The sequence below is a fragment of the Acidovorax sp. AC410 genome, from assembly GCF_979253235.1.
The window spans coordinates 1,165,472-1,276,170 of sequence record NZ_CEEDCG010000001.1 but is presented as its reverse complement, the minus strand read 5'-3'; the positions used below and the strand labels follow the sequence as shown (position 1 = coordinate 1,276,170).

108 protein-coding genes, 1 pseudogene and 1 riboswitch (2 of these 110 running past the window's edge) are annotated in these 110,699 nt (G+C 68.2%); of the genes and pseudogenes, 45 read left to right on the top strand and 64 right to left on the bottom strand.

Annotation, left to right across the window (positions count from 1 at the left end; translation table 11 throughout):
• From AC0IZS_RS05900 to AC0IZS_RS05890, 3 genes are all read left to right on the top strand, one after another.
• Positions 1-97, top strand: partial view of a copper chaperone PCu(A)C gene (locus tag AC0IZS_RS05900; RefSeq protein WP_471634789.1) — the 3' end only. It extends 395 nt beyond the left edge of the window; 97 of the gene's 492 nt are visible here — the last part of the coding sequence; its start codon lies off the left edge, out of view; its stop codon occupies positions 95-97.
• A gap of 89 nt (positions 98-186) precedes the next feature.
• On the top strand, positions 187-1,017 hold the full coding sequence (locus AC0IZS_RS05895) for a PhaM family polyhydroxyalkanoate granule multifunctional regulatory protein (protein ID WP_471634788.1): 831 nt from the start codon (positions 187-189) through the stop codon (positions 1,015-1,017).
• A gap of 62 nt (positions 1,018-1,079) precedes the next feature.
• The gene (locus tag AC0IZS_RS05890; protein ID WP_471634787.1) at positions 1,080-2,384 is read left to right on the top strand and encodes an FIST signal transduction protein; all 1,305 of its coding nucleotides are present in this window, start codon (positions 1,080-1,082) and stop codon (positions 2,382-2,384) included.
• A 24-nt stretch (positions 2,385-2,408) separates the two neighbouring features.
• Here AC0IZS_RS05890 and AC0IZS_RS05885 read toward each other — a convergent pair whose 3' ends face one another.
• Positions 2,409-3,563, bottom strand: coding sequence for a rhodanese-like domain-containing protein (locus AC0IZS_RS05885; protein WP_471634786.1), 1,155 nt, complete (start codon positions 3,561-3,563; stop codon positions 2,409-2,411).
• Between the two features lie 231 nt (positions 3,564-3,794).
• Between AC0IZS_RS05885 and sorT the strand changes: the two genes are divergently transcribed.
• On the top strand, positions 3,795-5,009 hold the full coding sequence (sorT, locus tag AC0IZS_RS05880) for a SorT family sulfite dehydrogenase catalytic subunit (protein WP_471634785.1): 1,215 nt from the start codon (positions 3,795-3,797) through the stop codon (positions 5,007-5,009).
• 28 nt (positions 5,010-5,037) lie between these two features.
• On the top strand, positions 5,038-5,343 hold the full coding sequence (gene sorU / locus AC0IZS_RS05875; protein WP_471639470.1) for a SorU family sulfite dehydrogenase c-type cytochrome subunit: 306 nt from the start codon (positions 5,038-5,040) through the stop codon (positions 5,341-5,343).
• A 12-nt stretch (positions 5,344-5,355) separates the two neighbouring features.
• Here the strand turns inward: sorU and AC0IZS_RS05870 are convergent, their stop codons facing one another.
• From AC0IZS_RS05870 to AC0IZS_RS05820, 11 genes are all read right to left on the bottom strand, one after another.
• Positions 5,356-6,669 carry a D-amino acid dehydrogenase gene (locus AC0IZS_RS05870; RefSeq protein WP_471634784.1) on the bottom strand — a complete coding sequence of 438 codons (1,314 nt, stop codon included), beginning with the start codon at positions 6,667-6,669 and terminating at the stop codon, positions 5,356-5,358.
• Between the two features lie 96 nt (positions 6,670-6,765).
• Positions 6,766-6,874: riboswitch (glycine riboswitch) on the bottom strand.
• 172 nt (positions 6,875-7,046) lie between these two features.
• Complete coding sequence (locus AC0IZS_RS05865; protein WP_471634783.1) at positions 7,047-7,490, bottom strand: YXWGXW repeat-containing protein; 444 nt, start codon at positions 7,488-7,490, stop codon at positions 7,047-7,049.
• Between the two features lie 135 nt (positions 7,491-7,625).
• Positions 7,626-8,066: a YXWGXW repeat-containing protein gene (locus AC0IZS_RS05860; protein WP_471634782.1), complete on the bottom strand. Its 441-nt coding sequence runs from the start codon at positions 8,064-8,066 to the stop codon at positions 7,626-7,628.
• A 147-nt stretch (positions 8,067-8,213) separates the two neighbouring features.
• Positions 8,214-8,594, bottom strand: coding sequence for a DUF6463 family protein (locus AC0IZS_RS05855; protein WP_471634781.1), 381 nt, complete (start codon positions 8,592-8,594; stop codon positions 8,214-8,216).
• 35 nt (positions 8,595-8,629) lie between these two features.
• A complete protein-coding gene (locus AC0IZS_RS05850) occupies positions 8,630-9,961 on the bottom strand; it encodes an ABC1 kinase family protein (RefSeq protein WP_471634780.1) in 1,332 nt (443 codons plus the stop codon).
• The gene (locus tag AC0IZS_RS05845) at positions 9,958-10,503 is read right to left on the bottom strand and encodes a DUF2867 domain-containing protein (RefSeq protein ID WP_471634779.1); all 546 of its coding nucleotides are present in this window, start codon (positions 10,501-10,503) and stop codon (positions 9,958-9,960) included. The genes AC0IZS_RS05850 and AC0IZS_RS05845 overlap by 4 nt, the downstream gene beginning before the upstream one ends.
• The gene (locus AC0IZS_RS05840; RefSeq protein WP_471634778.1) at positions 10,500-11,345 is read right to left on the bottom strand and encodes a TetR/AcrR family transcriptional regulator; all 846 of its coding nucleotides are present in this window, start codon (positions 11,343-11,345) and stop codon (positions 10,500-10,502) included. Before AC0IZS_RS05840 ends, AC0IZS_RS05845 begins: the two co-directional genes overlap by 4 nt.
• 105 nt (positions 11,346-11,450) lie before the next feature.
• Positions 11,451-11,645 carry a helix-turn-helix transcriptional regulator gene (locus AC0IZS_RS05835; protein WP_471634777.1) on the bottom strand — a complete coding sequence of 65 codons (195 nt, stop codon included), beginning with the start codon at positions 11,643-11,645 and terminating at the stop codon, positions 11,451-11,453.
• Between the two features lie 17 nt (positions 11,646-11,662).
• A complete protein-coding gene (locus AC0IZS_RS05830) occupies positions 11,663-12,706 on the bottom strand; it encodes an NAD-dependent epimerase/dehydratase family protein (RefSeq protein WP_471634776.1) in 1,044 nt (347 codons plus the stop codon).
• Between the two features lie 2 nt (positions 12,707-12,708).
• Positions 12,709-13,101 carry a hypothetical protein gene (locus tag AC0IZS_RS05825; protein ID WP_471634775.1) on the bottom strand — a complete coding sequence of 131 codons (393 nt, stop codon included), beginning with the start codon at positions 13,099-13,101 and terminating at the stop codon, positions 12,709-12,711.
• Between the two features lie 90 nt (positions 13,102-13,191).
• Positions 13,192-13,923, bottom strand: a complete 732-nt coding sequence (locus AC0IZS_RS05820; RefSeq protein WP_007849667.1) for a helix-turn-helix domain-containing protein — start codon at positions 13,921-13,923, stop codon at positions 13,192-13,194.
• Positions 13,924-14,041: 118 nt separating this feature from the next.
• On the opposite strand from AC0IZS_RS05820, the gene AC0IZS_RS05815 reads away from it, so the two are divergent.
• The 3 genes from AC0IZS_RS05815 to AC0IZS_RS05805 all read left to right on the top strand — a co-directional run bounded on the left by AC0IZS_RS05815 (position 14,042) and on the right by AC0IZS_RS05805 (position 17,391).
• On the top strand, positions 14,042-14,917 hold the full coding sequence (locus AC0IZS_RS05815) for a hypothetical protein (protein WP_471634774.1): 876 nt from the start codon (positions 14,042-14,044) through the stop codon (positions 14,915-14,917).
• A gap of 46 nt (positions 14,918-14,963) precedes the next feature.
• Positions 14,964-16,934: an MFS transporter gene (locus AC0IZS_RS05810; protein ID WP_471634773.1), complete on the top strand. Its 1,971-nt coding sequence runs from the start codon at positions 14,964-14,966 to the stop codon at positions 16,932-16,934.
• 64 nt (positions 16,935-16,998) lie between these two features.
• Complete coding sequence (locus tag AC0IZS_RS05805; RefSeq protein ID WP_471634772.1) at positions 16,999-17,391, top strand: DUF1801 domain-containing protein; 393 nt, start codon at positions 16,999-17,001, stop codon at positions 17,389-17,391.
• 69 nt (positions 17,392-17,460) lie between these two features.
• On the opposite strand, the gene AC0IZS_RS05800 is transcribed toward AC0IZS_RS05805, so the two are convergent.
• Entirely contained in the window at positions 17,461-18,477 is a 1,017-nt protein-coding gene (locus AC0IZS_RS05800; RefSeq protein WP_471634771.1) for a 1-aminocyclopropane-1-carboxylate deaminase, read from the bottom strand.
• Between the two features lie 180 nt (positions 18,478-18,657).
• Between AC0IZS_RS05800 and AC0IZS_RS05795 the strand changes: the two genes are divergently transcribed.
• Positions 18,658-19,176, top strand: a complete 519-nt coding sequence (locus AC0IZS_RS05795) for an Lrp/AsnC family transcriptional regulator (RefSeq protein WP_471634770.1) — start codon at positions 18,658-18,660, stop codon at positions 19,174-19,176.
• A gap of 13 nt (positions 19,177-19,189) precedes the next feature.
• On the opposite strand, the gene AC0IZS_RS05790 is transcribed toward AC0IZS_RS05795, so the two are convergent.
• Positions 19,190-20,365 (bottom strand): saccharopine dehydrogenase family protein, encoded by a 1,176-nt coding sequence (locus tag AC0IZS_RS05790; protein WP_471634769.1) that lies wholly within the window; start codon positions 20,363-20,365, stop codon positions 19,190-19,192.
• 276 nt (positions 20,366-20,641) lie between these two features.
• Here AC0IZS_RS05790 and AC0IZS_RS05785 point away from each other — a divergent pair, with 276 nt between their 5' ends.
• The 4 genes from AC0IZS_RS05785 to AC0IZS_RS05770 all read left to right on the top strand — a co-directional run bounded on the left by AC0IZS_RS05785 (position 20,642) and on the right by AC0IZS_RS05770 (position 23,725).
• Positions 20,642-21,124, top strand: coding sequence for a YiaA/YiaB family inner membrane protein (locus AC0IZS_RS05785; RefSeq protein WP_471634768.1), 483 nt, complete (start codon positions 20,642-20,644; stop codon positions 21,122-21,124).
• 78 nt (positions 21,125-21,202) lie between these two features.
• A complete protein-coding gene (locus AC0IZS_RS05780; protein ID WP_471634767.1) occupies positions 21,203-21,670 on the top strand; it encodes a hypothetical protein in 468 nt (155 codons plus the stop codon).
• Between the two features lie 14 nt (positions 21,671-21,684).
• Positions 21,685-22,515 carry a DUF2145 domain-containing protein gene (locus tag AC0IZS_RS05775; RefSeq protein WP_471634766.1) on the top strand — a complete coding sequence of 277 codons (831 nt, stop codon included), beginning with the start codon at positions 21,685-21,687 and terminating at the stop codon, positions 22,513-22,515.
• A gap of 76 nt (positions 22,516-22,591) precedes the next feature.
• Positions 22,592-23,725, top strand: coding sequence for a serine endopeptidase (locus AC0IZS_RS05770; protein WP_471634765.1), 1,134 nt, complete (start codon positions 22,592-22,594; stop codon positions 23,723-23,725).
• Here the strand turns inward: AC0IZS_RS05770 and AC0IZS_RS05765 are convergent.
• The 5 genes from AC0IZS_RS05765 to tgt all read right to left on the bottom strand — a co-directional run bounded on the left by AC0IZS_RS05765 (position 23,653) and on the right by tgt (position 28,308).
• Positions 23,653-25,191: a GGDEF domain-containing protein gene (locus tag AC0IZS_RS05765; protein ID WP_471634764.1), complete on the bottom strand. Its 1,539-nt coding sequence runs from the start codon at positions 25,189-25,191 to the stop codon at positions 23,653-23,655. The genes AC0IZS_RS05770 and AC0IZS_RS05765 overlap by 73 nt on opposite strands.
• A gap of 136 nt (positions 25,192-25,327) precedes the next feature.
• A complete protein-coding gene (locus AC0IZS_RS05760) occupies positions 25,328-25,705 on the bottom strand; it encodes a GGDEF domain-containing protein (protein ID WP_471639469.1) in 378 nt (125 codons plus the stop codon).
• Complete coding sequence (locus AC0IZS_RS05755) at positions 25,698-26,480, bottom strand: hypothetical protein (protein WP_471634763.1); 783 nt, start codon at positions 26,478-26,480, stop codon at positions 25,698-25,700. The genes AC0IZS_RS05760 and AC0IZS_RS05755 overlap by 8 nt, the downstream gene beginning before the upstream one ends.
• A 111-nt stretch (positions 26,481-26,591) precedes the next feature.
• A complete protein-coding gene (locus tag AC0IZS_RS05750; RefSeq protein WP_471634762.1) occupies positions 26,592-27,110 on the bottom strand; it encodes a hypothetical protein in 519 nt (172 codons plus the stop codon).
• Positions 27,111-27,135: 25 nt separating this feature from the next.
• The gene (gene tgt / locus AC0IZS_RS05745; RefSeq protein WP_007849702.1) at positions 27,136-28,308 is read right to left on the bottom strand and encodes a tRNA guanosine(34) transglycosylase Tgt; all 1,173 of its coding nucleotides are present in this window, start codon (positions 28,306-28,308) and stop codon (positions 27,136-27,138) included.
• 99 nt (positions 28,309-28,407) lie between these two features.
• Between tgt and AC0IZS_RS05740 the strand changes: the two genes are divergently transcribed.
• Positions 28,408-28,902: a universal stress protein gene (locus AC0IZS_RS05740; RefSeq protein WP_471634761.1), complete on the top strand. Its 495-nt coding sequence runs from the start codon at positions 28,408-28,410 to the stop codon at positions 28,900-28,902.
• Positions 28,903-28,983: 81 nt separating this feature from the next.
• On the opposite strand, the gene AC0IZS_RS05735 is transcribed toward AC0IZS_RS05740, so the two are convergent.
• From AC0IZS_RS05735 to AC0IZS_RS05725, 3 genes are all read right to left on the bottom strand, one after another.
• Entirely contained in the window at positions 28,984-29,376 is a 393-nt protein-coding gene (locus AC0IZS_RS05735) for a hypothetical protein (protein ID WP_007849707.1), read from the bottom strand.
• A 377-nt stretch (positions 29,377-29,753) separates the two neighbouring features.
• Positions 29,754-30,926, bottom strand: a complete 1,173-nt coding sequence (locus AC0IZS_RS05730; protein ID WP_471634760.1) for a phospholipase A — start codon at positions 30,924-30,926, stop codon at positions 29,754-29,756.
• Between the two features lie 217 nt (positions 30,927-31,143).
• Positions 31,144-33,216: an ATP-dependent helicase gene (locus tag AC0IZS_RS05725; protein ID WP_471634759.1), complete on the bottom strand. Its 2,073-nt coding sequence runs from the start codon at positions 33,214-33,216 to the stop codon at positions 31,144-31,146.
• Positions 33,217-33,474: 258 nt separating this feature from the next.
• On the opposite strand from AC0IZS_RS05725, the gene AC0IZS_RS05720 reads away from it, so the two are divergent.
• The 6 genes from AC0IZS_RS05720 (at position 33,475) to AC0IZS_RS05695 (ending at position 38,138) form a co-directional block, all read left to right on the top strand.
• Positions 33,475-34,257, top strand: coding sequence for a hypothetical protein (locus tag AC0IZS_RS05720; RefSeq protein ID WP_471634758.1), 783 nt, complete (start codon positions 33,475-33,477; stop codon positions 34,255-34,257).
• Positions 34,254-34,823 carry a GTP-binding protein gene (locus tag AC0IZS_RS05715; protein ID WP_471634757.1) on the top strand — a complete coding sequence of 190 codons (570 nt, stop codon included), beginning with the start codon at positions 34,254-34,256 and terminating at the stop codon, positions 34,821-34,823. The genes AC0IZS_RS05720 and AC0IZS_RS05715 overlap by 4 nt, the downstream gene beginning before the upstream one ends.
• Positions 34,820-35,218, top strand: a complete 399-nt coding sequence (locus tag AC0IZS_RS05710; RefSeq protein ID WP_471634756.1) for a roadblock/LC7 domain-containing protein — start codon at positions 34,820-34,822, stop codon at positions 35,216-35,218. The genes AC0IZS_RS05715 and AC0IZS_RS05710 overlap by 4 nt, the downstream gene beginning before the upstream one ends.
• Before the next feature lie 103 nt (positions 35,219-35,321).
• Positions 35,322-35,681: a hypothetical protein gene (locus tag AC0IZS_RS05705; RefSeq protein ID WP_471634755.1), complete on the top strand. Its 360-nt coding sequence runs from the start codon at positions 35,322-35,324 to the stop codon at positions 35,679-35,681.
• A 105-nt stretch (positions 35,682-35,786) separates the two neighbouring features.
• Positions 35,787-37,049 (top strand): ABC transporter substrate-binding protein, encoded by a 1,263-nt coding sequence (locus AC0IZS_RS05700; RefSeq protein ID WP_471634754.1) that lies wholly within the window; start codon positions 35,787-35,789, stop codon positions 37,047-37,049.
• A 135-nt stretch (positions 37,050-37,184) separates the two neighbouring features.
• Positions 37,185-38,138 (top strand): AEC family transporter, encoded by a 954-nt coding sequence (locus tag AC0IZS_RS05695; RefSeq protein WP_471634753.1) that lies wholly within the window; start codon positions 37,185-37,187, stop codon positions 38,136-38,138.
• Positions 38,139-38,199: 61 nt separating this feature from the next.
• Here the strand turns inward: AC0IZS_RS05695 and gspD are convergent, their stop codons facing one another.
• The 15 genes from gspD to AC0IZS_RS05620 form a co-directional block, all read right to left on the bottom strand.
• Positions 38,200-40,677 (bottom strand): type II secretion system secretin GspD, encoded by a 2,478-nt coding sequence (gene gspD, locus AC0IZS_RS05690; protein WP_471634752.1) that lies wholly within the window; start codon positions 40,675-40,677, stop codon positions 38,200-38,202.
• Between the two features lie 31 nt (positions 40,678-40,708).
• The gene (locus tag AC0IZS_RS05685) at positions 40,709-41,323 is read right to left on the bottom strand and encodes a hypothetical protein (protein ID WP_471634751.1); all 615 of its coding nucleotides are present in this window, start codon (positions 41,321-41,323) and stop codon (positions 40,709-40,711) included.
• Entirely contained in the window at positions 41,320-42,666 is a 1,347-nt protein-coding gene (locus AC0IZS_RS05680; RefSeq protein ID WP_471634750.1) for a hypothetical protein, read from the bottom strand. Before AC0IZS_RS05680 ends, AC0IZS_RS05685 begins: the two co-directional genes overlap by 4 nt.
• A gap of 76 nt (positions 42,667-42,742) precedes the next feature.
• Positions 42,743-43,789: a hypothetical protein gene (locus AC0IZS_RS05675; RefSeq protein WP_471634749.1), complete on the bottom strand. Its 1,047-nt coding sequence runs from the start codon at positions 43,787-43,789 to the stop codon at positions 42,743-42,745.
• Positions 43,786-44,430 carry a PulJ/GspJ family protein gene (locus AC0IZS_RS05670; protein WP_471634748.1) on the bottom strand — a complete coding sequence of 215 codons (645 nt, stop codon included), beginning with the start codon at positions 44,428-44,430 and terminating at the stop codon, positions 43,786-43,788. The genes AC0IZS_RS05675 and AC0IZS_RS05670 overlap by 4 nt, the downstream gene beginning before the upstream one ends.
• Positions 44,427-44,930, bottom strand: a complete 504-nt coding sequence (locus AC0IZS_RS05665; RefSeq protein ID WP_471634747.1) for a type IV pilus modification PilV family protein — start codon at positions 44,928-44,930, stop codon at positions 44,427-44,429. Before AC0IZS_RS05665 ends, AC0IZS_RS05670 begins: the two co-directional genes overlap by 4 nt.
• A gap of 4 nt (positions 44,931-44,934) precedes the next feature.
• Positions 44,935-45,414, bottom strand: a complete 480-nt coding sequence (locus AC0IZS_RS05660) for a prepilin-type N-terminal cleavage/methylation domain-containing protein (protein WP_471634746.1) — start codon at positions 45,412-45,414, stop codon at positions 44,935-44,937.
• A gap of 116 nt (positions 45,415-45,530) precedes the next feature.
• The gene (gene gspG / locus AC0IZS_RS05655) at positions 45,531-45,989 is read right to left on the bottom strand and encodes a type II secretion system major pseudopilin GspG (protein WP_471634745.1); all 459 of its coding nucleotides are present in this window, start codon (positions 45,987-45,989) and stop codon (positions 45,531-45,533) included.
• A 38-nt stretch (positions 45,990-46,027) separates the two neighbouring features.
• Complete coding sequence (locus tag AC0IZS_RS05650; protein WP_471634744.1) at positions 46,028-47,230, bottom strand: type II secretion system F family protein; 1,203 nt, start codon at positions 47,228-47,230, stop codon at positions 46,028-46,030.
• Complete coding sequence (locus tag AC0IZS_RS05645) at positions 47,227-48,825, bottom strand: GspE/PulE family protein (RefSeq protein WP_471634743.1); 1,599 nt, start codon at positions 48,823-48,825, stop codon at positions 47,227-47,229. The genes AC0IZS_RS05650 and AC0IZS_RS05645 overlap by 4 nt, the downstream gene beginning before the upstream one ends.
• A 231-nt stretch (positions 48,826-49,056) precedes the next feature.
• Positions 49,057-51,144 carry a replication restart helicase PriA gene (gene priA, locus AC0IZS_RS05640; protein ID WP_471634742.1) on the bottom strand — a complete coding sequence of 696 codons (2,088 nt, stop codon included), beginning with the start codon at positions 51,142-51,144 and terminating at the stop codon, positions 49,057-49,059.
• Between the two features lie 1,425 nt (positions 51,145-52,569).
• Positions 52,570-53,685 (bottom strand): uroporphyrinogen decarboxylase, encoded by a 1,116-nt coding sequence (gene hemE / locus AC0IZS_RS05635; RefSeq protein ID WP_471634741.1) that lies wholly within the window; start codon positions 53,683-53,685, stop codon positions 52,570-52,572.
• Positions 53,686-53,750: 65 nt separating this feature from the next.
• Positions 53,751-54,503, bottom strand: coding sequence for a class I SAM-dependent methyltransferase (locus tag AC0IZS_RS05630; RefSeq protein WP_471634740.1), 753 nt, complete (start codon positions 54,501-54,503; stop codon positions 53,751-53,753).
• Positions 54,504-54,574: 71 nt separating this feature from the next.
• Positions 54,575-56,155, bottom strand: coding sequence for an MFS transporter (locus tag AC0IZS_RS05625; RefSeq protein ID WP_471634739.1), 1,581 nt, complete (start codon positions 56,153-56,155; stop codon positions 54,575-54,577).
• A gap of 166 nt (positions 56,156-56,321) precedes the next feature.
• On the bottom strand, positions 56,322-56,849 hold the full coding sequence (locus tag AC0IZS_RS05620; RefSeq protein ID WP_471634738.1) for a MarR family winged helix-turn-helix transcriptional regulator: 528 nt from the start codon (positions 56,847-56,849) through the stop codon (positions 56,322-56,324).
• A 96-nt stretch (positions 56,850-56,945) separates the two neighbouring features.
• Between AC0IZS_RS05620 and AC0IZS_RS05615 the strand changes: the two genes are divergently transcribed.
• Positions 56,946-57,899, top strand: coding sequence for a tripartite tricarboxylate transporter substrate-binding protein (locus AC0IZS_RS05615; RefSeq protein ID WP_471634737.1), 954 nt, complete (start codon positions 56,946-56,948; stop codon positions 57,897-57,899).
• A 5-nt stretch (positions 57,900-57,904) separates the two neighbouring features.
• Entirely contained in the window at positions 57,905-59,236 is a 1,332-nt protein-coding gene (locus tag AC0IZS_RS05610; RefSeq protein WP_471634736.1) for a sulfatase family protein, read from the top strand.
• Positions 59,237-59,242: 6 nt separating this feature from the next.
• On the opposite strand, the gene paaN is transcribed toward AC0IZS_RS05610, so the two are convergent.
• Positions 59,243-60,916: a phenylacetic acid degradation protein PaaN gene (gene paaN / locus AC0IZS_RS05605; RefSeq protein WP_471634735.1), complete on the bottom strand. Its 1,674-nt coding sequence runs from the start codon at positions 60,914-60,916 to the stop codon at positions 59,243-59,245.
• A 145-nt stretch (positions 60,917-61,061) separates the two neighbouring features.
• Between paaN and AC0IZS_RS05600 the strand changes: the two genes are divergently transcribed.
• The 14 genes and pseudogenes from AC0IZS_RS05600 to AC0IZS_RS05535 all read left to right on the top strand — a co-directional run bounded on the left by AC0IZS_RS05600 (position 61,062) and on the right by AC0IZS_RS05535 (position 74,688).
• Positions 61,062-61,865: an enoyl-CoA hydratase-related protein gene (locus AC0IZS_RS05600; protein ID WP_471634734.1), complete on the top strand. Its 804-nt coding sequence runs from the start codon at positions 61,062-61,064 to the stop codon at positions 61,863-61,865.
• Between the two features lie 7 nt (positions 61,866-61,872).
• Positions 61,873-62,337 (top strand): hydroxyphenylacetyl-CoA thioesterase PaaI, encoded by a 465-nt coding sequence (paaI, locus tag AC0IZS_RS05595; RefSeq protein WP_471634733.1) that lies wholly within the window; start codon positions 61,873-61,875, stop codon positions 62,335-62,337.
• A gap of 34 nt (positions 62,338-62,371) precedes the next feature.
• On the top strand, positions 62,372-63,679 hold the full coding sequence (gene paaK / locus AC0IZS_RS05590) for a phenylacetate--CoA ligase PaaK (RefSeq protein WP_471634732.1): 1,308 nt from the start codon (positions 62,372-62,374) through the stop codon (positions 63,677-63,679).
• 28 nt (positions 63,680-63,707) lie between these two features.
• Positions 63,708-64,715 (top strand): 1,2-phenylacetyl-CoA epoxidase subunit PaaA, encoded by a 1,008-nt coding sequence (gene paaA / locus AC0IZS_RS05585; protein WP_471634731.1) that lies wholly within the window; start codon positions 63,708-63,710, stop codon positions 64,713-64,715.
• Between the two features lie 23 nt (positions 64,716-64,738).
• Positions 64,739-65,068, top strand: a complete 330-nt coding sequence (paaB, locus tag AC0IZS_RS05580; protein WP_471634730.1) for a 1,2-phenylacetyl-CoA epoxidase subunit PaaB — start codon at positions 64,739-64,741, stop codon at positions 65,066-65,068.
• Positions 65,069-65,079: 11 nt separating this feature from the next.
• Positions 65,080-65,856 (top strand): 1,2-phenylacetyl-CoA epoxidase subunit PaaC, encoded by a 777-nt coding sequence (paaC, locus tag AC0IZS_RS05575; protein ID WP_471634729.1) that lies wholly within the window; start codon positions 65,080-65,082, stop codon positions 65,854-65,856.
• Positions 65,856-66,398, top strand: coding sequence for a 1,2-phenylacetyl-CoA epoxidase subunit PaaD (gene paaD, locus AC0IZS_RS05570; RefSeq protein WP_471634728.1), 543 nt, complete (start codon positions 65,856-65,858; stop codon positions 66,396-66,398). Before paaC ends, paaD begins: the two co-directional genes overlap by 1 nt.
• A 34-nt stretch (positions 66,399-66,432) precedes the next feature.
• Entirely contained in the window at positions 66,433-67,518 is a 1,086-nt protein-coding gene (gene paaE, locus AC0IZS_RS05565; RefSeq protein WP_471634727.1) for a 1,2-phenylacetyl-CoA epoxidase subunit PaaE, read from the top strand.
• Between the two features lie 134 nt (positions 67,519-67,652).
• A complete protein-coding gene (locus AC0IZS_RS05560; RefSeq protein ID WP_471634726.1) occupies positions 67,653-68,282 on the top strand; it encodes a TetR/AcrR family transcriptional regulator in 630 nt (209 codons plus the stop codon).
• Between the two features lie 128 nt (positions 68,283-68,410).
• Entirely contained in the window at positions 68,411-69,565 is a 1,155-nt protein-coding gene (locus AC0IZS_RS05555) for an ABC transporter substrate-binding protein (RefSeq protein WP_471634725.1), read from the top strand.
• A gap of 111 nt (positions 69,566-69,676) precedes the next feature.
• Positions 69,677-70,705 (top strand): branched-chain amino acid ABC transporter permease, encoded by a 1,029-nt coding sequence (locus AC0IZS_RS05550; protein WP_471634724.1) that lies wholly within the window; start codon positions 69,677-69,679, stop codon positions 70,703-70,705.
• A gap of 20 nt (positions 70,706-70,725) precedes the next feature.
• A pseudogene (locus tag AC0IZS_RS05545) lies at positions 70,726-72,616 on the top strand (branched-chain amino acid ABC transporter ATP-binding protein/permease).
• Positions 72,613-73,362 carry an ABC transporter ATP-binding protein gene (locus AC0IZS_RS05540; RefSeq protein WP_471634723.1) on the top strand — a complete coding sequence of 250 codons (750 nt, stop codon included), beginning with the start codon at positions 72,613-72,615 and terminating at the stop codon, positions 73,360-73,362. Before AC0IZS_RS05545 ends, AC0IZS_RS05540 begins: the two are co-directional and overlap by 4 nt.
• 150 nt (positions 73,363-73,512) lie before the next feature.
• Positions 73,513-74,688 (top strand): ABC transporter substrate-binding protein, encoded by a 1,176-nt coding sequence (locus AC0IZS_RS05535; protein WP_471634722.1) that lies wholly within the window; start codon positions 73,513-73,515, stop codon positions 74,686-74,688.
• Here the strand turns inward: AC0IZS_RS05535 and AC0IZS_RS05530 are convergent.
• A complete protein-coding gene (locus AC0IZS_RS05530) occupies positions 74,678-75,586 on the bottom strand; it encodes a LysR substrate-binding domain-containing protein (RefSeq protein WP_471634721.1) in 909 nt (302 codons plus the stop codon). The two genes, AC0IZS_RS05535 and AC0IZS_RS05530, sit on opposite strands and share 11 nt — an antisense overlap.
• A 251-nt stretch (positions 75,587-75,837) precedes the next feature.
• On the opposite strand from AC0IZS_RS05530, the gene AC0IZS_RS05525 reads away from it, so the two are divergent.
• Genes AC0IZS_RS05525 through AC0IZS_RS05515 form a run of 3 tightly spaced genes read left to right on the top strand, consistent with a single transcriptional unit; the run spans position 75,838 to position 77,560 of the window.
• The gene (locus tag AC0IZS_RS05525; RefSeq protein ID WP_471634720.1) at positions 75,838-76,812 is read left to right on the top strand and encodes a TerC family protein; all 975 of its coding nucleotides are present in this window, start codon (positions 75,838-75,840) and stop codon (positions 76,810-76,812) included.
• A 12-nt stretch (positions 76,813-76,824) separates the two neighbouring features.
• Complete coding sequence (locus AC0IZS_RS05520; RefSeq protein WP_471634719.1) at positions 76,825-76,983, top strand: hypothetical protein; 159 nt, start codon at positions 76,825-76,827, stop codon at positions 76,981-76,983.
• A 10-nt stretch (positions 76,984-76,993) separates the two neighbouring features.
• Complete coding sequence (locus AC0IZS_RS05515; protein ID WP_471634718.1) at positions 76,994-77,560, top strand: DUF2062 domain-containing protein; 567 nt, start codon at positions 76,994-76,996, stop codon at positions 77,558-77,560.
• 9 nt (positions 77,561-77,569) lie between these two features.
• Here AC0IZS_RS05515 and AC0IZS_RS05510 read toward each other — a convergent pair whose 3' ends face one another.
• The 4 genes from AC0IZS_RS05510 to AC0IZS_RS05495 all read right to left on the bottom strand — a co-directional run bounded on the left by AC0IZS_RS05510 (position 77,570) and on the right by AC0IZS_RS05495 (position 81,597).
• Positions 77,570-78,541, bottom strand: coding sequence for a Bug family tripartite tricarboxylate transporter substrate binding protein (locus tag AC0IZS_RS05510; RefSeq protein ID WP_471634717.1), 972 nt, complete (start codon positions 78,539-78,541; stop codon positions 77,570-77,572).
• A 121-nt stretch (positions 78,542-78,662) separates the two neighbouring features.
• Positions 78,663-78,914, bottom strand: coding sequence for a DUF2783 domain-containing protein (locus AC0IZS_RS05505; protein ID WP_471634716.1), 252 nt, complete (start codon positions 78,912-78,914; stop codon positions 78,663-78,665).
• Positions 78,915-78,930: 16 nt separating this feature from the next.
• Positions 78,931-80,619 carry an FAD-dependent oxidoreductase gene (locus tag AC0IZS_RS05500; protein WP_471634715.1) on the bottom strand — a complete coding sequence of 563 codons (1,689 nt, stop codon included), beginning with the start codon at positions 80,617-80,619 and terminating at the stop codon, positions 78,931-78,933.
• A 21-nt stretch (positions 80,620-80,640) separates the two neighbouring features.
• Positions 80,641-81,597, bottom strand: a complete 957-nt coding sequence (locus AC0IZS_RS05495) for an MBL fold metallo-hydrolase (protein WP_471634714.1) — start codon at positions 81,595-81,597, stop codon at positions 80,641-80,643.
• Positions 81,598-81,740: 143 nt separating this feature from the next.
• Between AC0IZS_RS05495 and AC0IZS_RS05490 the strand changes: the two genes are divergently transcribed.
• Positions 81,741-82,553, top strand: coding sequence for an IclR family transcriptional regulator (locus tag AC0IZS_RS05490; protein ID WP_471634713.1), 813 nt, complete (start codon positions 81,741-81,743; stop codon positions 82,551-82,553).
• Here the strand turns inward: AC0IZS_RS05490 and AC0IZS_RS05485 are convergent.
• From AC0IZS_RS05485 to AC0IZS_RS05460, 6 genes are all read right to left on the bottom strand, one after another.
• Complete coding sequence (locus AC0IZS_RS05485; RefSeq protein WP_471634712.1) at positions 82,550-83,848, bottom strand: O-acetylhomoserine aminocarboxypropyltransferase/cysteine synthase family protein; 1,299 nt, start codon at positions 83,846-83,848, stop codon at positions 82,550-82,552. The two genes, AC0IZS_RS05490 and AC0IZS_RS05485, sit on opposite strands and share 4 nt — an antisense overlap.
• A gap of 28 nt (positions 83,849-83,876) precedes the next feature.
• Positions 83,877-84,353: a CoA-binding protein gene (locus AC0IZS_RS05480; protein ID WP_471634711.1), complete on the bottom strand. Its 477-nt coding sequence runs from the start codon at positions 84,351-84,353 to the stop codon at positions 83,877-83,879.
• Between the two features lie 25 nt (positions 84,354-84,378).
• Positions 84,379-84,993, bottom strand: coding sequence for a thioredoxin family protein (locus tag AC0IZS_RS05475; RefSeq protein WP_471634710.1), 615 nt, complete (start codon positions 84,991-84,993; stop codon positions 84,379-84,381).
• Positions 84,994-85,086: 93 nt separating this feature from the next.
• Positions 85,087-87,288 carry a protein-disulfide reductase DsbD family protein gene (locus AC0IZS_RS05470; RefSeq protein WP_471634709.1) on the bottom strand — a complete coding sequence of 734 codons (2,202 nt, stop codon included), beginning with the start codon at positions 87,286-87,288 and terminating at the stop codon, positions 85,087-85,089.
• A 58-nt stretch (positions 87,289-87,346) separates the two neighbouring features.
• Positions 87,347-91,093 (bottom strand): DUF748 domain-containing protein, encoded by a 3,747-nt coding sequence (locus AC0IZS_RS05465; RefSeq protein WP_471634708.1) that lies wholly within the window; start codon positions 91,091-91,093, stop codon positions 87,347-87,349.
• Positions 91,094-91,216: 123 nt separating this feature from the next.
• Complete coding sequence (locus AC0IZS_RS05460; RefSeq protein WP_471634707.1) at positions 91,217-91,969, bottom strand: alanyl-tRNA editing protein; 753 nt, start codon at positions 91,967-91,969, stop codon at positions 91,217-91,219.
• 53 nt (positions 91,970-92,022) lie between these two features.
• Here AC0IZS_RS05460 and AC0IZS_RS05455 point away from each other — a divergent pair, with 53 nt between their 5' ends.
• From AC0IZS_RS05455 to AC0IZS_RS05445, 3 genes are read left to right on the top strand one after another with little or no spacing between them, the layout of a single operon-like run.
• Positions 92,023-92,535, top strand: a complete 513-nt coding sequence (locus tag AC0IZS_RS05455; RefSeq protein ID WP_471634706.1) for a DUF1569 domain-containing protein — start codon at positions 92,023-92,025, stop codon at positions 92,533-92,535.
• 18 nt (positions 92,536-92,553) lie between these two features.
• A complete protein-coding gene (locus AC0IZS_RS05450) occupies positions 92,554-93,420 on the top strand; it encodes a creatininase family protein (protein ID WP_471634705.1) in 867 nt (288 codons plus the stop codon).
• A gap of 41 nt (positions 93,421-93,461) precedes the next feature.
• A complete protein-coding gene (locus tag AC0IZS_RS05445) occupies positions 93,462-93,926 on the top strand; it encodes a GNAT family N-acetyltransferase (RefSeq protein WP_471634704.1) in 465 nt (154 codons plus the stop codon).
• 24 nt (positions 93,927-93,950) lie between these two features.
• Here AC0IZS_RS05445 and AC0IZS_RS05440 read toward each other — a convergent pair whose 3' ends face one another.
• The 11 genes from AC0IZS_RS05440 to AC0IZS_RS05390 form a co-directional block, all read right to left on the bottom strand.
• Positions 93,951-94,622: a histidine phosphatase family protein gene (locus AC0IZS_RS05440; protein ID WP_471634703.1), complete on the bottom strand. Its 672-nt coding sequence runs from the start codon at positions 94,620-94,622 to the stop codon at positions 93,951-93,953.
• A gap of 96 nt (positions 94,623-94,718) precedes the next feature.
• Positions 94,719-95,705 (bottom strand): threonine dehydratase, encoded by a 987-nt coding sequence (locus tag AC0IZS_RS05435; protein ID WP_471634702.1) that lies wholly within the window; start codon positions 95,703-95,705, stop codon positions 94,719-94,721.
• A complete protein-coding gene (locus tag AC0IZS_RS05430) occupies positions 95,702-96,340 on the bottom strand; it encodes a LysE family translocator (RefSeq protein WP_471634701.1) in 639 nt (212 codons plus the stop codon). The genes AC0IZS_RS05435 and AC0IZS_RS05430 overlap by 4 nt, the downstream gene beginning before the upstream one ends.
• 6 nt (positions 96,341-96,346) lie before the next feature.
• Positions 96,347-97,072 (bottom strand): VOC family protein, encoded by a 726-nt coding sequence (locus AC0IZS_RS05425; RefSeq protein WP_471634700.1) that lies wholly within the window; start codon positions 97,070-97,072, stop codon positions 96,347-96,349.
• Entirely contained in the window at positions 97,069-97,947 is an 879-nt protein-coding gene (locus AC0IZS_RS05420; RefSeq protein WP_471634699.1) for a PhzF family phenazine biosynthesis protein, read from the bottom strand. Before AC0IZS_RS05420 ends, AC0IZS_RS05425 begins: the two co-directional genes overlap by 4 nt.
• A gap of 134 nt (positions 97,948-98,081) precedes the next feature.
• A complete protein-coding gene (locus AC0IZS_RS05415; protein ID WP_471634698.1) occupies positions 98,082-98,942 on the bottom strand; it encodes a PhzF family phenazine biosynthesis protein in 861 nt (286 codons plus the stop codon).
• 28 nt (positions 98,943-98,970) lie between these two features.
• Entirely contained in the window at positions 98,971-99,597 is a 627-nt protein-coding gene (locus AC0IZS_RS05410; protein WP_471634697.1) for a glutathione S-transferase, read from the bottom strand.
• A gap of 5 nt (positions 99,598-99,602) precedes the next feature.
• Entirely contained in the window at positions 99,603-100,814 is a 1,212-nt protein-coding gene (locus AC0IZS_RS05405) for an aminotransferase-like domain-containing protein (RefSeq protein ID WP_471634696.1), read from the bottom strand.
• Between the two features lie 79 nt (positions 100,815-100,893).
• Entirely contained in the window at positions 100,894-101,223 is a 330-nt protein-coding gene (locus AC0IZS_RS05400) for a DHCW motif cupin fold protein (protein ID WP_471634695.1), read from the bottom strand.
• Between the two features lie 5 nt (positions 101,224-101,228).
• On the bottom strand, positions 101,229-102,185 hold the full coding sequence (locus tag AC0IZS_RS05395) for a DMT family transporter (RefSeq protein ID WP_471639468.1): 957 nt from the start codon (positions 102,183-102,185) through the stop codon (positions 101,229-101,231).
• 2 nt (positions 102,186-102,187) lie between these two features.
• Positions 102,188-102,802, bottom strand: coding sequence for a LysE family translocator (locus AC0IZS_RS05390; protein ID WP_471634694.1), 615 nt, complete (start codon positions 102,800-102,802; stop codon positions 102,188-102,190).
• A 147-nt stretch (positions 102,803-102,949) separates the two neighbouring features.
• Between AC0IZS_RS05390 and AC0IZS_RS05385 the strand changes: the two genes are divergently transcribed.
• Together AC0IZS_RS05385 and cls are read left to right on the top strand one after the other, a co-directional pair.
• Positions 102,950-104,416 (top strand): aminotransferase-like domain-containing protein, encoded by a 1,467-nt coding sequence (locus AC0IZS_RS05385; protein ID WP_471634693.1) that lies wholly within the window; start codon positions 102,950-102,952, stop codon positions 104,414-104,416.
• Between the two features lie 110 nt (positions 104,417-104,526).
• A complete protein-coding gene (gene cls / locus AC0IZS_RS05380; RefSeq protein WP_471639467.1) occupies positions 104,527-105,978 on the top strand; it encodes a cardiolipin synthase in 1,452 nt (483 codons plus the stop codon).
• Between the two features lie 22 nt (positions 105,979-106,000).
• Here cls and AC0IZS_RS05375 read toward each other — a convergent pair whose 3' ends face one another.
• From AC0IZS_RS05375 to flgJ, 4 genes are all read right to left on the bottom strand, one after another.
• Positions 106,001-107,233: an HDOD domain-containing protein gene (locus AC0IZS_RS05375; protein ID WP_471634692.1), complete on the bottom strand. Its 1,233-nt coding sequence runs from the start codon at positions 107,231-107,233 to the stop codon at positions 106,001-106,003.
• A gap of 70 nt (positions 107,234-107,303) precedes the next feature.
• Positions 107,304-108,563: a flagellar hook-associated protein FlgL gene (flgL, locus tag AC0IZS_RS05370; protein ID WP_471634691.1), complete on the bottom strand. Its 1,260-nt coding sequence runs from the start codon at positions 108,561-108,563 to the stop codon at positions 107,304-107,306.
• Between the two features lie 28 nt (positions 108,564-108,591).
• Positions 108,592-110,520 carry a flagellar hook-associated protein FlgK gene (gene flgK / locus AC0IZS_RS05365; RefSeq protein WP_471634690.1) on the bottom strand — a complete coding sequence of 643 codons (1,929 nt, stop codon included), beginning with the start codon at positions 110,518-110,520 and terminating at the stop codon, positions 108,592-108,594.
• Between the two features lie 16 nt (positions 110,521-110,536).
• Positions 110,537-110,699, bottom strand: partial view of a flagellar assembly peptidoglycan hydrolase FlgJ gene (flgJ, locus tag AC0IZS_RS05360; RefSeq protein ID WP_471634689.1) — the end only. It continues 767 nt past the right edge of the window; the window shows 163 of its 930 coding nt (coding positions 768-930); its start codon lies off the right edge, out of view; it ends in the stop codon at positions 110,537-110,539.

Here is a 110,699-nt window from a genome sequence, read left to right as displayed (position 1 = left end):
CGTGGAAAGCAAGCTGGACCTGACCGTGCCCGTGGCGACCAGCGCGCCGGGCGCGCCAGCGGGGGCGCCAGCCCACGCGCATGGGCACAAACACTGAGGAACAAGCCCCCTGCATGCCATCGCCAGCGGCCATCCATTGGGGTAAGCTGTCAGGAGAGATCACCCACCCATTCTTGCGGAGCGGCCATGAGCGACACATCCAATTTCGGTTTCGGCAAATTCGTCCCCGGCTTCGATTTCCTGCAGAGCCTGGCCAAGGGGGCGACCAACAGCATTCCGCAATTGCCCAACCTGTCCAATTGGGTGGCGCCGACCATCAGCGTCGAAGAGCTGGAAAAGCGCATCGAGGAGCTCAAGGCGGTGCAGTTCTGGCTGGAGCAGAACTCGCGTGCGCTCTCCGCCACCATCCAGGCGCTGGAGGTGCAGAAGATGACGCTGGCCACCTTGAAGGGCATGAATTTCAGCATGGGTGACGTGGCCAATGCCTTCAAGCTCAAGACGGCAGACACCGTGATGAGCGGCGTGCAAAAGGCGGCCGACACCGTGAGTGGCGCGGCAGAGGCCGTGGCCGGCGCTGCCGCCCGCGTCACGGGCCGGGCGAAGGACGAAGAGGAAGCGGACGACGCCGAACCCGAGGCAGAGGCACCCGCCAAAGCCAAGAAAGGAAAGGCCGCCGCAGCGGCGCCCGAAGCCTCCGTGGTGGACCCCCTGCAGTGGTGGGGCGCGCTCACCGGCCAGTTCCAGCAGATCGCTGCCAACGCCATGAAAGACGCGGCCAAGCAGACCGCCCTCGACACCACCAAGAACATGGCCACCGGCCTGGCCAAGGAGGCCATCAAGACGGCCACCGGCATGGCCAGCCAGTTCGCTGCCAAGGGCATGAAGAGCATGGCTGGCGAGCGCAAGCCCGCCGCCAAAAAGGCTGCAGCGGCCAAGCCTGCAGCCAAGGCCAAACCGGCGGCGAAGAAGACGACGACGGCTGCGGCCAAGCGCGCGCCGCGCAAGCGCGCCGGCTGACCCCGGCCCGTGCGTCCCGCGCGGGTGGGCGCCGCGCAACCGCCTGCGAGAAGACACACACCATGACACTCTTTCCCTCCGGCCATGCGACCCACCCCCAGTGGCGCATGGCTGCGGCTCTGGCGCTGGCGCAGCTGCGCGCGCAGATGGCGCTGCCCCAGTATGCGAGCACCCCCACGCTGGGCCTGCTCTACATCACCGACCACTATGCGGGCGATGCCCAGGCCTTGCTCGACCATCTGGCCAGCGAACTGCCCGAGGTGACCGACTGGAGTGGCACCGTGGGCGTGGGCGTGGCCGCCAACAACGCCGAGTACTTCGACGAGCCGGCGCTGTCCGTGATGCTGCTCGACATTTCCCCCGACCAGTACCGCGTGTTCTCGGGCGTAGCCCCGCTGCCGCGCCACCCGACCCGGGGTTTCGTCGCCCATACGGCGCTGGTGCATGCCGACGGCCACACGCCCGAACTGGCCGAGCTGCTGGCCGAGATGGCGGCTCGCACCGAGACCGGCTACCTGTTCGGCGGCCTGAGCGCCAGCCGCGGCGCGGGCGTGCAGTTCGCGGTGGCGGGCGACGGCAATATTGCCGGGCAGGGCGGTGCCAGCGGTGTCTTTGATGGCGGCATGTCGGGGGTGGCCTTCGGCTCCGGGGTGGCCCTGGTCTCGCGCGTCACCCAGGGCTGCCAGCCCGTGGGGCCGCTGCGCCGTGTGACTGCTGCGCATGAGAATGTGGTGCTGCAGCTCGATGGCGAGCCGGCGCTCGACGTGCTGCTCGACACGCTGGAGGTATCGCTCGACGGTGATCCGCAGCCCGCGCTGCGCAAGGTGCGCGCCACGCTGGCCGGGCTGGTGGATGCCGGAGAGCAGCCCCGGGGCCCGCAGCGCACCGGCCACTTCGGCACCGACACCCGCGTGCGCCACATCGTCGGCCTGGACGGCGCGCGCCGGGGGGTGGCCCTGGGCGACCGGGTGGAGCCCGGCATGCACCTGGCCTTCTGCCAGCGCAACGTGGCGGCGGCACGCGCCGACCTGATGCGCATCTGCGCCGAGATCCGCGAGGAGCTGGAGCCCGAGGAACTGGAGCCTGCGCCCCTGGAGTCGCAGGACCAGACGGGCCGCGCCATGGCCCCGGCGCCCGGAGCTGCGGCGCATGGCCCGGCCGCGGCGCAGGGCGGTCGGCGCATTCGCGGCGCCATCTACGTGAGCTGCTCAGGCCGCGGTGGCCCGCACTTCGGTGGACCCAGCGCAGAGCTGCAGATCGTGCGCCATGCGCTGGGCGACGTGCCGCTGACGGGCTTTTTCGCGGGCGGCGAGATCGCGCACCACCATCTGTATGGCTATACGGGCGTGCTCACGGTCTTCACCTGAAGGCAGGGCGCCAGGGCGCCCAGGTCAACTGCTTTCGGTCGGAAGCCCGTCGGCATCCCACTCGGGCAGGCCGCCGCGCAACCAGTACACCGTCTTGTAGCCCTTGCTGGCCGCGACCTTGGCCGCCTTGTAGGACTTCCAGCATTCAGCCCCGTTGCAGGCAAAGATCACGGGCTTGCTGCGGTCCACTTTCTCCAGGGCCTGGAAGTCATCCTGTGCGGCGTTGAAAGCCACGTCCTTGAGGCTTTTCTCCACGTAGGCCGCGAACACGGCGCCGCGGATGCGCTTGGCCTTGAATTCCTTCTCGGTGCGCGTGTCGACCACCACCGCTCCTTGCGCCTGCAGCTTCTGCGCCTCCCGCGCCGTGATGCGGTTCACGCCAGGCAGGCTGTTGGGGGTGAACAGGCCGAGTTCCGCCACGCGGCGGTACTCCTGTGCTTCGGGGCGCAGGGCCACCGGGCTCAGCCCCACGGTACTGGAGCCCGAGGCGAACCACTGCGCCAGGCGTGCCTTGACGTCGGCGGGCAGATCCTTCTTCACGGTGATCGAGAAGCCGCCCGGCACCGGCTGCGAGGTCGCCAGCACCCGCGCATCGCCCTTGTGGGTGGCGGACCATTCGGCCCAGTCATCCGCCCGCACCACGGTGGCATCGGTGCTGCCCAGCACCAGCGCGCTCAAGCCCGCCTGCGGGTGCTTTTCGTGCAGCACCGACTTGAGGTCCTGGAACGACAGGCCGGCTTCATTGAGCATGCCGCGTGCCATGTAGGTGTAGATCGAGTCCTGCTGGGGCAGGTACAGGCGCTGGCCTTTCATCGCCGCCACATTGGCCACCTGGGGGGAGCCCACGAGCAGGTACAGGTCCGATTTCTGGGTGGCGCCCACCAGCTCGTACCCGCGCTGCAGCGCCGAGGCTGCCACCTGGGCCGGGCCGATGAACACGTCGTAGCCCGCGCTGCGCGTGGCGCGCATGACATCGGCCAGGTCTTCGCTGGTGGCCACGGTGGCGGGTTGGCCCGCGGCCTTGGACAGGCCCGACTCGAACGCGCTGCGCAGGATGCTGTGCGCGGCCTTCTTGGCCGTGGGCTCCACGGCCACGATGGCCGTGAGCTGGGCCTGGGCCAGGGGACTGAGCAACAGCAGCAACAGGGACAGCAAGGCAGGGCGTGTTGTGCGGTACATGGTGTCTCCTCCGGAGTCTGTCAGCCGATGTCAAATATGCACCAGGGCGCTACCGAACACACGTCCTTCGCGGTGTTGTTGCCATTTCTTACACCTGCTCTCACAAACCCCCAGGGCAAATCGGGGCTGCCATACCAGAATGGGATATGCCCCGCATCCTGGCGGCCGTCTGTGACCGGTGCCGACTGCGGAAACACTGCCTTTGCTTTGTCAACTCTGGAGGACCGTTCCATGAAGAATCCCGTGACCTTGCCGCGCCGCCACCTGCTCACCGGCAGCGCTGCCGCACTGAGCGCCCTGGGGCTGGCCGCATGGACAAGGGGGGTGCATGCCCAGGCCGTGCCGGCCGCAGCGGCCAAGCCGCTGCCCGCCTATGCGGGGTGGAAGAACCCTGGCAGCCTGATCGTGCACAGCAGCAGCACGCTGGAGACGCGCCGCTCGGCGTTCGGCACGGGGGTGGTCACGCCATCGAGCCAGCTGTACATCCGCAACAACCTGCCCGCGCCCGATGCCGCCATCGTGGCCGACCGCGATGCCTGGAGCGTCTCCATCGAGGGCGTAAAGGCACCGCGCACGCTGACCCTGGCCGAGCTGCGGACCCTGGGCATCGAGACCGTGACCACGGTGCTGCAGTGCTCGGGCAACGGGCGCGGCTTTTTCCCCAGCAAGCCCAGCGGTACGCCGTGGACGGTGGGTGCGGCAGGCTGCGTGGTCTGGAGCGGCGTGCCGCTGCGCAACGTGGTGGCCGCCCTGGGTGGGCTGGCGGGCAGTGCTGCCTACCTCACCGGCACGGGTGGCGAGAAATTGCCCGAGGGCGTGGACCCCCTCACGGTGGTGGTCGAGCGCTCGGTGCCCATCCAGGCGCTGGACGATGCCATCCTGGCCTGGGAGATGAACGGCGAGCCGATGCCGCTGGCCCATGGTGGGCCGCTGCGCCTGATCGTGCCGGGCTACCAGGGGGTGAACAACATCAAGTACGTCAAGCGCGTGGCCTTTGGTGCCGAGCAGTCCCAGGCGCGCATCATGTCCCACGGCTACCGCATGTCCCCGCCCGGCACCAAGGCCAGCCCCGAGCAGCCCTCGGTGTGGGAGATGACGACCAAGTCCTGGATCAACGGTCCCCTGCCCGAGCAAGGCACGCTCAAGGCCGGCATGGTGCAGGTGCATGGCGTGGCATTTGGCGGCACACGCGGCGTCAAGGGCGTGGACGTCTCGGTGGATGGCGGCAAGACCTGGCAGGCGGCCCGGCTCATCGGGCCTGACCTGGGCCGCTTTGCGTGGCGCCAATTCGTGCTGCCCGTGCGCCTGGCCGCAGGCTCGCACGAACTGCTCAGCCGCGCCACCGACACGGCTGGCAACGTGCAGCCCGAGCAGCGCGAGGAAAACCTGGGTGGCTACAACAACACGAGCTGGCGCGACCACGGTGTGACCGTGGCAGTCGCTTGAGGTGGTGAGCAGTTTGCGCACCACGGCCATGGCCGCGCTGCTGGCGTTGGTCTCCGGCGCCGTTGGGGCCGCCGACGCCAGCGAACTGGCACGGGGCAAGGAGCTGTTCGGCAAGATCCAGCCCTCCTGTGCCGTGTGCCACACGCTGCAGGCGGCCGGGGCCGAGGGGCAGGTGGGCCCCATCCTGGACGAGCTCAAGCCCAACGCCGAGCGCGTGCTGCGCGCGCTGCGCGCGGGCATCGGCGTCATGCCGTCCTATGCCGACAAGCTCAGCGACAAGGACATGCGGGCGCTGGCGAGCTTCGTCGCGCAGGCCTCGGGCGCCGCGCCCTGACCGGGCGCTTGCTCAGGCCTTCGACGCCGCAGGCAACAGGCTGGGCACGCTGCTCTGCGGCATGCCCGTGAACGCGAAATCCAGTTCCGGCGCCAGGCCGCTCACGATGCGCGCCACCGACTTGCCCGAGCCGCAGGCATGCGTCCAGCCCAGCGTGCCGTGGCCGGTGTTGAGGAACAGGTTGCCGAGTTTCGTCTTGCCGATCAGCGGCACGTTGCTCGGCGTGGCGGGGCGCAGGCCGGTCCAGAACTGGGCCCGGCTGGCATCGCCCGCGCCGGGAAACAACTGCTCCACACGGCGCACGATGGCGTCGCAGCGCACCTGGTTGAGGTCGCGGTTGTAGCCGTTGAGTTCGGCCGTGCCGGCAATGCGCAGGCGGTCACCGCGCTCGCTGGTGTAGCGCGAGAAGACCAGCTTGTACTCATCGTCCGTCAGGCTCACCTGGTGCGCCATCGATGCGTCCTTGACCGGCATGGTCACCGAGTAGCCCTTGGCCGGGTAGATGGGCAGGCGGATGCCCAGGGGCTGTGCCAGCAGCGGGCTGAACGAGCCCATGGCCAGTACGAAGGCGTCGCCGTGTACGCGCTCGAAGCGGCCCTCGGCGGTGGTCAGCTCCACATGGTCGATGCGCCCGCCGGCCTCGCGCAGCGCCGTGATGTGGTGCCCCAGGCGGAACTGCACGCCCGCTGCCTCGCACAGGCGTGCCAGCTCGCGCGTGAAGGTATTGGCATCACCCGACTCGTCCTCCGCGGTGTAGGTGGCGCCAGCCAGCTGCGGGCGGATGTGCGCCAGGGCCGGCTCGATGCGCACGGCCTCGTCGGCGCTGATGACCTGGCGCTCGCAGCCGAGCTGGCGCATCTGCTCGGCCGGGGCCAGGGCGCCGTCGAACTCCTTCTGGTCGGTATAGAAGTGCAGGATGCCCTGCGTGCGCTGGTCGTAGGCGATGCCGGTGGCAGCGCGCAGCTGCTGCAGCGTGTCGCGGCTGTAGGTGCCGAGGCGCACGATCTGCTCGATGTTGTGGCGCGTGCGCGCCGGCGTGCAGTTGCGCAGGAACGACAGGCCCCAGAGCCACTGGCGCATGTCGGCACGGATGCGGAACAACAGGGGCGCATCTTCCTTGCCCAGCCACTGCAGCACCTTGAGCGGCGCGCTGGGGTTGGCCCAGGGCTCGGCATGGCTCACCGAGATCTGGCCACCGTTGGCAAAGCTGGTTTCCGCACCGGGCGCACCCTGGCGGTCGATGACGGTCACCTCGTGGCCGAGTTGCTGCAGGAAATAGGCCGAAGTCACGCCGAGCAGGCCGGCGCCAAGAACGATCACACGCATTTTGAAAGCCTCTGGAAGGGCAATCGCCGGGCCTGTCGGTGTCGCTGTGGGCTATGGAATATCGATAGCGTGCAGCGGGCACGTCTTTGCCCGGCTGCCGCTCCCCCTGTCCTTGGTACCTGAGAGATTCACCGCCGCCCCTCATGGGCTGCGGCTTGCTCCTTCGGTGCGCTACATGGCGTAGCGGCTCTCCAGACGGCCTTGATGAATGGTGCAGTACGGAACCTGAGCGTGCATGGGAGTTTGCGCCTTCGGTGAAGCGGGCACTGCCGCTTGCTCTCCTGCGGTGTCCATTCTAGGCGCCGCAAAGACGAACGCCGCAGCTAATGTGCGGCGTTCATTGCTGATACAAGGCCGGGCGATGGCCCGGTCAGGCATCAGTTGCGGCGGGGGTTGTCCGGGTTGCTGTCGCGGCGGTTCGATACACCATCGCCATCCCGATCACGGTCGTTGCGGTTGCTCACGCCATCACCGTCACGGTCCCAGCCGCCACGGCGCATTTCCCAGCGGCCGTCGCGCTCCTGCCAGGTGGGCTGGCGGTAGGCGTAGCCGGGGCGTGCCTTCACCCAGTGGCCAGCGACCCACACATGGCGGCCGCCACGCCAGTCCCAATGGCCTTCTTCCCAGACCTGGCCGCGGCGGGGGCGTGGCACGGCCTCGCGGCGAGGTGGTGGAGGAGCGGGGATCACCTGGTACCCCTGGGGGCCCGACTGGATCACCACGGTACCTTGGTGCACCGGCTGGGCCGTGGCCACAGACGAGAGGCTTGCCAGAGCCAGGGTGGTTGCAATAAGGGCTGCGTAAGTGGTTTTGTAAGCCATGGATGACTCCTTCTTCAATGTTGTTGTGTCGCCTTTGTATGGTGGGCAGGCAGCGGCGCCACGTCTGTAGGTGCTGCGCCTTGGTCCCTGTAGGCGAGCGGGGCCGGCCCGCGCAGGGCGGCCGGCCTGCCGCCATCAGTTGCGGTACGGGTTGTCCGGACGGCGGTCGTGGCGGTTGGGCACACCGTCGCCATCGCGGTCCCAGCCGCCGGGGCGCATGTGGTGGCGGCCATCGCGCTCTTCCCAGCGCGGCTCGCGGTAGCTGTAGCCGGGGCGGGCCTTGACCCAGTAGCCCTGGATCCAGACATGGCGACCGCCGCGCCATTCCCAATGGCCGGGCACCCAGGCCATGCCACGGCGCGCGTGCGGTGGCGCTTCGTAGCGGGGTGGGGGGGGTGCGTGGTACTGCACCGGGGTGACCTGCAGCGGCGCCAGGGCGGGGCGCTGCACGGGGTGTTGGTAGTAAGGGTCGCCGGTCTGGATGACGACGGTGGCGCTGGGGGATGCCAGCGCCGGGGCAATGGCACCCAGCGACAGCAAGGCCAGGGAAGCGACGGCGAGGGCGATGCGGGCCATGAAGGTCTCCTTGGAAATGATTCCTTGCGGAACCGGAGCCTTGATCCTGGGCGTTTTGCGTCAAGCCGGTGTAGTGCTCGTGCGAAGAGTTGTAAGCGGATGTTGCTGCGGCGCGGCTTGCGCACCCAAAGCGTGATTTATGTCACATCAGCGGACCAGCAAGGCCAGCGCCGGCGGCAGCACCAGCCAGAAGCCCGACACCGGCATCAGCACCACGCCGGCCAGCACCAGGGCCAGCAGGCACCAGCCCATGGGCCGCAGCGCCTCGGCCGGCTGGCTGCGCTCGAGCGCCGTCACCTCCCATGCCAGCAGGGCCAGCACCGCGCCGAACAGCAGGAACCAGACGGCGGTGCCCAGGTGCATGTCGTCTGCCACGGCGTTGAACACGCCACGCTGCCACAGGATCTGCCACTGGGGGGTGAACATCACGGCCGCCGCCAGCGTGTGCAGCAGGGCCACGGCCAGCAGCCAGCGGCCCTTCCAGGGGCGGGCAGCAAGGGTGGAAAGGGACCAGAGAAGGCTGTGCACGGAATGCTCCTTTTAAGACGGGGAACGGAGGGTGGTCAGCCGACCCAGCGGCCGGCCTGCGTGCGTACCTGCGCCCGGATTTCGGTCAGCAGGTGCATGAGCCCGAGCCAGGCGCGCTCGAAAGCCGGCAGTTCTGGCGGTACACCGGCCAGATGCCTGGCCAGCACTTTTTGCTGCGCCGCTACGGGGGCGGGCGGCCGGCTCTTGCCTGCGAAGTCGAAGACCGGCGCTGTGAAGGGCTCGGTCTGCCAGGCCTGCATGATCGACAGGGCGGGCATCAGCTCGTCGGTGAAGGTGGTGACATCCATCGTCGCATCGACCAGCCCCAGCGCCACGTAGGCTTGCAGCACGCCTGGGGCGTGGGCCGGTGATGCAGGCTGCAGCAGCGCGCGCCAGGCCTGCAGCACGCCGGTGCGAAAGGCCGGCGACAGCTCGCGCGTGCAGCCGAAATCGAGCACGCCGAGTTGCCCGTCCGGCAGGAACAAAAAGTTGCCCGGGTGCAGGTCCGCGTGCATGTGCCCAAGGCCAAAGGTGCAGTGCATGAACCAGTCCCAGAGCAACTGGCCGGCCTGGTTGCGCGCGGCCTGCGTGGGTTCGCTGCGCAGCCATTCAGCCAGGTGCAGGCCCGGCAGGTACTGCTGGGTGAGCACCTGCGCGCGGGTGTGCGAGGCAATGGGCTGCGGCACCACGATGCCCGGCAGCGCCGCATGTTCGGCAAACCACTGCAGCTGCCGGGCCTCGTGCAGGTAGTCCACCTCGTGCAGCAGCGCGCGCTCGATCTCCTGCATCACGCGCTCCACCACCACATCGCCGGGCAGCGGCAGGTCGCTGTGCGCCAGGGCACGCAGGGTGGTGCGCAACAGGCGCATGTCCGAGGCGATGGTGGAGGCAATGCCCGGGTACTGCACCTTGACCGCCACGGCGCCATGCCCTGCCAGCTCGGCGCGGTGTACCTGGCCCAGGCTGGCGGCGGCAAAGGCCTGGGGCTCGAAGCGGGTGAACAGGGCCTCGGGCTCCTGCCCGAATGCCTGGCGGAACACCCGGCCCACCAGCGCGCGGTTGAGCGGCGTGGCCTGGTGGCAGGCGCGTGCCAGCTCGCGCCGCACCCCCTCGGGGAGAAAGCTGGTGTCCATGCTCAGGATCTGCGAGACCTTGAGCGCCGTGCCGCGCAACTGCCCCATGGCCTGGAACAGGATGCGGCCCATGGCCGCCTCGTGGCGGGCTTGGGCATCGGCCTGTGCCACTTCGCCGGCGTGGGCGGGCCGCATGCGCTGGCCCAGTTGTGCCAGGCCCAGGCGCGCGGCCGTGATGCCGGTGATGGTGCCGCGCGCCAGCGTGCCGGTGCGGGGTGGCTTGGCTCCTGTCATGCGTGGGGCCGCGCCGCTGTGCCTGCCGATGCCAGGCCTTGTGCCCGGGCCAGCAGGGTCCGCACGATGCGCCGGTGGAACGGCGCGATCACGGCCATGTAGGTGTGGCCCAGCGCGTTGTGGATGTGCACCACGGAGGAAAGAGCCAGCACGGCCTGCCCGTCCTGCATGCGCTTGTGCAGCGACACCTGCACGTTCAGGTGGCGGTCGTCCACGCCCATCACCACCTCGCGCTCGCCCAGGTGGCGGATCTCGAAGAAACCCACCAGATCGCCCACGCGGTAGCCCGCCGCAGTCCGGCGGGTGCCGTCATGCAGTTGCCCCACAGCCTTGAGGCCCACCATGTGCACCAGGCGGTTGCGCAGGGCCATGAGCGCGCGTGTCCAGCCGGGCGTTTGTTTCACCATGTCGAGCCAGGTCTGCAGCGCGCTGCTGTCGGGTGTGGGGTCGGCCGCTTCGAAACAGTCGGCGAACTGCGCGCCGGGCAGCCGCGATGCGATCACGCTGCCTTGGGGAAGTGCGGTGGCGCGGACGGTGCTCATGGTGCGGCCTTGCGGGTGCGGGGTTTGCGGGCGGGTTTGGACGCTTCGGTCGCAGGGGCTTGGGCCGAAGGGCGCGCACGCGGCGTGCGCGGCGGCGTATCCACCGGCGGCACCATCGTGTCCCCCAGCGCGTTCTTGGCCATGCGCAGCACGCCCACCAGACCGCTGCCGTGCTGCATGAAGCGCGCCATCTGGCTGCGCAGCATGAAGCCCCCCAGCTGCAGCACACGGTTGACCAGGCCCGCGCGCAGCGCCAGCACCGCCACGCCCAGTGACAGGTCCACCAGTTGCGTGGTGTCGGCGAATTCGTCCGATTCGTCGGCCAGCCAGTAGGCCACCACGCCGGCCAGGTAGTCGCCGTACAGGCCGCTGGCCACGCCCTTGAAGTCGCAGGGCTCGATCTCGCCGCTGGCCTCGGCCGCTTCGATGAAGCCGGCCACCGCCTCGCGCAGCGCCTGGCGTGCCGCCAGCGGCTCGGCCAGCATGGACAGCGGCGAGCGCCTGGCCAGCGTGCGCAGTTCGGCCACGAACTCGCGGTCGGGCAGCAGGCGCTCCAGCACCGCATCGCTCAGGCGCTGCAGCTTCTCCTGCAGGCCGTAGTCCGCCAGGCCCGGTGTGGCCAGCGTATCGGCCAGCGCGCTGCGCACCGCTTCGTCCAGATAGCCCAGCACGATGCGGTCCTTGGTCGGGAAGTACTTGTAGATCGTGGCATCGCCAATGCCGGCTGCGCGCGCGATGTCCTTCATCGTCGTGCCATCGAAGCCCTGGCGCGTCATCAGATCGACCGCGCTGGCCACGATCTGGCGGCGCGTAGCGTCCTGCTGTTGGCGAGTGGTTTTCAATTGACTATCCTTAAATCAGTGAAATCAATGATTTAAAGAATAGTGATTTTTCATTATGGCGTCAAGCCAAGGCTTTTCGGCAGGTCGGGCCTGCGGGCTGGGCACTCAATCGTCCGGCAGGAAGATCTGCTCGATCGGCTGCTGGAGCAGCCGGGCGATCTTGAAGGCCAGGGGCAGGCTGGGGTCGTACTTGCCGGCCTCGATGGAGTGCACGGTCTGGCGGCTGACGCCGAGCGCCTGCGCCAGCTCCTGCTGGGTCATGCCCTGGTCTTGCCGCAGGGTCTTGAGGTGGTTGCGCATGGTGGGAGGAGTGGGAATCAGCTGCCGGAGGCGGGCTCTGCGGCCAATTGCCGGGCGTGCTCGCCCAGGGTGGCGTGCGCGGGCCGGTACTGCACACCGAGGTCGGACACGCTGCGCGCGGTCTCGAAGTTCAGCGGGTGGCCGACGTTGTGCCGGACGTATTCGCGGCTCATGCCGGCCATCGGCGCAATGGCCCACATCAGCCATTTGGGCACTTCCTTGCTGGGCAGGTTCGCGCCCGGCGCGGCCCCGCTCGCGCGCAGCAGCTCGGCAATCTCCAGCAGCCGCAGGCTTTCACCCACGACGATGTAGCGGCCTGCGGCATGGTCGCCCAGCGCCGCGCCGACATGGGCCTGGGCCACGTCGCGCACATCCACGATGCCCAGCCAGAGCCGGGGCACCCCCTGGCGGAACGAGCCGTCCAGGAACTGGCGCAGCATCTGCACGCTGGTGGCATCGTCCCGGTCCGACAGCGAGGGGCCGAAGATCGCCCCCGGGTGCACGGTGACCAGGGTCCAGCGTGCCTGGCGGGCTTGCATCTCCCAGGCCAGGGCTTCCGCACGGGTCTTGGACAGCGCATAGGGGTTGCCCTGCACGGTCGAACTGCGGTTGACATCGTCGGCCCGCAGTGCGTGGCCGGGCCGGTCCCGCAGTTCGGCGCTGTGGCCGTACATCGACACGATGGAACTGGTGACCACGACACGCCGCACCGTGGGCGTGCGGTTGACCGCTTCGAGCACATGGCGCGTGCCGTTGGTGGCCGGATCGATCAGCTCGCGCTGTGCGTCCGCAACCGGTCCCAGGCGGTAGGGCGACGCGGTATGGACGACGGTGTCGCACCCCGCCATGGCGGCTTCGAAGCCCGCCGGGCTGAGCAGGTCTGCCTCGAAGAGTGCCAGGCGGCCCGGGTGCTCCAGGGCCATGCGCTGCAAGTGCCGGGTCTTGCGGGTGTCCTGCAGGCTGCGCACGGTGGCATGCACGGTGTGGCCCTGGGCGAGGAACTGCTGCACCACCCACGAGGCAAGGTAGCCGGCGGCGCCGGTCACGAGGATGCGCGCCATGCTCAGCTCAAGCGGTGGTGGGTGATGCACAGGCCGGCGCCCCAGGCGGTGACCAGGGTGGCCGCCAACGCCAGGGGATGCAGCGGCGGGCTGATCCCCAGCGTCTGCAGCGCCGACGCGGCCAGCAGCGCCAGCAGGCCGAAACCCAGCGCCCACTGGCAAGCGCGGCCGTGCATCTGGCGCTGCAGTTCGTCCAGCCGGCGGTAGCGGCACAGGGCTGCCCGGCCGAGCAACCCCGTGACCGCAGCCAGCAGCAAGGCAGCCCATTGGCCGGCAGGCCGCGAGAGCGAGGGGAGTTCCAGGCTCGCAAGCCCGAGAAGGATCAGGACGAGAACCCCGGCCAGCACCCTGGTCAGGTAGGCGAGTTGTTCCAGCAAGGGAGGCTGCTCATGCATGGTGGAAATCCTTGGATGTAAAGGTTGCTTTACTTATTGTGGCGAGCTTTGGGGCGATGTCAAGTTTCTTTTACTTTTTTGGCGGGGCGCTTAGCGGCGCATGCCCGTGAAGGCCTCGAACTCCCAGCTGCGCAGCGCCAGCAGCAGGGTGTAGCCCTCGAGTTCGCGCGGTGGCAGCTTCTGGTCCGCGAGGTGTTGCTGGGCGAAGTCCTGGGCCACGCGCTGCATGCGCTCCATGAAGGCCGGGGCCAGGCTGCGGCTGATGGTGCCGTGCACCAGCAGCACGCCTTCGCCCGCGCCGTCAAAGCCGCCGGCAAAGTAGTCGAGCAGCGCATGCTCGCGAAAGTAGTTCATCACCGGGCCATGGGGGCGCCAGCGGAAGGTCTTGGCCAGCTTGAGCCGGTAGCGGTTGAGCGGCCGCAGCTCGATGATGCCGATGCGGTCGAGCTGGGCCAGGTACTTGATGCCCTCGGCCTCCGACAGGCGGTAGGTGCCAGTGACCTGCTCCAGCGTCCACTGGCTGAGCACGCAGATGGCCATCAGCAGCAGCCGCTTGTCGGCCACCACGGCTTTTTCCTGCTCCTGCGTCAGCTCCTTGAGCAGGGGCTGGCTCTCGGCCACGCGCCGTGCCAGGTCGGCGAAGTCCAGCGCCAGCGCGCGGCAGATGGCGTCGATGCGCGACAGCGGCATGTCCCCCTTGGCCAGCATGCGCTTGACGCTGGACTCCGCCATGCCCAGCTGCTGCGCCAGGTCGGCGTAGGTCATCTGCGCGGTCTTGAGTTCCTTCTTGAGGGCGGTAACGAGGTCGGCGGTGGTGCTCATGGGTATCGATTATCGGTACCTTCGGTGTTTTTGGTAGCCCTTTGCACAGATTTTGGTACTGAATGGCCCCGGAACATTCCCACACTGCGCCCTACCGACCACTTCTGGAACCCGCACCATGCCGCTGCCCACCCCTTCGCCTACCACGGGCCTGTCCCGCCCGGAGGTCGCCCTGCTGCTCGGCGCCTGTGCGCTGCTGGCGCTGGCCGTGTTCGGCCCCGTGCTGCAGGACAGCGCCCACCAGCACGGCTTTGCCGACCAGCGCACGCTGCTGGGCATCCCCTGCGCGCTTGACGTGCTGAGCAATCTTCCGTTCGCCATCGCCGGGGCGCTGGGCCTCGCGTGGCTGGCCCGGGTGCCGGTGGCTGCAGTGGAGGGCGTTTCACGCGCCCTGGCCGGCCTGTTCTTTGCCGGGCTGGTCTGCACCTCGGTGGGCTCGGCCGTCTACCACTGGGAGCCCAGCGACTTCGGCCTGCTCTGGGACCGACTGGGCATGGTGCTGCCGTTCGCGGGCCTGCTGGGCCTGGCGGCGGCGGGCCGCATCAGCCAGCGTGCCGGCATCGCCACGGCGGGCGCCGTGCTGCTGGGCGGCACATCGGCCGTGCTGTGGTGGGCGCTGACCGGCAACGTGCTGCCCTGGGCCGTGGTGCAACTGGGCGGCATGCTGGTGGTGCTGACGCTGGCCGCACTGCCGCGGCGCGATGGAACCCTGGCCGTGCAGCTGGGCGCCGTGATCGCCTTCTATGGCGCCGCCAAGCTGTTCGAGGCCGCCGACCATGCCATCCTGGAGGCCACGGGCCAATGGGTATCCGGCCACAGCCTCAAGCACCTGGCGGCCGCCGCCGCGGCCCTGCCGGTGCTGTCGGCATTGGCCGCGTTGCTCCCACGCACCGAGGGCCATGGCGCTGTCGCCGCAACCGGGCAGAATGGCGGCCAGCACCGGCCGGGCAGCGGGCCGGCCACGGCGCGCAGCGCACGCCGCCAGGGCGCCTGAGATGCCGTTCGACCACACCAAGACGCAAGCAAGCGAGGAGAGACGCATGACCACCGAGACCCCTTCTGCGGGCGCGAGCCCCCTGCACGGCAGCCCTGGCGTCCAGCGCAGCCACGGCGGCCATGAAGACCCCAACCAGTTCGCCCTGCTGCGCCAGCGCCGCTTCGCGCCCTTCTTCTGGACGCAGTTTTCGGGCGCGGCCAACGACAACCTGTTCAAGTTCGCCTTCACGGTGATGGTGACCTACCAGCTCAGCGTGGGCTGGCTGCCGCCGGCCATGGCCGGGCTGGTGATTGGTGCGCTGTTCATCCTGCCGTTCCTGCTGTTCTCGGCCACCTCGGGCCAGCTCACGGACAAGTACGACAAGACGCGCATGATCCGCTTCGTGAAGAACCTGGAAATCGCCATCATGCTGGTGGCGGCCGTGGGCTTCGTGGCCGGCAACGTGCCCATCCTGCTGCTGTGTACCTTCCTCATGGGCATGCACTCCACGCTGTTCGGCCCCGTGAAGTTTGCCTACCTGCCCCAGGTGCTGACCGAGCGCGAGCTCACCGGCGGCAACGGCATGGTGGAGATGGGCACCTTCGTCGCCATCCTGCTGGGCAACGTGGCCGGCGGCCTGCTGGTGGCCCTGCCGGGCATCGGCCACACCACGGTGGCCATCGCCTGCGTGGCGCTGGCCCTGGTCGGGCGCCTGGTGGCCCAGGCCATTCCCTCGGCTCCGGCGACCGACCCGGGCCTGGTCATCAACTGGAACCCCATCACCGAGACCTGGCGCAACCTCAAGCTTGCGCACGGCAACATCGTCGTCTTCCGCTCGCTGCTGGGCATCAGCTGGATGTGGTTCTTCGGCGCGGTGTTCCTGTCGCAGTTCCCGAGCCTGGCCAAGGAGGTGCTGCACGGCAACGAGCAGGTGGCCTCGCTGCTGCTGGTGGTGTTCTCGGTGGGCATCGGCATCGGTTCGCTGCTGTGCGAGGTGCTCTCGCGCCGCCACGTCGAGATCGGCCTGGTGCCCCTGGGCGCCATCGGCATGAGCGTGTTCTCCATCGACCTGTACTTCGCCGCGCGCAGCCTGCCGCCGTCGGAGATCATGGGCCTTGGCGCCTTCCTCGCGCAGAGCCAGCACTGGCGCGTGATGCTCGACCTGGCGCTGCTGAGCCTGTTCGCCGGCCTGTACAGCGTGCCCATGTACGCACTGATCCAGATGCGCAGCCAGCCCACGCACCGCGCGCGCATCATCGCTGCCAACAACATCCTGAACGCGCTGTTCATGATCGCCAGCTCGCTGATCGCCGGCGCGCTGCTGGGCGCAGGCTTCACCGTGCCGCAGATCTTTTTGTTCACCGGCCTGGCGAATGCGGTGGTGGCGTTCTACATCTTCATGCTGGTGCCCGAATACCTGCTGCGCTTCGTGGCCTGGGTGTCCTCGCGCTTCGTCTACCGCTTCAAGGTGCAGGGCGACGAGAACCTGCCCAGCACGGGCGCGGCCATCCTGGCCTGCAACCACGTGAGCTTCATCGATGCGGTGCTGCTCATGGCCGCCAGCCCGCGGCCCATCTACTTCGTGATGGACCACCGCATCTTCCGCGTGCCGGTGCTCGGCTGGTTGTTCCGTCTGGCCAAGGCCATCCCGATCGCGCCCTACAAGGAAGACCCCGCCATCTACGAAGCCGCCTTCGAGCGTGCGGCCCAGGTGCTGCGCGAAGGCGACCTGCTGGCCATCTTCCCCGAGGGCGGCATCACCAAGGACGGGCAGCTGCAGGAGTTCAAGGGCGGCATCATGAAGATCATCGACCGGGCGCGCGAAGAGGGCATCAACGCCCCCGTGATCCCCATGGCGCTGACCAACCTCTGGGGCTCGTACTTCAGCCGCATCGAGCAGGGCGGGGCCATGGTGCGCCCGTTCCGCCGCGGGTTCTACAGCCGCGTGGGCCTGAACGTGGGGCATGCCGTGGCGTCGTCCGACGTGCAGCCCGCGCTGCTGCGCACGCGCGTGGCCGATCTGCTGGGCACCTGAGCGTGCGCAATGCCGATGCACCGCGGGCCTGGCTGCGCACCGGACACCGCCACGGGAGCCTGCCATGAAAATGGTGCTGACCTCTGCCACCACGCCCGAGGGCTACATCGGCGGCCTCGATGGCTGGCAGCGCAGCTACTGCGAAGCCCTGCGTTCCACCACGCTGGCTGCATCCCCGCAGTTGCGGGAGCGGCTCAAGTGGGGGCACCTCGTCTGCCTGTTCAATGGCCCGGTGCTCCTCATCCGCGCCGAGCCCCGGCGCGTGCTGCTGGGTTTCTGGCGCGGCCAGCGCCTTCTTCGCATCGAACCGCGCCTGAAGCCCGGTGGCCAGTACGAGATGGCCACCCTCACTCTGCTGCAGGACACGCCGCTTGAGCAGCATGTGGTCGTCCGCCTGGTGCAGGAAGCGGTGGCGCTCAATGCCGCACTGGGCGACCCGACCGCGATCCGGCGCTGAGGTGTACGGGCTCAGATCAACGACAGCCCGGCCAGCCGGGCCAGGCGCTCGCCCTCGGTCTCGGTGCGCTCAGCCGTTGCGAAAAAGAAAGCTGTAGGCGTTCAACGCCGGCACCCCTCCCAGGTGCGCGTACAGGACACGGGAGCCTTCGGGGAATTCGCCCTTGCGCACCATGTCGATCATGCCGTGCATGGACTTGCCTTCGTACACCGGGTCGGTGAGCATGCCTTCCTGGCGCGCGCACAGGCGGATGGCCTCGAGCGTGCCCTCGCTGGGCAGGCCGTACTCGGGGCCGCCGTAGCGCGTGTCCAGCACCACGTCCTCGGCCGTGATGTCCTGGCCCAGTTCCACCAGCTGGGCGGTGTTCTGCGCGATGCGCAGGATCTGCGCATGCGTCTGCGCGGGCTTGGCCGAGGCATCGATGCCGATCACCTTGCGCGCCCGACCGTCGGCTGCAAAACCCACCACCATGCCGGCCTGCGTGCTGCCCGTGACCGAGCACACGACGATGTAGTCGAATGCAAAGCCCAGCTCCTTCTCCTGCTGGCGCACTTCTTCGGCAAAGCCCACGAAGCCCAGGCCACCGTAGGGGTGCTCGGAACAGCCCGCAGGGATGGGGAAGGGCTTGCCGCCGGCCTTCTTCACGTCGTCCATGGCCTGCTCCCAACTGGGGCGGATGCCGATGTCGAAGCCCGCCGCGTCCAGGCGCACGTCGGCGCCCATGATGCGCGACATCTCGATGTTGCCCACGCGGTCGTACACCGCGTCGGAGTAGTTGACCCAGTTTTCCTGCACCAGCACGCACTTCATGCCCAGGTGCGCGGCCACGGCGGCCACTTGGCGCGTCTGGTTGGACTGGATGCCGCCGATGGACACCAGCGTGTCGTAGCCGCCGGCAATGGCCTCGGGGATGAGGTATTCGAGCTTGCGCGTCTTGTTGCCGCCGAAGGCCAGGCCGCTGTTGCAGTCCTCGCGCTTGGCATACAGATGGACCTTGCCGCCCAGGTGGGCCGACAGCCGCGGCAGCGGCGTGATGGGCGAGGGGCCAAAGGTCAGCGGGTGGCGGGCGAATTTCTGCAGGTTCATGGCGTTTTCCTGTGCGAGGGAGGGGTGGCAGGGCGCAGAACGGGCCCTTGAAAAGCGCTTTCTGCGGTGCCTCCATCGTAAGAAAAGGCGTGTATAACGTGGTTGTGAAATATCTCTTCGAATCAGAGATTTGATGCCCTTGAATCGACTATATATTTCGATAATTTTGCAAATCCGGCAATGAGCACAACAAAAGTTCTTCGCAAGAATGCGCAGGCCGACGATGGCGCCGCTTCTGTGCTGGACCGCACGGACAAGGCCATCCTGCGGCTTTTGCAGCGCGATGCCTCCCTGTCCAATGTGGCCCTGGCCGAGAAGGTGCATCTGAGCCCGCCGGCCTGCCTGCGCCGCGTTGAGCGGCTCAAGCGCCTGGGGCTGATCGACGGGGTGGTGGCGCTGCTCAACCCCAAGGCCGTGGGGGCGGGCATGCTGGTGATGATCGGCGTGGTGCTCGACCGTTCCACGCCCGAGTCCTTCGCGGCCTTCGAGAAGGCCGCTGTGAAGATCTCGGGCTGCATGGAATGCCACGTGGTGACGGGCGAGTTCGACTACTTCATGCTGGTGCGCACACGCGACAGCGACAGCTTCAACCGCCTGCATGCCGAGCAGCTGATCTACCTGCCCGGCGTGCGGCAGGTGCGCTCCTTCATGGTGCTGCGCAACGTGCTGTCCACCACGGAGCTGCCGCTGGCCCTGTAGGGGGCGAGTGGATTTACGAGGCTTCTACTTCGAAGCTCAGACCGGCATTCGCCCGCAGGCGCGCCACCAGCGGTTCGCCCATGGCGGGCGCGGTGGTCCAGATGCCGCCGGGGGTGCCCGTAGCTTCCTGCAGCAAGCAGACGGCCGCTTCGGCGATCATCTTCGAGGTGGAGCCATAGCCGGGGTCGCGGTCGCCCTTGACGCCCACACGCAGGGTGTTGCCCTGGCCGTCCTCACCGAGGAACAGCACGTCGTAGAAGCCCGCCTCCCGCTCTTCGCGCGAAGGGCCTTCGCCCGGCTGGGGGCCCTTGTCCGAGCCCATGGACTTGTCGCCCGCCACCGCATTGGCGATGGCCTCGCCCTTTTCCCCGGGCCCGGTGACCAGCATCTCGTCGTAGACGAAATCCGTGCCCCAGGCATGCTGCAGCAGGAAGTTGGAGCGGTGTACGTTGCGCGTGTTGATGGCCGCCATCACGAAGGGGGCGACCCACATGCCCAGGGCTTCGTCCAACATGGGCTTGTGGCCCGTGGGCTGGCGCGGGCCTTCGAAGCCGGGCGTGAGCGAGAACGGGTTCTTGAGCAGGTCCAGCACCTTGGGGTCGGCGGCCGATGCGGCCATGGTGGCCTTCAGGCTCGCCGCCGTGCCGCCCGAGAAGGTGCCCTTCATCTTGCGCACCCGGCCGCGCACGCGGCTGGCAGGGTGGCCGAAGCGCGCCTTCATCTCGCGCTGCAGCACGAACACGCCCAGGTCGAACGGGATCGAGTCGAAGCCGCACGAGAACACGATGCGCGCGCCGCTGGCCTGGGCCGTGGCCTCGTGCGCATCGATCATGTGGCGCATCCAGGCGGGCTCGCCGCACAGGTCCACATAGTCCACGCCCGCCGCCGCGCAAGCGGCCACGAGCTCGTTGCCGTAGAGCTGGTACGGCCCCACCGTGGTCAGCACCAGGCGGGTCTGTGCCATCAGGGCCTGCAGGCTCTCCATGCTGGCGCTGTCGGTCACCACCAGGGGCGTGTCGGCCGGGGCGCCCAGCTCGTCGCGCACGGCGGCCAGCTTCTCGGCGCTGCGCCCGCCCATGGCCCAGCGCAGGCCGCTGCCGGCCGGGTAGCGCTGCAGCAGGTACTCCACCACGAGCCGGCCGGTGAAGCCGGTGGCGCCGTGGACGACGATGTCAAAGGGTTTGGTCATGGCGGGTCTCCAGGAAATTCGCGAGGGCGGGCAGGCCCCGCAGTGGCCGGGATTGTCGAAGACGGGCGCGGCATTGGCTGTCGCCCAGGCGCTTCGGTTGGTGGCTTGCGCACAACTTTGGAGGCGGATAAGGGTGTCATAGTGTGACCAAGTACCGCAAAACGATACCGAAGAGCTGGCGCAATGCCACTGTGGTGGTTCAATGCGGACACCCGGCTGGCGCTTTGCGACCATTCGTTCCGTGTTCAACAACGGCCCCAGGGCCACACCACCCATATGTCAGCATCTTCCTTCGTCGTTCAGCGTGATACCAAGGCCTGGCAGCTCCAGGTCTGGATTTCGTTCGGCATTGCCGTGTTCCTGTGCGCAGTCGGCCTGGCCTGGCTGCCCGGGGAGCAGCTGGAGCGCGCGTTCATGGTGATGGGCTATGTGTTCTGCCTCTCGGCCGCCTTCGTGCTGGCCAAGTTCGTGCGGGACAACGAAAGTGCGGGCCGCCGCGGTGCTGGCGACACCCCCATGTGGAAGCTGGTGGTGTGGGGCGGCTTTGCGGTCGCCATGGGCCTGACGGGCTGGGGCCTGTTCAGCATGGACGTGAACCAGACCTACAAGGCCTTCCTCGGTGTGAGCTGGCTGTACCTGATCACCACCGCATTCACGCTGGCCAAGATGCTGCGCGACCGCCATGAAGCGGACCTGGCCGAAGCCCGTCTCCAGGGCCGCCGCGAAGCTGCCCAGGCCGCGTCCGGCAGCAACGCTTGAGCCGCGCAGCCTCCTTCCTGAATGCATTGCCTGGCGCCTTTGGCGCGCCAGGCGCACCCAACCCTCTGGAGTGACACTATGTCGATGAACAAGACCCTGCAACGCACCCTGGCCCGCACACTGCTGGCCGCCACTTTCCTTGCGGCCCTGGCCAGCGTGCCGGCCCGCGCCCAGAGCGAGGCCTCGGCCGCGCTGTCCTTGCTGCCGGTGGCCTCCGTCGTCGGCACGGCCTCGGTCGCATCGGCGGCGGCGGGTGCCGTCGTGGCCCTGCCGGCGGCCCTGTCGGTCGGTGGCGCGGTGCTGTCGGTGCGTGCGGTGGAAGTCTCGGCCGTGGGCACCGTGTACGTGCTCGAACGTGCCTCGGACGGCGCCCGTGTCAGCGTGGAGGTGCTGGGCCGCGGCATCGGTGCCTCGGCCCATGCCGTGGGCACGGTGGTGGTCTGCACGGTGATCGGCTCGGGCGTGGTGCTGTCGGTGGCTGGCGAGGCGCTGGCCTTCGTGCCCAACGCCATTGGCCGGGCGCTGCTGTACAACGAGCGCCTGTGAGAAAGGCCGCAGCCATGCACCACACCACCACTTTGCACCAGCCCGGCCTGCGCTGGGCCCTGGGCGCGGCGCTGCTGACCGGCGCTGCCCTGCTGCCTGCCACCCAGGCCCATGCCGGTCGCTCGTGCGAGGCAGCCAAGCCGCCTCCCGCCAAGAGCGTGGAGCGCGGCATGCAGTTGGCCGAGCGCACCTCCCAGGCCCTGGATGCCACGGGCGCCCAGGTCGTGATGCTGGGTCGCGCCGGCCAGGACCTGGGCAAGTACGGCGTGCGCTATTCGCACCTGGGCTGGGCCTACAAGACACCCGAGGGCCCCTGGCGCGTGGCGCACAAGCTCAACGAGTGCGGCACCGCCGTAGGCCATGTCTACCGCCAGGGCCTGGGGGAATTCTTCCTCGACGACCTGTGGCGCTACGAGGCTGTGTGGGCCGTGCCCACGCCCGAGGTGCAGCAGCGCCTGTTCGTGCTGCTGCAGGACAAGGGCCGCACCAAGGCCATGAACCAGCCCGCCTACAGCATGGTGAGCTATGCCTGGGGCACCAAGTACCAGCAGTCCAACCAGTGGGCGCTGGAGACTCTGGCCGCGGCCATGGAGCCGACCACCGTGAACTCGCGCGAACAGGCGCAGGCCTGGCTCAAGTTCAAGGGCTACGAGCCCACCACGCTCAAGATCGGGCCGCTGACCCGCATGGGCGGGCGCGTGGGCTCGGCCAATATCGCCTTCGACGACCACCCCAACGACAAGCGGTACTCCGACCGGATCGAGACGGTGACGGTGGATTCGATGCTCTCGTGGCTGCAGCGCGCGCAGCTGGGCGGGGCGCCCGCCACGCTCACGCTCAAATGACAATGCGGGTGCGCGCCGGGCCGAAGCCGGGCACGCACCTGCCGAGAGTTCCAACCGACACCCGGGAGATGTGCCCATGAGCAAATCGCTGCGCCTGTCCGAAAAATGGTTCCGCCGTGGCCTGTGGCTGGTGGCCTTCGTCTTCGCGGGCTTCCTGATCGGCCTGGGTGGCACCGTCGTCGGTGACCTGCCCCAGGTGGAAAAACGCCTGGTGGTCGAAGACTTCGTCGACAAGGCGGCCTTCGAGGGCCTGCGCAGCGAGGTGCGCCGCGCACGCAAGGCCGAAGAGGACGCCGAGACTGCGCTGCAGCAGGCCCAGCTGCAGCGCGACAAGTCCCGCAGCGAGAGCGCTTCCGAGCGCGAATCCTTCAGCAACTGGCTGGCCACGCGCAGCGTGACGCAACGTGCCGACCAGGACCCGGAGGTGATCGCACGCAACCAGCGCCTGGACGTGCTCAAGCTCGCCGAGCGCAAGACCCAGCAGGCGGTCGAGGCGCAGCAGCAGGCATCGCTCGATGCGCACCAGGCGGCCATCGCGGCGCAGGAGCGCCTGAGCGACATGGAGTCCGACGGCTATGCGCGCATGTCCGTCGAGCAGCGCAAGCTGGAGCTGCGCGTCTTCCTGTACCGGCTGGCGCTCACGCTGCCGCTCCTGGCCATTGCCGGCTGGCTGTTCGTCAAGAAGCGCAAGGGCACCTACTGGCCCTTCGTCTGGGGTTTCATCTTCTTCGCGCTGTTCGCCTTCTTTGTGGAACTGGTGCCCTACCTGCCCAGCTACGGCGGCTACGTGCGCTACGTGGTGGGCATCGGCATCACGGTGCTTGTCGGGCGCTATGCCATCGTGGCGCTCAACCGCTACCTGGAGCGCCAGAAGCTGGCCGAGGCCCTGCCCGACCAGGAGCGCCGCAAGGAACTGAGCTACGACGTGGCCCTGGCGCGCCTGGCCAAGAGCGTGTGCCCCGGATGCGAGCGGCCGGTGGACCTCAAGAACGACGCGATCGACTTCTGCCCGCACTGCGGCATCGGCCTGTTCGATCACTGCGGCGCATGCACCACGCGCAAGAGTGCCTTCGCCCGTTTCTGCCATGCCTGCGGCGCCGCTGCCGCTGCCGCCGCCGCGGCCGGCACACCGGCGCCTCAGGTCCTGCCGGTGATCCCGCCCACGCCGCCCGTGCCCCCCGGCGCCGTGGCGCCCGGCAGCGTGTCCTGACCATCCCGGAGGCCCGGCGGCGGCCGGGGCTCGAACAGCTGGGTGCGGTCGCGGCCGGCCGCCTTGGCCTCGTAGAGCGCGGCATCGGCGTCGGACATGAGGGCCCCCAGCGAATCCTGCGTGGTCACGCCGGTGCGCACCACCAGGCCGATGCTCACGGTGGCGTGCAGCGGGTCGCGCTGCCCCGGCAGGACGAACGGGTGGTTGCGCACCTGCTTGCACAGGCGGCGCGCCACCGCCATGGCGTCGGCCTGGCGGATGCGCGGCAGCACCACGGCGAATTCCTCGCCGCCCAGCCGGCCGAACAGGTCACCGGGGCGCAGGGCCTCGCTGACCGTGGTGGCAAAGCCATGCAGCACCTTGTCGCCCTGGGCGTGGCCATAGGTGTCGTTCACGCGCTTGAAGTGGTCCAGGTCGAGCATCAGCACGGCCACGCTGCTGCGCTCGCGCGCCAGGCGGGCCAGCAGCTTGCTGCCCTGGGCCATGAAGGCGCGGCGCGCCAGCGCATCGGTCAAAAAGTCATGGCTGGCCGCGCGGTGCAGGCGGCGCATGGCCTCGACGCTCGCCGCCTTGGCCGTGGCCACCGAGAGCGGGCCCAGGCCCAGCAAGGAGATTCCCACGCGCAGCGAGAACACCGCCCAGGCATGGGTGGGGGCGAACGCCAGGTCCAGCATGCCCGCACCCGCCGCAATCGCCAGGCCAAAGCAGGTCAGCATGGACAGCACGCTGGTGGCAAACACGCCATAAGTGAGCGCACACCACAGCAGCGCGGGCACCGGAAAGGCCAACGCCCCCGGGCCGCCAATGGCGATCGCCGCCGCCTCGCTGGCCGCCAACGCGAGCAGGGGCGCTGCGTACTTCCAGCGGCGCCGGGACCAGCGGCGCTTCTTGAGCGTGCGCCGCGCCTCCTGCGGGGTCGGCAGGCTCAGCATGACCGGGAGGATCAACACGCTGTTGATCAGCTCCGTGCAGAACCACATGCCCAGGGCCGTGAGCCAGGGTGTGTTGAACAGCAGCGGGCCCGTGCCCGAGCCCACCAGCGCGGCCAGCACACTGCTGGCCACGCAGATGCCGAACATCAGCACCACCGACATCTGCCGCTTGAGGAAGCGCGTGGCCACCGGCACCTGGCCGAACAGCCACCAGCCGAGGGCCACGCCGCTCAGGTTCGCGACCGCCAGCCACAGCGTGGCCAGGGGCGTGCTGCCGCTCACCAGGTCTGCGGCCATGTAGCCCAGGGCGGCCGCCGCCCAGGTGCCCGAGGCGGCCAGACGTGGATAACGCACCAGCAGGCCCAGCAGCAGCGCATTGGCCGGCCAGAAGGCGGCCATGAAACCCAGGGGCCGGGTCACGATGCCCAGCAGGGACGCGGCAAAGACCAGCAAGCCGATGCCTGCGCACAGGCCCCAGCCCGTCAGCGGGCCGGCTGCGGTGCCGGGGGAGGGGGGGCGAAGCAAAGACGGCATGCGTTGAAGTTCAGGGGGCGCGAGGCGATTTGGGCCCACTGTAGCCGCGAAACCTCTCAGCGCCCCAACGAGATCTGACGGCAGATGCTGCAAGCAGCCGTGGAAAATGGTGTCCTGGCGGCATATTTCCAGGCGCTCAGGCCCCTTGCACTGCAGTGCTTGCTGCCAGAACCACCTGGTTGCGCCCCGATTGCTTGGCCTGGTACAGCGCATCGTCGGCTCTCTTGAGCAACGTGTCTGCAGCTACGGATGTGTCATGTACCCAGGCCAGGCCGATGCTCACCGTGACGGAAATCTGCGACCCCTGTGCATCGATGCGCAGCATGGCGACGTTGGCGCACAGCCGCTCGGCAATCGCCTGGGCCTCGGCCTGTGTCACCGCCGGCAGGTAAACCACGAACTCCTCTCCTCCCATGCGCGCCAGCAGGTCAGAGCTGCGCAGTTGCCCTTGCAGGCACCGTGCAAACTCCACGAGCACCCGGTCACCTCCGGCATGGCCGAAGCGGTCATTGATCTGCTTGAAGTGGTCGAGGTCCAGTTGGGCGACGGCGCTTCTGGGGCGGCAGCCGGGCGGGTAGCCGTGATTCCAGCCAGCGCCGGTTGCCCGTGCCGGTCAGCGGGTCGGTGTGGGCCGCTTGCTCCAGCCTGACTTCTGCGCGCTCATTCGACAATGCCGCCACCATGAGTGCCATGCCGAAGTGGCAGAACATCTGCACGGAGAACGCCCAGGCAAAGCCGGTGGAGCCTGCCGTGCCGCTGAGGATGTAGGCGAGCCGCAAGGCATAAATGCTGCCGCTCAGCCCCAGAAAGGCGGCCATCAGCGTGCGTGAAGGCAGGGGCTCGCTGCGATGGTCGCGCACTATCTCGAACGTGCAGGCGGCCAGCACCAGTGTGGCCGTGGCGTGGAAGGCGCCTGCGCGCAACAGGTTCTGCAGGGGAAAGCCCGTGGCGATGCCCGCCACCAGGCATGCCAGTGGCAGCAGCACCACGGCCCGCCAGGGCACCCGCCTGCGTCCGCTGAAGCCACGCACCCCTGCCCAGAAAAGGGCGTATCCGCCGGTGCCCAGCAGCAGGCTGCCATGGGTCCACATCCACATCGGCAGGGCTGCGCCCTCGCCGCGCCATGCCAGGACCGCTCCCACCGCCAGCATCACGTAGGCCGTAGCCAGAGACGCCAGACCCTGCGGTCGGCACGAGTGGCGGCGGATGTGGAAGATGCTCAGGGCACCGGCGATCAAAGAGGTGTTGTAAAGAAGGAGAACGGTGGCCAGGTCGAGCTGGAATTCCATGGGTTCTTGTGCGCAGGGATGTCGCCCGATTATCGAAGGACATCATGACGCAGCCCTGGCAGCCGCGCTTTCAGCGCGGGTCTGCGTACTGCGGGCCGAACGTGGCTTTTGCTACCTGGCGCGCCACGCTTGCCAGCGCTGGCGCCACTGCCGCTTGAGCACCCGGCCCACACGCCAGGGCCAGGAGGCGCGCACACGCGCGAGCAGCACGGCCTTGATGCGCGCCCAGTGCGCATAGAGCCAGGCAAACCAGCGCAATTGCAGCAGCGCGGGCTGGGTGAGGGTGAACAGGCGTGCCAGCACGGCCGTGCCTGCCAGCTTGGCCGCCACGATGATGAGCATGCCCAACAGCACATGCCCCTGGCCGATGGTCCACAGCGCCAGCAGCTTGATGGGCAGCAGCATCAGCGAGGGCAGCGCGAACACCAGCACCGCGGCCCAGGGCGGCAGGCCGCGCACCGCGCCCTCGATCCAGCGCAACCCGGGCCAGCGGCCGATGCGCGCCAGCGCCCGCTGGAGCGGCTCCCAGCCCCATTCCTCGAAAACGATGACCAGCGCCAGCAGCCAGCCGGCCAGGTGGCCGATCAGTCGCAGGGGCCACAGCAACAGCTTGCGCAGGGCGGGTGGCACGGCGGGCGGGCTGTGGGGCCGGGGTTCAGACGCCGCGCGCGCGGTCGGCCTTGAATTTCGCGCGGAACTGGGCGAAGGTGCCCGCGTCCAGCGCCTCGCGCACCTCGCGCATCAGGTTCAGGTAGTAGTGCAGGTTGTGGATGCTGGTGAGCATGGGGCCCAGCATCTCGCCGCAGCGGTCCAGGTGGTGCTGGTAGGCGCGGCTGAAGCCCTCGCGCCCACCGGCTTCCCACGAGACACCGCTCTTGCCCGCGCAGGCATGGCAGGTGCAGCTGGTGTCCAGGGGCTGGTGGTCGCTCTTGTGGCGCGCATTGCGGATCTTGAGGTCGCCGTAGCGCGTGAACATGGTTCCATTGCGCGCATTGCGCGTGGGCATCACGCAGTCGAACATGTCCACGCCCTGGGCCACGCCCTCCACCAGGTCCTCGGGCGTGCCCACACCCATCAGGTAGCGCGGCTTGTGGGCCGGCAGCAGGTGCGGGGTGTGCGCCATGATGCGCAGCATCTCGTCCTTGGGCTCGCCCACCGACACACCGCCCACGGCATAACCGGGGAAGTCCATCTCCACCAGGCGCTCCAGCGACTCGGCGCGCAGGTTCTCGTACATGCCGCCTTGCACGATGCCGAAGAGGGCGTTGGGGTTGTTCAGGCGGTGGAACTCGTCCTGGCTGCGCCTGGCCCAGCGCAGGCTCATCTCCATGGACTGGCGTGCCTCGCGCTCGGTCGTCAGGTGGCCCTTGGTCTCGTAGGGCGTGCATTCATCGAGCTGCATCACGATGTCGCTGTTGAGCGTGGTCTGGATCTGCATGCTCACTTCGGGCGACATGAACAGCTTGTCGCCGTTCACGGGGCTCGCGAAGGTCACGCCCTCTTCGGTGATCTTGCGCATGGCGCCCAGGCTCCAGACCTGGAAACCGCCCGAATCGGTGAGGATGGGCTTGTTCCACTGCTCGAAGCCGTGCAGGCCGCCAAAGCTTTCCATCACATCGAGGCCCGGGCGCATCCACAGGTGAAAGGTGTTCCCGAGGATGATCTGCGCGCCCATGTCGTGCAGGCTCTGCGGCATCACGCCCTTGACGGTGCCGTAGGTGCCCACGGGCATGAAGATCGGTGTTTGCACCACGCCGTGGTTGAGCGTGAGCGTGCCCCGGCGAGCGTGGCTGGTGGGGTCGGTGGTGAGGAGGTCAAACTGCAGCATGGGCCGCATTGTCCCAGACCGTGCGGCGCATGAGGCCATGGGTGCCGTTCGGCCCCTGTGTCGGTACACTGAACTCCACACCAATGGAAGGAGAACCCCATGTTCAAGATCCTGATCGCCGTGGACGGCTCGGACCTCTCCCTGGACGGCGTGCACCATGCCCTGGGCCTCGTGCGCCAGGGGCTCGCGGCCAGCATCGTGCTGGCCAATGTGCAGGAGCCGGCCACGCTGTATGAAATGGTGACTGCGCGCGATGCCGACCTGATCGCCGCTGCCAGCCTGGAAGCCGGCGAGCACCTCATGGCACCGGCCCGCGCCCTGCTCGATGCGGCCGGCGTCTCCTACGAAACCGACATCGGTGTGGGCGACGTTGCGCACACCCTGGTGGACATGATTGAGCGCAGCGGCTGCGACCTGGTGGTCATCGGTGCGCGTGGACAAGGGGCCATCAGCAGCGCCCTGCTGGGTTCGGTGTCGCAGGAGGTGGCCCATGCGAGCCCTGTGCCCGTGACCATCGTCAAGCATGTCGACGTGGCGCGGCAGCTGGAGCCTGAACCGGAATCGGAAGACGGGACAGCCGACGCATCGCTCTGACCTCAGGCTGAGCGCCGCGCTGATGCGACAAGGGCCGCATGAGCGGCCCCTTGGCATCATCCCCCATTCGCTGCTGGCGGCTCAGGCCGCCTTGCGAAAGGGCTGCTCTGCCGCGCTGCGTTGCAGCTTGCCATGCGGCAGGCTGGCCAGGCGCGAGAACATGCGCCGAACATAGCCGTTGACCCACAGGCATTTGTTCAGTTCGTCCACGGGCAGCGGGCCGGACACCACCACAATGTCGTTGGCCATGTCCTGCGCCCCGGCGGCGCGCAGGCGGCGGCGCGTGTTGTTGGCCCAGGACTGGATGCGGGTGGGACTGCCATGCTGGTGTACCTCGCCCGTGTGCGCATCAAAGGCGATGGCCACGGTATCGGTCTTGAGCTTGAACCTGCGTTCACCGGTCACGGCGCTGGGCGCCTCGCGCATGTCGTACAGGTAGTAGCTGCCGGCCTTGAGCTGGTATTGCATGTCCATGGTGATTCCTCTCTGGGGGCATTGTCGAGGGCGCACCACAGGGCAATCGCAGGGAATGGGACCGGAAGACGGCTCTTATCGGAGCGTGATCCGTGCTGGCATGCCAGTCGGTGCGCGTGCCATTGTGCGCGGCCCCTCGGCATGTGCAATTGAAACTTGACCGCAATTGCGTAACGGTTTGTGAGTGCCGACATGGGCTGTCTTTCAGCGCGCCTGCCAGGGCGCGAAGCGACCTGCAACCGTCGGACGCGCGCAGCCCACGCCAGGGCCACCGCGCAAGGGCCGCCCCGCCGCACTGGCTGCGTCCCCCTTCCCGAATGGCGCAGCAATTCGAGAGAAGGGGGAAGGCGCGTAAGCGCCTCAGGGGGATGTACCTGCTAAAAATCCACCAGGCTCAGCCCCAGGCTGAACACCGTGCGCTTGCGGTTGTAGTCGATCATGCTGTCGCCATAGCCGCTGAACAGCTGGGTGTGCAGGCGCAGGTTGCTCTTGCTGCCCAGGAAGCCTGAGCCCAGCGTCTGCAGCCACTCCACGCGCAGCGAGCCGCGGTCGCTGTTGGCCAGCGAGTGGCGCATCGTGGCGCCCAGGGTGTTGTCCTTGTCGTAGTTCCAGAACGCGGCCAGTTCGGCGCGGCCCATGTAGTCGCTGATGCCGGGGTTGTCGTCGCTGCTCGCGCTTTCGGACAGGCGCTTCCAGATGCGGGCACGCACATTGATGTCATTGCCCAGTTCCAGCCCGGTCATCAGGTAGGCGCGGTTCCAGCTGCGCGACAGCGGCTTGCTCTGGCCGTTGGACTGGTGTACCAGGCCGATGCCGCTGTAGCGCCAGCGCCAGCCAAACGGCAGCTTGGCATCAGTGGGGTAGACGTACATGACTTCCGGCTCGTGGTCGGTCGTGCGGAAGGGGCGCGAGAGCTCGGGGGTGAACAGCTGCCAGTACGACTGCTGGGTGTAGCCGAACCAGACCGAATCCTTGAGCGTGGGATGGCCCTGCGTGAGCAGGCCCTGCGCCACCTTGGTGCGCACCGACAGCTGGATGCGGTTCTCGGTGCGGCGGTAGGGGGTGGATTCGGTGGCCGAACCGCCCTCGGCGCCGGACGTGGGCTGGCGGTTGACGTTGCTGCCTGCCGCCACCGACACCGTGATCGGGCGGTAGCCTCGGAAGCTGAAGGTGCCGCAGTCGCTGCCCGACTCCAGCTCCCAGAAGCGCGACAGGTCGCTGTACTGCGGATCGCGGCAACCTTCGGTGCGTGCGACTTCGATGATGCGCGTGGCGGGCAGCGTGGTGTCCACCGGTGTTGGCACGGCATTGGCCGCCTCGGCCGTGGCCGCGGGTGACTGCCAGGCCTGCTGGCCGGCCCACTGGTCGAAGCAGGCCAGGCGCGCCTGGTTGTCGTTGGACAGGGCTGCGCAGCGACGCCAGGCGGCCTGGTCGCCCGTGCTGGTGCTGCCGGGGGCCATGGACGGCGCGGGCGTCCCTTGCGCGAAAGCCGCGCTGGCTGGCGCCAGCACCGCCAGTGCCAGGGCTGCCGTGCGGTGGGCCGCAGCCATGCCGGTTGCACCCGCTCGGGCAGGGCGACGGGTCGGGAGGGGGGTGCTGTGAGAGTGTTGCATGTGCCTGGTATTTCCTTGCCGCGATGGCCATGGGCGTTCTTGTCCGGCCAGATCGCTGGGTTGCGTGTCGGTGCCCATTCTTCCAGAGTCAGGCGGCCGCCGGCTGTCGGCGGCGACCTCGACCTGCAGGCTGCTGTTGCGCGGGCGCGTCATTTCAGGGGGATGCGGCGTCGCTGCTGGCCTTGGCCTTCGCTGCGAACTCGGCGCGCAGGGCCTTGAGCTTTTCGCGCGGGTCCTCGCGCGCGGTGGTGCGGTCCAGGCCCATCTCGGCGATGAAGCGGCTGGGCCGGGCCTGCACCATTTCGCGGCCCTTCTTGCGCCGCTTGGTCCAGCTCACGGCCAGGGTGCGCTGGGCGCGCGTGATGCCCACGTACATCAGGCGGCGCTCTTCCTGCAGGCGCTGCTGCGTGTCCTCGGCCACCACCTTCTGGCGGCCCTCGTCGTCGTCGAGCTTGAAGGGCAGCATGCCCTCGGTCACCCCGACCAGGATCACGTGCGGCCACTCCAGCCCCTTGGAGGCATGCAGGGTCGAGAGCACGACCATGTCCTGCTCCTTCTCGCGCTCCGAGATGGTGGACAACAGGGCGATGGTCTGAGAGACCTCCAGCAGGCTCTTGGTCTCTGCCGCCATCGGGGTGCCCGAGCTGTCGTCGATCTGGCCGCCTGCGCGCTGGGCCATCCAGTCGCAGAACTCCAGCACATTGGTCCAGCGCGCGGCGGCCACGGTCTCGCTGTCCTCGCCGTCGTACAGATGCTGCTCGTAGCCGATTTCCTTGAGCCACTCGCCCAGAAAGGCGCGCGAGGCCTCGGCGCCGTGCGTGTGGCGGGCGCGGTACTCCAGGTCGTTGATGTAGCGGCCGAACTCGTGCAGGCTTTCGAGTGCGCGCTTGGGTACCGTCGCCGGCAGCATGTTGTTGAACAGCGCGGCGAACATGCTCTGCTTGTGCTGGGTGGCAAACGCACCCAGGGCGCCCAGCGTGGTGTGGCCGATGCCCCGCTTGGGGCTGGTGATGCAGCGCAGGAAGGCCGGGTCGTCGTCGTTGTTGATCCACAGGCGGAACCAGGCGCACAGGTCCTTGATTTCGGCGCGGTCGAAGAAGCTCGTGCCGCCCGACACCTTGTACGGAATGTTCACGCGGCGCAGCGCCTTCTCGAAGGGCTTGGCCTGGTGGTTGGCGCGGTACAGGATGGCGAAATTCTTCCAGTCCGGCTGCGGGTTGGCGGCGGCGCGCAGGCTCAGGATGCGTGCCACGGCGCGCTCGGCCTCGTGCTCTTCGCTGTCGGCGTCGATCACGCGCACCGGCTCGCCCTCGCCCAGCTCGCTGAACAGCGTCTTGGGAAACAGCTTGGGATTGGGGCCGATCACGTTGTTGGCCGCGCGCAGGATGGCGCTGGTGGAGCGGTAGTTCTGCTCCAGCTTGATGACCTGCAGGGTCGGGAAGTCGATGGGCAGCTTGCGCAGGTTGTCCAGTGTGGCGCCGCGCCATCCGTAGATCGACTGGTCGTCATCGCCCACCGCAGTGAAGCGGGCGCGCTCGCCCACCAGCAGCTTGAGCAGCTCGTACTGCGTGGAATTGGTGTCCTGGTATTCGTCCACCAGCACGTGGCCCAGCAGGGCCTGCCACTTGGCGCGCACCTCGGGGAAATCGCGCAGCAGGCGCAGCGGCATGCCGATCAGGTCGTCGAAATCCACGCTCTGGTAGGCCGCCAGGCGCTCTTCATAGCGCGTCATGAGCACGGCGATGCTGCGCTCGTTGTCGTCCGCGGCCTCGGCCAGCGCCTGCTCGGAGGTCAGGCCCTTGTTCTTCCAGGCGCTGATGGTCCATTGCCACTGGCGCGCCGTGGCCATGTCGACGGTGCCGCCAGCGGCGTCCTTGAGGATGCCGGTCACATCGTCCGAGTCGAGGATGCTGAACTGGGGCTTGAGTCCCAGCACCGACCCGTCCTCGCGCACCATGCGCACCCCCAGTGCGTGGAAGGTGCAGATCAGCACATCCTTGGCACGCCGCCCGATGAGGCTCTTGGCGCGCTCGCGCATTTCGGAGGCCGCCTTGTTGGTGAAGGTGATGGCCGCAATGCGCTTGGGATCGAGCCCGCGCTCGATCATGTGCGCGATCTTCTGCGTGATCACCCGCGTCTTGCCCGAACCGGCACCGGCCAGCACGAGGCAGGGCCCGTCGGTGTAGTGGACAGCCTGGAGCTGGGCGAGGTTGAGACCGAAAGACATGGGGGAGGTAGCGACCAGGGAGGGGTGACGCGCATGGCGCCGAAGGCGCGCGGCGTGTTTTCAGCACGGGATGGCGGATCATACCTTGGGCACCTCTCGGGGCCCGTTGTGAACAATTGGCCACAGAAAGGTCAACTAGTGTCACAAAACCGCACTGATACGGGTTTGTACTGGTCGCGGATGGAGGGCTCACTTAAACTGACCAGTTGCTTCTTGCACCCAGGGGTATTGAGAGTGAAGACCAATCTGAAGGGGGATTTGGCGACCAGCTTGCTGGCACCTGCGCTGCGCACCCGGTTTTCCGAGCTGTTTGGTGTGGCGGCCCGCAAGTCGGTCTTCGCCTGGCGCGAATCGCCCCTGGAGCAGGCCCAGGTGGCGATGCTCGACGTGTCGTCGAACCTGGTGCGCCTGCAACCCCTGCCGCCCTGCGTGATCTGGGTCGGGCGCGAGCAGGCTGCCGCGCGTTTCTCCGATGCCTGGGTGGGGCGCCTGCCGCAGGACTACACCGTGGCCGACCTGATCGACATTCTGGACCGCGCAGCCGTCTTCCTGCTGGACTGGAAGGCACGCCGGCCCGCTGCGCCAGCCGTGGTCGCCGTGGCGGCGCAACCTGCGGCCATTCCTCCGGTGGTCCCTGTATCGACACCGTCGCGTGCATTTGCCCACAGCACCATCCAGCCCACACCCCCTGCGGCCGCTGGCACAGCCGCCATGGCCGCAGCCCAGGGCAGCCGCTACCGGCTGGGGGCCTGGGTGTTCCTGGGGCCGCCTTTCGACAGCTCCGGCTGCATCAGCGCACTGGCCTTGCTCGCGCGCCAGCCCGTGACCGCGCAGCAGCTGCACACCCACAGCGGCCTGGCGCCAGCGGAACTGGCCGAGCTGCTCAAGGAGCTGGCGCGCCGCAAGGTGCTGCAGGTGATCGCGCCCGCGCAGCCGGTGGTGCCCTCGTCAACCGCTGCCGAATCCCGCCGTCCGGCACCCGTGAACAAAGGCCTGGTGCGCCGCCTGTCCCACTGGATCAGTGGGGCCACCCGGCCATGAGTTCCCCTGCAATGACCTATTCCAGCACTTCCCCCATGCCGCGCATCGCCTTCATGGGGCCCATGGGCGTGGGCAAGACCACGGCCATCCGTGCGCTCTGCGGCGACGACATGGTGGCTTCCGACGTGCCCAACCTGGACCGCCAGTCCCACGCCAAGGAGTTCACCACCGTGGGCGCCGAGTTCGGCCAGATTGACCTGGGCGATGGCGAGTTCGTGCAGGTCTGCGGCTGCCCCGGGCAGGACCGCTTCGACTTCCTGCGGCAATGGGTGGTGTCCGCCTCGGTGGGCGTGTTCGTGATGGTCGACGTGAACGCGGCCGATGCCGTACACGCAGCCGGTGCGCTGCTGGCCGAGGCCGCAGCTGCTGAAACCCCGCCCCTGGCCCTGGTGCTGAGCGCACGCCCGGCCTCGACCGCGGCCACCCAGGCCTTCGCAGATGGCCTGCAGGCCGCCGGCCATGGCGTGGTGCCCGTGCTCCAGGTCGATGTGCGCAAGCGTGCCGATGTGCTGCAGGCACTCAGCGTACTGGTGTCGATGTTGTCCCTTCGCAGCGAATCCCCATGAAAAGCAGTGCCCCCCTGATTTCCGAAGCCTTGGCCGAGACGGCCCTGCGTGCCCTCCAGACCCATGCGGCCCCCATCAGCGGCCTGCAGCTGGCCTTGCTGGCCACGCCCGATGGTTTCGAGATCGCCTGCCTGCGCAACCGCAGCGAGCTGCAGGCCAGCCGCCTGTCGGCCATGGCCAGCTCGCTCATGGCCATGGCCCGCGCCGTGGGCCGCGAGATCCAGAGCCCGCAGTGCAAGCGCCTGACCTTCGAGGCCGAGGGCAGCACCGTGGTCTTCCAGTCCATCGATGCGCCCGTGCCCTGCATCCTGTGCCTGGTGCTGGGCAGCGATGCCTTGCTCGGCCGCGCCCTGTGGGCTGCGGGCGAAGTGATGCAAGAGATGTCCCGCGCCTGACGGACGCTCTTGCGACCGATTTCCGGGCGCGGGCGTTTCATTGGCAGCCTGTGCCCACTCACCCTTCCAGCCAGTGCGAATGAACCCCAAGGAAACCCAAAAAATGGCGACTCTCAATGAATCCCTGAACCAACTGCAGGCCGTGGAAGGCGCACTGTGCGCCGCCATCGTCGACAGCAGCAGCGGCATGCTGCTGGGCAGCATCGGTGCGGGGGTGGACATGGAACTGGCCGCCGCCGGCAACACCGAGGTGGTGCGTGCCAAGAACAAGACCATGCAGGCGCTGGGCCTGCAGGACACCATCGACGACATCCTGATCACGCTGGGCAAGCAGTACCACATCATCCGTCCCATGGCGTCCAAGGAAGGCATCTTCATCTATGTGGTGCTCGACAAGGCGCGCGCCAACCTGGCCCTGGCCCGCCGCAAGGTGCAGGACGTCGAGAAGCTGATCGAATTCTGACGGCGCACGCCGGCACTCGCCTTCCTGCGGGAAACCCCGCTGTCCCAGGTCTGTTCGCACTTTGATACTGCACGGACCAACGAGACAAGCCCGAAAGGCCGTGCCATGCCGACCAAGAGCCTCGCGCCACCGCGCACCACCGCCGCCGCGCCGCAACGCGCAGCCTGGGGTGGGGCGCTTTTTCTTTTGTGCAGTCTGGCAGCAATGGCCCTGGCCGCGCTGCCCGCCCGCGCGCAGATCGGCAGCACCGCGCCCGTGCGCATCGGCGTGGTGGGGCCGTTCACCGGGGCCTCGGCCGACTTCGGCGTGCCCATGCTCAACGGCATCCGCATGGCGGTGGACGAGATCAACGCTGGCGGCGGCTACCTGGGCCGGCCGCTGGAACTGGTGGTCAAGGACGATGCCGCCAACCCCGACCAGGGGCGCAAGGTCTCGCAGGACCTGCTGGCCGAGAAGGTCGTCGCCACCATCGGCTTTTGCAACACCGGCGTGGCCATGAAGGCCATCGACCTGTTCCAGGAGGCCAGGTCACCGCTCATCGTGCCCTGCTCGTCGGGCACGGCCGTCACCGCCAAGTACCCGCCGGCCGAGAGCTACATCTTTCGCGTGCAGGGGCGTGACGCACTGCAGGCCCCCTTCATGGTGGAAGACATCGTCAAGCGCGGCTGGGACAAGGTGGCCATCTTCGCCGACAAGACCGGCTATGGCGAAGGTGGCTACAACGACGTGGTGGCGGCGCTGGCCGCCAAGAACCTCAAGCCCGTGCATGTGGCGCGCTTCGACCTCGGGGTGAAGGACCTCACCGCCGAGCTGGCGGCCGCGCGCAGTGCCGGTGCCAACGTGGTCTTCAGCTACACCGTGGGGCAGGAGAATGCCGTCATCGCCAATGGCAAGAAGACCCTGGGCTGGAAGGTGCCGCAGGTGGGGCCGTGGACCCTGTCGTTCCCGTACTTCCTCGATGGCGCGCGCGATGCGGCCGAAGGCGCCCTCATGGTGCAGACCTTCATCGCGGAGCCCAGCAACGAGCGCCGTGCCTCCTTCCTGTCGAGCTACACGCGCAAGTTCCAGCGCAAGCTGGCCGTGCCCATGGCGGCGGCCAATGCCTACGATGCGACCTATCTGCTGATGTACTCCTTCCTCGGCATCCGCGACGGCAACCTCAATGGCCCGGCGCTCAAGGCGTCGCTGGAGGGCAAGATGAAGACCTACTACGGCGTGGTCGCCACCTACGACAAACCATTCAGCACGGCCGACAAGGACGCCATCACGCGCAACATGCTGGTGATCGGCGCGGTGAAGAACGGCGCCATCACCTTTGCCTATCCCGAAGATGCCAAGCGCAACCTGATCATCCAGCGCAAGCAATGAGCAGCTCAGCAGAAACACAAACGGCTGATTTCGTGCCCTTGATCGCCGACGGAGATGGCACACGCCTGACTTTGCGCTGACCGCCTGCGGCATCCACCGCCCTCACGGGGCATGGCCGCGCCGACAATATCCCCCGTGCTCTCCGTCCTGCTCGTCACCTTCCCCTTCTTCGCGCTGGTGCTGTGCGGCTACCTGGCCGCCCGGCGTGGCGTGCTGCCGCAACCGGCCATTCCGGGGCTCAACGCCTTCGTGCTGTACTTTGCGCTGCCCTGCATGCTGTACCGCTTTGGCGCCAGCACGCCCATCGCGCAACTGCTCGATCCGGCCGTGGCCGGTGTCTACGTGCTGTGCGCGCTGGTCATGGTGGCGGGCACCGTGGCCTTCACGCGCCGCGGGCGCATCGGCTGGAACGATGCGGCCTTCGGCGCGCTGGTGGCCGCGTTTCCCAACACCGGCTTCATGGGCGTGCCGCTGCTCGTGGCGTTGCTCGGCGCGCAGGCCGCGGGGCCCGCCATCGTGACCATCGCGGTGGACATGCTGGTCACCAGCTCGCTGTGCATCGCTCTGTCGCGCATGGACGGCGCGGGCACGCACGGCGTGGGCGTGGCGCTGCGCAATGCCTTCAAGGGCATGGCCACCAACCCCATGCCCTGGTCCATCGCGCTCGGCGCACTGGCCTCGGCGCTCCACTTCAAGCTCCCCGGCCCGGTGGACCGCACCGTGGCCATGCTGGCCGATGCGGCGTCGCCGGTGGCGCTGTTCACCATCGGTGCGGTGCTGGCCCGATCGCAGATGAACCAGCACGAACAGGTGCCCGCGCGCGAGTACGTGCCGGTGGCACTGGCCAAGCTGCTGGTGCATCCGGTGCTGGTCTGGGCCACAGGCACGGCGGCCATGGCCGCCGGGGTGCCGCTCACGCCGTTTGCGCTCACCGTGCTGGTGCTGGTGGCGGCATTGCCCAGTGCCAGCAATGTCTCGCTGCTGGCCGACCGCTTCGGCGCCAACAATGGGCGCGTGGCGCGGATCATTCTGGTGTCTACGGCGCTGGCGTTCTTGAGTTTTTCAGGGGCGGTGGCTTTGCTGACCTGAGTTGATCGCAAAGCAAAACAGCCCACCGAAGTGGGCTGTTTTGTTTTTGGTACCAGCGGGATCAGTTGACGAAGGCTTCGCTGTTCTGGATTTGCGGGGCCGGCAGGGCACCGGGCTTTTGCTGGCTGCGCACGGGAGCGTCGCGACCCAGATTGGGGGCAAGCCCTGCGTTGTTTTTGTCCTGCAGCATCACACGGAGCTTTTGCAGACTCTCCTGAAAGCTGCCTGCCAAGCGGTCAGCCTCTTCACGGTTGTTGATGATGTAGGGGGTAATCGTGATCAGCAACTCAGTCTTGTTTTTGCCTTTGCTCGTATTTCCGAACAACCCACCAACCACAGGAATGTCCTTGAGCACGGGAATTCCGTTGCCAGTGTTCTCAAGCCTCTGCTCAATCAGACCAGCAAGCATGATGGTTTTGCCGTCTTCAATCGTCGCATCCGTCGTGATCTTGCGCTTCTGGAAGCTCGGATAGTCGACCCCTCCAGCAGTAACCGGGTCGCCCAAATTGCTCACCTCCTGTGAGATGCTGAGTGTGATGCGGCCTGTAGATGTAATGCTCGGTTTGACTTCCAACAGAATGCCGGTAGGGCGGTATTGCACGGAATTGGAGGTGGAGTTCGAAGTGCCGAGCAAGCTGCTGTTAGGCGTGGATACGGTCTGCGTGACAATTGGAATTTCGCGACCCACCTCAATTTTTGCGATTTTTCCATCGCTCGCCAACACGTGTGGCGTGGACATCACGTTCACGTTGGTGTCTTTGGCGAGCACGTTGAGCAGACCAATCACTTGGCCGGCGCTGCCAAAAACAGCGTAGTTCAGGCCAGATCCGGTACCCGTAACTGCTGGTGTTGCGCCAGACGCTGAAATGGCGCCAACTTTTGCTGGGACGGAGGAGCCATCAAGTCCGAAAAAGCCTGGCCAGCTTTTGCCACCAGTGCTCAGTGCAGATTTGATCCACCACTCTACGCCGTACTGCAACGCGTCGGTCAGCGAGACTTCTGCGACCATCACCTGCACCAACACTTGGCGCGGCGATGCATCTAGCCGCTCCAGTACCTTGCGCACTTGCTGGTAGTCCTGTGGCGAGGCACGCACGATCAACGTATTGGTTTCCGTGTCGGCAATCACCTGCACGGAACCACCCAAGCCAGGAGCCGTGCCGGTCGTGCCCTGCGAAGGCGTGTTGCCCCGCTCGATCGTGCGTGCTGCCGAACTGTTGTTCTGGTTGGTGCCGCCCGCTGCAGCACCTGCCAATCCAGTGTTGGTGCCGGTAGCGCCCGTTGCCGAGCCGAACGCAGTGCCTGTGGCAGACGGCAGGCCCGACGCACCCGTGTTCGCATTGTTCTGCGTCGGTGCCGCCCCTCCAAAGATCTGCGTCACCAGGCTCGCCAGATTCGCCGCATTCCCATTGGCCACCGGGTACACATGCACAAACGAACCCAGCCCATTGCGCGGCTCGGCATCCAGCGTCTTGATCCACTGCTCCGCCGTCTGCAGCAGGGCCGGGTTGGCGGCAGCCACCATCACGGCATTCATGCGCGCCACAGGCAGGAAGTAGGTCTTGTTCGCGTCGGTGCCGGGCCGGTTGAGGATGCCCGAGGTCTTGAAGATGGCGTCCAGTTCCTTGGCCACGTCGGCCGCTTCGCTGTGGGCGAGCGGGAACAGCTTGATCTGCACCTGGCTCACGTAGTCCGAGTCCAGGGTCTTGACCATCTCGACGATCTTCTCGACGTTGGCGGCCTTGTCCACCACGATCAGGTAGCGGTTGGAGGGGTCGTTGGTGATGGCCGCCTGCGCGCCGACAAAACCGCGCAGCGTATTGGCCAACTGGTTGGCCTGCACGAACTGCAGCGGAATGATCTGCATCACCGACGAGGCCGCGCCCACGCCCGGGCCCAGGCCGGCGTCGCGCACCGCGTTGGTGTCGCGCAGTACCTTGTAGAGCTTGCCCTGGCGCACGATGGAGATGTTGCTCGCCGCGAGCGCCGTCTCCAGCGTGCTGTAGATGTCGGCCATGCTGATGGCGCCGGTGCTCTTGAGCGTGACGCGGCCCTGCACGGTGGGGTCGATCACATAGTCGAGCTTGAGCACTTCGCCGAGCACGACCTGGATCACCTCGTAGATGTCGGCATTGTCGAACTTGAGCGTCACGCCCGGGTTGGGTGTGTTGGACAGCACCGCACCAGGGTTGCCGCCTGCGGACGTGCTGGCTGCCGCAGTGCCGGGCGCAGGCATGGCCATGGGGGCGGGCATGGTGGGCGCCGTTGCACCGGGTGCGGTGGGCTGCGCCTGCGGTGTTGCGGGCGGAGCCACCACCGCGCCACCTGCCTGCGGCGGCTGCATGGTGATGCCAGGCATGCTGAAGCCGCCGGGCACGGGGGTGCCGCTGCCGCTGGGCACTGCGGGCATGGGCTGGCCCGTGAAGGGGTTGATCGGTGGCTGCTGGGCCATCACCAGGTGCGTTGCCGTCAGCGTGGGCAGGAGCGCAATGCTCACAGCGGTCAGTTTGCGCAGCATGGGAGGAATGGATTTGTTCATTGCAGTCTTCTGAAATTCAGCCGTGTTCGTTTTACTTGCGGGTGGCCGCAGGCGCAGCAGGGGCGGCGGCCTCGGGCAGCGGCTTCATGTGCAGGCCGGAGAAGCGGGCCACGATGTGCAATTGCTGCCCGCCGCGCTGGGTGTCGTCCACCACCTTGATCTCGACCTTGTCCATGACCAGCAGTTTGGGCGACTGCGCCAGGGCGATCTGCAGGCGCGGCAACTGCTGGGGCACGCCGTTGAAGCGCGCGGTGAGCGACATGCGCGAGACGCTGCCCTTGGGCGCATCCGAAAACTCCGACAGGTCGATGTTGTCGAAGTACAGACCCTGCAGCAGCTTGGTCACTTGCTGCTGCATGGCATTGACGGACTCGGTGATGTCGTTGGCCACAAACAGCTGCGCCTCTATGGGCGTGTAGCTGCCGCCCACCTGCTCGCTGTTGGCCTGCACCTTCTTGTCGAGGTCGAGGGTGTTCTGGTTGCTTTCCAGCAGCGTCTGCAGGTCGCTGGCCTGCTCGCGGTGCTCCAGGTAGCCGGTGAGGCGCTGGTCCACCAGGGCGGCAATCAGCAGCAGCACGACGACGGGAAAGGCAAAGTACTTGATGCCGTGGGCGGCATGCACCCGCTTGAGATCGCGCTTCATCATGGTTGGGAGGCCCCCGATGCGGGTGGCTGTGCCGGTGCGGGAACAGTGGGTTTGGGCGCTTCCTTGCGCGCCTGCAGGTGGATCTGCGGGGTGCTGGCGGCCAGGTACTCCGGTACGGGAAAGTCGGTCCAGGCGCCAAAGCCTGCCAGCGGCCGCTCCTGCAGCCATTTCACGCTGCCTTCGTTGCCCTGGCCTGCCAGCGCGACGACGCCATTGTCGGAGCTGAAGTACTGCAAGGTGGCGGGCGGCGGCGGGAAATACGCAACCAATTGCGAGAACGGGCCCAGTGCGGACGGTGCCTCGCGTGCCGTGTTGACCGCCTGCACGGCGTCGGCCATGCGCAGGGTGCGGTTCTTGAGCAGCTTGGCGGCCTCCACCTTGGGCAGGTCCTTGCGCACGCGGTCGCGGCCCTCCTCGATCTGGCGCACCAGCCGGCCATCGTGCCAGACCATGAGCGCCAGGCCCGCCAGGCCCACGGCACCCAGCCCGAGGCTGAGCACCTTGAGCGCCTGCACCATGTCGTTGTGCGTGTGGCGCACGATGATGCCGCCCTGGTCCGAGCGCCAGAGCTTTTCGAGCAGGTCGCTGTGCGACGCCGCTGGCAGCACGTGGTGCTGGTAGTCGGCCCAGGTCTGCGGCTCGGCCGCGTAGCCCTTGGGCGTGGTCAGCTGCACCGCGCGGCCGGGGGCTGCGTCGGCGGGTGCGCCCAGGGCGGCCAGCTCCATCTGCAGGGTCTGCGCCAGGTGTTCATGGGTGTCGGCCGCGTCGAGCACGCGGGTGCGCAGCATGGTGCCATTGGCCGCGTACACATGCAGGTACTGGTCGGAGGCATCGGTCTCGACCACGGCGCGCAGCGAGGCGGGCTGCTTGGCGGCGATGCGCTGGAACAACTGGGCACGAGCGTACAGCTCCACCAGCGCAAGGCGGCAGGCGCTGCTGATGCGCTCGATCTCGGTCACCCAGTCCTTGTGCATCCACATCAGCGAGGCGCCCTCGGCACCGCCGAAGGCGTCTACCTGCGTGCGCGTGTCGCTGGCCGGGAAGGGCAGCGAGGGCGGGGCACCCGCTCCCTGGGTGTTGGGCGGAACGATGCCCAGGATGTCGCCGGCCAGCACCCAGTGCGCGCGCGTGCCTGGCGGAATCTTCCAGCGCGTCACGCTGTCGGCCAGTTGCTGCTGCAACTGCGACGCGAAGCCGTCTCCCTCGGGCAGGGGCACCACGAGCTCATGCGCCCGCTTCCAGCCCAGCAGCCCGCGGTAGAAATGCAGGATGCACAGGCTGTGCGGTGAAAGAGAGAGCACCAGCTGGTGCCGCCAGCTGGCTGAGGGGGAGAAATTGCGCATCGGTTGAGGTTTCAATCTGATCGGGATGTTCTTTTCGGGGCGGCCTTCGGGTGTTCGGTCACAGGGTTGGCGGTAGTCAGCGGGCGCTCACATCGACCACCGAATCCACCACGCTGAACTTTCCACCCTGCTGGACCAGGGTTGCCACCAGGGCTGCGCCCGTGGGCCGGGTGCTGCCCAGGCGCAACCGCGCCGTGACGGCCGTGGGTGGGCCCGCCATGTCGGCCGCGATCAGCCCCGTGCCGGCGGTCCATTGCTGGGCCAGCGCTGCCGTGATGGGCGTGCCCGAGCGGCGCATGGCGGTCAGCCGCTGCAGCTGCTCGTCCGTGAGATTGCCCAGGGTCCGCAGCAGCACGATGGGGGTGGTATCCAGCCGCACCTTGCGGTTTCGGGTGCCCACCACCAGCAGGTCCTGCAAACCCAGGGGAACCTGGGTGGTGCCACCCCGCACCAGGGGGCGCGGTATCTCGTTCCAATCCAGCAATTCTCGCATGCTTGAAAATCCGGCCGTTCCGCGCGCGTCCATCACCCGGTTCTTGAACTCCATGGTCAGCAGCGCCAGCTCGCGCGCACGCGCCGGGGCCGTGCCCAGCAGCGCAAACAGCCGCTCCCACTCCTGGGCGGTCAGGTCGTTGGCATCGGGCAGGCCACTGGCGTCCTGCAGCTCGGCCGTGAACGGCTGGCGGCCCAGCGTGGCCTCGTAGCGTGCCGTGGGCGTGGTGCCGGCGGCGGCCGCTGCGATCGCGCCCCGGGACGAGGGGGCCGTCCCCGGCGCGGTTGCGGGCGGTGCACCAGGCTCGGGCAGGCGCCACAGCGGCCAGTTGCGGCGCACCTCTTCGGGCAGGGGCGGGTTGGCACCCGCCACGGCCGAGGCCATGCCCAGCTGCAGCGCGGTGTAGGCCGCGGCAGACTGCAGCACATAGCCTTCCTGCAGGGCCTCCTTCTCGCGGGCGAGCAGCTGTGCATCCAGGCGCAGCGAGACCGAGACACCGAGCACCACCGTGGTCACCACGGCCATCAGGCCCAGCGCGAACAGCAGGATATAGCCGCGCTCGTCCGCGCTGCCGGCCCGGTGGGCGCGGCGCCGCAGGGGCCGGGAGGGCTGCAGGGGGCGGGCGGTCATGGTGCGCCTGCCTCGCTGTGGGCCTTGTAGACCAGGGCCGGCATGTCGTCGCGCACGCCCGACAGGCCCATGCGCAGCAGGTCGGGCGGCTGGCGCAGTTGCTCCCACTTGGCCAGCCAGGTGGGGATGGGCTTGCCTTCGCGGTTGGGCATGCGGGTCAGGTAGGAGAAGGCGCACATGCGCAGGCCCGAGGCCAGCACCTGGGTGTCGAGCAGGGTCGGGGCCGGCCGGTTGCCGGTGTTCGTGGGGGTGGCGGGGGGCAGCGTTTTCACGCGGTGTACCAGCGCCAGGCTGTTGCTGCCTTCGGCGGTTTCGCAGGCATATTCCACGCGCGCGATGGCCGGGGCCGCTCCGGGCGTGCCCATCACCGGGTGCAGGGTGTCGAACTCCAGCGTGGTGGCACTGCCCTTGACGGCCAGGCCACGGGTGGTCCATTCGTGGCGCAGGATGCGTTCGGCGCCGCGCACTTCTTCGCGCGAGCGGGCACGGTCGTTGTTGCGGCCGTAGAAGTCGAGCGCCGTGGACATGGCCGAGGCGCCGATCACCGCCACCACGGTCGAGATGGCGAGCGCCACCATCAGCTCCAGCAGCGTAAAGCCGGTCTGGGTGCCTGGACGGGAATGGCTGTGCTGGCGTCTCATGGCGCGGGCCGCACGGGGTTCTGCGGCGTCGACGAGGTGGGCGCTGCCGAGCCGCCTGCTGTGCGCTCGCCCGGCGGGGGCGGTGCCAGGCGGTAGCTGTTCAGGCGGTAGACCTGCTGGTTGCCCTTGGGGCCCCAGAAGACCTCGACCTCCACCTCTTCGAGCTTTTGCCGGAAGGCCGGAATCCGCTCCTGCTGGGCGCGCGTGAGCGCCTCGAACGGGCGCAGGTGGACGCGGTAGCCGAAATCGGTGCCGGCGTAGCCCTGGTCCACGGCGTCGTCGGCCACGGCGAAGGTGGGGCTTGCGAGGGCCTCGTCGAGCTTGGCCTGGGCCAGCGCCATGGCGGCGGTGTGGCCGTTGATCTTGTCGTCCAGGCGCGCCGTGCCCGAGATCGCGGTGAACGCGATCGCCAGGCCAAAGCCGATCAGCACCATGGCCACCAGCACCTCCAGCAGCGTGAAGCCGTGCTGCTGCTGCAGGGGGCGTGGCCGGGCCGGCAAGGGCTTACTGCTCGGTCGGCGCGGCATCTTTTCTTTCAATGCGCCCGCTGATGCGGGCCATGCGGAACTGCTGCTGCACGCCCGAAGGCGTGCGCAGAAGGAAGGCGGCCTCCTGTGCCGTGCCATCGGGGTAGAACAGCAGCTGCAGGGTTTCGTCTTCGGCACGGGTGGCGGTGGACGTCGTGCTGGGCCGGGTGCCGGGGCTGGCGACGAAGCGGTAGCTGCCGGGCAGCTCCAGCACATTGCCGGCCGCCGTGGCGATGCGCCCCGAATCAAAGTACAGCGTGGCCTCGACCGATGCGCCACTGAGCACGGCGCGGTTGCGCAGGCGCTTGAGCTCCTGCTGCGTGCGGTCGAGCCAGCGGCGCTCCTCGGCACGGCCGGCCAGCTGGTCCACCGAGACCATGGCCAGGCCCGTGCCGATGCCCACGAGCACCAGCACCAAGAGCAGTTCGAGCAGCGTGAACCCGGCGGATCTTTTCATCGCCGGGCCGCCCCAAGATGAAAAGCCACCCCCTCGGGGGCAGCGACCCGCGCAGCGGGCGAGCGCGGGGGCACTATTTTTTTCATGCGCAACCGCACGGCGTCCCGAGGACGGGCTTATTCCCAGCTGCGGATGTCGGCGTCGTCGCCCGTGCCGCCTTCCTTGCCGTCGGCGCCCAGGGACGAGATCTCGTAGTCGCTCTTTTCGCCAGGCGAACGGTAGACGTAACTGTTGCCCCAGGGGTCCTTGTCCACCTTCTTCTTGAGGTAGGGGCCGCGCCAGCGGGCGGCCTCGGCCGCGTCGGCCGGCTTTTCCGACAGGGCGGCGATGCCCTGGTCGGTGCCCGGGTAGCGCGACATGTCGAGGCGGTAGGTGTCCATCGCGGCGCCCAGCATTTCAATCTGGGTGCGCGCGGCCTTGACCTTGGAGGCATCGAGTTGGCCGAACAGGCGCGGGCCGACCAGCGAGGCCAGCAGGCCCAGGATGACCATGACGATCAGCAACTCGATCAGCGTGAAGCCGCCTGCGCGGCGCAGCGCGGGCTTGCGGGAGGGGAACTTGAAGGGCATATGCATGGGGAAAAACCTACTTACTTACTACTTCATTTGTCCATTTACAGGGGCATGTCGTTGATCGAGAAGATGGCGGTCAGCATCGACACCACGATGGTGCCGATCAGCCCGCCCATCAGCAGGATCATCATGGGCTCGAACAGGGCCACCAGGTTGCGGGTGGCTTTCTGGATGTCTTTCTCATACTGGTCGGCCACCTTCACGAGCATGGCATCGAGCGCGCCCGATTCCTCTCCCACCGCAGCCAGTTGGCCCAGCAGGCGGGGAAAGAACGGGTCGGCGCGCACCGGGCCCGACACGCCCTTGCCTTCCTGCACGGCGCGCACCAGCCGGTCCAGCGCCTTGCGCAAGGGGATGTGCTCGGTCAGCTCGCGCACGATGCGCATGCCGGTGAGTATCGGAACCCCGCTGGCCAATAGAGTTCCCCAGGTGCGGCAGACATGCGCCAGCTGGATCTTGAGCAGCAGGGGGCCGAGCAGGGGCATGCGCAGCAGCAGCAGTTGCCAGCGCTCGCGCCATTTGTCGTCGCGCAGGGCCATCACGAAGCCGGTAAGGGCCACGGCAATCACCCCCAGGATGTACAGGCCATAGGTCTTTAGGAACTCTCCGGTGCCGATCAGCATGGCCGCCGCCGTAGGCAGCTCCTGGTGCATGTCGGTGAAGATCTGGCCGAACTTGGGCAGCACGAACACCGTGAGCCCGAGCAGCGCGCTGACGCCGAAGAAGAACAGCAGCACCGGGTAAATGGACGAGGTGATCAGGAACGAGCGGAACTCGATGCTGCGCGTGTAGAACTCCACCAGCCGCTGCATCACCACGGGCAGCACGCCGCCTTCCTCGCCGGCGCGCACCATGTTCACGTACAGGCGCGGGAACACCGAGGGGTGGCGCATGAAGGCATCGCCCAGCGAATTGCCCTTTTCCACATCGACCACCACGGCCTGCATCACGCCACGAAAAAACGGCTGCTCGATGCTGCTCTGGCAGATGTGCAGCGCCCGGTCGAGCGGCAGGCCGGCGTCGAGCAAAGTGAGCAGTTGCTCCGTCATGGCCAGCACGTGCTTGATGCCCACGCGCTTGCTGCCGCCGCCAAGCGAGGCCGTCCAGCTGATACCTGAGGCCGCCGGCTTCTGTTCGGAGGCCAGTGGCAGATGCTGGGCGGTGTCGGCCGGCAGGGGGCTGCTGCCCGCTTCGGCTGCAATCCCCTGGCTGGCGGCACCTGCGGTACCCGGCCGCGGCCTCACGTCATCTCCTGGCGGGTGACGCGCGCCAGCTCTTCGAGGGTGGTGATGCCTGCCAGCACCTTGCTGATGCCGTCGGCGCGCATGGTGCGCACACCCTGCTCGACGGCTTTGCGGCGCACGCCTTCGGCCGGCATCTTCTGGATGATGGCTTCCTTGATGGCGGTGGTCATGGGCAGCATTTCATAGATGCCCGTGCGGCCGATGTAGCCCGACTGGCCGCAGTGGTGGCAGCCCTTGCCGTGGAACAGCTCGGTCACCTGGTGGGCCTCGACACCCTCTTCGGCCAGGAACAGCAGGTCGGCCGAGGTGGGCGTGGTGCTTTCCCGGCAGTGCGGGCAGATCACGCGCACCAGGCGCTGGGCCACGATGAGCACCACCGAGGAGGCGATCAGGTAGCTCTCCACCCCCATCTCCATGAGCCGGTGGGGCGCGCCGAACGAGTCGTTGGTGTGCAGGGTCGAGAACACCAAATGGCCCGTGAGAGCGGACTGGATCGAAATCTCGGCCGTTTCGCGGTCGCGGATTTCGCCAACCATGATGATGTCCGGATCCTGCCGCACGATGGAGCGCAGTGCGCTTGCGAAGGTCAGGTCGATCTGCGACTTGACCTGGATCTGGTTGATGCCGTCGATCTGGTACTCGACCGGGTCTTCCACGGTGATGATCTTGTTGCCCGGCAGGTTCACCTGGCCCAGCGAGGCGTACAGCGTGCTGGTCTTGCCGCTGCCGGTGGGGCCGGTCACGAGGATCATGCCGTGCGGCTGCACGATGGCGGCCTCCAGCATGGCCAGTGCCTCGGCGTTCAGACCGAGCGAGTCCATGCCCATCATGCCGGGGCCCTGGTCCAGCAGGCGGATGACCATGCTCTCGCCATACACCGTGGGCACGGTGGAGACGCGCATGTCGATCTGGCGGCCGCCGACTTCCATCTTCATGCGGCCGTCCTGGGGCAGGCGGCGCTCGGCGATGTTCATCTTGGCGCGCAGCTTCAGGTGCGAGATGGACGCCATGTACATGCGCCGCGGGGGCGATTCGGCGTCGAACAGCACGCCGTCGATGCGGTAGCGCACGCGGAACTTCTGCTGCGAGACTTCCAGGTGCAGGTCGGACGCGCGGCTGTCCACCGCGCGCAGCAGCAGCGACTGCACCAGGCGCACCACGGGGGCGTCTTCGGCCAGGGCTTTCAGGGTTTCGAGGTCGTCGTCCTGGTTGTCCGAGCCACCGGCGTTCTCGTCGTCGAAGGCGGCCAGGCTGGCGTTCTCGGGCCGGTAGACCTGGTCCAGGCCCGAATGGATCCACATGCGTGGCGCCAGGTGCAGGCGCGTGGGCACCGAGAAGAACTGCTTCAAGGCATCGAGAGCGGCCAGCTGCACGGGCACGCCGGAGGCAATGTGTACCACCTCGTCCGACACCGAGAAGGGCAGCAGCGAGTTCGTGCGCAGGAAGGCCGGCGACAGGCCCTCGATCGGGGCCACGTCCTGCAGCGCATGCGTCATGGTGTTGAGCAGCGGCACCTTCAGGTTGCGCGCGAACTGGGCCAGAAGCTCGGCTTCCTGGTTGCCGGCGTCATCGGTGCCGATGGGGAGACTGCTCATAGTTGCTGTGGGAATGGCCGGTTCGGCACTGGGGGGCTCGGGGGTGGATCGGGATCTGCCAGCGGCCCAAGGCATGTGGCATGGGCGCTGCACGACCCGTCAAGCCACTGGCTGGGGGGCGTTCTGGCACCACCCGGCATTGTAGTTTGTTCGCCTTTCCCGGAGCACCCCCCATCCAGGGGGGCTATGCCGGGCCGCGTAACAAAGACGAGTTCTTGTTAATGGGCCGGGTCAGATCGTCAGTGGATCCACATCCACCAGCCAGCGGATCAGCCCCTTGTGGGCCGGGTCGCTGCGCGTCGCCTGCATCACGGGCTGCCAGGCGGCCAGAAAGCGCTGCAGGGCGGTGCGGCTCTCGCTCTCCAGCAGCATCTGGGCGCGCTCCACGTTGGCGATGCGCTGGATGGTCAAGGGCACGGGCGGGTACAGGGTGACATGGTCCACGCCCGGCAGGCCATGCTCGCGGGCGGCGGCGCTGGCCGCGGTCAGGAAGGCCTGGGCCACCTCCTGGGTGCGGGCGTCGGCCCGCACCAGGGCCTGGTAGGCGAAAGGAGGCATGCCCGCCTCCTGGCGCTCCTGGAGCTGCTGGGCGGCAAAGGCGGGATAGTCATGCGTGCGCAGTGCCTCGAACACGGCATGCGTGGGGTGGAAACTCTGCACCCACATCTCGCAGGGCGCGCCGCCCTGGGCGGCCATGTAGGCCGCGTCGCGCCCGGCCCGCCCGCCGGCCTGCATCAGCAGGGCGAACAGCCGCTCGGCCGAGCGGAAGTCGCTGGAGAACAGCGCGCCGTCAGGCTGCACGGCGGCCACCAGGGTGATGCGGCGAAAGTCGTGGCCCTTGGCGATCATCTGCGTGCCCACCAGCACGTCGACCTCGCCCGAATGCACCTGGGCCAGTTGGCTCTCGAGCGCACCCTTGGCCTTGGTGGTGTCGGCGTCGATGCGCGCGATGCGCGCGGGCGAGCCGTCGGGCCGCAGCACCTCGGACAGCAGACCGGCCAACTGCTCTTCGAGCTGCTCCGTGCCCCGGCCCATGGACAGGATGTCGGGACTGCCGCAGGTGGGGCAGTGGCGCGGCACGCGCACGGTGTAGCCGCAGTGGTGGCAGCGCAAGGTGCGGTCGGTCTTGTGGAACACCTGGTGGGCGCTGCAGTGGGGGCAGTCGCTCTTCCAGCCGCAGTCGGCGCAGTGCAGCACGGGCGCGTACCCACGGCGGTTGAGCAGCACCATGCATTGCTCGCCGCGCTGCACGCGCTCGGTGATGGCGGCCAGCAGCGGCGCGGTGAATACCGTGCGCTTGGGCTGCTGGTTCATGTCTACCCGCCGCACGCGCGGCAACTGCCCGGCGCCGATGCGGCTGGGCATGTGCAGGCGCCGGTAGCGGCCGCCCTCGGGGTCCTCGGGGGTGGGTGGGCGGCTGGCGTGCCAGCTTTCCAGCGAGGGCGTGGCCGAGCCCAGCAGCACCTTGGCGCCCTGCTCGCGCCCGCGCCACACGGCCAGATCGCGTGCCGAGTAGCGGGCGCCCTCCTGCTGCTTGTAGCTGGGGTCGTGCTCCTCATCCACCACGATCAGGCGCAGGCCCGGCATGCTGGCGAACACCGCCATGCGCGTGCCCAGCACGATGCGTGCCGCGCCATTGTGGGCGGCCAGCCAGCTCTTGAGGCGCTGCGGGTTGGTCATGCCGCTGTGCAGCGAGACCACGGCCTGGGCACCGAAGCGGGCCGTGAAGCGCTCTTCGAGCTGGGGCGTGAGGTTGATCTCGGGCACCATCACCAGGGCCTGGGCGTTCGGGTCGGCGTCCAGCACCTCCTGCACGCAGCGCAGGTAGACCTCGGTCTTGCCGCTGCCGGTGCTGCCGAACAGCACGAAGGGGCCTTTTTCGGCGGCGATCTGCGCGCGCGCGCTTTCCTGCTCCGGAGTCAGGGCCAGCGTGGGCAGGGTCTGGCCAGCGTCGCCAGCAGGCGCGGCCGGGCGGCGCAGGCGCCGGGCCAGTTGTTCAGGGCCCAGGTCGCGTAGCTGTGGCGGCAGGGCGGCCAGCGCCACCTCGCCCAGCGCGCGCTGGTAATAGCGCGCAGCGAACCCCACCAGCCGGCGCCAGGACGCATCGAGCGGCGCCACACCGGCCAGCAGCCCGGCGATGGGGCGCATGGTCGCGCCTTCGGGCAGCTCGCCGGTGGCTTCGTCCGCGTCCCAGACCACCCCCAGCACCTCGCGGGTGCCAAAAGGTACCCGCACCAGTGTCCCGGGGGGCAAAGGCTCGGGGCTGGCGTAGCTCAGCAGATCGCCCACGCCGCTGTGCGAGGGGGCATGCAGGGCCACGTGGACGGTGGTAGTAGGTGGAGGCGGCAAGGTCGGTGGTTCAGGGGCAACCGGGAATCGTACGCCACTCTTCCGGGTGGCTTGCGCGTGCTACTTCATGTGCAGTGGCGGTTTCATCGCTAAGTGGCTGATCGTGCTGCGTTTTTCAAGTCATCCCACAAATCTGTGGATAACTTTGTTGACATCCTGTCCTCACTGCTGCCCAGGCCGCATGGATACTGGGTCTGAACAAAGTGCCTGTAAATCCAGCAGGGGTAAAAAATCCATATGAATCAATCATCTGAGGATTTTTTGCGGGTTTTTCTGTGCTAGCCGCTGGTGTTAGATTTTTGCTGCGCCGCATCACGTTTTGTGTGCATAAGTGCAGTTGGCTCGGTTCGTCAAGAGGACATTGGGCGTGCTTTCTGTGCTAGCCGGAAAGAGGGGATATGCACTGATTTCTGCGATATCGCATGCAAGTGCTTGATTTGTCAGGGGTTTTCCGAGAAGTTCAGAAAATCTGTGGATAACTTTGTTGATATCCCTTGCGTGCAGACCGCCAGCCCTTGAAAAGCCGTGCTTTCGGTAGGTTGCCCGCCAAAAGTGCAACCGGCAGATGCCTATATGAATCAAGCACTTGCGATGCAGCGAAAAAAAAGTGCAGCCGTGGCAGCCGCACGATTGAATTTTTCAAGGATGCACTGCCGGTGTGCACAACCCAGGCTATTCCCCGCCCTTGGAGCGCAAATTTGAAGGCTTTTTCATCCGAAACAGGGGCCTGCGAAGGACCTGTGGCACTTTTTCGGTCAGCGCGCCTGCAGGGGGCAGGCAAAGAGGGGGATGGGCCATCCGGCCGCCCATTGCGCCCTGTGCTGCCAAGTCATCCCGGGATTTTGTGGATAACTTTGTTGACATCCTGTCTCCAGTGCGCCGCGAGCCGCATGGATGCTGGATTTCAACAGAATGCCTGTCAAAAAGGCAGGGTCAAAAAATCCATATGAATCAATCATCTGAGGATTTTTGAGGTGCTTTCTTGTGCTAGCGCGGCGTCGGCAGGTTTTGCTGCGTCGCATCACGTTTTGTGTGCATAAGTGCAATGGGCGGGGTTCGTCAAGAGGACATTGGCCGCCACTTTCGTGCCAGCGGCATGGACGACATCCACTGATTTCTGTGGTTCACGCTGCAAGTGCTTGATTTGTCATGGTTTTTCATGAAACCCCAAAATTCTGTGGATAACTTTGTTGATATCCCTTGTGTATGGCCTGCCAGCCCTTGAAAAACGGGGCTTTGGGTAGATTGCCCGGCAAAAAAGCAGCCAGAGAATTTCCATACAAATCAATCACTTGCACGCACGCCAAAAAAAAGGGCCGTCACGCAGACGGCCCGATGGGTTTTTTTGCGGATGCACCGCTTGTGTGCACAACTTGGACTGCGGGGCAAGGGTTTTCAGCCACCCGCGCGCTGGCTGCGCGAGTGGCTGTGTACGGCTTCCACCAATGCCGCGACATGCTCGGGCGGGGTGAACTGGCTGATGCCATGGCCCAGGTTGAAGATATGGGTGGGTCCCGTGGTGCTGCGGTCGGTGTGCGGCGTGCCGAAGCTGTCCAGCACCCGGCGCGCCTGGGTGGCGATCTGCTCGGGCGGCGCGAACAGCACGTTGGGGTCGATATTGCCCTGCAGGGCCTTGCCCGGGCCGCCCACGGTGCCACCCACCAGGGCACGGGCGCGCGCCAGGTTCGCGGTCCAGTCCAGGCCCAGCACCTCGCAGTCCAGGGGCTTCATATCTTCCAACCACAGGGTGCCGCCCTTGGTAAAGACCAGGCGGGGCACGTCGCTGCCGTCCACGCCGGTGCGCTTGAGTTGTGCCAGCACCCGTGCCGTGTACGCCAGGCTGAACTCCTGGAAGGCGCCGTCGGCCAGTACGCCGCCCCAGCTGTCGAAGATCATCACCGCCTGGGCGCCCGCGTCGATCTGGGCGTTGAGGTAGGCGGCCACGGCGTCGGCGTTGGTGGCCAAAATGCGGTGCATCAGGTCGGGGCGCGCATACATCAGGCTCTTGACCAGGCGGTAGTCGTCGCTGCCCTTGCCTTCGACCATGTAGCAGGCCAGCGTCCAGGGGCTGCCCGAAAAGCCGATCAGCGGCACGCGGCCATTCAGCGCCCGGCGGATGCTGGTGACGGCATCGAACACATAGCGCAGCTTGTCCATGTCGGGCACGGCCAACTCGGCCACGGCGGCCTCGTCGCGCACTTGCTTTGCAAAGCGCGGACCTTCGCCCTCGGCGAACGACAGGCCCAGGCCCATGGCGTCGGGCACGGTGAGGATGTCGCTGAACAGAATGGCCGCGTCCAGGGGGAAGCGCTCAAGGGGCTGCAGTGTGACCTCGGTCGCGTAGTCCACATTGGTGGCCAGGCCCATGAAGCTGCCCGCCTTGGCGCGCGTGGCCTTGTATTCGGGCAGGTAGCGGCCCGCCTGGCGCATCAGCCACAGGGGCGTGTAGTCGGTGGCCTGGCGGCGGCAGGCGCGTAGGAAGGTGTCGTTGGAAAGGGGGGCGAAGCTCATGCCCCGATTGTCGCAGGGCGCGGCGCGCAGGGCCCGGGCGGCTTGCCTGTCCGGGGCACCGGTTCTTACTCTTTAGTCAGGATCAACAGGTCCTGGTAGTAGTCGGGCCCCTCGATGGCCCTGCCAGACCAGCCACCCATCTTCATCCAGTCCGTGCGAAAGCCCTGCTGCACCAGGATCGACTGGATTTCCCCGAGGTCGAACGCGACGGCCTTCTCTGGAACCTCGGGATCGATGACCATGCACCGGTCAAGGGCGTGGACGAAATTCAGCGTCGATTGCGCCTGCTCTATGTGCTGGCGCGCGGCTTCATCCAGAAGGAAGAAGGTGGCGAGCGCCTTGCCGCCAGGCCTGAGGACACGGTGCATCTCCTGGACGTAGTTGCGCATTTCCCCGTAGGGCAGATGGGTGAACACCGAGGTGGCGATGGCAATGTCGAACACGCCTTCGCCATAGGGGAACACATAGTCCTGCGGCTTCAGCCGACCGCCGGGGTTGTAGGAGCTGTTGAACACATCCGACAGCACGAACTGGAACTGGGGGTGCCGCAGGCTGATCTCGCGTGCGCACCACGCGATGGCATCGGGCGTGATGTCGAATCCGCGGTACGCCCCCTGGCTGGACAGGGTGTCGGTCAGGGCAATGGCGATCCTGCCGATGCCGCAGCCGATATCGAGCACCGAGCTGGCCGGTTCCAGGGCACAGTGGGCCGTCAGCAGTCCATTGACGATGCGGCCGACCTGCTTGAATTGCTCCAGGTCTTCGTGGAGTCCGACCGTGTTCAAAGACTCTTTAGGTAAGGCGTCGTAGAGATCCATCGCAAGCTTGTCTCGCTGGTAAGGTTGAAAAATGGGGCCTTGCACCTGTCTTGGCGGGCCCGCGGGCCGGGTCAGCGTTCGGCAATGTAGTGCGACATGCGGACCACTTCGCCCGGTGCCAGGAAGGAGCGCACCTCGGTCTCCAGCGTCTGGTCGGCCATGGTGGCGCGGGCGCGCTGGTGCAGGTAGTCGGCCCAGGATTCGACGATGAAGCGCTCCACATAGCGCGAAGGGTCGCCCAGGTCCTTGTAGACACGCCAGAAGGTCGCGCCGTCGCGCCGGCGCGGGGCCTTCATGCGGCTGATGGTGTCCAGGAAGGCCGTGTCCGAGCCCTCGGCGATGCGGTAGCTCACCTCCACGGCCACCGGTCCGGCCTCGGGCAGGGGCTCAGCCTCGATGAACAGCTCGTCCCAGGGCGTGGCCTGGGTCACCTCGTGCAGGGCGCCCATGCGCAGCGGCATCGGGCGCGCCAGCAGCAGGCCGACACCCATGAAGGCGGCAGCGGCAACCAGGGTGGGTGCCAGGCCCACGATGTCCGAGGATGCGCCCCAGAAGGCCGAGCCCATGGCGAAGGCGCCCAGGGCCGCCACCATGTGCATGGCCACCGCACGCGAGCGCACCCAGGGCGGGGCACTGGCCTGCGTGGCGGTGTTGAAGGTGGACATGGCCGACATCCAGGCCGCGCCACCGAGCATCATCGCCAGGTAGACCACGATGGCGGTGTGCGAGAACGCGGCCACCAGCATGGCCGCCGCGAACACCACGCAGGCGGCATTGACGATGGCCTCCAGCCCGAAGCGGGCACGCAGCTTGCCGATGACCAGGCCCACGGCCACGGCGCCCGTGCCCAGGCAGCCCATGAGCAGGCCGAAACCCTGGGCGCCCGCGCCCAGCTGGCGCTGGGCGATCACGGGCAGCAGCGCCCACAGGGCCGAGCCGGCGGCGCTGAAGGCCATCACGCGCACCAGCTGCGCCAGGATCATGCGCGAATGCCAGGCAAAGCGCAGGCCGCTCAGGGTGCCGCCCCACAGGCGCTCGGCCGGCAGCCGCGTCGGGGCGTGCGGGCGCGGTGGCCAGCGGCGGATGGACTCCCACATCACCACCGTGGTGAGCGCCGCCACGGCGAACACCCAGCCCGCGCCCAGTTGCGCGAACACCAGGCCGGCGAGCGTGGGGCCCACGGCGCGCGCGGCGTTGTAGGCAATGCTCACCGCAGTGATGGCCTGCGGCCATTCGTCGCGCGGCACGGGATCGATGACCGAGGAGTTCCAGGCCGGGGTCAGCACCGCCGTGCAGCAGCCGCAGACGAACACCAGGAACAGCACCGAGGCCGGCCCGCCCTTGCCTGCCAGCACCAGCAGTGCCAGCAGACTGCAGGCGGCGATCTGCGCGATCAGGGCCCCGGAGATGAGCCGGCGCCGGTCCGTGGTGTCGGCCAGCACACCGGCCGGCAGGGCCAGCAGGAACATGGGCATGAACACGGCCGTCTGCACCAGCGCGGCCAGGAAGGACGAGCCCGACAGCTCCACCATCAGCCAGGCGGCCGCCATGGTCTGCATGCCGCTGCCCACGAAGAACACCCCCCCGCAGATCCACAGGCCCCGGAATGCAGGTTGGCGCAAAGGGCTCCAGAGCGAGGTGGATGGGGGCATGGGCGCGTGGGGTGTGTGGCTATTGATCAGGAAGAAGAGCGCGCAGTGCGCCCCGCTGCCACAGGATAGCGGCACCGGCCGCGTTCCGGTGTGCCAAAGCCCGTTTTTCCTGTACGGCGGCCAATGGCGTGCCGGGGAAGGCGATCCGTACGGCGGGCAAACGCCGCTACTCGGGGTTGCGCCCGCCGCGCAGCCGGTAGGTGCGCGGCACGTCAGTACGGGTGGCCACCAGGGCCTCGGCCTGGCGCTGCAGGTGGGCCAGGCTGGCATCGAGCGCCTCGACCGCGCCTGCATCCAGCCCGGCCAGCAGGCCCTGGTTGAGCGCCTTGATCTGCGGGAACAGGGCGTCATGCACCGCCTGGCCCGCCGGGGTGAGCGAAAGCACGGCCTGGCGGCGGTCCCCCGGCATGGCCTCGCGCGTGATGAGCTTCTTGCCCAGCAGCGAGGTGATGGCGCGCGAGGTGCGGGCCCGGTCCAGGCCCAGGCGCTCGGCGAGTTCGGCCGGGGGCATGCCTGGTCGCTCGGCCAGCCACATCAAGAGGCCCCATTCGCGCCGCGTGATGCCGTAGCCGCCTTCGCACAGGCGCACCACCAGGCTGCCGGCCACGGCCAGCAGGCGGTTGAGTCGGTACATCAGCAGGTGCTGGGCCGTCTCGGGGTCGGCCAGCCGGGGCGGGGCGGCAGGTTCGGGCATCAGGGTATGTCCGGGCAATGGTTGTTTAGATCAATCGATTGTGGGCCCGATACAGTGCGCCATTTCTTCTATCGTTATTCGTTCGGGAGCATCGCCATGTGGAAACCCCTCGCCTCCGTGTTCACCGCCGTGCTGGCGCTGTCCGCCTCCCTGGCCCAGGCGCAGGAGGCACCGCTGCGCATCATCGTCGGCTACGCACCCGGCGGCTCCAGCGACCGCGTGGCCCGCATCGTGGCCGACAAGCTGCAGGCCAAGCTGGGCTCGCCCGTGATCGTGGAGAACCGCACCGGTGCCGGTGGCCGCCTCTCGGCCCAGGCCGTCAAGAGCGCGCCGGCCAACCAGCCCGCGCTGCTGCTGGCCAACCCGGCCGTGATGCTGGTGGCGCCGCTGGTCTTCCCTGATGCGGGCTATGACGCCGAGCGCGATTTCCGCCCCGTGAGCCATGTCAACAGCTACGAGTTCGGTGTGGCCGTCTCCAGCGCCGTGCCCGTGCGCGAGCTGCCGCACCTGATCGCCTGGCTGCGCGCCAACCCCGACAAGGCCAACTTCGGCGTGCCGGCCACGGGCAGCCTGCCGCACTTCTTCGGCCTCATGGTGGGCGATGCCGCCAAGGTCAATGCGGAGGTGATCGGCTACCGGGGTTCGGCCCCCCTGCTCAACGACCTGATCGGCGGCCAGGTGCCGGTGGCCTTCGATACCTTCGACACCCTGCTGCCCCAGCACGAGGCCGGCAAGATCCGCATCCTCGCGGTATCGAGCGCCAAGCGCAGCCCGCTGGACACCAAGATCCCGACCTTCAAGGAAGGCGGCATGGACCTGGCCGCCACGGGCTGGAACACCTTCTTCGCGCCCATGAGCATGCCCAAGGCCCAGGCCGAGCGCCTGGCCGGCCTGATCCACGAGGTCATGAAGGACCCTGACACCCGCCGCAAGTTCGAGGCCGCCAAGATGGAGCCCGTGGCCAGCAGCATGGCGCAGACCGAGGCCATGCTCAAGGCCTACCGTGCGCAATGGGCGCCCGTGGTGCAACGCTCCGGCTTCAAACCCTGATCGCCATGCAGCAAAAGCGCCCCAACATCCTCTTCATCGTCGCTGACGACCTGGGCTATGCCGACCTGGGCTGCTACGGCGGGCGCGAGGCCGCCTTCGGCGCGGTCTCGCCCGTGCTCGACGGCCTGGCCGCGCAGGGCCTCAAGCTCACGCAGGGCTATTCCAACTCCCCCGTGTGCTCGCCCACGCGCTTTGCGCTGATGACGGCGCGCTACCAGTACCGCCTGCGTGGCGCGGCCGAAGAGCCCATCAACAGCAAGAGCCGGGGCAGCACCACGCTGGGCCTGCCGCCATCGCACCCCACGCTGCCCTCGCTGCTGCGCGCCGGCGGCTACCGCACGGCGCTCATGGGCAAGTGGCACCTGGGCTACCCGCCGGCCTTCGGGCCGCTGCAGTCGGGCTACGAGGAGTTCTTCGGCCCCATGTCGGGCGGGGTGGATTACTTCACGCACTGCAGCTCTGCCGGGCAGCACGACCTGTACCTGGGGGAGGAGGAGACGCAGCAGGACGGCTACCTCACCGACCTGATCACCGAGCATGCGCTCGACTTCGTGGAGCGCATGGCGCCCGGTGCGCAGGCCGGCACGCCGTTCTTCCTGAGCCTGCACTACACGGCACCGCACTGGCCCTGGGAAACGCGCGACGATGCCGCGCTTGCCGAGGAGGTGCGCCAGAACCTGTTCCACCTGCACGGCGGCAACATCGAGACCTACCGCCGCATGATCCACCACATGGACGAGGGCATTGGCCGCATCATGGCCGCGCTGGCCCGCCATGGCATCGACCGCGACACGCTGGTGGTCTTCACCAGCGACAACGGGGGCGAGCGCTTCTCGGACAACTGGCCGCTGGTGGGCGGCAAGATGGACTTGACCGAGGGCGGCATCCGCGTGCCGTGGATCGCCCACTGGCCTGCCGTGATCGCCCCGGGTGGCGAGAGCCTGCACAGCTGCATGACCATGGACTGGTCCGCGACGATGCTCGACGCGGCCGGCGTGGCCGCCGATGCGGATTACCCGCTCGACGGCACCTCGCTGATGCCATTGCTGCGCGATGCCGACTGGGAATGCGAGCGCCCACTGTTCTGGCGCATGAACCACCGCGGCCAGCGCGCCATGCGCGAAGCTGAGTGGAAGTACCTGCGCGTGGACGGCAACGACTACCTTTTCAACCTGGCCGACGACGAGCGCGAGCGTGCCAACCGCGCCCAAGTGGACCCCGGGCGCCTGGCCGCGATGCGCGCGGCATGGGAGGCGTGGAACGCCACCATGCCGGCCATCCCGGAAGACGCGACCGTCAGCCTGGGCTACTCCGTCAAGGACATGCCCCAGCGCTGAAGCCGCTTACTGCGCAGCCGGCGCGGCCACATGCTCGCGCCGCTGCACGATCACGAAGCGGTCGGCCACGAAAGCCAGGCTGGTGTAGGTGGCGTTGGCCGCCGGGTTGCCGCCCGTGGCGTGGTAGTCCGAGAACGACGCGGACTGGTTCACGAACACCCCCTGCGTGAGGTTGATGGACAGGGCCACGCGCGTGCGCCGGCCCAGGGCCAGGGCAGCGTCGATATAGCTGCGGTCCGTGGAGTAAACGCCCAGGGTCAGTGCGCCGTGCGTGCGCAGCGTGGCCTCGGCCACCTGCAGGCTGGCCGCGCCCGAATCGGTGGCCACCAGGTAGGACACGGGGCCGAAGCATTCCTCCCCGTAGATGGCGCTGTCGGCCTGGTCCAGCGCCACGATCACCGGCGTGTGGATCTGCGCGCTGGCGAACTCGGGGTGGGGCAGGGCGCCCGAGGCCAGCACCAGACGGCCCTTGCTGCTCGCCTGCTGCATGCGCGCCACGGTCTCGGGCGAGCCCACGGCGCCCAGCACCGAGGTGGCCACGCGCGGGTTCGAGGCCAGCTCGGTCACGGCGGCCGCCAGGTCCTCGCCCACCTGCTCGAAGCTCTTGTGCCCTTCGTCGGTGGTGATGCCGCCGCGCGGCACCAGGAGGTTCTGCGTGGTGGTGCACATCTGGCCGCTGTACAGCGACAGGGTGAAAGCCAGGTTGCGCAACAGCGCCGCGTACTGGTCGGTGGATTCGATGATGACGGTGTTCACCCCGGCCATCTCGGCATACACGCGGGCCTGGCGGGCGTTGTCGATGAGCCAGTGGCCGAACTGGTTGCTGCCCGTGAAGTCGATGCTGGCCACCCCGCTGTGCGTGGCCAGGGCCTGCGTGTCTTCGGCGCGGGGGCTCAGGGCCAGCGTCACGGTGTTCGGGTCCAGCCCCTGCTCGACCAGCACGTCGCGCAGGATGCCCACCGAGATCGCGGCCGGCAGCACGGCATTGGGGTGGGGCTTGACGATGACCGGGTTGCCCGTGGCCAGCGCCGCGAACAGGCCGGGGTAGGTGTTCCAGGTGGGGAAGGTCGCGCAACCGATCACCAGCGCCACGCCGCGGCCCACGATCTCGTAGTGCTTTTGCATCACCAGCGACGGGTTCTTGCCCTGGGGCTTGTCCCAGATCGCTTCGCCGGGCACGTCGGCCATGGCCTTCCAGGCGTAGGCAATGGCTTCGAGCGCGCGGTCCTGTGCATGCGGACCGCCGGCCTGGAAGGCCATCATCGGGCCCTGGCCGGTGGTCAGCATCACTGCATGCGCGATCTCGTGGCTGCGGCGGTGGATGCGCGTGAGCGCCTCCAACAGCACGCCCACGCGGCCCCGTGCACCCAGCGCCTGCCAGGCCGGTTCGGCGGCCTGGGCTGCGGCCACCAGCGCGTGCACGTCGCAATCGGGGTAGCGCACGTCCAGTGCCACGCCATAGGGCGAGCGCTCGGTGGCCAGCCGGCCCCGCTCGCCGGGCTGCTGCAGCGGGAAGTCCTTGCCCAGCAAGGCAGCCACGGCCGCCTGGCCATCGGCCTGGCCGGTCTCGCCATAGACCTTGGGCGAGGGCGATTCGGGGAAGGGTGTCCAGTGGCCGCGTGTGGCCAGGGCGCCAAGGGCACCGTCGAGCAGGGCGCGGTGGGTATCGAACAGGGGCATGTATTTGTCTCCGTTTAGGGTTTGCCCTGAGGGGTTTGACTTGCATCAGGGTTGTGGAAAGTTTATTCTCTACCGAACGGTCGGTCAATAATGTTTGTGATCGATCAGAACGAGTTTTTCCCCACCTTGGTAGGCAGGAGCATCCATGTCTGAACCCCTTGTCCTCGTGACGCAGTCGGGCGCCGTGCAAACGCTGGCGCTCAACCGGCCCACCGCGCTCAACAGCTTCACGGCCGAGCTGCATGCGCAGTTGCTGGCCGCGCTGGAGGCGGCCGCGGCCAATGCCGAGGTGCGCTGCGTGGTGCTCACGGGAACGGGCCGCGCCTTCTGCGCGGGGCAGGACCTGGCCGACCCGGCCGTGGCACCGGACCTCACACCCGGCGCCGCGCCCAAGGACCTGGGTGAGGTGATCGACAAGCTCTACGGCCCGCTGTGCCTGCGCATCCGCAGCATGCCCATCCCGGTGGTGGCCGCCGTCAACGGTGTGGCTGCAGGCGCGGGTGCCAACTTGGCGCTGGGTTGCGACCTGGTGCTGGCCGCGCGCTCGGCCAGCTTCATCCAGGCCTTCACCAAGATCGGCCTGGTGCCCGACACCGGCGGCACCTGGCTGCTGCCGCGCCTGGTGGGCCGCGCCCAGGCCCTGGGCCTGGCGCTGCTGGGCGACAAGCTGCCCGCACCCGAGGCCGAACGCCTGGGCCTGATCTGGCGCTGCGTGGACGATGCGGCCCTGCAGGACGAAGCCCAGGCCCTGGCCCAGCGCCTGGCCGCCATGCCGGTGAAGGCGCTGGTGGCCACGCGCAACGCGATGGACGCCGCTGCGCAGATGGACTTCGGCCAGGCCCTGGCGCACGAGGCTGCACTGCAGCGCACGCTGGGCGCATCCGCCGACTACCGCGAGGGCGTCGAGGCCTTCATCGGCAAGTTCGTCCCCGTGTTCAAAGACCGCTGAGTACCCCATGGATTCCACCACTTCCACGCTCGACCCCCAGGCCATCGCCGAGCATGTGCGCCGCGGCATGCTGGCCAACGACCGCGCCACGCAGGGCCTGGGCATCGCCATCATGGCCATCGGCCCGGGGCAGGCCACGCTCGAGATGACCGTGCGCGCCGACATGCTCAACGGCTTCGACATCTGCCACGGCGGCTTCATCACCACGCTGGCCGATTCGGCCTTCGCCTTCTCGTGCAATGCGCGCAACGAGATGACCGTGGCCTCGGGCCTGTCCATCGACTTCCTGGCGCCCGCACGCGAGGGAGACCGCCTCACGGCCGAGGCCCGCGAGGTCTCGCTGGCCGGCCGCACCGGCGTGTACGACGTGAACGTGCACAACCAGCGCGGCGAAGCGATCGCCGTGTTCCGCGGCCGCTCGTACTGCATGAAGGGCAAGCCCACCGTGCCGCTGGATGCCGCCGGCCGCTGACCCCCCTACCTAGATAGACCCACAGGAGACATCCATGGCCGTGCGCCAACCTGCCCCAGGCGACCTGGAGCCCATTGAAACCGCCAGCCGCGATGAAGTCCAGGCGCTGCAGCTGCAGCGCCTGCGCTGGACACTGCAGCACGCTTACGACAACGTGTCGCATTACAAGCGTGCCTTCGATGCCAAGGGCGTGCATCCTTCCGATCTGAAGCAGCTGTCCGACCTGTCGAACTTCCCCTTCACCGTGAAGAAGGACCTGCGCGACAACTACCCCTTCGGCATGTTCGCCGTGCCGCGCGAGCAGGTGTCGCGCATCCATGCCTCCTCGGGCACCACGGGCAAGCCCACGGTGGTGGGCTACACGCGCAAGGACATCGACACCTGGGCCGACCTGGTGGCGCGCTCGATCCGCGCAGCAGGTGGGCGCGCCGGTGACCTGATCCACGTGGCCTACGGCTACGGCCTGTTCACGGGTGGCCTGGGCGCGCACTACGGCGCCGAGCGCGCGGGCTGCACGGTGATTCCGATGTCGGGCGGCCAGACCGAAAAGCAGGTGCAGCTGATCCGCGACTTCGCGCCCAGCATCATCATGGTGACGCCCTCGTACATGCAGGTCATCAACGAAGAGTTCGTGCGCCAGGGTCTGGACCCACGCGAGAGCTCCCTGAAGATCGGCATCTTCGGCGCCGAGCCCTGGACCGAGGCCATGCGCCGCGAGATCGAAACCAAGTCCGGCATCGACGCGGTGGACATCTACGGCCTGTCCGAAGTGATGGGCCCCGGCGTGGCCAGCGAATGCATCGAGAGCAAGGACGGCCCCGTGGTCTGGGAAGACCATTTCTACCCCGAGATCATCGACCCCGAAACCGGCGAGGTGCTGCCAGACGGCCAGGAGGGCGAACTGGTCTTCACCTCGCTGAGCAAGGAGGCGCTGCCCATGATCCGCTACCGCACGCGCGACCTCACGCGCCTGCTGCCGCCCACCTCGCGCGCGTTCCGGCGCATGGGCAAGATCGTCGGCCGTTCGGACGACATGCTCATCATCCGCGGGGTGAACGTGTTCCCCACGCAGATCGAAGAGATCGTGCTGCAGAACGACAAACTCTCGGGCCAGTACCAGATCCTCGTGGCGCGCGACGGCAACCTGGACCAGGTGACCGTGCGCTGCGAGCTGCAGCCCGGCGTGGCCGACGGCGAGCGCCCGGACCTTACCGGCTGGGTGCAGCAGCGCATCAAGACCCTGGTGGGCATCACCTGCCAGGTCGAGGTGCTGGCCACCGATTCCATCGAACGCACGCTGGTGGGCAAGGCCCGCCGCGTGATCGACCAGCGCGCCCGCTGAGCGGCGCCCCCCACGAAAGGACACCACGATGTACACCCAGGCCATGGACACCATGGGCAAGGAAGGCGGCGACGCCAAGGCCCTGCGCAGCGCCGAAGAGATGCAGCGCCAGGAAGCGTTCGATGCACGCATCGACGCCGGTGAATTCATCGAGGCCAAGGACTGGATGCCCGACCATTACCGCAAGACGCTGCTGCGCCAGATCAGCCAGCACGCGCACTCGGAGATCGTCGGCATGCTGCCCGAGGGCAACTGGATCTCGCGCGCGCCCACGCTCAAGCGCAAGGCCATCCTGCTGGCCAAGGTGCAGGACGAGGGCGGCCACGGCCTGTACCTGTATGCCGCGGCCGAGACCCTGGGCACCTCGCGCGACCAGATGATCGACGCACTGCACACCGGCCGCGCCAAGTACAGCTCGATCTTCAACTACCCCACGCTGACCTGGGCCGACATGGGCACCATCGGCTGGCTGGTCGATGGCGCGGCCATCATGAACCAGGTGCCGATCTGCCGCTGCTCGTACGCGCCGTATGCGCGCGCCATGGTGCGCATCTGCCGTGAAGAGAGCTTCCACCAGCGCCAGGGCTACGACGCGCTGCTGACCATGATGCAGCAGGGCACCGAGGCGCAGCGCGCCATGGTGCAGGACGCCGTGAACCGCTGGTGGTGGCCGTCCATCATGATGTTCGGCCCGCCCGACGACCAGTCGCCGAACTCCGCGCAGTCCATGCGCTGGGGCATCAAGCGCATCTCCAACGACACGCTGCGCCAGAAGTTCATTGACGCCACGGTCGAGCAGGCCCAGTTGCTCGGCGTGACGCTGCCCGACCCTGACCTGCAATGGAACGAGGAGCGCCAGGCGCACGATTACGGCGCCATCGACTGGAGCGAGTTCTGGCGCGTGATCGGTGGCGACGGCCCCTGCAACGAAGAGCGCCTGGGCGCCCGCGTCAAGGCCTGGGACGACGGCGCCTGGGTGCGCGAAGCCGCCCTGGCCCACGCCGCCAAGCACGCACCGGTCCGCGCCGCTGCCTGAGCCTTCCCCATTCGAGATACCCCATGACGACCCCATCCTCCCCCTCCACCCCTGTTGCCGATCCCGCCATGGCCACCGAATGGCCGCTGTGGGAAGTGTTCGTGCGCAGCAAGGCCGGCCTGGACCACAAGCACTGCGGCAGCCTGCACGCGGCCGACCCGCGCATGGCCATCCAGCTGGCACGCGACGTCTACACCCGGCGCCAGGAAGGCACCAGCGTCTGGGTCGTGCGCTCCGACCAGATCGTGGCCAGCGACCCGGGCGAGAAGGCCATGTACTTCGATCCCGCGCAGGACAAGGTCTACCGCCACCCCACCTTCTACGTGCTGCCCGAGTCCGTGGACCACATGTGAGCGCGCCCGCCATGCAAGCCACCAGCATCCACACCAGCCAGGACCCGGCCGTGCAGTACCTGCTGCGCATCGGTGACACCTGCCTCATCCTCGCCCAGCGCCTGTCCGAATGGTGCGGCCACGGCCCCGTGCTCGAAGAAGACATCGCCCTGTCCAACATGGCGCTGGACCTCGTGGGCCAGGCCCGCGCCGTGCTCACGCGGGCCGGCCAGATCGAGGGCCGGGGCCACGACGAAGACCAACTGGCCTTTCTGCGCGACGAGCGCGACTACGTGAACGTGACCCTGGTGGAGCTGCCGCGCGGCGACTTCGCCTTCACCATGGTGCGCAACGCCATGGTCGCCACCCTCATGAAGCTGCTGTGGGAGCGGCTGGCCCGCTCCAGCGACACCGAGCTGGCTGCCATCGCGGGCAAGGCCCTCAAGGAGGCGCGCTACCACCAGCAGCATGCCGCCGACTGGGTCGTGCGCCTGGGCGATGGCACGGCCGAATCGCGCCGCCGCACCGAAACGGCCCTCAAGGCCCTGTGGCGCTACACGCCGGAACTGTTCGTGGCAGACGCCGTGGACGAAGCCGCCCATGCCACGGGCCTGGGCCCGCGCTGGGCCGACCTCCAGGATGCCTGGACGGACGAGATGGCGCAGATCCTGGCCGCCGCCAGCTTGGCCACGCCCCCGGAGTCGGCGTTCCGCAGCACCGGCAAGCAGGGTATGCACAGCGAGCACATGGGTTTCATCCTGACCGAGATGCAGTACCTGCAGCGCAGCTTTCCCGGAGGCGTGTGGTGATGATGGCCGAGGCCATTGCCCGCCCGGAAGCCACCGACGCCCGCATCGCGCGCGCGTGGGAGGTGCTGGCCGGCGTGCCGGACCCCGAGGTGCCCGCGGTCTCCGTGTGCGACCTGGGCATCGTGCGCGACGTGCGTCTGGCGGGTAAGGGCCTGGAGATCGTGCTCACCCCCACCTATTCGGGCTGCCCGGCCACCGAGGTGATTGAGCAGGACGTGCTCGCCGCCATCGAGGCGGCGGGCCTGGGCCCGGCCCACGCCACGCTACAGCGCGCGCCGGCCTGGACCACCGACTGGATCACCGAGCAAGGGCGCGCGCGCCTGCTGGCCTATGGCATCGCGCCACCCGGCCCGCTGCCGCCGGGCACCGAGGTGCCGCTGCGCTTCATGCCACGCGCCAACGCGGCTGCGCCCGCCCTGGCGTGCCCGCGCTGCGGCAGCCCGCAGACCGAGCGCCTGTCTGCGTTCGGCTCCACGGCCTGCAAGGCGCTGTACCGCTGCATGGCCTGCCGCGAGCCCTTCGAGCACTTCAAGCCGCTGTGAAGACCCTTTTCACGCCCCCACACAAGACACCGACATGAGCGTCATCTTCCATCCCCTGCGCGTGCGCGCCATCGAGCCCGACACGGCCGAGGCCGTCATCGTCTCCTTCGACGTGCCGCCCGAACTGCGCGAGGTGTTCGGCTTCACCCAGGGCCAGTACCTCACGCTGCGCACCGACATCGGCGGCCAGGACCTGCGCCGCTCCTACTCCATCTGCGCCGGCGTCGACGACGCCGAGCTGCGCGTGGGCGTGCGCAAGGTCAACGGCGGCGTGTTCTCCAACTGGATCAACGCGCAGCTGCAGGTGGGCGACACCCTGCAGGTCATGGCGCCGCAGGGCCGCTTCTTCGTGCCCATCCAGGCCGCCGCGCAGCGCCACTACCTGGGCATCGCAGGTGGCAGCGGCATCACGCCCATCCTGTCCATCATGAAGACGGTGCTGGCGCGCGAACCCGGCAGCCGCTTCACGCTGATCTACGGCAACCGCACGCTGCAGTCCACCATGTTCAAGGAGGAGATCGAAGACCTCAAGAACCGCTACCTCACGCGCCTGGTGCTGCACCATGTGTTCTCGGCCGAGCAGACCGACGCGCCGCTGAACATGGGCTTCGTGAACCGCGAAAAGCTGGCCGAGTTCCTGCGGGCCCTGATCCCCGCACAGAAGATCGACGAGGCCTTCATCTGCGGCCCCTTCCAGATGAACGACGAGGCCGAGGCCGCGCTGCTGGCCGGCGGCGTGCCGGCCGAGCGCATCCACGTGGAGCGCTTCGGCGTGGCCCTGCCCGCAGGCGGGCAGGTGGGGGCCGTGGTGCATGAGGCGCTGCCGGGCGACGCCAAGGTCTCCCGCATTGCCATCGTGCGCGATGGCCTCAGGCGCGAGTTCCCGTTCTCGGGCGAGCAGGCCAGCATCCTCGATGCGGCCTCGGCCGCCGGGCTGGAGGTGCCTTTCTCATGCACCTCGGGCGTGTGCGGCACCTGCCGCGCCAAGTGCGTGCAGGGCGAGGTGCGCATGGAGCGCAACTTCGCGCTCGACAAGGCCGAGGTGGCGGCCGGCTTCGTGCTCACCTGCCAGTGCCGGCCCCTGACCGACAGCGTGGTGCTGTCGTTCGACGAACGGTGATGGACGCGATGCCGGCATCCACCGCTGCACGCGCTGCCGGGTCCCGCAAGGGATTCGGGACCCGTGTGGCCACCGTGCCTGCGCATGCGGCAAGATGGCGGCCCTTCACTACCGGATGCAAAGGAAACCTGCCCATGGCCCGAGGACGATCCCCCGGATACGACGACCAGCGCGAATTGATCCTCCGCCATGCCGCCGAGCTGTTTGCACGCCGCGGCTATCCGGCCACGTCGATGAACGAGGTGGCCGAAGCCTGCGGCCTGTCCAAGCCCACGCTCTACCACTACTTTCGTGACAAGTACAACCTGCTCGTGCACATCGCCGACGGTCATGTCTCGCGCCTGCAGGCCCTGGTGGACGATGTGCAGGGCAAGCAGCTCGAACCCGAGGCGCGGCTGCGCGAGCTGATTCACCGCTTCGTCGAGGAGTACGCCGAAGCCCAGCATGCCCACCGCGTGCTGACCGAGGACGTGCGCTTCCTGCAGCCCGAGGACAGCGAACGCATTCTCGGCAAGGAGCGCGCCGTGGTGGCCGTCTTTGCCCAGGCGCTGGCGCAGATGCGCCCCGACACCGACGCCGCAGGCCTGACCAAGGCGCTGACCATGCTGCTGTTCGGCATGATCAACTGGATGTTCACCTGGCTCAAGCCCGATGGCGAGCTCGACTACGAGACCATGGCGCCCATCGTGGCCGATCTGTTCTTTGGTGGGTTTCCTGCCGTGCGCATGCCCCCGCCACTGGCCGAAAGGCCTCCCCGTCCATGACAATGCGAAGCCACGCTTGCCGTGCACCACACACCGGCCGCGAAGAGCCGGACCTGGGCCAGGGCGCCCCCCTGCGCTGACCTCTTTCTTTCTTCCTTTCTTCACAACGATCCACAGGAGACAAAAGCATGAAATTCCGTTTTGCACAACTCGCGCTGGTGGCCGCTGCCGCGGCCCTGGCCTGCGGCGCCGCCCTGGCCGACATCACCGTCGGCGTCACGGTGTCGGCCACCGGCCCGGCCGCCTCGCTGGGCATCCCCGAGAAGAACACCATCGCCCTGATGCCGCGCACCATCGGCGGCCAGAAGGTCAACTACATCGTGCTCGACGATGCCTCGGACACGACCACGGCCGTGGGCAACACGCGCAAGCTGATCAGCGAAAGCAAGGTCGACATCATCCTGGGATCGAGCACCACGCCCAACTCACTGGCCATGATCGACGTGGTCGCCGAGGCGCAGACGCCCATGATCTCCATGGCCGCTTCGGCGCGCATCGTGGAGCCCATGGACGCCAAGAAGAAATGGGTCTTCAAGACCCCGCAGAACGACATCATGATGTCGCTGGCCATCGTCGACCACATGGCCAATGCCGGCGTGAAGACCGTGGCCTTCATCGGCTTTGCCGATGCCTACGGCGAAGGCTGGTACCAGGAGTTCGGCAAGGCCGCAGCCATCAAGAAGATCCAGATCGTGGCCAACGAGCGCTATGCGCGCACCGACACCTCGGTGACGGGCCAGACCCTGAAGATGATCTCGGCCAAGCCCGACGCCGTGCTCATCGCCGGCTCCGGCACCCCGGCCGCGCTGCCGCAGAAGGCGCTCAAGGAGCGCGGCTTCGCCGGCAAGGTCTACCAGACGCACGGCGTGGCCAATGCCGACTTCCTGCGCGTGGGCGGCAAGGACGTGGAAGGCACCTTCCTGCCCTCCGGCCCGGTGCTCGTCGCATCCCAGCTGCCTGCTTCGCACCCGGTGAAGAAGTCGGCCAGCGCCTACGTGGCCGCCTATGAGGCTGCCCACGGCAAGGACAGCGTCTCCACCTTCGGCGCCCACGGCTGGGACGCCGGCGTGCTGATGGCCGCCGCCGTGCCCGTAGCGCTCAAGAAGGCCAAGCCCGGCACCGTGGAGTTCCGCGCCGCCCTGCGCGATGCGCTGGAACAGATCAAGGAAGTGCCCGGCGCCCACGGCATCTTCAACATGTCCGAGAACGACCACCTGGGCCTGGACCAGCGCGCCCGCGTGATGGTCAAGATCGAGAACGGCACCTGGAAATACCAGCCCTGACCGAGCACAGCGAGGTCTGATAGCGCAGATGCGAGGGCGGCGGGCTGACGAAGTGCCCGCTGCCTGCGCAGCCCTGCGGCATACCTGCCTTCAATAGACAGAAAGCCGAATATGGATTTGCAGATCGCCCTGCTCTTGGGGCAGGACGGCATTGTCAATGGCGCCATCTATGGACTGATGGCGCTGGCGCTGGTGCTGGTTTTTTCCGTGACCCGGGTGATCTTCATCCCCCAGGGCGAGTTCGTGGCCTTCGGGGCGCTGACCATGGCCATGATGCAGGGCGGGCGCATCCCCGCCACGCTGTGGCTGCTGCTGGGCATGGCCGCTGTGGTGCTGCTGGTCGAGGCGGTGCGCTTTCAGCGCGGCAGCCCCGTGAACTGGCCCGCCACCGTCGTGTGGTGCCTGGTGCTGCCCCTGGTGGCCGCCGGCCTGATCCTCGGGCTGCGCCCCACCTCGCTGGGCATGCAGGCGCTCACCACGCTGATCCTGATCACGCCCATGGGGCCACTGCTGTACCGCCTGGCGTATCGCCCGCTGGCCGATGCCACGGTGCTGATGCTGCTCATCGTCTCGGTGGCGCTGCATGGCGTGCTGGTGGGCCTGGGCTTGTTGTTCTTCGGCGCCGAAGGCTCGCGCACGCCACCGTTCTCGGAGGCGCGCTTCGACCTCGGCGGCATCCCCGTCTCGGGCCAGTCGCTGGTGGTGCTGGGCGTCACGCTGGCGCTGGTGATGTTGCTGTTCCTGTTCTTCGGCCGCTCCATGGTGGGCAAGGCGCTGCGCGCCACGGCCCTCAACCGCGTGGGGGCGCGCCTCATGGGCATCCCCACCGAGTTGTCGGGCGATGTGAGCTTCGCCCTGGCCGCGCTGATCGGCGCCGTCTCGGGCCTGTTGATCGCGCCGCTCACCACCGTGTACTACGACACGGGTTTCCTGATTGGCTTGAAGGGCTTCGTCGCGGCCATCGTCGGCGGCCTGGGCAGCTACCCCATGGCGCTGCTCGGCGCGCTGATCGTGGGCCAGCTGGAGGCCTTTGCATCGTTCTGGGCCAGTGCCTACAAGGAGGTTCTCGTGTTCACCCTGATCGTGCCCGTGCTGTGGTGGCGCTCGCTCAACAGCCGCCATGTGGAGGATGAGGAATGAGCACGCCCGTCAAGACAGAGATGGCCGCCAGCGCACCAACTGCAGGCCCATCGCGCGGCATCGTCACGCGCACCCAGCTGACGCTCGCGGCCGTGGCGCTGCTGGCCCTGTGCTGGGGCTTCCTGCCCGACTTCACCGTGGTCGTGCTCAGCTACATTGGCCTGTACGCCATCGTCGCGGCAGGCTTGGTCATGCTCACTGGTGTGGGCGGCATGACCTCGTTTGGCCAGGCGGCCTTCGTGGGCGTCGGGGCCTATGCCACGGCCTGGATCTGCACCGCGCCCGCGTCGGTGCAGGCGCTCTCGGGCATCGTCGGCATGGCCGGCCTGCCCTGGGTGGGGCTGGTGCTCGGCCTTTTGATCACCTTCGCGCTGGCCTGGGGTCTGGGGTCGGTCACGCTCAAGCTGTCGGGCCACTACCTGCCGCTGTGTACCATCGCCTGGGGCCTGTCGCTGTACTACCTGTTCGGCAACATGGAATTCCTCGGCGGGCAGACCGGCATCACCGGCGTGCCCCCGCTGGTGGTGGCGGGCTTTTCGCTGGCTTCGCCGCGCGCCATCGGCGTGCTGATCTGGGTGGTGCTGCTGGTGTCGCTGTGGCTGCTGCACAACCTGCTCGATTCGCGCGAGGGCCGGGCCATCCGCGCGCTCAAGGGGGGGCGGGTGATGGCCGAGTCCATGGGCGTGGACACAGCGCACTACCGCATCAAGCTCTTCGTGCTGGCGGCGCTGCTGGCGGCTGTTTCGGGCTGGCTGTATGCGCATTTGCAGCGCTTCGTGAGCCCCACGCCGTTCAACCTCAACATCGGCATCGAGTACCTGTTCATGGCCGTGGTCGGCGGTGCCGGCCACCTTCTGGGGCGCGGTGCTGGGCGCCACGCTGATCACCCTGCTCAAGGAGAAGCTGCAGGACGTGCTGCCCTCGCTGCTGGGCACCAGCGGCAACTTCGAGGTCATCGTCTTCGGCCTGCTCATGGTCTTCGTGCTGCAGCGCTTTGCCGATGGCCTGTGGCCCACGCTCAACCGCCTGGGCGAGCGCTGGCTGCGCCGCGAGGCGCCGCGCGCGGTGCGCGAGGCTGCACAGCTGGGCCAGCGCACCTTGCCAGCGGCTGGCACGGTGCTGCTGCAGGCGCGCAACGTGACCAAGCGCTTCGGCGGGCTGGTCGCCAACAACAACGTGTCCATGGACGTGAAGGCCGGTGAGGTGCATGCACTGATCGGCCCCAACGGCGCTGGCAAGAGCACCTTCTTCAACATGATCTCGGGCGTGGACGACGCCACCGAGGGCGAGGTGCGCCTGGTAGACCAGGCCATGCTGCGCCGCCCCTCGCGCGCCTTCGCCCGCCTGGGCATGGCGCGCACCTTCCAGCACGTGCGCCTGCTGGGCCAGCGCAGCGTGGTCGAGAACGTCGCCCTGGGTGCGCACCAGCGCGCCCAGCGCGGCTGGCTGGCCTCGATGCTGCGACTGGACCGCGCCGAAGAAGCCGCCCTGCTGGCCGAGGCGCGCCGCCAGATCGAGCGCTGCGGCCTGGGCGCCCATGCCGATGCGCCCGCCGCCTCGCTGGCCTTGGGGCAGCAGCGCATCGTGGAAATCGCACGCGCACTGGCCGGCCAGCCAGCCATCCTGCTGCTCGACGAGCCTGCCGCCGGCCTGCGCCACCTCGAAAAGCGCGCCCTGGCCGACCTGCTGCGCCAGCTGCGCGCCGAGGGCCTGGGCATCCTGGTGGTGGAGCACGACATGGAGTTCGTGATGAACCTGGCCGACCGCATCACCGTGCTGGAGTTCGGCACCGTGATCGCCGAGGGCACGCCCGGGGAGGTGCAGAGCAACCAGCGCGTGCTCGACGCCTACCTGGGCGGGGCCGACGACGACCTGCCTGTTGCCACTGCCACCGAAGGAGCCACCGCATGACCGCCTTGCTGCAACTGCAGGACCTCTCCGTGTCGTACGGCCAGGTGGAAGCCGTCCACCAGGTGCGCCTGGACGTGAACGAGGGCGAGATCGTCACCGTCATCGGCCCCAACGGCGCGGGCAAGACCACGCTGCTGTGCGCGGCCATGGGCCTCTTGCCGGCCACCGGCACCATCAGCCTGGCCGGTGAGCGCATTGCCCGCCCCAGCGTGGAAGCCATGGTGGCGCGCGGCGTGGCCCTGGTGCCCGAAAAGCGCGAACTCTTCGGCGAGATGTCGGTGGAGGACAACCTGCTCCTGGGCGGCTTTTCGCGCTGGCGCCGTGGCCAGCGCGACCAGGCGCAGCGTATGGACGAGGTGTTCGAGATCTTCCCGCGCCTGCGCGAGCGCCGCCCGCAACTGGCGTCCACGCTCTCGGGCGGCGAGCGGCAGATGCTGGCCATCGGCCGCGCGCTGATGGCGCGCCCGCGCCTGTTGATGCTCGACGAGCCCTCGCTCGGCCTGGCCCCGCTGATCGTGCGCGAGGTGCTGCAGGTGGTGTCCTCGCTGCGCGCGCATGGCGTGTCGGTGCTGCTCGTGGAGCAGAACGCGCGCGCCGCACTGCGCGTGGCCGACCGGGCCTATGTGCTGGAGATGGGCGCCGTGGCGCTCACGGGCGCCGCGCAGGACCTGCTCAACGACCGCCGCATCATCGACACCTACCTGGGCATGGGCGGTACTGCCCGCGCCCCGGCCGAGGTGGCCTGAGACTTTTTCGGGGAGCGGCAGTGCGCTCCCAGGGCTGCTGCGTGACGCGGCGGCAGCCCCGTTTTTCCATCCTTCCGCATGCCAGGCCTGGCACCGGAAGGTTTTTGCGTTGTGATGAAGAACCATAAAGACGACAGGAGACAAGACAACATGGCAGCAGCAGGAGTTCAACCCCTCTCACGCGCGGGTGCCGCCCGCCGGCGCACCGCACTCGCAATGGCCCTGGGCTGCGCCACCGGCACGGCCTGGGCCCAGGACAGCGCGGGCGTGACCGACAGCGAGATCGTCATCGGCCAGTCGTGTCAGTTGAGCGGCCCGCTCGCGGCACTGACCAGCGAAGTGCGCCAGGGCTCGGCCCTGTATTTCGACCACGTCAATGCCTCGGGCGGCGTGCGCGGCCGCAAGATCCGCGTGGTCGCCATCGACGATGCCTACGACCCCAAGAAGGCGGCCGAGAACACGAAGAAGCTGATCGACGAGGACAAGGTGCTTGCGCTGTTCCAGTACGCCGGCACGCCGCCGGCCCTGGCCGCCCTGCCGATTGCCGAGGAGCGCGGCGTGCCCTTCATCGCGCCGTTCACGGGCTCTGACGGCCTGCGCCAGGCGGGCAGCCGCTATGTCTTCAACATCAAGGCCGGCTATGCCGCCGAGCTCGACGCCACGGTCAGGCAGTTGGCCTCGGTGGGCATCGCGCGCATCGCGGCGGTCTACCTCAACAACCCCTTCGGCACGGGTGGCCTGGCCTCGGTCGAGAAGTCGGTCAAGAACCACAAGGTGGAACTCGTGGCCCAGGCCCCGCTGGAGGTGGACGGCTCGAAGATGGCCGACGCCGTGGCTGCGGTCGCCAAGGCCACGCCCCAGGCCATCATCGTCATCAGCGCCGGCAAGCCCAGCGTGGATTTCGTCGATGCCTACCTGGCGGCCGGCCACCGCACCACGTTCTACATGCTCTCGGTGATCAGCAACGCGCAACTGGTCAAGGCCCTCGGAGAACGCGCACGGGGCATCGTGGTCTCGCAGGTCGTGCCCTCGCCGTGGAACCAGAGCATGCCGATCTCGCGCGAGTTCCAGACCCTGGCGAAGGCCAAGGGCATCACCGAGTACACCTTCAGCCAGATGGAGGGCTTCATCTCCGCCCGCTTCCTGGTCGAGGCGCTGCAGCGCGCCGGCGCCAAGCCCACGCGCGCCAGCCTGGTGCAGGCCATGGAGTCGATGAAGAGCGTGAACCTGGGCGGCTACCCCGTGGAGCTGTCGGCCACGCAGCACAGCTCGGGCAAGTTTGTCGATCTGCTGATGATGGGCCGCGACGGTCGATTCACGAAGTAAGCAGCAGCGCACCGCCCTGCGCCGCTTCCAGCAGCCGCGTGAGCAGCGGGTGCATGACCTTGCGCGCGTTGTAGATCAGGTGGAACTGCTCCTGCACGTCGGGCGTGGAGCCTACCTGCACCAGGCCGTGGGTCTTGAGCAGGTGCGCGCCCACCGTTACGGGCGCCGGCATCACGCCCATGCCCGTGGCGGCAAAGGTGCTCAGCAGGGCGCTGTCCTCGAACTCACCCGCGATGCGCGGGCGGATGCGCTCGCGCTCCAGCCAGTGGTCGATGCGCGCGCGCATGGCGGCATGGTCGGTGGGCAGCAGCACGGGCACCACGGCCAGGCTCTGCGGAAACTGCCGGGCCGCCGCTTCGGCCCACACAGGCGGCGCATACCAGGCCACGGCACTCGTGCCCAGCAGCTGGCTGGTGGTCTTGAGGGCCGGGTTCGGAGGTGCTGCGCGGTCGGCCAGCACTGCGTCGAGCTTGTGCAGCGCGAGCTCGCCGAGCAGCGGCTGGAATTCCCCCTCGTGGCACAGCAGGCGCAGGTGCGGCTCGTCGAGCACCGGCGTCAGCAGCCGGTGCATGGCCAGCTTGGCGATGCCGTCCGAGATGCCCAGGTTCAGCCGCAGCGTCTGGCCGCTGGCGGCCTCGCGCACGCGGTGGGTCAGCTGCTCGCCCAGGGCAAAGATGTGGTCGGCCTCGTGCAGCGCGGCCACGCCGGCTTCGGTGAGCACCAGGCTGCGCCCTTCGGTGCGCAGCAGGCTGGTGCCCAGGGCCTGCTCGAGCGAGCGCACCTGGGCGCTGATGGTCTGCACGGCCATGTCCAGCCGCTCGGCGGCGCGCGCGATGCCGCCCTCCTTGGCGACCACCCAGAAGTAATACAGATGGCGGTAGTTGAAGCTTTGGCTCATGGCGTGCGTGCCCCAACGGCCTGCAGGGGCACGGGGCGGGGTTGTTTGGTTCGTAAAAACCAGATGAATGGTATCGAAAAGACAGGTTTTAAAGATGAAAAGACATCCCTACAGTGCGGGCTTGCCTTGAATTTGTAAGGAGATCCCTCATGCACGCCACCGCTGTCCGCACCCCCGCCACCCCGATCCCGGGCCTGCCACCCCTGCCGCGTTCGCGGCGCTGACGCCGCCGCGCGAAGGAACAAGACATCATGGAAACCATTGGAACCTGGTGGATGTGGGCGGGCTTTGCCGTCTTTGTGGTGGTGGCCATCGGCATCGACCTGTTGGTCATGGAGCGCCAGGGCGCGCACAAGGTCACCACCAAAGAAGCCCTGAAATGGAGCGCCCTGTGGTTCTCGCTGGCCTTCGTGTTCGTGGCCGGCCTGTGGTGGTACCTGGACGGCAGCCAGGGCCGCGAGGTGGCCAACACCGTCTCGATGCAGTTCATCACCGGCTACCTGGTGGAAAAAAGCCTGTCCATCGACAACATCTTCGTGTTCCTGATGCTGTTCAGCTACTTCGCGGTACCGGCCCAGCACCAGAAGCGCGCGCTGATCATCGGCATCATCGGCGCCATCGTGCTGCGCACCTTGCTGATCCTGGCAGGCGCCTGGCTGCTGGCGTCTTTCCACTGGCTGCTCTACGTGTTCGGTGCCTTCCTGGTGTTCACGGGTGCCAAGATGTGGTTCGCGGCCGGCCAGGAGCCCGACATCGCGACCAACCCGGTGCTGCGCTTCTTGCGCAAGCGCATCCGCATCGCCGATGTGTTCGACGGCGAGAAGCTGACCACCACCATCAACGGCGTCAAGCACTACACGCCTCTGTTCGTTGTGCTCATCCTGATCGGCACCACGGACATCATCTTCGCGGTGGACAGCATTCCGGCCATCTTCGCGATCACCAATGACCCGTTCATCGTGCTCACGGCCAACATCTTCGCCATCCTGGGCCTGCGCGCGCTGTACTTCCTGCTCGCCGACCTGGCCGACCGCTTCCACCTGCTGGCCTATGGCCTGGCCCTGGTGCTGGTGTTCATCGGCAGCAAGATGCTGCTCATCGACCTGGTGAAGATCCCGATCGGCTACGCTCTGCTGGTCACGGCAGGCCTGATCGCCGGCTCCATCGTCCTGTCGCTGCGCAGCTCGGCCGGCAGCCCGCCTGCTGCCCAGCCCCCCAAGCCCTGAAGGAGACTTGCCATGGACATGATCGAATCGGTGATGCTCACCCTGCTGGTGGCCCTGGCGGGCACGGCCCTGATGGCCTGGCGCCTGGGCAACGAGCGGCGCGACGTGGGCCTGCTCACGGCCCTGGCAACGCTGTGGGGCCTGGCCACCGCAGCGGCCCTCAGCTGGTGATGGCTCGCCCATGCGGATGCTGAGCACCCTGCGCCGCAAGCTGCGCCACCTGGAGCCGAGCGTGCGTGACCAGCTGGCGCGCACGGCACTGGCCCGTGCCGTGCCCTGGATGGAGCAGCGTGCGCTGTTCCGCTTCCAGCGCGAGCCGCTGGCGCGCGGGGTGGCCGCCGGCCTGTTCTGCGGGCTCATTCCCGGCCCGCTGCAGCTGGTGGGGGCGGTCGGCGCCTGTGCCTGGCTGCGCGGCAACGTGGTGGCCGGCGGCGTCACCACCTTCTATACCAACCCGCTGACCACCGTGCCCCTGTATGTGCTGGCCTTCCAGCTGGGCTCGCTGGTGCTGCCCGGCGAGCAGTCGCTGCCGGCCTTCAACGCGGACGGCCCGGCCGGCGCCTTCAGCGTGCAGGCGCTGGCCGAATGGATGCAGGCCCTGGGCACACCGCTGCTGGTCGGCCTGCCGGTGCTGGGCCTGGTCTTCGCCGTGCTGGGCTATGCGGTGGTGCAGGCCCTTTGGCTCGCGCCCGTCCTGCAGCGCGGGCGCCGCCTGCAGCGTGCGCGGGCCCTGCGCAGCCCGCAGTGAGCCGGCGGTTCAATCGAGCTTGACGCCTACCTTGGTGATCACGCGGCCCCACTTTTCGCGCTCCGCGCGCGCATAGCTGCCCATCTGGGCCGGTGTGCCGGGCAGGGGCTCCACGCCCAGGGCCTGCAGGCGCGCGCGGGTGCGCGTGTCGGCCAGCGCGGTCTGCAGCGCCTTGCTGAACTGGGCCACGGCCTCGGCCGAGGTGCCCGTGGGGGCCACCAGCCCTTGCCATGCATAGCCCTCGAATCCCTGCAGCCCCTGCTCCTGGATGGTGGGTACGTCGGGCATGGTCGCCACGCGCTGCGGGCTGGCCACGCCGATGGCGCGCACCTTGTTCGCAGCGAGGAAGGGGTAGACCGTGGCGCTGTCGATCCACATCGCGGGCACCTGGCCGCCGATCACGTCCTGGATGGCCGGCGCCGCGCCGCGGTAGGGTACATGGGTGAGCTTGAGCCCGCTCTGCTCGCGGAACAGCTCGCCCACCAGGTGGTGCGGGCTGCCGGGGCCGGCCGACGCCCAGTTCACACCATCGGCGTTGCCCTTGGCCCAGGCCATGAACTCCTTGAGGTTCTTGGCGGGAACGTTGTTCGAAACCACCAGGAACATCGGAAAACGTACCAGCAGTCCCACGGGCTGGAAGTCCTTCTCGGCGTTGTAGCTCAGCTTGCTGAACAGGAAAGGGTTGGCCGCCAGCGTGGCGAAGTCGGCCGAGAAGATCAGGTTGCCGAAATCCTTGTGGCGCGCCGCATAGTCGGCCGCGATGTTGGTGCCCGCGCCGGGCTTGTTGTTGATGATGACGGGGCGGCCCAGGCTGGCACCCATGGACTCGGCGATGGTGCGGGCCACGATGTCCGAGCCGCCGCCGGCCGCATAGCCGACCACCCATTCCAGGGGCTTGCTGTGGTCCTGCGCATGCAGGGGCAGGGCGAGGGGCGTGAGCGCCAGGCCCGCGAGGGTGGCGAGGAAGTGTTTGCGCAGCATGGTGGTTTGTCTCCGGTGGTCAAAGGATGGATGGCGTGGGTCGGGCACAGCGGCGCCGCAGGCCCTGTCTTTGCAGGGCTTGCGCGGTGGCTGAATGGTGGGTGGGCGGTTGTGGGTGGCGTCAGGCCGCAGCGTGTACAGGGGCGACTGGAGTCACGGGCGCCATGTCCGCAGCGCTTATGGGCGCCGTGCTGCCGCGTGCCAGCTTCAGCGCATGCAGCAGCGTGGCCTGGTCGCCAATGTGGTTGGCCAGCAGCAGGATGAGGCGGGCGTTCATCGCGTGGCTCTCGGGCGGCGTGAGGCCCTGGTGGGCGTTGATAAGGGCCTCGTAGAAATCGTCGCAGGCCTGCAGGTGGGGCTGGGTATCGAGCATGCTCAGGGCTCCTTCGTCAGGCGGTTGCGAGGTCGGCAGTGGCGACTGCGGCAGGCTGCTGGCTGGCCGTCGCGGTGGCCAGCGCGGCGCGCACGGCGCCTTCGCTCAGGCTGCGCCAGCGCGCGCACACATGCTGGTCGGGCCGCACCAGGTAGGCGGTGCCGGGCTGGGCGTCCAGGCGCCGGGCCAGCAGGCCCCGGGTGTCCTGCAGGTCGGGGCCCACCTGCAGCAGTTTCACCTGGGGCAGGGTCGTCGCCCAGGCCGGTGCGGTGCCGAACACCAGCAGGGTGAAGTCCGGCCCCAGCGTGCGCAGCAGCCAGGCGTTCTGGCCACGGTGCAGCACGGGCGCGTCGAGCAGCACGGCGCCCGGCACCTGGGTGCCGGCAAAGGTGTCCGTGTCGGGCGTGTTGAGCTGTGAGCCGTGCAATGTGGCCGGCACCGACAGGCGCCCGCTGTTGACGATGCGGCGCGCAAACGGGTGCTCGCGCGCCAGTTCCAGCGCGGCATCGCGGAACAGGCGGCTGATCTCGCTCTTGGGCGTGATGAAGTCGGTGGCGCGGGTCGAGTTGGCAATGTTCTCGTCGGCCGCGTACTCGCGTTCGGGGCCGTAGCTGGCCAGCAGCTCCTCGCCGGCCCGGCCGCGCAGCACCCAGTCGAGCTTCCAGGCCAGGTTCTCGGCGTCCTGCACGCCGCTGTTGGCACCGCGTGCGCCAAAGGGCGACACGCCGTGCGCGCTGTCGCCGGCAAACACCACGCGGCCATGCACGAAGCGGTCCATGCGCAGGCAGGCAAAGGTGTAGACGCTGGCCCATTCGAGCTCGAACTGCGCATCGGGGCCCAGCAGCGCGCGCACGCGCGGCAGGATGTTCTCGGGCTTCTTTTCCTCCTCGGGGTCGGCGTTCCAGCCCAGCTGGAAGTCAATGCGCCAGACATTGTCGGGCTGGCTGTGCAGCAGCACGCTCTGGTTGGGGTGAAAGGGCGGGTCGAACCAGAACCAGCGTTCTGTCGGAAAGTCGGCGCTGCTGGCCATCTTCACGTCGGCGATCAAAAAGCGGTCCTGAAAGGTGCGACCCTTGCTCTCCAGGCCCATCATCTGGCGCAACGGCGAGCGCGAGCCATCGCAGGCAGCGACCCATTGGGCGTCGATACGGTAGTCGCCTTCGGGGGTCGCGATGGTGAGCAGCGCGCCGCCATCGTGCGGCGCAATGCCGGCCACCTTGTTGTGCCAGCGCAGCTCGATGTTGGGCAACTGCAGCGCCCGCTCGACGAGGTAGGCCTCGGCGTAGTACTGCTGCAGGTTGATGAAGGCCGGGCGCTCATGGCCGTCCTCGGGCAGCAGATTGAACTCGTACAGCGGCGCATCGTGGAAGAACACCTTGCCCACGTTCCACGACACGCCCTTGTCCACCATGCGCTGGCCCACACCCAGGCGGTCCCAGATTTCCAGCGTGCGCTTGGCAAAGCAGATGGCACGCGAGCCGGTGGACAGTTTGCAGTCGTTGTCCAGCACCACCACCCGCTGGCCGCGCTGGGCCAGGTCGATGGCCAGGGACAGGCCCACGGGCCCGGCTCCCACCACCACGACGGGGTGTTGCACGGGTGCCGGGGTATCCTGGTCGGGGGAGCGCTGGTAGGCGAATTCGATGGCCTGTACCTGGGCGCCGGTGCCGTCGAAGGCGGGTGGTGCGGACGCTGTTGTTGTCATGCTTGTCTCCTCCGTGGCGACTCAGCCTTCGAGTGATTTCCACATCTGGATGTCCCGCTCGGCCGTCCAGATGCGCGGGTCCGGGTACTGCGTGGCTTCGTCATAGGCCCGCGTCACGTCGAACGGCATGCAGTGGTTGAAGATCACCCAGTGGCCGTACTTGGGCTGCAGTTTGGCGAAGGTGGCTTCGTAGACTTTGCGCAGGTCTTCGCCTTGGGCGGCGCTGGCCTTGACGCTCTCGTACAGGTCACTGATGAAGGCGCGCGTGCCGGCCAGGCCGGCCTGCACCTGCTCGGGCGTCTGCAGCGCCGCGCCGCGTCCGGGCACCAGCTTCTCGGGCTTGAGGGCCGCCAGGTTGTCCAGGGTCTGCGGCCAGTCCTGGAAGTAGGCATCGCCCGCATACGGCGTGGCATCGAACTCCACCAGGTCGCCCGAGAACAGGATCTTTTCCGCCGGCAGCCAGGCCACCGTGTCGCCCTTGGTGTGGCCGCGGCCCAGCTGCAGGATCTGCACTTCGAGCTTTCCGAGCCACAGGGTCATCTTCTTGTTGAAGGTCATGGTCGGCCAGGTCAGGCCTTCGGGCACGCTTTCCACGTTCTGGAACAGGCGCGGGAAGCGGCCGATCTCGCTGTCCTTGTCGAACTGGCCGCGCTCGACGATCAAATCGCGCGTGTCCTCGCTGGCGATGATGTGCTCGGCCCCGTAGGCGCTGGCGCCCAGCACGCGCACCGCGTGGTAGTGCGACAGCAGCACGTACTTGATGGGCTTGTCCGTCACTTCGCGGATGCGGCGGATCACGTCCTGGGCCATGACGGGGGTGGCCTGGGTGTCGATGACCATCACGGCGTCGTCGCCAATGATGATGCCGGTGTTGGGGTCGCCCTCGGCGGTGTAGGCGTAGGCATGCTCGGACAGCTTGTCGAAGCTGACCTGCTTGACTTCCAGGTCGGCGGCGGAGGCGAAGGTCTTGGTGGTCATGGGCGTTTACCGGTTGATTTGGTTTAGTGGAATGAATTCATCTAAACGGAATGTTTTGATCATAGGCAATAAATTCGTTAATGTCTAATTCATTTGTTTAAGTGGAAACCCGGATGCAGGCAGGCTCGGGAGACAATGGCGCCATGGAAGACCTCTCCCGCGACCTGATCCCCGCCGACGACGAAGACAGCCCGCGCGCGCCGCGCGGCATCCAGAGCGTGGAGGTGGGCGGGCAATTGCTCAAGGTGCTGGCCCGCACCGGCCGCCGCATGGCCCTCAAGGACCTGGCGCGCGCGGCCGACATGACGCCCGCCAAGGCCCACCCCTACCTCGTGAGTTTCGGCAAGCTGGGCCTCATCGAGCAGGACGCCGTGAGCGGCCACTATGGCCTGGGGCCGCTGGCCATGCAACTGGGCTTGATCAGCCTGCAGCAGGTCGACCCGGTGCGGCTGGCGATTGCCGAGCTGCCGGCCTTGGCGCAGCGCATCGGCTACACGGTGTCGGCATCTGTCTGGGGTGACAGCGGGCCCACCATCATCCGCGTCGAAGAAGGGCCGACTGCCGTCTACGTGGCCATGCGCCATGGCACCACGGCCTCGGTGCGGCACACCGCCACGGGCAAGGTGTTCGCGGCCTTCGGCCCGCGCGAGCGCACCGCAGCCGCCTTGGCCGCTGATGGCCATGCCGGGGCGCTCGATGACCCGGCCTTTGCCGCGGAGCTGGACGCCGTGCGCACCCACCAGGTGGCCGAGGTCACCGACCAGTTGCTGCCCGGCATCAGCGCGCTGGCCACGCCGGTCTTCGACGGGTTTGGCCAACTTGTTCTGTGTCTGGCCGTGATCGGGCCCAGTGCCACGCTGCGCACTGGCCCGGACAGCGCGGCGGCCGGCCACCTGCGAGACACGGCGCGCAGCCTGTCGCAGCGCTTGGGCGCGACAGTGGGCAGGAATTCCTAGGTTTTCGCCAGCGCCTGGTCGATATCCCAGAGGATGTCGTCCAGGTCTTCGATGCCCACCGACAGCCGCACCATGTCCGCGCTCACGCCGGCGCGGGCCAGTTCTTCGTCATTGAGCTGCCGGTGCGTGGTCGATGCCGGGTGGATCACCAGCGTCTTGGCATCGCCTATGTTGGCCAGGTGGCTCAGGAACTCGCAGGCGTCGATGAACTTCTCGCCCGCCGCCGCGCCTCCCTTCACGCCGAAGGTCAGGATGCCCGACGCGCCCGGCGTGCCGTCCACCGCGCGGAACTGCTTTTGCGCCAGGGCGTGGTACGGCGAGTCGGCCAGGCCCGGGTAGTTGACCCAGGCCACCTTGGTATGGCCCTGCAGGAACTTCGCCACCGCCAGCGTGTTGCGGCAGTGCTCGCGCATGCGCAGGTGCAGCGTTTCGGCGCCCTGCAGCAGCTGCCAGGCGTTCATGGGCGAGAGCACGCCGCCGAAGGTGCGGTTGATCTCCATGCGCGCCTTCATGGTGTAGCCGAAGTCGCCGAAGGTCTCGTAGAACTTCACGCCATGGTAGGCGCGGCTGGGCTCCACCATCTCGGGAAACTTGCCGTTGTCCCAGGGGAACTTGCCACCCTCGACCACCACGCCGCCCATGGTGGTGCCATGGCCGCCGATGTACTTGGTGGCGCTGTGCACCACGATGTCGGCGCCAAAGGCCAGCGGGTTGCACAGGTAGGGGCTGGCCACCGTGTTGTCGATCACCAGCGGCACGCCGTGCGCGTGCGCCACCCCGGCCACGGCCGCGATGTCGAGCACATTGACCAGCGGGTTGCCGATGGTCTCACCGTAGACGGCGCGGGTGTTGGGGCGCATGGCGCGCGCGAAGTTCTCGGGGTCTGCCGGGTCCACGAAGGTGGTCTCGATGCCCAGGCGCGCAAATCCCACGCCGAGTTGCCCCACCGTGCCGCCGTACAGGGTGCTGGCCGCCACGATGTGGTCGCCCGTCTTGAGGATGGCCAGCAACGCTGCCATCTGCGCGGCCATGCCGCTGGCGCAGGCCAGCGCCGCGCGGCCGTTCTCCAGGCTGGCGATGCGCTCCTCGAACACCGCCACCGTGGGGTTGCTGATGCGGCTGTAGACATTGCCGAAGGTTTGCAGGTTGAACAGGCTGCTGGCGTGCTCGGCGCTGTCGAAGACGAAGCTCGTCGTCTGGTGGATGGGCGTGGCGCGCGCGCCGGTCACCGGGTCGGGGATGGCACCTGCGTGGATGGCGCGCGTGCCGAAGCCGTAGTCTCTGTCCTTTTCCATGGGCGGATGTCTCTCTTTGTTCTTCTGTTCAGTAAGGCAGTTGCTGCGGGCGCTTGGCCGAGATCACGCGCGTGTTGACGCCCGCCCAGTTGAGCCCGCCGAACAGGCGCGCATGCTCGATCTTCACGCAGCGGTCCATCACCACCGCCAGGCCCGCTGCACGGGTCTGCGCCGCCGCGTCCTCGTTCACGACACCGAGTTGCAGCCACAGGCACTGCGCGCCGATGGCAATGGCTTCCTCGGCCAGTGGCGGGATGTCCTCGCTCTTGCGAAAGCAGTCCACCATGTCGATTCGGTGGTCGGCCGCCGCCGCCGTGACGCTGGGGTAGCAACGCTCGCCCAGGATCTCGCTCGCCATGGGGTTCACCGGCACGATGCGGTAGCCGTGGGCCTGCATGTACTTGGCCGCAAAGAAGCTGGGCCGGTGCCATTGCGGCGACAGGCCCACGACCGCGATGGTGCGGCAGGTTCCCAGGATGTGGCGCAGTTCGCTGATGGTGCTCATGCCACCAGTGTAGAGGCGCCGCTTGTCAGGCAGGATCTTTGTATTTGATGCTGCAGCCATAGGGCCGCGTAGTGGGCGCGGTGAGCGGCTTGCCCGCCAGTGCTTCCGCCAGCCCGGTCTTCACGTAGTTGGTGGCGCGCGGGATGTCGTCGGCCTTGGCCGAGGCGATGCTGTCGATGCCGCCCGCATAGATCAACTGGCCCTGCGGGTTCACGATGTACATGTGCGGCGTGGTGCGCGCGCCATAGGCACGGCCGGCCGTGCCTTCCTCGTCCATGAGGATGGCGGTGGGCACCGACTGGCGCTCCTTGAGCCAACTGGTGAGCTTGGGGGGCTCCAGGTAATCGCCGCTGGCCTTCTCGGTGGAGTTGACCGCGAGCCACACCACGTTCTTGCTGGCAGCGTCCTTCTGCGTCGCGGGCATGTTGCCGCTGTCGTAGTGCTTGCGCACGAAGGGGCAGCCGGGGTTGGTCCATTCGAGCACCACATGCTTGCCCTTGAAGTCCGACAGGCGCACGGTCTTGCCCGTGGTGTCCTTCAGGGTAATGTCGGGGGCCGGCTGGCCCACGGTGGCGGCGGCCTGTGCACCGGCGGCGGCCAGCATCAGGGGCAGGGCGAAGAGGGTACGTCGAAGCAGCATGGATGAAAGATCTCCAGGTGAGGGACGGTGGTGGGGCAGTATGGGTGATGCAGCCCCGGATTTCCAGGCGGAGCCCCTGCCGACCGGCTGGTCTTACAGCGCAGCCACCGCGGCGCGCAGTTCCGCTTCGCCCAGGATCTCGGAGAACACCACGGGCGCCTTGCCGGGGGCATGCAGCACATACACCGGCACGCCGCTGCGGCCCAGCTGGGCCAGGGCGGCGGTGATGGCTGGGTCGCGGCGCGTCCAGTCGGCGCGCAGCAGGGCCACGTTCTTGGCGGTGAAGTCGGCCTGCACGCCGGCGTCGGCCAGGGTGGTCTTCTTGTTGTACTGGCAGGTGACGCACCAGGCGGCCGTGAAGTCCACGAACACCGGCCGACCGCTGGCGACGAGCTGCTCGGCGGCGCCCGGGGTCCATGCCTGCCACTGCTGGGTGGCGTTGCCCGTGGATGCCTGCGCTGACGGTGCAGCAGCCACGTTGGTGACGTGCGGAGCGAAGGTCCATGCCAGCAGCGCCAGCGCCAGGACGGAGACCGGTGCCATGAAGCGGCGCGCGGTGCCCGCGAGCGACAGCGCCCAGGCCACCATCCCGAGGGCCACCAGCAGGATCAGCAGCGCGCCGGCGCCATCGATGCCGCTTTGCTGGCCCAGCACCCACACCAGCCAGACCACGGTGGCCAGCATGGGGAAGGCCATGAATTTGCGCAGCGTGTCCATCCACGCGCCAGGGCGCGGCAGCGCGCGCGCCACGGCGGGCACGAAGGCGGCGGCCAGGTAAGGCAGGGCCAGGCCCAGGCCCAGCGCCGCGAACACGGCCAGCGCCTGTGGGCCCGGCAGCGTGGCCGTGAGGCCCAGCGAGGCGCCCATGAACGGGGCGGTGCATGGCGAAGCCACAGCCACCGCGAGCACACCCGTGAGGAAGGAGTCGGCCACCGGGTGGCGCGCCTGCAGGCTGGCCACCGAGGAGGGCAGGAAATGCCCGAACTCGAACACCCCGGCCAGGTTCAGCGCGATCAGCGTGAACAGGGCCGCCAGCCCCGCCACCACGGCCGGCGACTGCAGCTGAAAGCCCCAGCCGATGGCCTCGCCCGCCGCGCGCAGGCCCAGCATCAGCGCGCCGAGCGCCACGAAGGACAGCACCACGCCGGCCGTGTAGGCGATGCCGCTGAGCCGGTGCGCGCGCCGGTCCTGGGCATGCTGGGCAAAGCCCACGACCTTGATGGCCAGCACCGGGAAGACGCAGGGCATGAGGTTCAGGATCAGCCCGCCGAGCAATGCGCCCAGCAGTGCCGCCAGCAGCGTGAGCGGCGGGGCCGACGAGGTGGAAGCGGGGACACCTGCCGCATTGGCCTTGAGCGCTGCCTCCAGCGCGGGCGACACGGTGGCCGCTGCGGCCACCGTGGGCCAGGCGCCCAGCACCTTGAGCTCGGCCCGGTAGCCCTGGCCATCGGCGGCCAGCACCACGGGCATCGGGTCAGGGCTGTTGCTGCGCTGGGCCGACAGAGGCACCTCGGCGGTCCAGACGGCGCCCTTCCAGGCCTGGGTCCAGGCGGCGGCGTTCTCGATGACCTCGGGCGTCTCTGGGAACAGCTCCAGCGTCTTGCCGCGCAGTTCCACGGGCAGGCCCTGCACGCTCAGCTGCAGCGTGTTGCCTTCGATGCGGGCATTGCTGTCGGGCCGCACGCCCTGCACGCTGCCCATCACCGGGCGGGGCTGGGCCGCCAGGGCGGCATCGAAAGCCGCACCATGCATGGCCGTGGTGCTGCGTGCGGGGATGGTCAGCGTGAAGTCGCCCTCTTCAGGGATGCATTCCTTGCGACACACCAGCCAGGTGGCGTGCAGGCGCACCGTGGCATCGTTCGACAGCGCCTTGGGCGCGAAGGTGCTGGCCACGGTGACCGGCACGGGCAGCAGCACCGTGCCCTCGTAGCCGTAGTTGGCCAGGGTGCCGATGGGGATCTTCCTGGGCAGGGGCCAGGCGATCTCGCCCGCATCCAGCCCGGCCGGCAGGGTCCAGGCCATCTCGATGGGCAGGCCCGAGTCGCCGGGGTTCTTCCAGTAGGTGTGCCACTCGGGCTGGTGCGTGATCTGCAGGCCCAACCACAGCGGCTGGCCCGGTTCGATCCCCTGCGGCGCATGGGCGATCAATTCGGCACGCACGTGCGGCGTGGTCACCACCGCACCGGTGGCACCCCCGGCCTTGGATGCCAATTGGGCCCAGGCGCCGGCCCCGGCGAGCAGGAATGCTATGAAAAGAACAGCTTTGGCAAAAAGGGGCAGCGGGCGTTGGGGCATGTTGCAAGGTGTGAGCGCCCAGAAGACCGTTTGGTTCCTGGGCGGGGAGTAGGCCCCCTTATTGTGTTGCCAGGGTCAGTTGCGCCTGGGGAGACCATTTCTCGGGCTGGGTTCCCGCGCGCGGCGCCGCCAGAAAGAGCCGTTCCACCGGCAGCTTCTGCGCCATCAGATAGCTGCGCACTGCCTGGCCCCGCTGGGTGGCCAGCTCCTGCGCCATGGCCTCGGTGGCGGGCTGGTGGGCCAGCAGCAGGGCTTCCATTTCGGCCGGGGTCAGCTCGCGCGCCAGACCCACCAGGTTGCGCGGCTTGGGGATGTCGGCGCGGCGGTACACCTCCTTGAGCAGCGCGGGGTACTCGGCGGCCTGCACCGCTGCGGTGTCGGCCGGGCTGGCGCGGCGCTTTTCGGCCAGCACCAGTTGCTGCAGGTGCTCGCGCTGCAGGCCCTCGCGCTCGGCCTGCAGGCTGGCCTGGCCGGTCACGGTGATGCGCAGGTTGGGCCGGTCGGTCAGCGCCTTGACCACCTTGGCGAGGTTCTGCTGGGCCTCGGGGGTCAGGCTGGCGCTGCCGGGGGCGAAAGGCACGCTGCCCAGTTCGTCGCCGCCGCCCAGGGCGCTGGCCAGCAGGCTGAAGGGCGAGATCAGGGCCTTGCCGATCAGGTTGACGATGATCTTCCAGATCACCGGGCCCACGCGGAACTCGGGGTCGTTGAGCGAGCCGCTGAGCGGCAGGTCCAGGTCAATCACGCCATTGCGGTCGGCCAGCAGCGCCACGGCCAGCTTCACGGGCAGGCTGTTGGGCGCGCCGGCCACGGGTTCGCCAAAGGTCAGTTGGTTGAGCACCAGCCGGTTGCTGGCCGTGAGCTGGCCACTCGGGAGCACCTTGTAGGCCACGTCCACGCTGAGCTTGCCGCGCTCGATGCCATGCCCCGCGTACTTGACGGCATAGGGTGAGAGCGGCGGCAGCTCCAGGTCGCGCACCTTGCCCGCGATGTCCAGCGCCAACGGCTTGGCCAGCGGGTTGAGCTTGCCCGTAATCTCGAGCGAGGCCGTGCCCTCGGCCTTGCCGCGCAACTCCAGGTCGGCCAGCACCGGCTCGCCCCCGGGCGCCGCGGTGGAAAAGGCGCTGAGCTTGCCCGTGAGCTCCGACAGGTCGGCCGAGTAGTTGGGCTTGATGAAGAAGTCCGAGAACAGCACCTTGCCGTTGACCAGGCTCACCGGGCCGAACTGCACCACCGGTGCCAGCGGGTCGGCAGGCGCTGCCGCCACGGCGGCGGACGCTGCGGATGCGGCAGGCCCCGCCCTGGGTGGCACCGACTTGGCGGCGCTGGCGGCATTGGCCGCCTGGGCCTCGGCCGGTGTCTTGGCGATATCGCCCAGGTTGATGCGGCCGGCTTCGTTGATGGTGATGCGCGCGAAGAAGTCGGCCAGGCTGGTCTCTTTCACTTCGAGCCGCGGCGCCGTGCCGGGGGCGGTGGCCAAGTCCAGGCCGCGCAGGTTCAGGCTCTTCCAGGCCAGCAGTTCCTCGCCCACCTGGGCCTCGGTCTTGGGGGTGGAGGCCGAGGTGCTGTTGGCCTGCAGGTCGTCCACGGCGGCATCGCCCGACAGGCGCAGGCTGGCGCCCTTGTCGCCCTGCGAAAAGGCCACCTGGCCCTTGAATCCCACGTCGGCGCGCAGCAGCTCGATGGCCAACTGGCTCGCCAGGTAGCCGTCGAGCGCGTGCAGCGGCAGGCGCGTGGCCTCGAGCCTGCCCTGCGTGGCCAGCGGCTGCAGCGCTAGCGTGCCCTGGTAATCGAGCTTGCCGGGCGTGCCTTTGCCCGCAGCCACCTGGGCCGAAATCTTGAGCGCCTCGGGCTTGCTGCCGTCGGTCGCGAGGTTTTTGGCCGCAATCCCCAGGGCCGACAGCTCCAGCGCCACGGGGCGGGCCTGGGCGTTGTCGGCCAGCGCAATGGCACCGCCCTGCAGGCTGAAATCCGCCACGCGCAGCACCCACGGTGCAGCGGTGGGGGCGTTCGGTGCTGGGGCATTTTCTTGTACAGGGGGCGTGGTGGCCGGCGCCTTCATCCAGCGCTCGAACATCCAGCGCCCGTCCGCGCTGCGGTCCACCGTGGCCTTGGGCTGGGTCAAGGCCAGGCTCTCCAGCGTGGCGGTGCGGGTGTCCAATGGCACCTGCACGCCCTTGACTTCCAGCCGGCCCAGGCTGGCCAGCACGGTCTTGCCCTCGCGCAGGGCCAGTTGCTCCAGTGCGAGCGCGCCGGCGGTGAGGGTGATGCCCGTGGGCGCCGCAGCACCGGGCTTCACGGACGATGCATCGGGCGCTGCCCACTGCACGCCGATGTCGCCGGTGAGCTGGCCCGACACGGCCGGCTCCAGCGCCTGCGCGAGGTAGGGTGCGGCCACCTGCAGTGCCAGTGCGGTCACGTTCGCCTCCACCTGCGCCTTCTGGTCCGTGGCCTCGCCCTTGAATCCCAGGCTGCCATCCTGCAGCTTGAAGCCGCCCTCAAAGCTCACGGGGTGGGCCCACGGCAGGGCCAGGTCCCTGGCGTCGAGCGTGAACTCGCGCGCCTCCAGTGCGGCGGCGGGGCGGGTGGTCTGGTCGCCCCAGCGCAGCGTGCCGCCGCGCACCAGGGTGTGGGCGATCTCCACCGCCCAGGGCCTGGCGGCCGCGGGCTTGCCCGCAGCGGCCGAGGCTGGGCGAGACGCGGTGCTGGCAGCGCTGGCGGCAGGTGCCGCCGCAGCGGGCGGGCTCTCCGGCGCCAGTTGCGCCAGGTTGATCTGGCCCGCCGCATTGCGCGTGGCGTTGAGCACCGGGGCCGTGAGCTCCACCTGCGACAGGCGCACCACCTGGTCGAGCGGGCGCACGTCGGCCAGATCGATCTTCAGGCGCTCATAGCTCAGCAGGTCCTGCCCCTGGCGGTCCGCCAGGCGCACGCCGCGCGCCTGCACGCTGCCGGTGAGCTTCACGGCCATCTTCGGTGCCTGCTCGAAGGCCACCTTCAGGTCCACGTCCAGCGTGGCGCCCTGCACTTTCACGGGCAGGCTGGCGGGCAGGTAGGCCAGGTAGGGTGCCAGGTCCACGCCGTCCCAGCGCACGCTGGCGTCGGTCTTGCCGGTCTGGGCAAACGGCGTGCCCTGGGCCGAGGAGTCGAAGCGGCTGCCGTTGAGCACAAAGGCCAGGTGCGGCTCCACCTTCACCTCGCGCTGCGAGGGCAGGGTGCTGATGAAGGGCACCTTGAGCGCCAGGTCGCGCAGGCTGTGCTTTTTGCCCACGCTGCGGTCGTCATAGTCGATGCTGCCGCCGATGAGCGCCAGGTTGTACAGCGCCAGGCGGGCCGGGCCCGTGTCGGGCTTGGGTTCGGCGGGCGGTGCCGTGATCTTGGCGATGATGTCGTCCACGTCGTAGCGGCCCTCGCCCAGGTGGGCGATGTGCAGCACGGGCGACTCCACGGTGAACTCGTCCACCACGGGCGCCAGGCGCAGCAGCGATTGCAGCTCGCCATCCACATGCATGCGGGCGATGGTGAGCTGGGGCCTGTCACTGCCTGCGGCGCCCGCCACCGCGATGTCGCGCAGCGTGAGCTCCAGCGACCAGGGCTTGAAATCGATGGCGCCCACCGTGACGGCCCGGCCCAGTTGTTCGCTGGCCGCACGCTGCAGCGGCCCCTTGAGCAGGGGGGGCACGGCCAGCCAGGTCAGCAGCCACAGGGCCAGCAAGGCCGCCAGGGCCATGGCGGCACGGCGCGCCCAGCGGTGCTGGCGCAGGGCTGCCAGGGAGGGGCGGGTCAGGGAAAGGCGCTTGGGAAGAGGCATGGAGGCAGCGGAAAACGTCGAGCGGTCAGGGGGCCATGCCGCGAACGGGCGGCAGGCCGCCCAAGGTACCACCGCGCGGGGCTGCGCGGTGTATCCAGCGGTATGGTTGAGGTTTGTTGACGTTCAGGCGGCGAAGCCCAGCACCACGCGGCGTGTGGTGGCGCTCTTCTTCTCGATCTTGGTGACCACGATGGCGCCGATCTCTGCGGTATTGGCCACGTGCGTGCCGCCGCAGGGCTGCAGGTCGATCAGCGGGGCGCCGCTCTCGCCGCCGATGCGGATGGTGCGGATGCGCCCCGAACCGCGCGGCGGTTGCACGCTCATGCTCTTGACCAGGGCCGGGTTGGCGTCGAGTTCCTCGTCGCTGATCGATGCCACGGTGAGCGGATGGCCTGCGGCCACCAGGGCGGCGATGCCGGCGGTCAGCACCTCCTTGTCGAGCGGGTCGGTCATGGAGAAATCCAGGCGCGCGTACTCGGGCGTGATGGAGCAGCCGTTGACCAGCTGCGGCACCAGGTGGCACAGCAGGTGGGTGGTGGTGTGCAGGCGCATCAGGCGATGCCGGCGTTCCCAGTCGATGCAGGCCGTCACGGGCGTGCCGGTGGTGAGCGCGGCCAGCTGCGCTTCCTGGCCCGGGGCGGGCACATGCACGATGTCGGCGGTGGGCTGGCCTTCGGCGTCCTTGCCCTTGCGCGTGTCGGCTATGGCGATGGCCGTGCCGTCGGCCAGCAGCAGGTGGCCGCTGTCGCCGGCCTGGCCGCCACCCAGGGGGTAGAACACCGTGCGGTCGAGTACGATGCCGGCGTCGGTGATGGCGGTGATGTGGGCGCTGCATTCGCGCAGGTAGCCGTCTTCTCGGAACAGATCGTGGGTCATTCCCGGATGGTAGCGGCTGTGGAGTGTGCTTGCAGGGCGCTACCATGCGGTGCATGAAACGCCGCACCGCCCTGATCGCCGCTCCTCTGGTCCTGGTTCCTTTGCTGGGCTGGGCCGACGTGCCCAAGGTCGCCGACCTGTCCGGCGCGCTGCGCTGGCTCGACCGGATGGAGGCAGCGCCCCAGGCCCGTACCCATGGTGCCTGGCCGCTGGTGGCGGTGCTGGAGCATCTCTCTCAAAGCATCGAGATGAGCATGGACGGATTTCCCAAAGAGAACAGCGCCCTTTTCCAGCGCACGCTGGGGGCTGCGGCGTTCAGCTTCTTCGGCTGGCGCGGGCGCATGTCGCATGGCCTGGCCGAGCCCATTCCCGCGGCGCCAGCGCTCACCATGTCGGGCGACTGGAAGCCCGCAGCCCAGCGCCTGCGGGCGGCGATCGCGCGCTTCAATGCCCATGCGGGGGCACTGCGCCCGCACTTTGCGTATGGCGCGCTGGACAAAACCAGCTTTGCGCGGGCCCACACCTTCCACATCGCCAACCACCAGGACGAGATCGTTCTCGGCTAAGGCCGCTACCATGGCGGCATGACCCAGCCACCGGTGCCTTCCCCTTCCCCACCCGCCGCCACGCCACCGCGATGGTGGGCCGATCTCGGCACGCGCGACTTCGCGCAGCGCAAGGCCTCGGGCCTGGCCGCGCAAACTGTCGCCGTGCTGCCGGTGGCGGCCATCGAGCAGCATGGGCCGCACCTGCCGCTGTCGGTCGATGCCACCTTGCTGCAGGGCGTGATCGACGCGGCGCTGCCGCTGCTGCCGGCCGAGCTGCCGGTGCTCTTTTTGCCGCCGCAGAACGTGGGCCTGAGCCCCGAGCACATCCGCTACCCCGGCACGCTCACGCTGTCGCCTGCCACCATCATCGCGCTGTGGACCGAGCTTGGTGAGTGCGTCGCACGCGCGGGTGTGAAGAAACTGCTGCTGTTCAACGGCCATGGCGGCCAGGTCAGCGTGATGGACATCGTGGCGCGCGAGCTGCGCACGCGTTGCGACCTGCTGGTCTACAGCGCCAGTTGGTTCAGCCTGCCCCTGCCCGAAGCGGTGGCCGGCCAGTTCAGTGCGCAGGAGCACCGCTTCGGCATCCACGCGGGCGAGATCGAGACCTCGATGATGCTGCACCTGGCCCCAGCCACGGTGCACATGGCGCATGCGCAGGACTTCCGTTCCACCTCGCAGGACCGCTCGGAGCAGTACGCCATCCTGGGCAACGGCAAGAGCGCCAAGCTTGGCTGGCAGATGCAGGACTACCACCCGGCCGGTGCCGTGGGCAATGCCGCAGCCGCCAGCGCCGACAAAGGCCGTACCGTGGTGGAGGCGGCGGCCACCCAACTCGTGGCACTGCTGCAGGAAATGGCGGCATTGCCGCTGAGCACCTTGCGTGACCAGCCCGATTGTTGAGGGCGGTGGCCACGCTTTGCACGGCCTTTTGCGTTCATTGAATGACCATGATCAGACCTGCCACGTTCCCCGGCGATCTTCCTGAAGTCATCGCGATTTTTCGCGAGTACGTCAAAAGCCCGGTGGCCAATCTCGATTTTCAGGACTACGAGCAGGAGTTCGCACAACTGCCGGGAAAGTATGCCGAGCCCGACGGCTGCATTTTTCTGGCCGTCATCGAGGGCCAAGTGGTGGGGTGCGCCGCCCTTCGGCGGGTCGATGCAAGCGCCTGTGAACTCAAGCGCGTGTACGTGCGGCCCGCAGCCCGGGGGATGGACCTGGGTCGGCAGTTGGTCGAGCAGATGCTGCACGCCGCAAAAGAGTCCGGCTATCGGCGCATGTGCCTGGATGTGCTGGCGGAATTCGTCGCGGCACAAAGGTTGTACGAATCGCTGGGGTTTGTGCCTGCGGAACCCGTGAGCTTCAACCCGGTTCCGGGAACCCGCTTTCTCGCACTCGATCTGTAGGCGAGCCCGCTGGCCTGCCGCCGGTCAGGCGTGGGTGATCCAGTCCAGGTGCGGCGCTTCGTTCAAGTGCGGCAGGGTGTTGAAGGTCTGCAGCATGAGCCGCTTGGGGCTGATGCTGAACTCCGTCACCGCACTGTTGCGGATGCGCATGTTCAGTGCAATCGTCACCTCGGGCGCGGTGCCCAGCACCTGGCCCACGGCGGTGGAGATGGGGCCGCCGCTGCTCACCAGCAGCACGTTCTGGCCGGTGTGGTGCTGGCGCACATGGTCGAGCGCGGCGCGCACGCCGGCGCTGAACTCGTTCCACGTCGGCATGCCCTGCGGGCTGATGACCCCCGCCATCCACTGCGCGAGTGCATCGCACAGCAGGCGAAAGTGGTGGCGGTACAGCTCGGGCGTATCCGGCTTGGGCAGCGGCTGGGGGTGGATGGCGGTGATCAGCGCATGGCTATCGTACTCGTTGAGGCCGGGCATCTGCAGCACCTCGGGGGTGACCTGCAGGCCCTCGGCAATGCCTTCCAGCGTCTGCGTATGGCGGCGCAAGGTGCCGGTGATCACGGCATCGAAGGCCTGGCCGCGCTCGCGCCAGAATTCGCCCAGGCGCACCGCCTGTTCGCGTCCGCGCGCGCTCAGCTGGTCGTAGTCGTCTGCGCCAAACGAGGCCTGGCCGTGGCGCACGAGGTAAAGGGTTCCCATGCGCCGGATTGTGGGCAGGGGCGGGCCTGGACGTTTGTCGCCCAAGCGACCGGAACCACGCAGCCAGTAGCCTCGGGGACAGGCTCCGCCGCCCGCTCAGCCCGCCAGAACGCGGCTGAACACCGGCGCGTCGACATTGCCGCCCGTGAGCGCCAGGCCCACCGCAAGGCCGCGCAGGCGGTCGCGCTCCTGCAGCGCAGCGGCCAGGGCGGCGGCCCCCGCGCCCTCGGCCACGTTGTGCGTATCGGTGTAGATCGCATGCATGGCGGCGGCCACTTCGGCATCCGTCACCTGCACGATGTGGTCGATGTGCGGTGCCAAAACGGCCAGCGCATCTGCATCGGCCACGCGGCAGGCCATGCCGTCGGCCAGTTCGGTGCTCACGGGTGCCTCGACCACGCGGCCCGCCGCCAGGGAATCGGCATAGGTGGTGGCATGGGCACTCACCACCCCGACGATGCGCACGCCGTGCCCCAGCGCCAGCTTGGCCGCAATGGCCGAGCACGCGCCCGATCCCTGGCCGATGGGCACATAGACCACGTCGAGCTGCGGCACCGCACGCAGGAACTCCCACCAGTAGGTGCTCACGCCGCGCAGCAGGTCGGCGTGGAAGCTGGGCACCATGTGCGCGCCGCGCTCGGCGGCCAGTTGCATGGCGTGCTCGCGCGCCTCCTGGAAGTCGCTGCCATGCTCGATCAGCGTGACGCCCAGGGCGCGCATGGCGGCGTTCTTCTCGACCGAGTTGCCGCGGGGCACGACGATGGTGCAGGCCACGCCGTGGCGCCGGGCGGCCCAGCCCATGCTTTGGCCATGGTTGCCGCGCGTGGCGCTGACCACCTCGCGCGGCAACGCACCGCGCTTGGCGAGCTGGTCGAAATAGGTGAGCCCGCCGCGGATCTTGAAGGCACCCACGGGCGTGTGGTTCTCGTGCTTGAGCCAGCAGTCCGTGCCCAGGCGCTCGCTGAGCAGGCCCCAGCGGTACTGCGGCGTGGGCGCAAAGTCGCAGTACACGACCTCGGCCGCGGCCTCGATGTCGGCCAGGCCCGGCAGCCAGGGCAGGGGAGTGGTCGGCAGGGCGCTCATGCGGCAGGCCTCTTTTCGGTCAGCAGGCGCACGGCCAGCAGGCCGAGTACCGTGCCCATCACATAGCGCTGGGCGCGCATCCAGGCCTGGCTGCGGTTCATGAACAGCGCCACGCGCGCCGCGAACAGCACCAGCAACGCGTTGACCAGCCCGCTGATGCTGATCTGCACCGCGCCCAGGGTCAGGCTCTGCAGCAGCCACTGGCCGCGCTCGGGATGCAGGAACTGCGGGAAGAACGACAGGTAGAACATGGCCACCTTGGGGTTGAGCAAATTGGTCATGAAGCCCATGAGGAACAGCTTGCGTGGCCCGTCGTGCGGCAGGTCGCGCGCCTCGAACGGCGCCGAGCCGCCGGGTTTCACGGCCTGCCAGGCCAGCCACAGCAGGTAGGCGGCGCCCGCGATGCGGATCGCGTCGAAGGCCATGGGCACGGCGGCCAGCAGGGCCGTGAGGCCGAGCGACGCCGCGAGCAAATGAACGCCAAAGCCCGCCAGCACCCCGGCCAGCGAGAGCAGGCCGGCGCGTGGGCCCTGCGTGAGGCTGCGCGAGATGCAATAGACCATGTTGGGCCCGGGCGTGAGCACGAGCAGCAGCGCGGCGAGCGCAAAGAGCATCAGTTCCTGGGGTGCGAGCATGGTGGCTTACTCCGTTGGGGCCATGGAAGAGGGTGGACGGGATTGCAAAGCCAGCGTGCCGCGCGGGGTGCGCAGCAGCGCGTGCAGTTGCGGGGCAGGGCCCTCGGTGGGGGTGACCACGGCGCCCAGGCCAGCGGCGTCGCAGGCGCTGCGCAGGGCGCGCGCGTCGGGGTGCTGCAGCTGCAGGGATTGCAGCTGTACGCCGCTGGCCGGCAGGTGATCGCAGGGGTGCACGGCGCCCCATTCGATCAGCGTGGGCAGGCAGCCGTCCCACAGGCGCTGACCGTCCGGCCGCACGCTGATCTGCCACTGCAGCAAGCCCTGTGGCGTGGGGCGGCTGGCGGAGATGGCGCGGCCCCGGTCCACGCCCAGGGCGGCCAGTACAGCCAGGCTGGCCATCACGTCGGGCACCGAGGCCACCCAGTGGATGAGCTGCGGGCCGTGCTCGGCGACCTGCTGCCGCAGGGCGACGTCGTCCATGTCGAACCAGCGCCGGTCGTTGTCGGGGATGGACTTGCTGCCCTGCGGGTTGATGGCGATCACCTCCAGGTAGGCGCGCGGGTGCGCGGGGCTGGAGACATTGAGCAAGCGGTTGTGCGTGCCCATCAGCGGGTGCTCGCCGCCCGCCGCGGGTGTGACGCCCAGCGTGCGCTCGCACCACTCCACGCCCGTGGCCAGGTCGCGGGCCAGCACCACCAGGTGGTCGACACAGGCCAGGGCCTGGCCCGTCACAGCAGCACCTCGCCCTGCACGCAGGTGACCGAATGGCCGCCGATCCAGATGTCGCTGCCTTCCTGGTCCACATGCACGCGGCCTGCGCGCGCCAGGGCGGTGCCCTGGCTGGCCACATAGTGCGCAGGGGCCAGGCCTGCGCCGATGAGCCACTGCGCCAGCGCCGCGTTCAGGCTGCCGGTCACCGGGTCTTCGGCCAGGCCGTTGTTGCCCGGGAAAAAGGCGCGCACCTCGAAGGCGATGTCCTCGCGGGCGGTGTCGGCACCGATCACGCCGACCTTGCCGCGCGGGCCCACCACGCCGATATCGAGGCCCGCCAGGATGGCGGCATCGGGCCGCAGGGCCAGCACCTGCTCGGCCGATTGGAGCATCACGCCACGCCACTTCGGGCCGTTGTCGCACCAGGCGTGGTGCAGGATGTCGGCGCGCTCCACGCCCAGGCCGCGGGCGATCAGCGCCACGTCGGCTTCGTCCAGCGGGCCGCTTTGCAGGCGGGGCGGGGCGGCAAAGGCCAGGCGTGCGCCGTCCTGGCGCAGCGGCACCAGGCCGGCACCGCATTCCTGCACCACGCGACCCGGCGTCTGCGGCTTGCCGCCCGCGCCCAGCCAGGCGTGGCAGCTGCCCAGCGTGGGGTGGCCGGCAAAGGGCAGCTCACGCCCGGGGCAGAAAATGCGCACGCGGTAGTCGGCACCCGCCGCCCGGCCCTCGGGCGTGGGCGGCAGCAGAAAGGTGGCTTCGGACAGGTTGGTCCAGTTCGTGAACTCCTGCATGGCCTCGGTGGTGATGCCTTCGCCGTCGAGCACCACGGCCAGCGGGTTGCCGCGATAGGCCGTGGCGGTGAAGACGTCGACTTGCTGGAAGGGGCGCAGTTTCATGGGGAGCCTGTCAGGTAAATGGATGGGATGGAATGTACGTGGGCGTAGCGGCCACGCCGGGGGCGGCCCTGGGAGCCAAAGCGGCGCGCCGGGCGGGGTTCAGCCGCTGGCGTGGATGGGGATGCGGGGTGGTTTCACAGCAGCACCGTGCCTTCGATGCAGGTGACGGAGCGCCCGCCCACCCACACCTGGTGATCGTCCTGGCGGATGTGTACGCGCCCTGCGCGGCCCAGGCATTCGCCCTGGGCCACCTGGTAGTGGTGCGGTGCCAGGCCTTCGGCGATCAGCCATTCGGCCAGGCTGGCGTTGAGGCTGCCGGTGACCGGATCTTCGCGGTTGCCCATGGGGGCGGCAAAGGCGCGCACCACCACACCCGGACGGCTGGTGTCGCTGGCATGCGGGCCCACATGCACCACGCCCACCGACTGGCCCAGGTCCATCAGGCGCGCGTGGTCGGGCTGCAGGCCGAGCACGGTGTCGGCGCTGTCGAGCAGCATGCCCAGCCACACCGGGCCGTTGTCGAGCAGCTGCGTGCCCAGGATCTGCGCCGGGCGCACCCCGAGGGCGCTGGCGATCAGCGGCACCAGCGCCGGGCTGGGCGCGCTGCGCTTGAGCGGCGGCGCGGCAAAGGCCAGGGTGTGGTCTTCGCGCCGGATGCGCACCAGCCCCAGCGCGCATTCCTGCACCACCAGGCCTTCCTGGTGCGGTTGATTGCCGGCCTCCAGCCATGCATGGCAGGTGCCCAGCGTGGGGTGGCCGGCAAAGGGCAGCTCGCCCTGCGGGCTGAAGATGCGCAGGCGGTAGTCGGCGCCCTGCGCGCGGCCGGCCTCGGTGGGCGGCAGCAGGAAGGTGGTTTCCGACAGGTTCATCCACGCGGCAAAGCGGCGCATGTCCGCATCGCTCAGGTCCTCGGCCTCCAGCACCACGGCCACGGGATTGCCGTCGCCGGGGTGGTCGCTGAACACGTCGATCTGCTTGAAGGGGCGTGGATGCATGGTGCGGTCTTGCGGGCGGATGGTCCCGTCAGGATAACGCCTGGTCGAGCACGCCGCGCGCCCCCGTGCGCGAGCTCACCGCCTGGTACCAGCGGTCCAGGTGCGGCCGTGCGGCACGCTCCTGGGGCAGGCCCCACCAGCGGTGGATCTCGCAACCGACCGGAATGTCGGCCATGGTGAAGCGGTCCCCTGCCATGAAGGGCTGGCGCGCCAGGTGCGCGTCCAGCAGGTCCAGCAGCGGTTCGGTGGCCGCCATCGACGCGGCGATCAGCGCGTCATTGCGCTGCGCGGCCGGCGTGCGTATCCACTGGATGAAGGCATCGCGCCCCGCCGGGTTCAGCGTGGTCTGCTGCCAGTCCATCCACTGCTCGGCCGCAAAGCGCGTAGCGATGTCCTCCGGATAGAGCTCGCCCGGCGCATGCCGGGCGCACAGGTAGCGCACGATGGGGTTCGACTCCCACAGCACCACGCCCGTGTCCTCGTCCTCGATCAGCGGCACCAGGCCGTTGGGATTGAGGCCCAGGTAGTGCGCTTCGCGCACGATGCCGAACTGCCCGCCGGCATCGGTGCGCTGCAGGCTGATGCCGAGCTCCTGCGCGGCCCAGACCACCTTGCGCACGTTGATCGACGACAGCCGTCCCCACAGGCGCAGCATGTGGCTCAGCCCGGTGCCCGGTGGTCGCGGATGGCCGCTGCCAGCGCCGCGATGCCGGTGGCGATCTGCTCGGCCGTGGACGTCACGAACGACAGGCGCAGCGTGCGGTGGTCGGCATCGTCGGCATAGAAGGCGGCGCCGGGCACGAAGGCCACGTTGCGCTCCACGGCCTTGGGCAGCAGTTCGATGGCGCTCATGCCTTCGGGCAGGCGCACCCACAGGAACATGCCGCCGTCGGGCTTGTTCCACTCGACGGACAGGCCCTGCATCTCCTTGTCCAGCGCGGTCAGCATCGCGTCGCGCTGCTGCTTGTAGAGCGCGCGGATGGTGGGCACGTGGCGCTCCAGGAAGCCGCCCTTCATCACTTCGGCCACCATGCGCTGGTTGTAGCCGGGGGTGTGCAGGTCGGCTGCCTGCTTGGCCTGCAGCAGCTTGGGGTAGACGGCCTTGGGCGCCACCAGGTAACCCAGGCGCAGGCCCGGGGCCAGCACCTTGGAGAACGAGCCCATGTAGATGCAGCCCTCGGGGTTGCGCGCGGTCAGCGGTGCGGGTGGCGGGGCGTCGAACCACAGGTCGCCATAGGGGTTGTCCTCCACCAGCGGCAGGTTCAGTTCGGCGGCCTTGGCCACCAGCTCGGCGCGGCGCGCATCGCTCATGGTGCGGCCCGTGGGGTTCTGGAAGTTGGGCAGCACGTACAGGAAGCGTGCCTTGTCCGCGCCTGTGCCGACCTTGGCCACCAGGTCATCGATGCGCACACCTTGCTCGTCGCTGGCCACCGCCACCACCTTGGGCTCCATGGGCGTGAAGGCCTGGATGGCACCCAGGTAGGTCGGCGTTTCCACCAGCACGCGGCTGTCGGTGTCGATCAGCACCTTGGCGATCAGGTCCAGCCCCTGCTGCGAGCCGGTGGTGATCAGCACCTGCTCCGGGTCCACATCCCAGGGCAGGAAGGCGGCGATGGCTTCGCGCAGGGGGGCAAAGCCCTCGCTCGACGCGTACTGCAGTGCCGAAGGGCCGTCGTTGGCCAGCACGGCGGCTGAGGCGGCCGCGAAGGCTTCGACCGGGAAGGTCTTGGGCGAGGGCAGGCCGCCGGCCAGGCTGATGATGCCGGGCTTTTCGGTGACCTTGAGAATTTCGCGGATGACCGAGGGATTCATGCGCTCGGCACGGCGCGCCAGGGTCCAGGGGCTGGTGTGGGGAAGGTCGTTCAGTTTCACTCTCGGTCTCCTGCGGTGGTCCTAAGAACCTGTTGCAAAGTCATCAGAAAAAAGGGTATTTCACAGCGTCCTGGTGCCTTCAGTCCACGATGAACAGCGTGGCGCCCAAGGGGGCGGTGGATCGGTGCGGTTCTGCATTGTCCGCCACCTGGTAGCTCATCCCAGGAGCAAGGGTGAAGCGGCGGCCGTCCTGCAGCTCCGTGTGCAGCTCGCCCGCCAGGCACAGCAGCACATGGCCCTTGCTGCACCAGTGGTCCGACACGTAGCCGGGGGTGTACTCCACCTTGCGCACGCGCAACTCACCATACTGCAGCGTCTGCCAGAAGGCCTGGCCGGCCTGGGCGCTCTTTTCGACGCGCTCGACCTGGCTCCAGTCGGTGGCGGCGAAGGGGATGTCGTTCATTTTCATGGGCTTCAATCCTTCACGGGCGCGAGCGGGCCTGGGGGTGTTGCAGGTGCGTGCGGGGCGGCCTGGTGCACGGGCATGCGCTTGCCCAGGAACACCGTGGCGATCACGGCCAGGGCAAACCCGACCGTGGTGAGGTCCAGGTGCTCGCCCAGCAGCGGCACCGCGAACAGCAGGCTCAGAAACGGCTGGATCAGCTGGATCTGGCTGACCCGCACGGCACCCAGCGCCAGCGCGCGGTACCAGGCGAAAAAGCCGATCCACATCGAGAACAGGGCCACATAGGCAAACCCGACCCAGCTCATGGTGCCCATGGTCGATGGCACGGCGGGTGCGAACCACCAGGTCACGGGCAAGGTCAGCGGCAGGGCGCAGGCCAGCACCCAGCAGATCACCTGCTCGGCGCCCAGACTGGGGGTCAACCGCGCGCCACCGATGTAGCCCAGGGCGCCGGTGGTCATGGCGATGATCAGGTAGATGTTGGCTGCGCCCAGGTAGAAGCCGCCGGCGCGCCAGGCCATGAAGGCCAGCACCAGGCCACTGCCCAGCACGGCGCAGGCCCAGAAGCCTGCCGACGGGCGCTGCCGGTACCACAGGGCGCCGAGCACGGCCGTGGACAGCGGCAGCAGCGCGGTGACCACGGCCCCGTGCGTGCTGGGCACATGCCGCAGCGCCAGCGCGAGGAACAGCGGAAAACCGACGATGACACCGAAGGCCGTGACGCCCAGCACGGGCCACTGCGATCGCACCGGAACCCGCAGGCGCCCCTGGGCGTGCTGCCAGCCCAGGTAGGCCAGCGACAGCAGCCCGGCCACGGCCGCGCGGCCGAAGGTAACGAACCAGGGCGACAGCTGCGGTGCATCGACCGGCCCGACGGCCAGGCGCGTCATCGGCAGCGTGGCGGCGAACAGGGTGACGCCCACCATGCCCCAGACCAGGGCTTCGCGTTCCTGAGCGTGGTTCATGGTCATAGCGTCACCATCCAGGCGGCCGTCACCACCAGCACGAGGGCCAGCGCGCGGTTGAACCAGAGCAGGCGGGTCCCCTGCGCCAACCACTGGCGCAGCAGCGAGCCGACGAGGGCATAGACGAAATTGCTCGTGAAGGCGAACACCATCATCACCCCGCAAATGATGGCCAGGCGTTCGCCCGGATTGCTGGACGGCTGGCCTGCGGCGTTGACCACCCAGCCCGCGCTGAGCGTGAGCGCCAGCATCCAGGCCTTGATGTTCACGAACTGCAGGCCCACGCCCTGCCAGAAGGTGACGGACAGGCGGGTGCTGTCCACCTGGGTCATCTGGCCGGCGCGGCTGAGCTTCCAGGCCAGCCAGAGCATGTAGGCCACACCGAGCAAGGTCACGGCCATGCGCAGGGCCGGCACGCCGGTGATCAGGGCGCCGAGGCCCAGGCCGCTCACCAGCATCAGCAGCGTCCAGCCGGTGGGCACAGCCAGGCAGAAGTGGAGCGCCCGGCGCAGCCCCAGGTTGGCCGCCAGCGCGGTGGACAGCGTGGTGTTAGGCCCCGGCGAAAAGCTCATCGCGGTGCAGAAGACCAGCAGGGCAGTGAGTTCGGCGGCGGTCATGGGGCGGTTGTTGGAATCGTGGGCTTGTCAGCGTCTGGGCTTCACTGTAATCTTCCGTACCAATACACAACCAGTACAGTACGGCAGCGCAGTTCGCGATCTGTATTGGTTGTCATGGCAGTACACAGGCCTCGTGAGGATTCCCGCATGCTGATGAAGACCACCACCCAGTCGCTGACCGAGCAGCTTTCGGCGCGCTTTGGCGAGCGCATCCGCAACCGGCTGCTGGCGCCGGGTGCGCGCCTTCCCTCGGTGCGCCAGTGCGCGTTGCAGCACAGCGTGAGCCCGTCGACCGTGGTGGCGGCCTACGACCAGTTGCTGGCGCAAGGCCTGGTCGAGGCGCGCAAGAACCGCGGCTTCTTCGTGCGCGAGGTGGCCCCCGTGGGCGGCGATGCGCCGGTTGCCGTGGATGCGATCGCCATGGAGGCAGCGGGCGGCAACTGGACCACGGCCCACTGGTTCGCGGCGCGCGGCGCCGGGCGCGGCTCGCCGCCGGTGAACGCCACGGCGCTGATCCGCGGCATGTTCCACAAGATCAGCGACAAGCCCCAGCCCGGCATGGGCGTGCTGCCGCCGCAGTGGCTCGAATCGACCTTCATGCCGGCGGCTGTGCGCAAGGTCACCAGCACCCGGGCGCTGCAGGAATACTCGCTGCAGTACGGCGAGCCGCTGGGCGACAGCGGGCTGCGCCGCCTGCTGGTCAAGAAGCTGGCCCAGCTGAGCGTACACACCGCGCCCGAGAACATCATCACCACCGTGGGCGCCACGCATGCGCTCGACATCGTGAGCCGCACCCTGCTGCGCCCGGGCGACCCGGTGATGGTGGAGGAGCCCGGCTGGGCCGTGGAATTCGCGCGCCTGGCGGCCCTGGGCATGCACATCCTGCCGGTGCCGCGCCGCGCTGACGGGCCCGACCTGGAGGTCATGGCGCGCTACTGCGAGGTACACAAGCCCAAGCTCTACGTGAGCGTGAGCGTGTTCCACAACCCCACCGGCTACTGCCTGTCGCCGGGCAGCGCACACCGCATCCTGCAGTTGGCCAACCAGCACAATTTCCACATCGTCGAGGACGACACCTACAGCCACATCGCGCCCGAGCATGCCACGCGGCTGACGGCACTCGACGGCCTGCAGCGCACCATCTACGTGAGCGGCTTTGCCAAGATCCTCGCGCCCAACTGGCGCATCGGCTTCCTGGCCGCGCCGCCGGCGCTGGTGGAGCAATTGCTCGATACCAAGCTGCTGGCCACGCTGACCACGCCCGCGTTGCTCGAAAAGGCATTGGCCCTGTGCATCGAGCAGGGCCAGTTGCGCCGGCATGCCGAGCGCATCCGCACGCGGCTTGATGCTGCGCGGGCGCGCAGCGTCAAGCTGGCGCTGAGTGCGGGCTGCACCTTCGCGGCCGACCCGGTGGGCCTGTTCGGCTGGGTGGACACGGGGGTGGACACCGATGCGCTGTCGCAGCGCATGCTCGACGAAGGCTATCTGCTGGCCCCGGGCGCCCTGTTCCATGCCGAGCGCAAACCCAGCACCCTCATGCGCATCAACTTTGCGACCACGCAGGACGCCACGTTCTGGCGCACCTTCGAGCGCATCGTCCAGCAAAGTCGCTGACCGTGCGGGCGCCGTCATCCCGGCTCCCTACAATGGCTTTTTGATCTGATTGCAAGGGAACCATGCAAGCACAAGGACGCTGGGCCGCAATGACCGATGGCCTGCAGTCCATGGTGCAGTTCTTTCCCGGCGGGCACGAGGGCTTGCTGACCGCCATCTCCGTCACCTGGAGCCTGTACATCGCGGTGCTGGCGGTCTGGATCATTCTGCAAAAGCGCGCGCCGGTCTCCACCCTGAGCTGGATCCTGTCGATGGCGCTGCTGCCCTTTGTGGGCTATGTGGTCTATTACTTCTTCGGCCCGCAGCGGTTGCGCAAGCAGCGCATCAAGCGCATGCGCAGCCAGTCGGCGCTGTATGCCCACGCCGATTTCGCCAGCCTGCGCAATACCGCCGCTGCCGCCCCCGAGGCGCTGCGGCAGCTGGTGCTGCTGGGCGAGGCCAGCTGCGAGCTGCGCGTCTCCACGGCCACCCGGGTGGATCTGCTGGTCGATGGTGCCGAAACCTTCGGTGCGATCTTCGACGCCATCCGTGCGGCGCGCCACCATGTACACCTGGAGTACTACATCTTCGAGCCCGATGGCATCGGTACGGCCCTGCGCGACCTGCTGGCAGAGAGGGCGCGCCAGGGCGTGATCGTGCGGCTGCTGGTCGATGCGCTGGGCTCCAAGCGGCTGGGCCGGCGTTTCCTGGCACCGCTGATCGACGCGGGCGTGCAGGTGGCGTTCTTCCATGCCTCGCGCATCGGCCGGCGCGTGCGGCCGGTGATCAACTTCCGCACCCACCGCAAGATCGTGGTCTGCGACGGCGTCGTGGGGTTCACTGGCGGCATCAACATCACCGACGAGGAAGACCAGCGCGCGCGGCGCGATGCCTACCATGATGTGCATCTGCGCATCGAGGGCGGGGCCGTGCGCCTGCTGCAGATGACCTTCATGGAGGATTGGGTGTACACCACGGGCGAGGGCCCCGGGGCCGTGGCACGCGAGAGCCGGCACCTGCTGCCCGCTACCGAGCCGGGCGACCATCCGGTGCAGATTCTGGCCTCGGGCCCGGACAATGCCAACGAGGCCATCCACCGCATGTACGTGGCCGCCATCCACATGGCGGTGGACCGGGTCTGGCTCACCACGCCGTACTTCGTGCCCGGTGAGCCGGCGCTCATGGCGCTGACCAGCGCGGCGCTGCGCGGGGTGGATGTACGCCTGCTGGTACCCCGCCGCAGCGATTCCTTGGTGGTGAGTGCGGCGGCGCGCTCCTACTTCGATGAACTGATCGCCGCCGGCGTCAAGGTCTGGGAGTACACGGCCGGCATGCTGCACTCCAAGACCATGCTGGTGGACGACAACTGCGCCTTCATCGGCACGGCCAACTTCGACAACCGCAGCTTCCGGCTCAATTTCGAGGTCTGCGCCGTGGTCTACGGGCCGGCGCTGGCCCTGCCGCTGGCAAGGCAGTTCGAGGCCGACCTGCGGAGCTCCAGCGCCGTGAACGCACGACGCCGCCAGGCCTTCGTGCCGCGCCTGGGCGATGCCATGGCGCGCCTGTTCTCGCCGCTGCTGTAGCCGCCGCTGTGGCGAAGTTCGGTCAGCGCTGTACTTCGATGTCGGAGAGCACGCGCAGCAGGCCGCGGTTGACCTCTTCGAGGTCCATCTCCTGCGTCTCGCACAGGTGGCGGATGGCGCTCGCGTCACCGGTCTCCAGCGCGCAGGCCATCTGCAGGCTGGCGGCGTAGGGGCCGGTGCGCAGCACGGTGGCATCGTAGATGCGCTCGGACAGCGGGATGCGGTGCAGGATGGTGCCCAGGGGTTCCTGCAGCAGATCGTCGATCTGCGACAGCAGCCCGCACAGGTAGATCTCGCGGCGCAGGTCGTTCTCCACCCCGGCGTTGAGCAGCTGCGTCATGAGCTTGGCGCGCAGCACCATCGACTCGCGCACGGGCTGCATGTTGGGGTCGGTGCTGGCATGGGGCAACTGGTCGGACAGCCAGCGCTTGATGGATCCATAGCCCATCATCACCAGCCCGCGGCGCAGCGAATCGATGCCGGTGCGCAGGCCCAGTGCCGCCGAGTTGGTGTAGACCATGAAGCGGTAGGCCAGCAGCGGGTCCTCACCCATGATGTCCTCGAAGGTCTCCAGCGACTGCTCCGCGTCGATGGCCTTCTGCAGCTTGGCGATCACGGCGTGCGCGGGTTGCTGCGGCGTGTGCCGCACGCTGTAGAGCACGTCTTCCGTGGGCCAGCCGGCCAGGGCCAGGGCGTTGTGCTTGTCCAGGCAGTGCTCCATCAGGGCGCGGCTGGGGATGTTCTCGTACATCTGGCCGGCCAGGATGGGGCTCACGGCCCGGGGGGGCGTGCGGGCCGCCGGGCTGCCGGGCCGCGGGTTGGCCTGCAGGGTTGCCACCGCATCGGCCGGGGTCAGGCTCAGCAGGCTGTTGTCAAAGCACTGCGCCACGGCAGGTTCGGGCAGCTTGCCAATGTCGCCGCGCCAGACCAGCTTCAAGCCGCGCTGGTGCGCGGCTTTCACGAGGGCATAGATGCCCGAATCCTGCAGCCAGTCGCCACGCACCTCGATCCACGGCGCACCCCGGGGGGCATGTTCGAGCATGTCGGCCAGCACCTGGTGGGTCTGGGGCGACAGCAGCAGCGGTGGCGAGCTGGCGGACCACAGCTCCTGCAGCGTGCGCAGCAGGTGGCCGGTATCGACCACGGCGGCGGGGGATTCGTTCTGGACGTAGAGCTGGATGGCAGCGAGTTTGCGGGCACGGTTCCACAGGGGACGGTACCCCAGGATCAGGCTGCCGAGGACGGATTGGACCATGGGCTCTCAGGCGTTGTCTCGTTGGGGGCCATCCCCAGCCAGGGAGTGCGGCTCAGGGCGGGCCCGCTTTTTAACTGATGAAATTGAACAGGGACAGCTTCTGCACCTGGGCATAGGACTTGAGTGCGGCCTCATAGCCCACCTGCTGGTTCTGGAAGTCTGAAATGCCCTTGATCATATCCAGATCCTCGGCCCGCGAGCGGTCGCCCTCCAGCTGGATCGAGCGCTTTTCCTGGTCGCCCGTGATGCGGTCGGCGCGGTTGAGCAACTCGCCTGCGTAGCTGCGCATGTTGCTCATGCGTTCCAGGCCGATGTCCACGTTGGTGAGTGCCTGCCCCACGGCCTGGGTGGCCGCGTTGCTGTTGGTGGCGCCGCGCAGGTCGCGGATCGCGCTGTCCAGGGTGCTGAACACGCTGGCCGTGGGCTGCAGGGTGATGGCGTCCCCGTTCGCCGGTGCGCCGGTGATGTCGAAGGCCAACCCCGGAACGCCAGTCACCGAGATGGTCACCGGCTTGTCCGTCGGGTAGTCGGGCACCACCACGGGGGCAGACACCACGCCGGTGGTGGTATTGGTGATGGTGTAGGTGGCGGTGCTGGTGCCGATGGTGGCGCCGGGCCCCACGGCACTGAAGCTGATCGAGTAGTTGTCCCCTGTCACCAGGGCCAGGTTCGTGGGCTTGACACCCGTGGTCGTCAGTTGCTGGTTGTTGTTGACGATCGCCGGGTTCACCTTCACGTTGTAGGCACCGTCGCGCTGTGGCTGGAACATGAAGGCGAACTCGCCATCCAGGGTGTTGGGAATCGACGTCCCGCTGCTGCCCGACTGGCCGGGCAGCCCGTCGAACAGGTAGTCCGGCGAGGTGGACTGCGGGCCCAGGAAGGGCGCCAATGCACTGCCCAGCGCACCGAGCAGGGGGATGCCGTTGGTGTCCTTGCGGTTGGCCACGGCCTGCAGCTGCTCGCGCAGGCTTTGCAGCTGGTTGGCGATGGTGGCGCGGTCGTTGCTGGTCAGGGTCGCACTGCCGGCATTGACCATCAGCTCGCGGGCGTTCTGCACCAGCCCGATGGCGTCGCCCAGGGCCGATTCGCCCTGGGCGATGGCATTGCGCTGGGTTTCCAGGGCACGCTGCTCGGTCTGGATGCGGGTCAGGCGGGTCAGCGCCCGCTCGGCCTGCGCGGCCGAGACCGGGTCGTCGCTGGCGCGCACGACGCGCTTGCCCGAGGTCAGGTTCTCCTGCAGGTTGGACAGGTTGGTCTGGCGCGCGCCCAGGTTGCGCAGCGCGTTGTCGTACATGTTGGCGGTGCCAAGCCGGTAGATGGTGTTGCTCATGTCGAACTCCTGGACCTGTTTTCAAGCATCAACGCCCCAAGCCCTGCATCAGGGTATCGAAGACGCTTTGCGCAATCTGCAGCATTTTGGCGGATGCCTGGTAGGCCTGCTGGTACTGGATCAGCTTGGCCGCTTCTTCATCAAGGTTGACGCCCGATACCGCCGTGCGGTCGCGCTCGAGGTTGCCGGCGATGGTGGTGGACAGCTCTGCGGCAAAGGTGGCGCTCTGCGTGCGCGTGCCCACCTGGGCCATCAGGCCGGCATAACCATCGGCGAGCGTGGATTCGTCGAACATCTTCACGTCGCGCAGGTTCATCAGCGCGGTGGCATTGCCGGCATTGCGCGTGTAGGTGTCGCCGTACTGGGGGTCCAGTGCATTGCCGACACGCACGGTATCGCCGGTCTTGGGCGAGCCCTGCAGCTTGATTTCCCAGCCATCGATGGTGATCGTGGAGCCGGAGGTATAGGCCAGGCCCGCAGTGCCCGATGGGGGCGTGGTCGATCCCGTCACCGCATAGGTGGTGGGCGGTCCGGCCGTGAAGGTCAGCGTCACGCCGCCCGGGATGGGCGGGGTCACCAGGGTGTCGGTGGCCTTGAGTCCGGACAATTGCAGCGTGCCGCCGTTGGTGGTGCCCATGGCCGCGTTGATCGGGTTGGCCGCGGCCAGGTCGCGCGGCGAGTACACCAGGGCATTGATGTTGGCCCCTGCCGTGTTGAACGGCTGGAACAGCATGCGGTCGCCCGGCACGCCAGGCGTCGTGAGGTTGAAGGTCAGCCCGTCGATGTCCAGGGTGGCCAGGTTGGCCGCGTCGGTGAAGGGCGTGGCCTTGCCGTCGGACAGGCGCACCACCTGGCCAGCCGTGCCGGTGGTAAAGCGGATCTCGTAGTCGGAGGCCGCGAACTTGGTCGGGTCGCTGAAGGTCACGGTGCCCACGCCGGCGCCGTTGGTCAGGCCCGGCATGCTGGTGGGGATGCTGAACAGGTCCTTGCCCACCTGGCCGTCCAGCGTGAGGCCGAGCTTGTGCTGCTCGTTCATGGTCATGCCGATGGCCATGGCCATGCGCCCGAGCAGGTTGCGGCTTTCCGACAGGTCGGTGTTGTTGAAGCGCAGCAGCCCCGAGACCGATCCGCCGCCCAGCGTGTTCTCGTCCACCTCGATGGCCGGTGAGCCTGGGCGGTTGAAGAACAGCTTGAGCTGGCCGCTGCCGGGGAACTGCGTGGCGTCGTCCACCGACACCTGCGACGGCGTGGTGCCCAGCACCAGGGGCTGGCTGCCCCCCACGAACAGGCCGATGGTGCCATCGTCCGCCGGGATCTGCGTGGTCTGCACGTACTGGTTCATTTCGCGGATCAACTGGTCGCGGTTGTCCAGCAGGTCGTTGGGGGTCTGGCCATTGCCCTTGGCGCGCGCGATCTGCTCGTTCACGGCGGCGATCTGGCTCGCCAGGCTGTTGATGGCGGTGATGCTGCTTTGCAGCTGCTCCTTCACCGTGTACTCGATCTCGTCGACGCGTTCGGCCGCAGAGCGCATGCGCGATGCCGTTTCGTCCATGCGCGTGAGCGCCAGCGTGCGGGCCGTGATGTCGGTGGGCGCACTCACCACGTCCGAGAAGGCGTTCATCATGTCGTTGATGGCGGCGCCCAGGCCCGTGGCGCCGCCGCTGAACACGTCCTGCAGCTGGCGCAGGCGCTCGGCGCGCACGATGTCGCCGGCCTGCACGGAGCCTGCCGTGGCCGACTGGCGCGTGAGCAGCTCGCTCTGGTTGCGCAGGATGGTCTGCACGTCCACACCCTGGCCGATGTAGCCGCCACCCGTGAACTGGCCCTGCACGGTCTGCAGCACCACGGTCTGGCGCGAATAGCCCGGCGTGTTGACGTTGGCGATGTTGTTGCCGGCGGTCTGCAGGGCCACCTGGTTGGCGAGCAGGGCGCGGGCGCCGACGTTGAGAAGACTCATGGCTTACCTCGTGTTCTCAAGCCTGCGCACGCTGCTGCTGCGCACGCTGCACGCTGTTGATGGCGCCGCTGAGCTTCCTGGCGTACTCGGGGTCGGTGGCATAGCCCGCCTTCTGCAATGCGGAGGCATAGGCCATGGCGGAGCCGGACTGGGCCACGGACTCCGCCTTTTCGTAGCGC

Excerpts from the sequence above, each read along its gene's own strand:
- AC0IZS_RS05550 (WP_471634724.1), top strand. The coding sequence starts at position 69,677 with ATGGATTTGCAGATCGCCCTGCTCTTGGGGCAGGACGGCATTGTCAAT.
- AC0IZS_RS05645 (WP_471634743.1), bottom strand. The coding sequence starts at position 48,825 with ATGAGCAGTCTCCCCATCGGCACCGATGACGCCGGCAACCAGGAAGCC.
- AC0IZS_RS05480 (WP_471634711.1), bottom strand. The coding sequence starts at position 84,353 with ATGAGCACCATCAGCGAACTGCGCCACATCCTGGGAACCTGCCGCACC.
- AC0IZS_RS05440 (WP_471634703.1), bottom strand. The coding sequence starts at position 94,622 with ATGGGAACCCTTTACCTCGTGCGCCACGGCCAGGCCTCGTTTGGCGCA.
- AC0IZS_RS05705 (WP_471634755.1), top strand. The coding sequence starts at position 35,322 with ATGGCGACTCTCAATGAATCCCTGAACCAACTGCAGGCCGTGGAAGGC.
- paaN (WP_471634735.1), bottom strand. The coding sequence starts at position 60,916 with ATGCCCCTGTTCGATACCCACCGCGCCCTGCTCGACGGTGCCCTTGGC.
- AC0IZS_RS05765 (WP_471634764.1), bottom strand. The coding sequence starts at position 25,191 with ATGCCGTCTTTGCTTCGCCCCCCCTCCCCCGGCACCGCAGCCGGCCCG.
- AC0IZS_RS05540 (WP_471634723.1), top strand. The coding sequence starts at position 72,613 with ATGACCGCCTTGCTGCAACTGCAGGACCTCTCCGTGTCGTACGGCCAG.
- AC0IZS_RS05560 (WP_471634726.1), top strand. The coding sequence starts at position 67,653 with ATGGCCCGAGGACGATCCCCCGGATACGACGACCAGCGCGAATTGATC.
- AC0IZS_RS05865 (WP_471634783.1), bottom strand. The coding sequence starts at position 7,490 with ATGGCTTACAAAACCACTTACGCAGCCCTTATTGCAACCACCCTGGCT.
- AC0IZS_RS05390 (WP_471634694.1), bottom strand. The coding sequence starts at position 102,802 with ATGACCGCCGCCGAACTCACTGCCCTGCTGGTCTTCTGCACCGCGATG.
- AC0IZS_RS05775 (WP_471634766.1), top strand. The coding sequence starts at position 21,685 with ATGCACCACACCACCACTTTGCACCAGCCCGGCCTGCGCTGGGCCCTG.
- AC0IZS_RS05395 (WP_471639468.1), bottom strand. The coding sequence starts at position 102,185 with ATGAACCACGCTCAGGAACGCGAAGCCCTGGTCTGGGGCATGGTGGGC.
- AC0IZS_RS05680 (WP_471634750.1), bottom strand. The coding sequence starts at position 42,666 with ATGCGCAATTTCTCCCCCTCAGCCAGCTGGCGGCACCAGCTGGTGCTC.
- cls (WP_471639467.1), top strand. The coding sequence starts at position 104,527 with ATGGTGCAGTTCTTTCCCGGCGGGCACGAGGGCTTGCTGACCGCCATC.
- AC0IZS_RS05535 (WP_471634722.1), top strand. The coding sequence starts at position 73,513 with ATGGCAGCAGCAGGAGTTCAACCCCTCTCACGCGCGGGTGCCGCCCGC.
- AC0IZS_RS05450 (WP_471634705.1), top strand. The coding sequence starts at position 92,554 with ATGACCCAGCCACCGGTGCCTTCCCCTTCCCCACCCGCCGCCACGCCA.
- AC0IZS_RS05755 (WP_471634763.1), bottom strand. The coding sequence starts at position 26,480 with ATGGAATTCCAGCTCGACCTGGCCACCGTTCTCCTTCTTTACAACACC.
- paaE (WP_471634727.1), top strand. The coding sequence starts at position 66,433 with ATGAGCGTCATCTTCCATCCCCTGCGCGTGCGCGCCATCGAGCCCGAC.
- AC0IZS_RS05445 (WP_471634704.1), top strand. The coding sequence starts at position 93,462 with ATGACCATGATCAGACCTGCCACGTTCCCCGGCGATCTTCCTGAAGTC.
- AC0IZS_RS05835 (WP_471634777.1), bottom strand. The coding sequence starts at position 11,645 with ATGCGCAACCACCTCAAGACCCTGCGGCAAGACCAGGGCATGACCCAG.
- AC0IZS_RS05520 (WP_471634719.1), top strand. The coding sequence starts at position 76,825 with ATGGACATGATCGAATCGGTGATGCTCACCCTGCTGGTGGCCCTGGCG.
- flgL (WP_471634691.1), bottom strand. The coding sequence starts at position 108,563 with ATGAGCAACACCATCTACCGGCTTGGCACCGCCAACATGTACGACAAC.
- gspD (WP_471634752.1), bottom strand. The coding sequence starts at position 40,677 with ATGAACAAATCCATTCCTCCCATGCTGCGCAAACTGACCGCTGTGAGC.
- AC0IZS_RS05610 (WP_471634736.1), top strand. The coding sequence starts at position 57,905 with ATGCAGCAAAAGCGCCCCAACATCCTCTTCATCGTCGCTGACGACCTG.
- AC0IZS_RS05490 (WP_471634713.1), top strand. The coding sequence starts at position 81,741 with ATGGAAGACCTCTCCCGCGACCTGATCCCCGCCGACGACGAAGACAGC.
- AC0IZS_RS05795 (WP_471634770.1), top strand. The coding sequence starts at position 18,658 with ATGAGCACAACAAAAGTTCTTCGCAAGAATGCGCAGGCCGACGATGGC.
- tgt (WP_007849702.1), bottom strand. The coding sequence starts at position 28,308 with ATGCTGCAGTTTGACCTCCTCACCACCGACCCCACCAGCCACGCTCGC.
- AC0IZS_RS05700 (WP_471634754.1), top strand. The coding sequence starts at position 35,787 with ATGCCGACCAAGAGCCTCGCGCCACCGCGCACCACCGCCGCCGCGCCG.
- AC0IZS_RS05375 (WP_471634692.1), bottom strand. The coding sequence starts at position 107,233 with ATGGTCCAATCCGTCCTCGGCAGCCTGATCCTGGGGTACCGTCCCCTG.
- AC0IZS_RS05830 (WP_471634776.1), bottom strand. The coding sequence starts at position 12,706 with ATGGCGCGCATCCTCGTGACCGGCGCCGCCGGCTACCTTGCCTCGTGG.
- AC0IZS_RS05485 (WP_471634712.1), bottom strand. The coding sequence starts at position 83,848 with ATGGAAAAGGACAGAGACTACGGCTTCGGCACGCGCGCCATCCACGCA.
- AC0IZS_RS05515 (WP_471634718.1), top strand. The coding sequence starts at position 76,994 with ATGCGGATGCTGAGCACCCTGCGCCGCAAGCTGCGCCACCTGGAGCCG.
- AC0IZS_RS05735 (WP_007849707.1), bottom strand. The coding sequence starts at position 29,376 with ATGGACATGCAATACCAGCTCAAGGCCGGCAGCTACTACCTGTACGAC.
- AC0IZS_RS05725 (WP_471634759.1), bottom strand. The coding sequence starts at position 33,216 with ATGTCTTTCGGTCTCAACCTCGCCCAGCTCCAGGCTGTCCACTACACC.
- AC0IZS_RS05820 (WP_007849667.1), bottom strand. The coding sequence starts at position 13,923 with ATGAGCACCACCGCCGACCTCGTTACCGCCCTCAAGAAGGAACTCAAG.
- AC0IZS_RS05430 (WP_471634701.1), bottom strand. The coding sequence starts at position 96,340 with ATGCTCGCACCCCAGGAACTGATGCTCTTTGCGCTCGCCGCGCTGCTG.
- gspG (WP_471634745.1), bottom strand. The coding sequence starts at position 45,989 with ATGCATATGCCCTTCAAGTTCCCCTCCCGCAAGCCCGCGCTGCGCCGC.
- AC0IZS_RS05530 (WP_471634721.1), bottom strand. The coding sequence starts at position 75,586 with ATGAGCCAAAGCTTCAACTACCGCCATCTGTATTACTTCTGGGTGGTC.
- AC0IZS_RS05460 (WP_471634707.1), bottom strand. The coding sequence starts at position 91,969 with ATGACCCACGATCTGTTCCGAGAAGACGGCTACCTGCGCGAATGCAGC.
- AC0IZS_RS05780 (WP_471634767.1), top strand. The coding sequence starts at position 21,203 with ATGTCGATGAACAAGACCCTGCAACGCACCCTGGCCCGCACACTGCTG.
- AC0IZS_RS05715 (WP_471634757.1), top strand. The coding sequence starts at position 34,254 with ATGAGTTCCCCTGCAATGACCTATTCCAGCACTTCCCCCATGCCGCGC.
- AC0IZS_RS05500 (WP_471634715.1), bottom strand. The coding sequence starts at position 80,619 with ATGACAACAACAGCGTCCGCACCACCCGCCTTCGACGGCACCGGCGCC.
- AC0IZS_RS05860 (WP_471634782.1), bottom strand. The coding sequence starts at position 8,066 with ATGGCCCGCATCGCCCTCGCCGTCGCTTCCCTGGCCTTGCTGTCGCTG.
- AC0IZS_RS05475 (WP_471634710.1), bottom strand. The coding sequence starts at position 84,993 with ATGCTGCTTCGACGTACCCTCTTCGCCCTGCCCCTGATGCTGGCCGCC.
- AC0IZS_RS05465 (WP_471634708.1), bottom strand. The coding sequence starts at position 91,093 with ATGCCTCTTCCCAAGCGCCTTTCCCTGACCCGCCCCTCCCTGGCAGCC.
- flgK (WP_471634690.1), bottom strand. The coding sequence starts at position 110,520 with ATGAGTCTTCTCAACGTCGGCGCCCGCGCCCTGCTCGCCAACCAGGTG.
- AC0IZS_RS05800 (WP_471634771.1), bottom strand. The coding sequence starts at position 18,477 with ATGAACCTGCAGAAATTCGCCCGCCACCCGCTGACCTTTGGCCCCTCG.
- paaD (WP_471634728.1), top strand. The coding sequence starts at position 65,856 with ATGATGGCCGAGGCCATTGCCCGCCCGGAAGCCACCGACGCCCGCATC.
- AC0IZS_RS05525 (WP_471634720.1), top strand. The coding sequence starts at position 75,838 with ATGGAAACCATTGGAACCTGGTGGATGTGGGCGGGCTTTGCCGTCTTT.
- AC0IZS_RS05410 (WP_471634697.1), bottom strand. The coding sequence starts at position 99,597 with ATGCTGCGCCTGTGGGGACGGCTGTCGTCGATCAACGTGCGCAAGGTG.
- hemE (WP_471634741.1), bottom strand. The coding sequence starts at position 53,685 with ATGAGCTTCGCCCCCCTTTCCAACGACACCTTCCTACGCGCCTGCCGC.
- AC0IZS_RS05600 (WP_471634734.1), top strand. The coding sequence starts at position 61,062 with ATGTCTGAACCCCTTGTCCTCGTGACGCAGTCGGGCGCCGTGCAAACG.
- AC0IZS_RS05845 (WP_471634779.1), bottom strand. The coding sequence starts at position 10,503 with ATGAGCACCGTCCGCGCCACCGCACTTCCCCAAGGCAGCGTGATCGCA.
- AC0IZS_RS05670 (WP_471634748.1), bottom strand. The coding sequence starts at position 44,430 with ATGAGACGCCAGCACAGCCATTCCCGTCCAGGCACCCAGACCGGCTTT.
- AC0IZS_RS05385 (WP_471634693.1), top strand. The coding sequence starts at position 102,950 with ATGCTGATGAAGACCACCACCCAGTCGCTGACCGAGCAGCTTTCGGCG.
- AC0IZS_RS05790 (WP_471634769.1), bottom strand. The coding sequence starts at position 20,365 with ATGACCAAACCCTTTGACATCGTCGTCCACGGCGCCACCGGCTTCACC.
- AC0IZS_RS05710 (WP_471634756.1), top strand. The coding sequence starts at position 34,820 with ATGAAAAGCAGTGCCCCCCTGATTTCCGAAGCCTTGGCCGAGACGGCC.
- AC0IZS_RS05415 (WP_471634698.1), bottom strand. The coding sequence starts at position 98,942 with ATGCATCCACGCCCCTTCAAGCAGATCGACGTGTTCAGCGACCACCCC.
- AC0IZS_RS05740 (WP_471634761.1), top strand. The coding sequence starts at position 28,408 with ATGTTCAAGATCCTGATCGCCGTGGACGGCTCGGACCTCTCCCTGGAC.
- paaK (WP_471634732.1), top strand. The coding sequence starts at position 62,372 with ATGGCCGTGCGCCAACCTGCCCCAGGCGACCTGGAGCCCATTGAAACC.
- AC0IZS_RS05630 (WP_471634740.1), bottom strand. The coding sequence starts at position 54,503 with ATGGATCTCTACGACGCCTTACCTAAAGAGTCTTTGAACACGGTCGGA.
- AC0IZS_RS05455 (WP_471634706.1), top strand. The coding sequence starts at position 92,023 with ATGAAACGCCGCACCGCCCTGATCGCCGCTCCTCTGGTCCTGGTTCCT.
- AC0IZS_RS05810 (WP_471634773.1), top strand. The coding sequence starts at position 14,964 with ATGACCACCGAGACCCCTTCTGCGGGCGCGAGCCCCCTGCACGGCAGC.
- AC0IZS_RS05470 (WP_471634709.1), bottom strand. The coding sequence starts at position 87,288 with ATGCCCCAACGCCCGCTGCCCCTTTTTGCCAAAGCTGTTCTTTTCATA.
- AC0IZS_RS05420 (WP_471634699.1), bottom strand. The coding sequence starts at position 97,947 with ATGAAACTGCGCCCCTTCCAGCAAGTCGACGTCTTCACCGCCACGGCC.
- paaI (WP_471634733.1), top strand. The coding sequence starts at position 61,873 with ATGGATTCCACCACTTCCACGCTCGACCCCCAGGCCATCGCCGAGCAT.
- AC0IZS_RS05620 (WP_471634738.1), bottom strand. The coding sequence starts at position 56,849 with ATGCCCGAACCTGCCGCCCCGCCCCGGCTGGCCGACCCCGAGACGGCC.
- paaB (WP_471634730.1), top strand. The coding sequence starts at position 64,739 with ATGACGACCCCATCCTCCCCCTCCACCCCTGTTGCCGATCCCGCCATG.
- AC0IZS_RS05660 (WP_471634746.1), bottom strand. The coding sequence starts at position 45,414 with ATGAAAAGATCCGCCGGGTTCACGCTGCTCGAACTGCTCTTGGTGCTG.
- AC0IZS_RS05505 (WP_471634716.1), bottom strand. The coding sequence starts at position 78,914 with ATGCTCGATACCCAGCCCCACCTGCAGGCCTGCGACGATTTCTACGAG.
- AC0IZS_RS05495 (WP_471634714.1), bottom strand. The coding sequence starts at position 81,597 with ATGACCACCAAGACCTTCGCCTCCGCCGCCGACCTGGAAGTCAAGCAG.
- AC0IZS_RS05625 (WP_471634739.1), bottom strand. The coding sequence starts at position 56,155 with ATGCCCCCATCCACCTCGCTCTGGAGCCCTTTGCGCCAACCTGCATTC.
- AC0IZS_RS05850 (WP_471634780.1), bottom strand. The coding sequence starts at position 9,961 with ATGACAGGAGCCAAGCCACCCCGCACCGGCACGCTGGCGCGCGGCACC.
- AC0IZS_RS05825 (WP_471634775.1), bottom strand. The coding sequence starts at position 13,101 with ATGCATGAGCAGCCTCCCTTGCTGGAACAACTCGCCTACCTGACCAGG.
- AC0IZS_RS05885 (WP_471634786.1), bottom strand. The coding sequence starts at position 3,563 with ATGTACCGCACAACACGCCCTGCCTTGCTGTCCCTGTTGCTGCTGTTG.
- AC0IZS_RS05805 (WP_471634772.1), top strand. The coding sequence starts at position 16,999 with ATGAAAATGGTGCTGACCTCTGCCACCACGCCCGAGGGCTACATCGGC.
- paaC (WP_471634729.1), top strand. The coding sequence starts at position 65,080 with ATGCAAGCCACCAGCATCCACACCAGCCAGGACCCGGCCGTGCAGTAC.
- AC0IZS_RS05675 (WP_471634749.1), bottom strand. The coding sequence starts at position 43,789 with ATGACCGCCCGCCCCCTGCAGCCCTCCCGGCCCCTGCGGCGCCGCGCC.
- AC0IZS_RS05555 (WP_471634725.1), top strand. The coding sequence starts at position 68,411 with ATGAAATTCCGTTTTGCACAACTCGCGCTGGTGGCCGCTGCCGCGGCC.
- AC0IZS_RS05785 (WP_471634768.1), top strand. The coding sequence starts at position 20,642 with ATGTCAGCATCTTCCTTCGTCGTTCAGCGTGATACCAAGGCCTGGCAG.
- AC0IZS_RS05435 (WP_471634702.1), bottom strand. The coding sequence starts at position 95,705 with ATGAGCGCCCTGCCGACCACTCCCCTGCCCTGGCTGCCGGGCCTGGCC.
- AC0IZS_RS05615 (WP_471634737.1), top strand. The coding sequence starts at position 56,946 with ATGTGGAAACCCCTCGCCTCCGTGTTCACCGCCGTGCTGGCGCTGTCC.
- AC0IZS_RS05870 (WP_471634784.1), bottom strand. The coding sequence starts at position 6,669 with ATGCGTGTGATCGTTCTTGGCGCCGGCCTGCTCGGCGTGACTTCGGCC.
- AC0IZS_RS05730 (WP_471634760.1), bottom strand. The coding sequence starts at position 30,926 with ATGGCTGCGGCCCACCGCACGGCAGCCCTGGCACTGGCGGTGCTGGCG.
- AC0IZS_RS05510 (WP_471634717.1), bottom strand. The coding sequence starts at position 78,541 with ATGCTGCGCAAACACTTCCTCGCCACCCTCGCGGGCCTGGCGCTCACG.
- AC0IZS_RS05400 (WP_471634695.1), bottom strand. The coding sequence starts at position 101,223 with ATGAAAATGAACGACATCCCCTTCGCCGCCACCGACTGGAGCCAGGTC.
- AC0IZS_RS05685 (WP_471634751.1), bottom strand. The coding sequence starts at position 41,323 with ATGATGAAGCGCGATCTCAAGCGGGTGCATGCCGCCCACGGCATCAAG.
- AC0IZS_RS05895 (WP_471634788.1), top strand. The coding sequence starts at position 187 with ATGAGCGACACATCCAATTTCGGTTTCGGCAAATTCGTCCCCGGCTTC.
- paaA (WP_471634731.1), top strand. The coding sequence starts at position 63,708 with ATGTACACCCAGGCCATGGACACCATGGGCAAGGAAGGCGGCGACGCC.
- sorT (WP_471634785.1), top strand. The coding sequence starts at position 3,795 with ATGAAGAATCCCGTGACCTTGCCGCGCCGCCACCTGCTCACCGGCAGC.
- AC0IZS_RS05890 (WP_471634787.1), top strand. The coding sequence starts at position 1,080 with ATGACACTCTTTCCCTCCGGCCATGCGACCCACCCCCAGTGGCGCATG.
- AC0IZS_RS05770 (WP_471634765.1), top strand. The coding sequence starts at position 22,592 with ATGAGCAAATCGCTGCGCCTGTCCGAAAAATGGTTCCGCCGTGGCCTG.
- AC0IZS_RS05815 (WP_471634774.1), top strand. The coding sequence starts at position 14,042 with ATGCCGCTGCCCACCCCTTCGCCTACCACGGGCCTGTCCCGCCCGGAG.
- sorU (WP_471639470.1), top strand. The coding sequence starts at position 5,038 with ATGGCCGCGCTGCTGGCGTTGGTCTCCGGCGCCGTTGGGGCCGCCGAC.